Raw genomic sequence first — 110,826 nt, 5'->3', positions numbered from 1 at the left:
GTGCTCGCCACCGAAAGGAACGGTGATTACTTCGGTGAGTCGCTGGATCACGCGGACAGGCAAGACGGAGCTCGGGATGTGGTCCAGCAGGAGCAGTCGGCCGCCCGGCTTGAGCACGCGGTTCATCTCGGCGATGGCGCGCCGGTCGTCGGCGATGGCGCACAGCGACAGGGTGCACACCACGGTGTCGAAAGAAGCGTCGGGGAACGGCAGGTCTTGGGCGTCGGCTTCGCGCAGCTCTGCAGTGCGGCCGAGCTCGTTGGCGCGGCGGCGGGCGATGGCCAGCATCTGTGGGCTCCACTCGATGCCGGTCAGCCGGACGTCGGGAGGGTAGAGGGGAAGGTTCAGGCCGGTGCCGATGGCGACTTCCAGAACGTCGCCGTCGGCCTGGGAGCAGATCCAGGTGCGGCTCTCGCCGAACAGGGTGCGGTCGAAGAACCGCATCTGCCGGTCGTAGGAGCGGGCGTGCTTGTCCCAGTAGCGACGCAGCCGCTCGCTGTCTCTCGGCTCGGGCACAGCGCCATCCTCTCCGCCACCGGCCTCTCCCGCATCTCGCGGTTGGGCCCGCCGGATCTCGCGGTTGGGGCCGCCGGGTTGCCCGACCGGGAGATTTCCCGGCCGGGCCGCGTGGCGGAGGCTCGCGCCACGCGCGCTGGGCGGGTCGTCAGCCGGCGGGCCGGGCCGTGTACTCCCCGGCCTGCTCCACCGCGGCGACGAGTGTGGCGGTGTCCACGTTGGCGCCCTCCTCGAGACGGACGGTGGTGCGTCCGGCGTTCACGTCGGTGGTGGATGCGCGGACGCCGGGGATATCTTCCAGCTCGTCGTCGATGAGCAGGCCGCAGCTGGTGCAGTGCATGCCCTCGACGAGCAGCACTACCTGCTGACCGGTGGCGGTCTCCTTCTTGCGGTTGAAGAGCTTCACTTGGTCTCTCCCTGGAAGGTGATGGCGCCGGTCTGCATGCCCATGGCGCACGAGAAGCGGAGCGTGCCGGGCTTGCGGGTGCCCAGGTCGACCTTGGTGTCGCCGTTGCGCCTGACGATCTCTTGGACTCCGAGCTCGGGGATGGTGAAGGCGCGGGCGCAGCCGCCCGAGTCCTGTCCGTGCAGCACCAGCGTGGTCGGGACGCCCGCCTTCGCCGTGAACTGGGTGGGGACGTAGAAGTCCGTCACGGTCAGCGTGATCACCTGCTTGCCGGAGGCATCAACGCGCACCGGCGCGACGGGCGCAGCCGTCTGTCCGTCCCCGGAACCGGTCTCGGACGTGCCTTGAGAGCCGCCCTCCACGGTGAACGGTTCACTGGCCGCGGCGGGCTTGCCCGGAGCGGTGAACGTGACCCACCCTCCGGCTTGCAGCGCGGAGCCCATGGTCCAGACGGCGATGGCCAGCACCACCACACCGGTGAGCACAGCCAGCCGGCCGGACAGCGCCCGGCTCGTGCGGCGGAAGAGGTAGCCGAGCGCGGCGAACAGCGGCGCGGTACCGAGCACGAACCCGGCCATCACCGCGGCCCCGGCCATCGCCGATCCGGAGGTGATCGCGACCAGTTCCATCGACAGCGTCACCCCGCAGGGCACCAGTACGGTGGCGAATCCGATCAAGGCCGGGGTGGCGACCGAGTCGGTCTTGGCGCTGCGTCGCAGCAGTCGGCCGAACGAGGCCGGCGGGCGGGGCACCAGTCGGGACACTGCCTTGACGCCGAACAGGTCCAGCGCGAAAAGCACCATGAGCAGCCCGGCGGCCAGCAGCAGCACCGCCTGAGTACGAGGGCTGGGCTGCAGCGCGGCGCCGAAAATCCCGAGCAGGGCGCCGAGGATGGTGTGGGAGAGCAGTTTGCCGGCGAGGAACGCGCCCACCGGAGCGAGATTCGCGGTCGTCGGCTCCAGGGCTGCAGCGGATGCCCCGCGCCGGGACACGCTCGTGGCTGCGGCCCGAGGTCGCTTCTTGGTAGACGAGGAGACCGACGTACGAGCGGGAGCGGGGGCCTGGGTGGGGTCGCGGCGGGTGATCGCACCTGCCAGGAGACCGCCTTGGACGGCGGCGCACGAGGCGCCACCGGCGAGCAGACCGGTGCTGACACCGGTGATGATCAAGGTGATGGGCGACGGCATCCGTCGTGACTCCTGTTCGGATACGACGGCACGCGCACAGCGATCTGGTTACGGGCGTGCCGAGGCGGACGTTGAGGAATACGGCTCCCGCAAGGCAGAGCCTCACGGGCGTCGAACCATCACGTCCGCGACACGCACAACCGATGAAGATCAGGAGGTGGCAGCGCCGGAGGCGGCGCGTTGGGCTGCGCCACCACCGCCGCGGGGGAGCATGCCATGGCCGTCGGCAGATCGGTCAGTGCCGGGCCCGGCTGGACATCGTGGCCGAGGGTGGCCTTCGGCGCCGCGCACTGCTTCTCGACCATCGGGCAGTGCGCGCCGTGCTCGACCGAACCAGTCGCAGTCGGGGTCGCTGTCACGTGACCTGCTGCCTCGGCGTGCATCGCTGGGGATGAGCGGGCGCTGACCGCGGCCGGAGCGGCCATCTCCATCGAGGCCATCGAGGAGGGCATGGCCATCGCGGGCTGGGCGAGCCCCGATAGGCAGGCCACGAGCGCGCATACCAGAAGCGCCCCGGACCACGCCCGGAGCGGCATCAGTACGCGTCGCGACATGCGCGCCATGCTAAGGCACACCGCCCGCCGCCCGCCGCCCGCCGCCCGCGCAAGCACCGCGAGTGGCTCGTCTCGCAGCCTTGGCCGGGTCATGAGCGCGGCCTGCCGTGCATCACAAGGCAGGACATCGCCCTCGTACTGGGCGTACTTGCGTGATGCGACAACGCAGCGTGGGGGTCCCCCGGCGAAGCCTGGGGCGTCGCGAGCCGGTCGAGGATGCGAGACGAGCCACAGGCCCGCTGGCCGTCCCCGACGCCCTCCCGTGGCGGCCGTCCCCGACGCCCGCCACGGGCGCCGTTCCGCCGCAGCTCTAGCATCTACGCCAGTCATCGAGTGGCGGATCGTCCGGTCCGGACCACGAGGGAGGGACGCCCGTGCGGTATGCCGAGGGGCCAAGTGTGTGCTGTGACGTCTACGTCGAGGCGGCTCCGTCTCGGGTGTGGGGCCTTGTGACCGACATCGGTCTGCCAGCGCGCCTGAGCCCTGAACTGCAGCGTGCGGAGTGGCTCGATGGCGCGGAGGGGCCCGCGGTGGGGGCGCGCTTTGCCGGGTACAACCGTCATCAAATGATCGGCGAGTGGCGGACCGTCTCGCACGTCGTCAAGCTGGAGGAGCAGCGGGTCTTCGGCTGGGCGGTCGTGGACCCGGACGGCCGGTTCGGTGACCCTGTCCCGGACCCCGCGAAGCCCCTGGCCACGTGGCGCTTCGAGCTCGATCCAGAGGGGGCTGGCACCAGGCTGCGGCAGTTCGCCCGTATCGGGCCGGGGCGTTCCGGGGTCAGCCTGGCGATCGAGCGCACGCCGGAGCGGGAGGAGGAGGTCCTGGCCTTCCGGCTTGCCGAGCTCCGCACCAATATGGAAGCCACCTTGTGCGGCCTCAAGGCGCTCGCCGAAGAAACCGGCTAGGGCGCGTATCGAGTCGTGATCAATCTGTCGATTCGCTCTCGTGGCGAGACCTGGGCCGGTAGATCTTCTTACGTGACGCGAGTGCAACTGACAGATGCGGAGCGCAGTTTGGTGCTTGGTCGACCGTCCACAACCGCTTCCGGCAGTGACACGCCATGCATGTAGTCTCGGTCTTGATCAATCGTCTCGTGGCTTGGAGGAAGCACCAATGACGAAGGCCCCGTTCGTCGTCATGGCCGCCGCTACCGCGGCGCTTGGGACTGCGCTTGGGTCCCTCGCGCTTCAGCTGCGCGCAGACGGCTACGAGCAGTACGTCGAATCCGTAGCCACCTTCAGCGTCCTGATGTACGTCACCGCAGCTCTGGTTGTGGTGACATGGGTCCGAGACGGTCGGCCGCACTCGCACTGAGTTCTTCGCGGACAAGGGCCAGGCTGATGCGCTGGCGCCCGCACGGCTCTTCGTGGCCCTGTAGCGCGTGTCGATCCGTAATACCGGTCCAGACCCCGCCGCGAGGGCGAATCCCACAGATTGATCACGACTCCAAACGCGCCCCAGTGGCTTGTCACGCGGCCTTGGCCGGGTAATCGGTCCAGGTTTCCGATGGGTGAGTTCGGGACGAACTTGGCCTTCGGCTGGGCGTGTGCGTTGTGCCAGCGGATGTTAGTAACAGGACCGCCCGCACAGAGCGTGGCCCAGGGGTGAGCAGCCGTAGAAGACCTCGCGGCCGCTGCGGTTGCGGGTCAGCAGTCCGCCGGCGTGCAGCACCTTGAGGTGCTGACTGACCGCTCCCGGGGTCATGGACAGTCGACGGGCGAGGATGACCGTGGTCCCGGGTTCTGTGAGGGCGACGAGGATTCTGGCCCGGGTGCGGCCGATGAGCGCGTCGAGCGCGTCGGGTGTGGGGACCGTTCCCTGCTGCCACACCGTGGCGACGCCGGGCGCGGGGTAGATGAGCATCGGCTGGTAGGGCTCCGCCATCACCAGTGTGTCCGGCCATTGGAAGACGCTCGGTACGAGGATCATCCCGTCTCCGCACAGCGGGCCGTCCCGCCGCCACGCCATGGTGCGGACCCTAAGGACGCCGTCGTCCCAACGGACGTTCTCGTGCAGATCATTGAACATCACCGCCGCGCCCTCGCGGGTGAGCTGCCGGGAGCGCCGCAGCACCTCGGATTCGAAAAGCCCCTGGATCTGGGGCCAGTACGGGGCGAGTGCCGTGTCCCAGTACTGCCGTAGCTGGTCGGCGGCGCGGGCCGTGCCTGCGGCGGGGTCGGCGAGGAACTCCTGCACCGGCCGGGTGTCCGCTGCCGGGACGCGGGCGACCTCGCGCGCCGCCTCGTCCGGGTCGGCTGAGGCGACGAGGTCGAGTTCGGCGGCGATGTCCGGCAGCGGCCCCGTGGGAGGTGGGGTGAGGAAGTCGGGGATGTAGGCACCGAGCGGGGCGAGCGCGAATAACAGTCGCAGGTCCATGGCGCGCAGCCGGGGACGTACGCCGCGGATCCACGGCAGATGCAGGGCGTGGCGCCCGGGGTCCTGGAGCGTACGCAGGCTCCCGACCGCCTCGGACACCGGGGAGAAGGCGAACCGCAGCCGCGCCAGGTCCCCGGGCGTGAAGTCGAACTCGGCGTACGGCGTGGACAAGGCGGTTGAGGATTCAGGCACGGATGAAACATTCCCCGAGCCGGCTGCCTGTGGTCAACCATCGTGCCAACGGCCCGCGCCGCACGGCGGGGCCGATGCCCAACCCTCTCCTCCCGTAAAGGAACCCGTCATGATGAAGCCGTTCCACGAGCCCCTCACCCCCGACAACGCGGCCCTGTTGCTGGTCGATCACCAGATCGGACTGTTCACGGGCGTCCGGGACATGGGCGTCGACGAGCTCAAGCACAACGTCAGCGCCCTGGCCCGGGCGTCCCTGCGCCTGGGCGTCCCGGTGGTCGCGACGACGACGTCGGCCGACGGCATGTGGGGCCCGCTCGTCCCGGAGCTGCAGGCCGTCCTGCCCAAGGACCTGGACGTGATCGACCGGTCCACGGTCAACGCCTGGCACGACGAGCGAGTCCGCGGCGCGATCGAAGCCCTCGGCCGCAAGCGGCTCATCGTGGCGGGCACGTCCCTCGAAGTCTGCGCTGCGCTGCCGGCGATCTCGGCCACCGCCGCCGGATACACCGCGTACGTCGCCGTGGACGCCTCGGGGACTTTCTCCGCGACCAAGCGGGAGACAGGCTTGCTGCGGCTCCAGCAGGCCGGTGTGATCGTCAGCGACTACGCGAGCCTCGTGGTCGAGATGCTCGCCGACAATGCCCACCCCATCGCGCCGGACCTGTACGGGGACCTGGACATGCCCTTCGGCACACTCGTGGGGCAGTTCCTCGCCGCCCAGGCCCGGTGACACCGAGGCTCCGCTCGACGACATCATCGATGCCGAGGCGGCAGCACATGCCTGGCGCGGAACCCGCGGGAACAGTAGGCATTGTCGGCGACGACGTGGTCAGGTCTGCAGCGTGGGCGGCCAAGGCCGGTTCGGGGTGTTTTCGGCATGGTGAATGAGAGCCACCAGGGCAACCTGATCGAGAGCCACTGTTTCGGCAGTGAGAGGGATCGCGGGCCGTCCGGAGCCGCCGCGTACGCCATGATGGGCCGGTGGACTTCGAGCCTTACCGGGCTGAGCTGGTGGCGTACTGCTACCGGATGCTGGGCTCGTTCCACGAGGCCGAGGACCTGGTGCAGGAGACGATGCTGCGCGGGTGGAAGGCCCGCGACCGGTACGACCGCACGCGCGCGTCCGTACGGACCTGGCTGTACCGGATCGCGACCAACGCGTGCCTGACCGCACTGGAGGGGCGTGCGCGGCGGCCGTTGCCGTCCGGGCCTGGGCGCGCCGAGCGACGATCTTGGGGCGCCGCTCACGCCGGCGTTCGACATCCCGTGGCTACAGCCGTTTCCCGACGCGCGGTTCGACCCGGAGGTGCGGGCCGACATGCAACTCGCGCTGGTGGCGGCGATGCAGGTCCTGCCGCCGCGCCAGCGGGCCGTGCTCGTGCTCCGCGAGGTACTGGAGTTCAGTGCCGCCGAGGTCGCCGCGCAGCTGGGGACCACGGTCACGGCCGTCAACAGCGCTTTGCAGCGGGCCCGCGCCGCCCTCGCGGACGTGGGCGACGCGGGGGAGGTCGCCGAGCCGGACGATCCCGAGGTACGCGCGGTGATCCAAAGGTACGTGCGGGCGTTCGAGGCGGCCGACGTCCCCGCGCTCGTGCGGCTCCTCACAGACGAGGCGGTCCTGGAGATGCCGCCGGTGCCGCTGTGGTACCGGGGCAGCCGCGACTACGGCCTGTTCATGCGCCGCGTGTTCGAGACGCGCGGGACGGGCTGGGGCATGAGGCACCTCACCGCCAACGGGCAGCCCGCGCTCGCCGCGTACGCGCCGGAGCCCGGCGGAGGGCATCGGCTGCACACGCTCCAGGTCTTCACGGTCACCGGCGGCCGGGTCGCGCACAACGTCGTGTTCGCCGATCCACGTGTGTTCGAGGCATTTGACCTGCCCAAACAGATTTCTTTCGACGAGTTTCGCCAGGCGCGATGAGTCGGGCCGATGCCGCCGGTACGTACGGGTGAGCATCGATCGAAGGGACACCCATCGTGAGCGTCAACGTCATTGAGTTCATCACCCTGGACGGGATCGTGTCCGACCCGGACGGGTCCGGGGGCACTCCGACCGGCGGCTGGGCGTTCCGGCATGGCCCCGAGACGGTCGCCGGGGACAAGTTCCGGCTCGGGAGTGCGCTGGAGGACGGGGTCATGATGCTGGGGCGTAGGACCTGGCAGTTGTTCTCGCGGCTCTGGCCGGGACGCGACGACCCGTTCTCCGCGCGGATGAACGCCGTGCCCAAGCTGGTCGCCTCCCGTACGCTGACCGACGCGTCGGCGTGGGCGAACTCGCATGTCATCGACGGCGATCTTGTCGACGCCATCAAGCGCGAGCGGCGCGATGTGATCATCACCGGCAGCCTGAGCGTCGTACACGCGCTGATGGCCGAGGACCTGATCGATGAGTACCGGCTCCTGACCTTCCCCACGATCCTCGGCACCGGCGAGCGGCTCTTTTCCGCCGGCGGCCCGCCCGCGTACCTGGAGTGCCTGTCGGTCGAGCGGGCCGGCGCCGCCGTCCTCGCGCGGTACGGGAGGGCACCACGATGACGGTTCGCTTCCTGGCCCTGTACGAGCCGTCGGCCGACCCCGAGGCGTTGAACCGCTCGGGCGCCGGCTGCCGGGTTGCGCCGGTACGCGGTCGGGGGTGACGTCGCGGCCGTACGCTGCCACGACACCCCCCAGACACTCGCATCTCGCTCCCGGTTCATGCCAGATGTCACCCAATAAGGGTGGCTCCCATTCCCGTTGCCGATCACGGACTTACGTGGTTGTCCATCCCCCTAGTGGCAAGCCGACGAGCCGTGGGTCGATTACCCGGCTAAGGCTGCGTGACGAGCCACTAGTCGGCTCATCGCCCCAGTTCAGACGCCTGGAGCGCGATCGGGCTGCGCTATTCGCCTTCCGGCCAGTCGTAGCTGCCGGGCACATCAACCTTCTGGTCCGTCGGTCCGTAGACGATCGCGATCTCGTCATGCGCCCTGAATTCGATCGCGGCCGGATTGCCGGTGTACGGCTTGCCGTTGACGTACGCGCGGAAGGCGTTGTCGCCGTCGGCCTTGAGCCCGCCGATCGAATCCTGGGTGAGGGCGACGTCCCACTCGGTCATGAACTGGCCGAGGCTGAAGGTGGCCTTGACCGGGGACTCGATGTGGATCACGCCATTCGCCTCATGCGTGTGCAGCGGGCTGATCTGCTGTTCCTGCTGGTCGATCCCGATGTTCGCTGGGACGGCGACCGGCTTACCGTTCACCAGGATGTCCAGGTGGGCGTGGATGTGCTCCACGTTGCCCTCCTCGCCGAGCATCGGCAGCCCGGCCGCCTCGACCCTCGCGGACGGATCGCCGGGCGTATCCCACGGCGGGTCGGTGGTGCGGCCCGACGCGGTGTGCATGGGTGTCGCGGGGATGCCGGCCTCGGTCGGAGACGGGGGAGTGGACGAACCGCCGCCTTGGTTCGAGACCAGCGCCACCGCGACCGCGACCACGATCCCGATCATCGCGACACTCGCCACGAAGACGATCAGCAGGCGACGGCGGCGCTCCAGGCGGGCCGACTGTTCGCGCAGCGCGGCGGCGCGGGCTCGGCGGCCCTCTGATGGCTGCCTGTCGGGCTTATGGGACATGGCCGCGCACCCCTGCCTTCCCTCTGCACCCACGCACGTCCGCAGACACGGAAGCGTATGTCTCGGGAGAAATCACCTATCTCCAGACTAGGTGGAGGCGACGGTCGGTGAATTCCCATGCCATCGAATCCTTGACCTTGCCCTTGAGGGAAGGTTCTAGCGTCGCGAACGTAGGGACGACGTACCGAGGAGGCCCCTCATGGCACTGGTGACAGGCGAGGTGTACCGGTGCGCCGAGTGCGGCTGCGAGATCACCGTGACCAAGGGCGCGAAACCCGGTCGCGGCGGGGACCGCAACCCCACCTGCTGCTCCGGGCACCCCATGACCAAGGTCCACTAACCGGCTCGCGACACCCAAGGACACCTGAATGCACAACCTGCTGTACATACTTCCGGCTCTGGCCTGCCCCGTCGGCATGGGACTGACGCAGGCCTTCCGGCGCGGTTTTGATCTTGCCGGTTGTGCCTCGGTGCCGCCCGGTGCGGGCGGCTGGAGACTCCACCCTTCGAGGCCCGTGCCCTCCGGCGCGGTCGATGACGAAGCGGACGCCGGCCGGCGGAGGCCGACGTCGCAGCGGATCGACTCTTCCCTATGATTCGAAACCTTTGGTGCGGTGATAGATCCCCGAAACGTCGGGGTCGTCGTCAACGACCAGTTCGACGCTGTCGTCGGATGTGTGGGTGACACGTCCCTTGCTGAACGGCTCTCCGCCATGGACGTCGCACTCCATGTCGACGGGGCCGGGCGCCGTGTTCGAGACCGGGGTATCGGTCCAGCAGTCGTACCGCCATTCCCATGTACCGTCCTGGACGTACGTGAGGACGATGTTGCTCCACGTCCGGCCGTCCGAGTTCATAGGAAACTCGATCTGGTACTGCTCCTTGCCCCAGAAGCCTTCGACGCTGGGCAGTGACGTCTGGGACGGTGGCACGTGACCTGGGCCTTCCTCGGGCCGTGAGGAGCGGGCCGAGGGGTTCTCCTCGGAGGGTGGAGCCGAAGGGCCGAATCTGGAAGAGGGGGGAGAGGACGCGGTCGGCGTGAGGCCAGGCCTCTGACTGCCTGTCGGCTTCGGGGAGGAGGGCGGACGGGAGGTGACTGCCCGAGTCGGCTCGCCCGGCCGGTGCGGGAAAGAGGGGAACTCGATCGCACGGGGTTGTGCGGGAGAAGGATCCGGGCCGGGATCCGAGACGCTGGTGTAGCCGATGAACCCCATGATTGTCGCGATCACCACGGCGATGCCGGCTCCAATGGCGCCCGGAGACAGCAGACACCCCTTGGCCCCTGAACCGACGGCCTTCTTGGTGGCCAGGTGCCGGCCGAAGATGAAGCCGCCGCCCGCGGCGACTCCGACGAGGCTTCCTATGCCCAGGGCCCTGCGCCGGGCGTTCTCCTCCCGGTCGAAATAGTCCACGGCATCGGTTGAACCCGCCGCGTGCGCAGCCCTTTTCCCCAGAGCCAGCACCCGCCGCCACGCCCCCCACCTCAAAGTCCGGCACAGGGCAGGTGCGACGGTGCGGGCCAGCTTGACCGCAGTGGCGTGCGCCCCGCTTGCCACGGCGGTGTCCAGGACCCGTACCACGACAGCGTTCGCGGCACCGATCGTCCGCGCCTCAGCGGTGGCTGCCCAGTCGGCCAGCGCCGCTGCGGCCTGCTCCACGTCGACGCGCGCCCGGGATGGGGCCGGGGATTCGGCCACGAGCCTCGCGGCCGGGGCGAGCGCGCGGAGCCCCTCGGGATCTTCGACGATGAGTCGTGCCCGGCGCAGCCGGTCGACGATGCCGCTGATCGGTGCCGTTCCTGAGAGCATCTCGACCATCGTCCGCGGGACGGCGATGCCCTCCAAGCACAGCAGGAGTCCGAGGACGGCGTGGTCTTCCGGGTTGAGCCCGGTCGCCAGGGCCTGGGCGAGCTCTCGCTGGTCGCCGGGGACGTCCGCCGCGGCCGCGGTGCTGATCGCGGCTGCTGCTTGGATCAGCGCGAGCGGATGACCACCCACCGCTTGCCGGAATTCTTCGGCTGCGCAGCGTTCGTCCCCGGCCAGCGGTCGGCCGAGCTCGTGCTCCAGGAGGGCAAGTGCCGGACCGGGCTGCAGCCCGGTGAGCTCGATTGCTCTCCCCTTGCTTCGCAGCGACCTCGTGGTGGATGCGATGACCAGGACGCTGGAGGGCACGGTGTCCAGCAGTGTGCGGAGCTCGGCTGCGCTGCCGGTGAAGTCGTCGATGACAACCAGGGCCCGGATGGAGCGCATCAGCCGCCGCAGACGTGTCGGATCCGGGCGGTAGTTGTCGACGTCGTAACACGCCTGGAAGAGCTCCTGCAAGACATCCTCGGCGTCGAGTCCTGCCGCGTCGAGGAACACCACATCGCTGCCGGCTGCGGCGCAGCGGGCGGCGTACTGATGGAGCAGCGCAGTCTTGCCGATCCCCGGCGGACCCACGAGCTGGACCGGTATTCCCTCGTCGACCCACTGCTCGAGCTGCGCCAGCTCGTCGTCGCGCCCTGTCAACTCCGGGCCACTGCGCGGCAGTGGGCGACCGGTCGGCCGGCTGCGGGGGCGGACTTCGGGCGCCGGCCCGGTCCGCTTCTCCACCGCAATGTCGTTCCCGTTGAAGATGACGTTGTTGTTGCCCACTATCAGCTGGCCCGAGTTCCCGCCCGCAACGTGAACCCCGGGGGCCTGCTGACCAGGGCCTCCCGTGTCTGGCATGGCCACTCCCCGTAGTTGTGCGATCGTCAGAGCGTTAAGCTCACCGCGCCAGCAGGATAGCCATACCGTGGTCACATGGCGGCTGAAGTCGCCATCTCAGCGCACACAGCGCAGATTTCCTGATATGCACGAACAGCGTGCGCCCTACTGGTGGGGAGGATGCCCATGACCGAACAGGACGCGGGAAGTTACCGCTTGCGGATGGAGGGTGACAACTCCGGGCAGATCGTGATCGGGGATGGTAATTCCGTCGTCGTGGGGCAGGCCGCGGAGTCGGTCGACGTTGCTCGGCTAGCGGAGTTCGCCCAAGCGGTCAGTCAGGCCATCCCGGCCCTCGGACTGCAGGAAGAGCGGCAGCGGACGGCTGAAGAGCTCACCCGCCAGATCCTGCAGGCGGCCGATGAGTCCGGTGCCGACCCTCGCAGACTGCGTGCGCTGGGTCAGAGTCTGCGCGCTGTCCTGGAGGGCGCGGTCGCAGGTGCGTTGAGCGCCGGCCTGCTCGCCATCTGGACTCCGTAACTGGGCCGCCGCTGTCCTCGGCGTTCCACGGGCGGCTTAACTCTTGACGAGCAACCACTCTGCACCGCAGGGAAGTTGCTGGATTCGCCGCCATCGCTCTCTGGTACCGCTACAGGCGCACCAGGACCGGGATCGGCTCGGGCCGCGGCACCTACAGCGCAGCCGCATTCGGGACTGCAGTCCGGACAGAGGCGCGACAACTCCACGTAACCCGGAGAAACCCCGTGATCTCACCTGCGGTTCCGCTGCCCTGGCGCTACTCCTCGATCAGCTCTTCGGCCAGCAGATCCATCAGCAGGCCGTCGTGCCACGTGCCGTCGGGGCCGCGCTCGTAGCGGCGCATGACGCCGACCGGGCGGAAGCCCACCTTGCTGTAGGAGCGGATCGCGGCCGGGTTGTCGGTCGCCGGGTCGATGACGATGCGGTGGTGGCCGCGGTCGGTGATCAGATACCGGGCGAGGGTGCGGACCGCGTCCGTGCCGAGGCCGTGCCCATGGACGGCGGGGTCGAGGTAGATGTCGATCTGTGCGTGCCGGTAGTCGGGTTCGGTCTCCTCGCCCCACTGGATCGCGCCGACCACGCGGCCCTCGTACTCGACCGCGAGGGTCGTGACCTCCGGGTCGCGCAGGTCCCCGGCCACCTCGGACGTCATGTCGTCCCCGCCGCGCCACCGCTCGTAGACCTCGGGCATCGTACGGATGCGGGCCAGGGCGGGGATGTCGGCCTCGGCCGCCGGCCGCAGACTCACCAGGGCACCAGGGAGCGTCGCATGCATGCCTGGAACGCTACCCGGGCCGGGCCGCACGCCGCTCACGTCAGCGTGATTGCGTACACCTCGACGCGCGGATCGTCGGGCAGCGTCACCGAGCGCAGTGTCTTCGAGGCGTCGAGCTCGGCCGTGTCGCCGAACAGGCGCACCGCCGGGCCGTCGATCCCCTGACCGTCCTTGATCCGGTGCGGCATCTCGAGGGCGGTGGAGCTGCCGTCCGGTACCGACCCGGCCCAGTCGCCGACCGTGACCGGCACCTCCGCGCTGCTCCCGTCCTCGTACCGCACCGTCAGCCGGGTCGTCACCGGTCCGTTGTGCGATGCGGCGACCAGGCGGAGCGAGGAGTGGGCGCGGTCGGGCAGCAGCAGGGTCTGGCCGCGGGCCTCGACGAAGTTCGCCGCCGTGCCGGAGGGGTCGGGCGCGTCGTAGGTCACCTCGCCCCAGGTGACCGGGCCCGCCTTCGGCAGCAGGTCCCCGTCGTAACTCCAGCCCAGGCCGTCGAAGTTGCCCTGGCCCGGCTGGGCTGCGGTGGCCGCACCGTCGTGGCCCCGATCGCGGCGGAGATCGACCGCGCATTGCTCGCCCGCCGTCGTCGCGCACGTCGCCGGGGGACGGACCTCGACGGTGGCGGTGCGGGTCACCGTGTCCGTGCCCTTCGCCGCGACCGTGACGGAGACGGGGTACGAGCCGACCTCGGCACCGCCCGGCACGGTCACCGCAAGCGACACCGTCTTCTGCACCGGCAGGTACCGGGACCGCAGCACCAGCGACGACGGCGTCGCCGCCACCTTCCAGCCGGAAGGCGCCTTCGGTGTCACGGTCACGCGCAGCTCGTCCGGCGCCTGGCCCAGAACGTCCAGGGTCAGGTGGGCGGTCAGGTCGTCGACGCTCTCCGGCACGACATCCGACGAGGTGCGCAGCGACGCGTCGAGATGCCTGCGGCTGTCGGCGCCGGCCCGGTTCACCGACGGCGGTTCGGTGCCCTCTCCCGTGCCCCAGGAGGACGGCTTCGTGCCGAGCTCGTGGTCCAGCGCGCCGCCGTGCGCGATCGCGCCCCAGTTCAGCCACGACTTCCGCACGTCCTTGCCGCCCAGCGACACGCGCTGCACATACCGCTTCGCGTCGCTCGCGCCCGGCGCCTTGATGGTCAGCGTGCCGCCCTGCTTGCGGCCGTACTGCCCGATCCGTACGGTCGCCGACTCGAACTGCGGGCTGGAGAGCGCGAGGAAGTCGCCGCCGCTCATCGTCGGGTACAGACCGAGCGAGGAGAACACGTACCAGGCCGACATCGTGCCCAGGTCGTCGTTTCCGGTCATGCCGTCCGGGCCGTTGGTGAACAGGGTCATCGCCGCCCGCACGACCGTCGCCGTCTTCGCCGGTGCACCGGCCCAGTGGTAGACGTACGGGGCCAGCAGATCAGGCTCGTTGTTCGGGTTGTACGTCGGCTTGCCGTAGTAGTCGTACGGCTGAGAGATCCAGTCCTCGCGTGCCGTGCCCGCCGGGTCGGTGAGCAGCTTGTCGTGGACGAAGAACTCGTCGAGCCGCTTCTCGGTGGCGCGCCTGCCGCCCATCAGCTCGACAAGGCCGGCCGGGTCCTGCGGTACGAGCCACTGGTACTGGTACGCGCCGCCCTCGTGGAACTGGTGCCCTGCCCCGACCGGGTCGTACGGCGTCAGCCAGGTGCCGTGGGCGGTGCGCGGACGGAACTGGCCGATCGAGGAGTCCCACAGGTTCCGGTACCACTGGCCGCGCGCGGCGAACGTCTTCGCGTCGGCGTCGTGGCCGAGCCCGCGCGCCATCAGCGCGAGCGACGCGTCCGCCGCGGCGTACTCGAGGGTGGCGGAGGCCGGGTGGTCGCAGTCGTTGTCGCCACCCTTGTCGGCGCAGTCCCCGCCGAGCTCCAGACCGGACGGGATGTAGCCGCGCTTCGCGTAATGGTCCACGCCCGAGCGGCCGTTGTAGGGCGAGCCGTCGGGCGGGGTGCTGGTCGCGTTCTTCTTCAGCAGCGCGTACGCCTCGGCCTCGTGCCCCGCCAGCAAGCCCTTCGACCACGCCTCGACGAGGAACGGGGTCACGGGGTCACCGGTCATGATGTTGGTCTCGCTGTTGGCGAGCGCCCACCGGGGCAGCCAGCCGCCGTCCCGGCCGATGGCGACGACGGACAGCGCGACGTCCCGTGCGACCTGCGGTTCCAGGAGCTCGAGGAGTTGGTTCTGCGGCCGGTAGGTGTCCCAGAGCGAGAGGTTCTGATACGGCGTGAAGCCGGATGCCGTGTGGACCTCGTCGTCGAATCCGACGTACCGGCCGTCCACGTCGCCCGCGAGGTTCGGGTGCAGCTGCGCGTGGTAAAGGGCGGTGTAGAAGGCGCTCTGCCGGTCCCGCGTGCCCCCGCCGATCCGGATCGACTCCAGCTGCTTCTCCCATGTGGCCTGCAGCTTCGCGCGCGTGGCGGCGAAGTCGTACGAGTCTCCCGTCTCCGCCGCGAGGTTCTTCCTGGCGCCCTCCATACCGGTGTACGACAGGCCGGTCTTGACCACGACGTCCCGGTCGGAGACCGCGTCGAAGGTCACCCAGGCGCCGTTGTTCCCCTCGCCGGCCGCGTCCCGGCTGCCGGGCTCGGGCTTGGAACCGCGCCAGGTGCCGTGGGCCTTGAAGGGCCGGTCGAAGGTGGCCGTGAAGTAGACGGTGTGCCGGTCCTCGCCGGCGCAGAAGTTGCCCGCGCGCACCCGGCCCTCGACGGTGCGGTCGCCGACGACGTGCACCTCGGAGTCGAACACCTTCTGGTTGGCCTTGCCGGTGTTGAACAGCACGTTCGCGGCACCGGAGTTGGGGAAGGTGTAGCGCTGCCAGCCGGTGCGCTCGGTGGCGGTGAGCTCGGCGTCGATGTCGTACTTGTTCAGGCCCACCCGGTAGTAGCCGGGCTCGGCCTTCTCGTCGTCGTGCGAGTACTCCGAGCGGTACTTGTCGGGGTCCACGGTGTCGACCGCGCCTGTGGTCGGCATGATGGGCAGCTCGCCCATCACGCCGCAGCCGACGCCGGAGAGGTGGGTCTGGCTGAACCCGTGGATCTTGTCCTGCTTGTAGTCGTAGCCGCCCTGGCCGCCGGTGTCCGGGCTGACCTGGACCATGCCGAAGGGCGCGCTCGCACCGGGGAAGGTGTTGCCGAAGTTCTGCGTGCCGACGAACGGGTTCACCAGCGCGGCGGGGTTGTCGGCCCGCGCGGCGGCGGCCCGTACCGGCCCCAGCGCGTCACCGGCCAGCAGTGCGCCCGCCAGCAGCGCGACGGCCAGCAGGGTCGCGGTCAGAGCGGCTGTCTGCCCGGCTGCTCCTGTACGTATCCGGATCGCCGGGAGTCGCATGGGTCCACCCCTTGTCGCGAAACGCGCTGACAACGTTGTCTGAGCCGAGTTCGCGAAACCGTGTCACGCGCTCATGGCCCTGTCAATGGACCTGTCGTGAACGGGTGGTGGCCGATGTCGGATCAATCGGACATAGGGTGCGACCGGGTGTGCGGTGTGTCCGGCCGCAGCGACTCCGTACCGCCTCGGCTCTCCGTCATCGTCGCCGCCGTCGCGTACGCGTGGGGTGCGCGGCCTCTCAGCGCAGGGTCACCCTGCCCACGCGCTGCGGGACGGCGAGCTGCACCTGCAGGTACTGGTCGTCGGACCATGGGAAGGGCCAGCGGGTCGAGGCTAATCCTCGTCCTCGGTGAGCTCGCTGCGGGCGGCGTGCAGGTTGGTAAGAGCCTCGGCGATGAAACCCTCGGCGGCGTCGAGGCTTTGGCGGACTTCGCGGTCGTCGCCGCTGCTGAGGTAGGCGCTGATCAGGTTCGCGGCCGCAACGGCGGCATTGCCCGCCGCCTCCATGGCCGACGGCTCCGGCTCGTCCTCGCTCTCCGCCTGCAGGACGTCGAGCGCGGTCCGCTGGAGGCGATTGCCGAGGATCGCGAGCCCCAGGCCGTCGTCGCCCACCATGGCGTTCCACCCGGCGATCAGCTCCGGGAGGCCCGCCGGCGGGTCGTCGGTCGGATGGATCCGCGTCGCGATCTCGACCTCGACCGTGGCGAGCAGCGCGCCCAGCAGTTCCGGCAGATCCTCGGGCCTCGGCCCCGCGGGGCGCAGCTCGGGGTCCACGACGGGCTCCGCGCCCAGGGCGACCATCGCCTGCAGCGCCTGATCGGCGGACACTGGGTGTTCACTCTCGAAACTGGTCACGCCCCGTCAACGAGCCGCCCGCCGCCAGGTCATCCGCGGGCGGGCCGCCGTACGAGCGGGTCGGCGGCGTCAAGATCATCCGGCCTTGCTGTTCCGTGAAGGCTTCAGCGGCGATCAGCGGCGGACGAGGTGGCTGACGGTGGGAGGCCGCCGGACCTCCATACAGGGGTCACTCGGCCCGGGAGGACCGCCAGACCTGTGGGGTGCGGACCGCGCTCGGCGCGGTCCGCCAGTTCCTGGAGCCGGGTGAAGCCCCCGCCTGTGTGCGCCGTGAGTCCTCACAGCCGTTCTTGCTTGCCGTGGTAACGCTCGGCAAGCCTGGCCAGCGCGACTGCGCCGAGGAGCAGGCCGAAGTCACGCAGCGCGATGTCGTAGTGGCCCGGGATGGTCAGCAGATTGATGATGATGCCGCCCAGCCAGCCGGCCACCAGCCAGCCACCGAAGCGCGGGGCCACGGCGACAGCGACCCCTGCCACGATCTCGATCACACCCACCGCGTACATGGCCGCCTGGGCACTGCCCGGAACGAGGTCGTTGATCCACGGCGCGAGGTAGGTGGGCCAGTCCACGAGCAGGTTGGCGAACTTGTCCAGCCCGAACAGGATCGGCGCCACCGTGAATCCGGTGCGCAGGATCAGGAAGGCCTGGTAGCCGGGGTCGGTGAGCATCGCCCGCCGGGGGCCGACTGGCGTGGTGCTTGTGGTTGCGGAGGACATGGCCTCTCCGTTCTATCGACAACTTTCATTAACGATAGAAGCGCTCGTTCGTTCTTTAGTCAAGAGCGGTGGGTTTTACACTGGTGTTCGTGGACCGCTCGAAGGAAGCACACGACGCCGACGTCTCCGCCATCGCCTCTCTCGACGAGCCGACCCGCAGGAGGCTGTACGACCACGTGGTGCGCCAGCCGGGTCCGGTCAGCCGAGACGAGGCGGCCGCGGCCCTGGGCCTGGCGCGGCAGACCGCGGCATTCCACCTGGACCGGCTGGCCGATGAATCACTGCTCGACGTGGTCTACGAGCGACGCAGCGGGCGCGCAGGGCCGGGCGCGGGCAGGCCGGCCAAGCTCTACCGGCGCTCGACGAAACAGGTCGCTGTCAGCCTGCCGGACCGGCGCTACGAGCTGGCCGGGCGGCTGCTCGCCCAGGCCGTGGAGGAATCCGACGCAACCGGCGAGCCGGTGCGGGACGTGCTGCATCGCAAGGCCGAAGAACTGGGGACTCAACTGGGCGGGCAGGAGAGTGCAGGTGCCTTCGACCTGCTGGAACGGTACGGGTTCGAGCCGCGGCGCGAGGGCGATGCCATCGTTCTGGCCAACTGTCCCTTCCATGCGCTCGCTCGTGAGCACACCCAGACGGTGTGCGGCATGAACCTCCATCTGCTGCGAGGTGTCCTTCACGGACTGGGCGAGGGCGGGCTTGATGCTCGCCTGGCGCCTGCCCCCGGTCGATGCTGCGTCCGACTGGAGCCGGCCGCCTGATCACGTCAGGACGGGTACATCGCCGGCGAGAAACCCGTCCCGGCCCGGTGGAAACACCGGGCGCTCGGTCGGCCGACCCAGCGGGTCGGTACGGCTACGCCGTGCCCGTGAGCTTCTCCGTCAGGTCCGCCAGCCGCGACCGTGCCGGCGCGTCGTACGCCTGGGCGTTGGCGCGGCTGTCCGTGAAGCGGTCGAAGTAGCGGCCGGTTACGGTCTCCAGGGACGGGTCGGTGATCAGACGGATCACGGGCCGTACGCCGTCCTCGATGGCCGACCGGGCGGGCCAGCCGGCCTGCCGCACCATGTTCGTGTCCATGAGGGAGGCGGGGTGCAGGGCATTGACCGTGACCTCGCGGGGGTCGACCGTGGCGGCCAGGTCGAAGGTGGCCATGATCATGGCCAGTTTGCTGCGGCGGTACGCGTCCACGCCGTCGTACCGTCGCTCCAGCATGACGTCGTCGAAGTCGATCGGTGCCTGGCCCACGGAGGCGACGTTGACCACGCGCGCGGGCGCGGAGGCGGTCAGCAAGGGGAGGAGCTCCCGCGTGAGGACGTACGGCGCCAGGTGGTTGACCGCGAACCGCAATTCGTAGCCCTGGCGGCTCACTTCCCGCTTCGCCGGGTCGGCTCCGAAGCCGACGCCCGCGTTGTTCACCAGCACGTCGAGGCGGGACTCGGCATCCCGGACGCGTGCGGCCATCGCGCGTACCTGGTCGAGGTCCGCGAGGTCGGCGACGTACGTGCGCACGGTCGCGGCGGGCGCCTCCGCGCGGATCCCGGCGGCCTCCTCCTCCAGCCGCGCGCCGTCCCGCCCGTGCAGCAGCAAAGTCGCGCCGTCGGCGGCGAGCTCGCGCGCGACGTGGTACCCCAGTCCCTGGGTGGCGCCGGTGATGAGGACTGTCTTGCCCTGCGCAGAGCCCGAGTTCGTGTCCATCTGTCAGCCGTCGTCCCCGGACAGGTCCTCGATCGTACGGCCGCTGCGCACCGAGGCCGGCTCGGAACTCACCGGGTTGCGGCGGGCGTCCGCCGCGTCGTCGGACTTCTTCACCAGAATCCAGCGCTCCTTGTCGCCATCGCGGCCGGTCCGCGTCAGTGAATAGCCTCCGCGCAGCTTCTCGCCTTCCAGCCATACGGAGACATGGCCGCCGTCGACCGCGTCGGCGACCGGGACCTCCTTGCCGCGGTGCTCGGTACGGTTCTCGTACGTGCCCGTGTCCCAGACGATGACCCTGCCCGCGCCGTACTCCCCGCCCGGGATGACGCCTTCGAAGTCAATGTAGTCGAGCGGATGGTCCTCGGTGCGCATGGCCAGGCGCTTCTCCCGCGGGTCCGTGGAGGGTCCCTTGGGCACCGCCCACGACACCAGTACGTCGTCCGCCTCCAGGCGGAAGTCGTAGTGCAGGGACGTCGCGGAGTGCTTCTGGATCACGAAGCGCGGCTCGCCGCCCCGGGAGGGCTTGCCGCCCATGGGCTCGGGGGTGCGGTCCGCGTGCCGCATGGAGCGGTAGCGCTCCAGTCGGCCCTTGTCCTTGCCGTCCTTGCTGTCCTTGGCGTGCTTACCGCTCTTACCGTTCTTGCCGGCCATGCGGCACGAGTCCCCGTGGGCCAGGTCTGCAAACCGGGACAAACGGCGCCTATGGGGGAGTGGTGGCCTGACGTGACGGCGGGGTCACGGGCGGCACAGACGTCACGGAGCTCACCCCGGGTCAGGGTCCAGACGCTGGAGCAGGCCCCAGCTGAACTCCGCCACGTGGCGCGCGCGTTCACCCGTGTCGTCCTGCACGGTGAACGCGAGCCGCCAGCGCGTGGGTGCCGTGCCCTCCATCGGCGTGGCGGGGGCGAAGGCGCGCGCCACCTCGTCGACCGTGCAGCACCACGGGCGCAGGTCGCCGAGCGTGCGGAGGTCGGGGCCCGCCGCGCCCGGAGCGCGTACCAGCCACTCGTTCCAGACCTGTCCTCCGGGACCGGCCAGCACTTCGAAGCGCAGATCCGGCCACAGCGGTACCGGCCAGCGCAGCGCCTCGCAGTCGAGATCGCCGATCCGGCGGAGCAGGACCTCCTCGGGCGGGCCGAGCACCGAACGGTAGCGCTGCAGCGGGGCGCGGGACCGAGGGGAGCGGATCATCGCCTGCCAGCGGCGGTTCGCCTCGCGCATCTCGGCTCTCCCGACGCCGAGTTCACGCAGAGCGTCCTCCACCAGCCCCGGCTGGTGGTCGGCCATCCGCCGCAGCAGCACCAGCTGGAACTGCTGCGGGCCGAACAGGGACGGCGACCGCTCAGGCTGCTGATTCCGCTCATCTCGCGGGTCTGGCGTGGAGCTCATGCGCGCCATCCTCGCGCAGCCACGCACCCGGCCGCCGGGGACCCGGCAGGAAGAGCACCGAGTTGACGTACCGGCGGTGCGGCGCCACGCTCCGCCGCAGCAGCCCCTGCTCGGCGACATGGCCCGTACGGTACTGGTGACCCGCCAGGTCGAAGGCCGACAGCGGCACCCAGTCCCGCCCCGGCAGCACCCACCCGCGGTAGCCGTATCCGGCGAGCAGCGACAGGACGGGACCCAGCGGCTGGATGCGCACCTCCAGCTCCACGAACAGCGCCGGACGGTCGCGGCGCAGGATGCGCTCCGCGCCGCGCAGCACCGCCAGTTCGCTGCCGTCCACGTCGACCTTGATCAGGCCGACGTCCGTGAGCCGCAGGCCCTCCAGCAGCTCGTCGAGCGGCACGCACCGCACCTCGACCGCCGCGCGGTGGACCTCGCGCCGCACCAGCGAGGACACCCCTCGATCACCGCGCCCGCCCGGCGGCAGCCACAGCCGCGCCGTGCCCGCGCGGTCCGCGGCCGCGGCCTGTACGACCCGTACGTTCGCGGGCGTGGTCGAGGCGAGCTGCCGGGCCAGATGCGGTACGGGCTCGACGGCGACGACCAGGTCCGCGCGCCGGGCCAGCCGCCGCGACCACGGCCCGTACCAGCCGCCCACGTCCACGGCCGTGCCGCCCCGCGGGCAGAAGTCGGCCAGCCGCCGGAGCTCCGGCTCGAACCGCGGATAGAGCAGCGCGGCGCCCGCGCCGACGAGGCGGGGAGGCAGCCGCGGCGCCAGCCGGGCCGCGAGGGTCACGGCCCGCTCCCTCCCGTGCGCCCGCTCTGTCCCGTCTGCTCGTGCTCCCGGGCGGAGCCCGCGTCGTCCACGGCCTCGAGCAGCCGCTCGTGCTCAGCGTCCGCGACCGGCTCGCCGGAGGAGGGGAGCAGCTGCGGGATCCCGTCGACGATCGGGTAGCGGCGGCGCAGCCGCGGGTTGTACAGCGCGTCCTCGTCCTCCAGCAGGGTCAGCGGGCCTTTGTCGAGTGGGCAGGCGAGGATCTTCAGCAGGGGATCGTCGGGTTTCATGAGCGAGCTCCTTGGGCGGCCGTGGGGGTTGTGGGGGTGGGAGCGGTGGTGCTGGTGGGAGTGCTACCGGCGAGGGTGGTGCCGGTTGGGGTGGTGTCGGCTGGGGCGGCCGGTCGGTCGTGGCGCGGCAGCATCAGCAGGACGGACACAGCCAGCGCCGTGCCGCCCAGCCGCAGGGCCAGCCGCAGCGGGTCGTCCGGCAGCGGTTCGCCGAACGCGAAGCTGCCGCTCGCCACCGTGAACACGCAGGTGACGGTCGTGCACACCGGCACGATCAGCGAGGCCCTGCAGCGTTGCAGCGCCGTCTGCGACAGCACGAGGCCCGTGGCCCCGGTGAAGACGAGGAGGTACGGGTACGGGGAGGCGATCAGGGCCAGTGCCGCGCCGCCGATGTTCTCGGTGGTGAGGAGCCCGGACACGCCCTTGATGGCGAGCGAGCTCACCCCGTACAGCAGGCCGACCGCGACCCCGTACTCCACGCCCGTGGTCGGCAGCCGGTGCCGGCGGCGGGTGCGGCGCTCGGCGGACCGGTACAGCAACAGGCCCGCCGCGAGCGACGGCAGGCACAGCGCGAGCAGCGTGCCGACGGGGGCGCTGCGGCTGATCGCCTCCGCGCTGCCGCGCAGCGAGACGACCACCATGACCAGCGCGAGCGTGATGGCCGCGACGCCGCGCCGCTCCCGGCCGGTCGGCTGTTCGCCGAGGAAGAGCGAGGAGAGCAGGAGCAGCAGGACGAGCCCGGAGACGAAGATGCCCTGGGCGGCGGCGATGGGCAGCGTGCGGTAGACCGCGAGCTGGGCGGCGAAGCCGAGCGCGAGGGCGAGCGAGCCGCCGATCCACAGCGGGCTGCTGATCAGCAGCCGCAGGACCCGGGCGGGTTGTCCGGGCTCAAGTGGCGGCAGGCTCGTGAGCGCTCGTTTCTCCAGCACGAATCCGGTGGAGTAGAGGACATTGGCCATCAGCGCGGCGCCCACCCCCCACCACATCACGGCCCTGCACCCGTGCCTCCCGCGCCTCCTCCTGTGCCCGCACCCGCGCCCGTCGCGCGCCTCGCGTGGATCAGCAGGATCGACGCGATCGCCGGCCATTGGCAGGCGGCCCGGTCCAGCGGGCGGAGGGGGCGCGGTACGCCGTGGAAGGGGGCGCCGGTCACGCTGACGACCTCGAAGCCCGAGGCGGCGACGAACTCCTTGAGCGCGCGGGCCGTGTAAAGCCGCAGATGGCCGACGACCTGGCTGCCCGGGCGCCCATGGATCCGGCGCAGGCTCACCTCGGAGAAGACGGGCTGGACACCGGCGAGGACCAGCCCGCGGTTGTACCAGGCGGCGAGGTTGGGCGTGGAGAGCATCAGATGCCCGCCGGGGCGCAGGACGCGGCGCAGCTCGTCGAGCGCGGCGTCCGGGTCGACGAGGTGCTCGATCACCTCGCTGAAGAGGACCGCGTCCGCCGTTGCCGTGCCGAATGGCAGCCCGCCGTCGGTGAGTTCACCGCGTACGACGTACGGGACGCGGGGCGCGGCCCGGCGCAGCGCGTCCTGCGACCAGTCCACGCCGACGATCCGGTGCCCGGCCAGCACGCGGGCAGCGGCGGCAGCGGCCGATCCGTCGCCGCAGCCGACATCGAGCACGGTCGCGGGCACCCCGCCCGGCCGCACGGGCCCCAGCGCCCGGCCGAGCAGCCGGGCCTGCCGCAGACTCCGCTCCTCGCCGGAGGCCACGGGGACGGCGGGGTCTTCGTAGAAGTCGCGCAAGCCGGGGGCGAATTCGGTGCGCGTGGGCGACGAGGCCCGGCCGCCGGTGCTCGGGGCGCCGGTGCTCGGCCCGTCGTTGCTCCGGCCGTCGGCGCTCCGGGCGCCCGGGCCCTCGGGGCGGGCCTGCGCCGGGGCCGCAGCGCCTGCGCTTTTGCGCGCTCCGGGTGCTACGCGGCGGGCGTTCCCCGGATCGGTGGCGTGGGCACCGGCGACGGACGGGGCAGCGCGGTGGGAACCGGTCATGACGGGCTCTCCTGTTGGTCGGCCTGGGTGCCGGACGAGCGGCCGGGCTGCTGTCCCCTGAGACCGAGTTCGGTATCAGCACCCGGGGCGGGGGGCCCGTTCGACCCGGGGGAGGGGCCGGGCTGCTGTGTCGTGGCGTCAGGTCCGGCAGAGGCGCCCCGGTCGTCGGACCTGCCTCCGCCGGGCCGGTCCGGCCGTACGGAACTGGGCGGTCCGGCAGCCGGGATGCCGCCGTGGGGCGGAGCGCCGTGGCCAAGGCCCGCGTCCTGCACCGCTGTTGCGGCCAGGGCGCGTTCGAAGACGTGGGCCAGGGCAGCCGCCGCGTCGTCGTCCAGCAGGGCGCGCGACCAGCGCAGGGCGAGGTGAATACGGCCGGACGTGCTCGCAGTCGTCACCGTCAGGCCGCGAGGCATCCGCGCCGGGGCCGAGAACCAGACGGCGCGGGCGCGCCCCGCGTCGCCGAAGTCCAGCGGGTACGGGACACGGCCGATGTTGCTCAGCAGCGTCGTCGACGTCCACGGAGCGGCCGCTCGCCGCAGCCCGCGCGTCACCGCGGCCCGTACCCCCACCGGCAGCACGGGCGCGGTGAGCAGCGCCACTCCCCGGCCGAGCGGAGGCCGTGGCGCGGCCTTCAGGGCACGGGTGCGCTCGGCGGTACGGCGCAGCAGGCGGGCGACGGCCTCCGGGTCCGGCCGCTCGGCGGTCAGCAGCTCCTCGTCGGCCGGGTCGCCCGGGGCGACGGGGACCTCGACGAGCCGGGTGCCGTTGCCGATCGGCATCTCGGTACCGCGGGGCCGGTCGTCCACCGGCATCGTGATGCGGATGGGTCCGGTGGCCCGGTCGTGAAGGTGGTTCCAGCGGGCCACCATCAGGGCGGTGGCGACGAGGAGTTGGTCGTTGACGGTGTACGGGGGCGGGCCCGCGCCGGGGGTGCGGGGTGCGCGGCGCGGCACGGGGAGATCGGCGATGAGCATGCCGTTGCCGGTGGCTCCGGTCTTCACGTCGGGGGCGATTCGCGCGGGCCTGGCCCACGGGGAGCCGCCGCGCGCGGAGGCCCGCGCCTCTCCGGCCTCCACGGCGGAGGCCGCCCCGGCGGCCGCTCCGGACGGTCGTACGGACTGCCGTACGGGCGGGGGCGCGGGGGAGTTGTCGGCGCCCCCGTACAGCTCGGCCGCCGTCGCCAGGACGCGCAGGCAGGCAGGGCCGTCCAGGGCGGTGTGGTTGATGGTGAGCAGCAGAACGCTGCCGTCGTGGCCCTCGTCTTCCGGGCCCGGCGTGATCACTTCGAGCCTGACGGGCGGCGAACTCGTCAGCGGCGGGCAGACGGAGAGAGCGCGGGCGCGGGCCTGGGCGAGGGCGTCGGGGCCGGGCGGGGGGAAGGTCACGGGGTCCGTGTCGGGGGCATCGGCGAGCTCCCACTCGTACCGCCGCCGGTACCAGCGGTTCCGCGCCTCCCGCATCAGGATCCGCGGATGCCGCAGAAGCGCTTGCGCGAAGGCGGCGCGCAGCCGCTCGGGTTCGAGCCGCCCGGGCACGTGGACCTCGATGTGCACGGTCTCGGGTTCCTCGTCCTGCAGGCAGTGCCGGGAGACCTCGTCCACGGTGCCGAAGGGAATCCGCGACACGGGTTGCCCTCCGGGCGGGTTGTGCCGCTGGGCGGGTTGGAGGGCGGTCATGCGTTGTCCTCTTCCGAGGGGGTTGAGTGGGCTGGGTCGCTGTTTGGCGGGTGGGTGTGCGGAGTCTCTTGTGGGTGGTGTGGGTTGGGGTGTGCTTGCCCTCCGGGCGGGGCGTGGTGGAGGGCGGTCATTGGTCGTCCTCTCGGGGGCGGATTGCGTCGGCGGACGGGCGGGGCGTAGGCGTGGCGGACCGCTGCCCCATCGGCAAGGTGGTTCCGGGCCGTCTCCGCGGGAGGGCTCTCTGACCTGCTGGGTCGTCTTGGGGCGAGGTGGAGCGCCCCGGCAGGGCGTCAGGTTCCTCTCCTGGAAGAGCAGTTGGACTCGCACCGTCTTCGGCCCGGCCCCGGGACCGCAGGCCATTGGTGCCGAGCCGTCGGCGCGGCTCCGGTGCCGTGACCGGCGTGCTCCCGGGCCCACGGGCCGTGACCACCGGCCCCGCCGTGCGGCGCGGTTGGTTCGCCCAACCGGACCGCGGTCTGTCGGGCGGTGCCGCCGACGTGGCCGGGCCCGGAGCGCCCCGTAACGGAGTTACCGCCGTACTGGGCCCGCCCCGTCCGCCACCGCCAGTTGGGCTCAGGGGGAGGGTGGCCGTCGTGCCCGAGCCGGAGGGGTTCGCGACATCGGGGCGAACCGGCACCGACGGGTGCGAGGCCGTCCCCGCCGGCGCCCGGTTCGGGCGGTCCGCGGTCACCAGGGCCGCCACCAGTGCCACGAGAGCCAGTGCCTGCGCGGGCGCGCCGAACGCGCCCTCGTCGACCGCGACCGGCTCACCCGCTCCCGTCGCCGCCGCGACGCCCGCGCCCGCCATCGCCACCAGGGCGATCGGGACCAGCAGTCCCGGCCGCAGGCGGGCGACGACGGTGAGCGCGAGTACGACCAGCGCCATCGGCCCGGCGACGACGGCCACGACGGCCGTCAGTGCCACCGTGCCCAGGACCCAGCCAGGGGCCGGGGCCGGGGGCGGCAGCGGGAGGTTCACGTTGCGACCGCCCGCGCGGTGCGCCCCCGCGCCCGCAAGCGCCGCACCCGACATCGCACCCGACTCCGCACCCGAACCCACACCCGCGGCCCCCCTGCGGCGGACCAAGGCCAGGCCCGCCAGCAGGACCACGCCCACCACGCCGCCGATGAGCCCGGCCTCGTACAGCCGCGCCGGTTCGTACTCGAGCCGCACCGTGCCGCCCTCCCCCGCGGGGATGAGCCAGGCCTGCTGCCAGCCGTCGAGCCGCAGCGGGGTCAGCTCCTCGCCGTTCAGGGTGGCCTTCCACCCGTCGTTGGCGTTCTCGTACGTCTGGAGGTACGAGGCCTGGCCCGCGCCGACCGTCACCGTGCGGCGGTCGCCGCCCCAGTCCGTCGCCTTGACGGTCCTGGCGGCCGCCGGGGACACAGCCGGCGCCTCGCCGCGCGACAGCGTGACGTCCGTCAGGGCGAGCGGACCCGCGTCACCGGCCTCCACCACATGGCGCCCCGCGCCCAGTTCGAGTCTGCCGTCCTTCGCAGGTCCCGCACACAGCTCCACGTCCACCGGCCGACGCTCCGTCAGATCCCGTACGAGCCCTGACGCCTTCGTCGCGTGCAGCGTTCCGTCAACGGCCAGCGGCGGGCCCTCCCCGCACGGCACGGAGAACTTCTCGTCCGGCCCCGGCGCGGGAACCCGCAGGTCGTCGAGCGCGGGCACGTACACCTCGCTCAGCCCGGCCGGCAGCTGCAACTGGCTGTCCGCGATCGGGTTGTGGAGTGTCAGCGGTGCGGTGCGGCTGATGGTGATGTCCAGCCGGTCCGTCGTGATGGGGTCGAAGCGGGCCTGGCCGTTCTTGTCCACACCCGCCGTCGCCGCGCCGTCGGGGGAGCTGATCAGTACCTCCTCGGGCCGCGTCGACACGCCGCCCGCGGCCGCGAAGACGATCTCGCCGATCTCCTTCTTGCCCGGCCAGCGCAGGTGGATGACGGGCCGGTCACCGGCGATCCACGCCGTCGTCAGGTCGCCGTCCACGAGGTTCCGCGGGCTCAGCGACAGGCCCGAGCGGCTCGTGGAGTCGGCGGTTGCGGTGATCCGGTCGCGCTTGCCGGGCGCGACACGGTCGAGGAGCCGGTCCAGCGCGTCGCCGGGAACGGGCAGAGCCTGGGCACGGATCCGGTACTCCGCGCCCGGTCCCGTACGGAACTGGCGGTGCAGGCCCACTTCCGCCGACGCCGGGGACAGGCCGCCCGGGTCGCTGCCGCGGTGCAGCGAGTACACCTCGGACGCCGAGGACCCTGAGGACGCCGAGGACGCCGCGCCCGCACCCTCCGCGTCACGCGGCAGCGCCAGCAGCCGCGTGACCTGGATCTCCGGGATCGTCACCTCGGAGAACCCGGCGCCCGAAAGGCCGGCCCTGGCCTCCTGCGAGGCGAGGATCCGGATCCGCAGCCACGTCGCCTCGCCCTCCGGCGCCTTGACGCTCTGCGGTGCGCCGTTCGGCTGCAGCGGGCTGTCGGCGCGGCCCTTGTCGGTCTCCACCCGCACGAGCGTGGGCGCGGCCCGCATCCCATTGCCGGGCAGCGGGGTCACCTGGATCGAGGACGGAACGTCGACCGGTGAGGAGAAGGCGATACGGAGCCACTGGCCCGCCGGCTCTCCCGCGCTGCCCTCCGCCCACGCCGTGTCCGGATTGCCGTCGAAGGCGTTCACCGGGTCGTACTGAGGGAGGTGGAACAGCCAGTTGCCGCTGCTCGACGCGGTCACCGACTTCGCGCCGCGCAGCACGGCCGTCGTCTGGTGTCCGGTGCCCTGGGTGGGCAGGATCTGCTTCGGCTGCTCGCCCGGGTCCTGGAGGCTGTCCGGGTGGTTCCGCTCGGACGCCGTATACGTGTAGGACGTGTTGGAGTTGACGAGCCCGAAGCGGGTGTCGGCGCGGCGCAGGCCGTCCGCCACGGCCTTGAGCGGCGGGCTGCCGATGCCCGGGTGGTTGTCCCCGGTGAGCACGGCGGGCCGGTCCCGCATCGCCGGGTCGGCGGACAGCTGCAGCAGGGCCTCCGGACCGCCGCTGACGACGGCTGTGCCGTCGACCGGCTTCAGCGCCACTTGTTTCGGCCGCTCGGGACCGGGCTCACCGCCCTCACCCGGCGCCGGCTCGTAGACCTCGACGGCCTGCAGGCGCGGAAAGATGCCCTGCACCTGGACCGGCGTGTCGTCGGGGATACGCCCGCCGGTGACCAGCGGGCCGAAGCCCGCGACCTTGCGGTAGCCGGAGGACTCCAGCGTCCGCTTGACGGTCTGCGGCGGCACGTAGCCGATCTGGTCGGGGTCGAGGTCGTTGCGCACCACCACGTCGTACAGCCCGGCGCGGCCCAGGAAGTCGCGCAGGCCCGGCACTTCACCGCCGCTCGTCAGCGCCTGCTCGACCGCGTCCATGGCGCGGCGCGAGCCCGGGGTGCCGAACGGCACGTAGTCGCGCTGCGCCCAGCGGGACTCGGCGAGCACGTCGAGGGGCTGGTCGATGGGCGAGCCCCAGGTGTAGATGCCATGCGCGGTGGCGGGGACGACGAGCGCGCGGTTGTCGGGCGCGTGCGTCTCCAGCCAGTGCGCCGCACTGCTCCAGTACGTGGGCAGCTTCTTGAACGGACCCGGCTGGAGGATGCTGCCGTTGACGTACGGCCAGGCCAGGCCGGGGAGGACGAGCAGCGCGGCGATGGCACATGTATATCGGCGCGCAGCGCCTCCGTTGAGGGTGGTGGTGGGCGACGGGTGGGAGTGGCGGCGGCCCGGCAGGGGGCGGGTGCCGCGCCGCTCCGCGGCCACGGCCGTCAGGTGCGCGAGTCCGAAGGCCAGCGCGAGGGCGAGCCCCGGCTGGAACTTGTAGATGTTGCGGAAGGGCCTGAGGGTGCCGTCGAGCCAGGTCCGCACGGTCTCGTGGAACGGCGCGCCGAGCGCACCGCCGTATCCCGCGAGGGCGACGAGGACGACGGCCAGCACGGTCAGCAGCAGCCAGCGCCGCTCCGGCAGGTCGCGGCGGGCCAGGCCGCCGAGCCCGAGCGCGGCGGCGAAGGCGGAGCACAGCACGACGACGACCGCCGTGGCCACGGTCCAGCCCGCCGGCAGCCAGGCCTCGCCGAAGTTGAGATACCCGACCCAGTTGCCCGCCCCGCGCAGCAGCTCGGTCGCCGACATGGTGCCGGTGGTGGTCTCCGCCTGCTCGACGTACGGCATGAAGTCCTCGCCGTAGACCCCGAGCAGCAGCAGGGGTACCACCCACCAGGCGGTGGCCAGCGCCACGCCCGGAATCCACCACGCCAGGACCGCGCGTTTGCGTGGCCCGCGGGGGCGGCTGAGCAGATAGAGGCCGGCCGGCAGCAGGGATGCGAGCGTCGAGGCCGCGTTGACGCCGCCCATGAAGGGGATCAGCAGTGCCGAGCGCGCGGCCGCGACCCGCGGGCGCAACGAACCGCGGGTCAGCGGCAGCAGCACCCACGGCAGCAGCGCGCCGGGCAGCACGGCGGCCGAAGTGGAGCCGATGACCACGGTGAACGTCGGCCACAGGGCGTACGCGACCGCGGCCAGTAGCCGGGTCGCGGGCGAGCCCACCCGCAGCCGTTCGGCCAGCCGCAGCGCGCCCCAGAAGGCGGTGGTGACGATGAGCGACAGCCACAGCCGCTCGGCGAGCCACACCGGGACGTGGGCGAGGTCCATGAGTGCGTAGTACGGCAGGACCGGGAAGGCGTAGCCGATGTACTGGTCGGCGATCACGCCGAAGTCCGCCCGGTTGTGCCACAGTTCGCCGAGGTCCCCGATGAACTTCAGCGGGTCGAGCGCCACACCCAGCTTGGTCTCGAAGGTCATCTTCCCCGGCGAGACGGCGAGGAAGGCGACGAGGACGAGCGCCCAGAATCCGAGGAGCCAGCGGCGGCTCCGCGGCCGGTCGGTGGGCGTGGGGGACGGGGCGGGTGCGGGCGCGGGTGTTTGCGGAGGCGCCTGAACGGTGCTGCTCATGGAGACCTCAGGGGGCTGGGGAGGAGATTCCGGGCGGCGGCCGGGTGCGGCCCCGGAGCGGGATGGGCGTTACGTCCGCTGCTCATGGGCGCCTCCGCAGAATGAGAAGGAGGTTCCAGGTGGCGACTTCGCGCAGCCCCGGCACCCGCGTCACCGCGTCCGCGAGGAAGGGCCAGTAGCGCGAGCGCGCCGAGACCACGCTTACGTCCTCGCGGCCGCGCACATGCCGGAGGGTCGGGCCGATGTGGATCCGGAAGAGGTTCTCGCCGACGGCGTGCTTGGCGCTGCGGCCGGTGCGCCGCCGGTAGCGCTCGCGGGCGCGCTCGGCGCCCAGGTAGTGCCAGGGGGCGGTCTCGTGACCGCCCCACGGCGAGAGCCAGTTGGTGAACGACACGTAGATCAGCCCGCCGGGGCGGGTGACCCGCACCATCTCGCTGAGGAAGGTCTGCGGGTCGGCCACGTGCTCCAGCACATTGGAGGAGAAGCACACGTCCGCCGTTCCGTCGGCGAGCGGCAGCAGATAGCCGTCGGCGACCACGGCACCGTCCGGAGTCCGCCCGCGCGCGGCGAGTTCGCGCAGGTCCGGCTCGAAGAGGTAGCAGTGGGCGCCGTGGCGGCGGAACTCCTCGGTGAAGTGCCCGCTTCCGCCGCCGACGTCGACGACCACCCGGCCGGCCAGCGGTACGTACCGTGCGACCTGCGCGGCGGCGTCGCGCGCCAGCAGGTCGTAGCACCGCTCGGGTTCGGTCTGTTCGCTGAGAAAGGCCCGGAAGAGCGTGATGGATCTCCGTATGGAGGGGTCCTTGAGGGCGGGCTTACGCACGGCGGCTCACCTCCCGGCCGGTGCCGCGCCGCCTCTTCCCGTGCCGGCGCCGGTGCCCTTGCCCTTGCCGGTGCCGGTACGCAGGTCCGTGCCCGTATGTGCGCTCGTACTCGCGTGGTACGCCTCGGCGGCCACGGCGCGGAACTGGCGGACCGTACCGCTCCAGCGGTACCGGGCCGCCCGCTGCGCCGCCGCGCGACCCAGCGCCTCGCGCCGCTCGCCGCTGAGCCCGAGCGCGCACCAGGCGGCGGCGAACGAGCTCTCGCCGCGCGCCAGCAGGCCCGTCACGCCGTCCTCGACGGAGTCCCGCAGGCCAGGGATGTCGAAGCCGATGGCGGGTGTGGCGCGGGCTGCCGCCTCGGTGACCACCAGGCCCCAGCCCTCGACCAGGGACGGGTGCAGCAGCAGCCACGCCTCGCACAGCAGCCGGTGCTTCTCGGCCTCCGGGACCCGGCCGGTGAAGACGACACCGGGTCCCGCCATCGCCTCGAGCCGCTGCCGCTCGGGCCCGTCGCCGACGATGACCAGCCGCCCGCCGGTGACCGGGCGGACCCGCTCCCAGAGCCGCAGCAGCAGGTCGATCCGCTTGTACTCGACGAGCCGGCCCATGGCCAGGAACATCGGCTCCCGCGACTTCGGCAGCAGCGCGCCCGGCTCCTCGACGCCGTTGGGGACGATCCTGATCCGCTCGCGGGCGACGCCGATGCGGCGCAGCGCGGAGGCGGTCGAGCCGGAGACGGCGACCATCAGATTGCGGCGGTGCGCGCCGGCCAGGGCCCAGTGCTCCAGCTTGCGGCCGAGGCGGGCGGCGGGGCCGGGGTAGCGCAGGGACCACAGATCGGTGTGGACGTGGTTGACCAGGCACAGCGTGGGGCCGCGGTGCCACAGCGGGGCGAGGTACGGCATGCCGTTGCAGACCTCGACGAGCAGGTCGCAGTCGCCGACCTGGCGGGCGAACGCCCGCTTGGCGCGCAGGAAGTGGCCCGCGTCGCCGCCCGCGGACACCACCCGGTAGTCGCGGTACGCGGCGGGCCCGCCGCACAGCAGCGTGACCTGGTGGCCGTCCGCCGTGAGGCCTTCCGCGATGCGGTCGATGAGGAGTTCCGAGCCGCCGGCGGCGGGGTTGCCGAGGTCGCGGCGGGCGAGGAAGACGATCCGGCGGGGGAGCGGGGGAGGGCCGGAAGGGATGGCCCTCGCGGGGGTGTGGGCGGTGGCGGGGAGGGCAGCCGGGACGGGCCTGGCCAGGGGCGGAGGGACGTGCTGGGGCATGGGTGCTCCAACTCGTTTTCAGGGGTGCGGAACCGGTGTGGGGAGGGTTGGCACCTGTTGTGGGGGGTGGTCAGCCGCCCGCGAGCTGGGCAATTCCGGGGGACCACGGGCGGCGGGTTGCGCGTGGGGTGGATAGTTTTCGCCGGTGTGTTCGGTGCGGCTACTCACCGGGATGACAATTTCGCCTCCTCCAAAAGCTGATGACTCATCACATTGCTCAGCACTCCGGGAAGTCGGTGAACGGATCAGCCGCTCGGCCGTACGGGTTCCGCGCCAGGCCGTACGGCACCGGGACCCGGCCCGGCGGATGCTGCGCTGGGCCGTACGGGTCGCTGCCGCCCGCGGGCCGCCAGCACCGCGCCCACCACGGCCAGCACCGCCCCCGCCGCGCCGCCGCCCACCGGCAGGGTCTCCCCGACGAGTTCCAGCCTCCCGCTGTCGCCCGAGGCCAGCGCCACCTGCTCGCGCTGCGTGGCCGGGGTGAACTCGAGTCCGTCGCTCTGCAGGAGCGTGACCGCGTCGCGCCTGGCGCCGGGCGCGCGCAGCGTCTTTTTCGGGGCGATCTTGGCGTTGATGATCCGGCCGGTGCGCCGGTCGGCGACCAGCTCGATCCCGCCGTTGGCGTACCACTCCTCGGCGAGCACCTGGCCCTGCTTCGGCCGGCCGACGAGCGTGCCCGGCACCTGCCGGGTGCCGGTCCGGGTGGGCTTCACGGTCCCGGTGAAGCGGTAGCCCTCGTATCCCTGGATCTTCTTGGTGCCGGCGAAGCGGAGCGGGACGGTTGCGCCCAGTGTGTTGTCCCACCAGCGGTAGCCGCGCTTCTCCAGACCGAAGGGGAACTTGAGGTACGCCTCGCCCTCGAAGGACGGGGTCTCGTCGCAGCAGTGCACGGGACGGTTGGTGCGACGGTCGGTGACCCAGCGCTCGGTGGTCCACTGCAGCGCCTTGCGCGGGTCCTTCAACGGCAGCGTCTTGGGCGTGTCGATGGTCGTGGACACATCCCACACGGCGACACCGCCGCGCTCGCTGTCGGCGACATCGCCCAGCACCCGGCGGGTCACGGTGATGTCCTGGTCGTCCTGGACGGCCAGCGCATCGGCGTCGAAGTAGCTGCCCTTGCCGGTGAAGACGGTCGTGACGTTCACGTCGATGGGCGTCTGCCTGGCACGCGGCTCGACGTACCAGGCCAGCAGCGGGGCGAGGGCCAGGAGGAAGACACCGAGCCCCAGCAGGATCAGGGAAAACGGAGAGGCTGAACGGCGCATGGGGGGACCCCGTTCGTTACCGGTGAGTTACATGGTCTATGGGCCGGGAACCGTAGGACGCTCTTGACGGAGTGTCAATGGGCTCCCACACTGGGCCACTACCGGACCGGGCCGGTGCGCTGCTGGGTGCAACCCTCAACTCCTCGTCGGACAGAGAGGCTCGTCGCCCATGCACAGACTGCTCGCCGCCATCTTGACCTGCATGGCGGCCGCCGCGCTCGCGTTCGGCGCCGCCGTCGGGATCGTCGCCGCTCTGAGCGCCACGCCGGAGCAGCCCAACGTGCCGTTGGTGTCCTTCCCCCACGGGACCGCGGGCTCGTCGCAGCAGGACCAGCGGCAGCCGGACTCGAAGCAGCCGGACTCGCAAGGGCCGGACTCGCAGCAGCCGGAGCCGTGAGCCGTGGCCGCGCGCTCCGTCTGGCAGGACGTACCGCGCGTACGGGTGCGCCAGTTCGCCGCCCTCGCCACGAATGAACTGCCCCAGCTGGCCCAGGACATCCTGAGCGAGATCCGCCGCGAGTTCCCCGGGCTGCCGGTGGTCCTCGACGAGTCGGGTGAGCCGATGGCCCTGATCGGCATACGGCGAGCGCTCGCGCACTTCGTCGAGCACCTGACCGCGGGGACGGAGTCGGCGAGCGTCCACCCCGAGGTCTTCCAGGACTTCGGGCGCGGCGAAGTCATCCAGGGCCGCAGCCTCGACTCGCTTCAGGCCATCTACCGGCTCGGGGTGCGGCTCGCCTGGCGCAGGCTCGCCGAGATCGGGCAGAAAGTCGAGATCCCGCCACCCGCGATGTACGAGCTCGTGGAGTCCGGCTTCGAGTATCTCGACGGTCTGGTGGCCCAGTCCGTACGCGGCTACGCCGAGGCCATCGCCCGGCAGGCCGGGGAACGGCTGCGGCTCCAGCGCAAGCTCATCGAGCTTCTGCTGTCCGAGCACCGCGGCGACCCCACGGACGCGCTCGCGGAGCACGCGGCCAGGATCGGCTGGCAGCTGCCCTCGCAGGTGGCGGTGGCGGTGCTGCTGCGCCCGGCGCGGGAGGCGGTCGCCCCCGCCGTCGGCCACGACGTACTCCTGGACATGGAGTGCGAACAGCCGCGCATGGTGGTGCCCGAGCCGGACGCGGCGGGGCGGGCGGAGCTGCTGCGCCGCGCGATGGCGGGCTGGTCGGGGGCGATCGGGCCGCCGGTGCCGCTGGCCGAGGCGGCCAAGTCGCTGCGCTGGGCTGGGACCGCGGTACGGCTGATGGACCGCGGGCTGCTGCCCTCGGGCCAGGTGCTGTACTGCACCGAGCACACCGAGGCGCTCGTCCTGCTGCCGCCGGAGGAACTGGTCGACGACCTGGCGCGGCGCCGTCTCGCACCGCTGGCCGAGTGCGGGCCCGCGCACGGGCGCCGGCTGGCCGAAACGCTGCTGGCCTGGCTGGAGACGCGCGGCGGCGCGCCGGAGGTCGCGGCCCGGCTGGGGGTCCACCCGCAGACGGTCCGCTACCGGCTGCGGCAGATCCGCGAGCTGTGGGGCGACGACGTGGACGATCCGGACCGCCGCTTCGAGCTGGAACTGGTGCTACGGGCGCAGCGACTGCGCGGAGAACTGCAGGAGCCGTGGCGCTAGGCGGCGCGGGGCGAACGGCGCCGGTGCCCGCCGGTGGTGGCGCCCCACCCCGCAACTGTGGGGCTGCGCCCCTTGCCCACGGGCTCCGGTCCTGCGCCGCAGCCGCCGCAGCCCCACAGGGGCGGGGTGGGGGAGGAGCCTGCCGCAGGCGACGTGATCCGCAGCCATCCCGCGGCAATCGGTCCCTTCTGTCTGTGTATCCGTCTGCTCGGCACGCGGTCCAACACGGAATCCTCACAGGACACCGATGTAATCGTTACCCGTGACCCCATAACCTGCGTGCGCGATGGATTACTGCTCTTTCTGCCGACGACACCTCAACGGGGCTCTGTCCTGCCCGGGGTGCGGAAGGCCCATGGAGGACCTGGCGCCACTCCCCGAGTTCGCAGCGGCGGAAGAGGAGTCACCCGAGACCGGCCCCGACGTGCCTGCCGGAGGGCGTCGCGCCCACCGCCGCTCGTCCCGCGCCAAGCGGGCCGCGCCCCGCGGGCGGCGTGCGCGCCGCGGTCGGCGTGGCCGCCGCGTCGTGGTCGTCACCAGCGCTGTGCTCGGCTTCGCGCTGGTCGGCATGACCGTCGCGGAAGTCGCCACGGAAGGAGCCCTCCCCAGCCCCTTCTCGGAGGACGATGAGTCCTCGGCAGCCGTGTCCGAGGACCAGAACGGCACCAAGACCCCCAGCGCGTCCAGCAGTACGGGCCCCGGCTCCGAAAGCGGCGAACCGAGCGACAGCCCGTCGAGCAGCAAGAGCGCGGTGGACAAGGACAAGAAGGAGAAGAAGGCCGGCAAGTCACCGAGCCCCCGCGCCTCGTCCTCGTCTCCCCCCTCCACCGCCAAGGCTTCCCGAGCGGTCTCCACCCCGTCCCAGCCGCCACCCCCGCCTCCTCAGGACCCGGATCCTGCCCCCTCCAGTAAGCAGCCTGAGCCCGACCCGGAGCCGACGTGCACCCGGTTCCTGTGGTTCTGCACCTGAGGCACGCCGCTCACTGACTTCTGCGCCGGGACCCGGCCGTTGTCCGGTGCGCGGGGCCTGACCCACCACCCCGACGAAGCCCCCGGGGCCGGGCCGGCGCACGCCCCCGCGCCCGCGCGTCAGGACCCCGGGGCGTCCTCGCCCAGCATCCTGCGCAGCAGGTCCCGCAGCATCGTGCGCTCGACGGTCGTCAGACCGCCCAGCGGCTCGCGCGCGAAGTCCAGCGCGTCCCGCAGCCGGGACGCGGTCTCCCGCCCCTCGTCCGTCGGAGCGGCGAGCTTCACGCGGCGGTCGGCCGGGTCGGGCCGGCGCTCGACGAGCCCGCGCGTCTCGAGCCGGTCGACGATGCCCGTGATGTTCGACGGTTCGCACTTGAGCTGCTGAGCTATCCGCCGCATGGGCATCGGCTCGTGAGCGAGAAGCCACAGCACCCGCGCCTGCGCGCCCGTGAGGGAGTGCTTGGCGGCAGCGTCCTCGTACTCCTCGTGGTAGCGGGCCACGACGGCGCCGATGAGCTCGACGACCTCGAAGGTCAGGGGGTCGGTGCGAGGGACCATGACGCTCAGGCTACCGGTTTGCTTGACAACCTGAAACATCCAGGCGCATGGTTGTTTCAGTTTCTGAAGCATTTTGCTGCGGCGATCGGAAGCCGTGGCAGCAAGGAGGCACCCGCTCCATGTCCGAACTGCCGAAGACCGGCCGCGAATGGCACCTGGTGGCCCGCCCGCACGGCTGGCCGAAGCCCGAGGACTTCGCCCTGCGCGAGGCCGAGATCCCCGCGCCGGGACCCGGCCAGCTGCTGGTCCGTAACACCCACATGTCCGTGGACCCGTACATGCGCGGCCGGATGAACGACGTGAAGTCGTACGTGCCGCCGTTCCAGCTGGACGAGCCCATGCAGGGCGGTGCGGTGGGCCGGGTCATCGCCTCGGACGCCGAGGGCATCGCGGCCGGTGACCATGTCCTGCACCCCTTCGGCTGGCGCGAGTTCGCCGTCCTCGACGCCAAGCACGCGACGAAGGTGGACCCGGGGCTCGCGCCCCTCCCCGCCTACCTGGGCGTCCTCGGCATGCCGGGCCTGACCGCCTACGCGGGTCTGCTGGAGGTCGCCTCCTTCAAGGAGGGCGACGCCGTCTTCGTCTCCGGAGCGGCGGGCGCGGTCGGCAGCCAGGTGGGCCAGATCGCCAAGCTCAAGGGCGCCTCGCGGGTCATCGGCAGCGCGGGCTCCGACGAGAAGGTCAAGCTCCTGGTCGAGGAGTACGGCTTCGACGCCGCCTTCAACTACAAGCGCGGCCCGGTGGCCGAGCAGCTCAAGGAAGCCGCCCCCGACGGCATCGACGTCTACTTCGACAACGTCGGCGGTGAGCACCTGGAGGCGGCCATCAGCTCTCTCAACGTGCACGGCCGCGCCACGATCTGCGGAATGATCGCGCAGTACAACGAGACCGAGCCCACCCCCGCACCGCGCAACCTCGCCCTCGTCATCGGCAAGCGGCTCCGGCTGCAGGGGTTGCTCGTCCGGGACCACGACGCGCTGCAGCCCCAGTTCGTACAGGAAGTGTCCGGCTGGATCCGCTCCGGCGAGCTGAAGTACCGCGAGACCGTCGTCGAGGGGATCGACCACGCGGTGGACGCGTTCCTCGGCATGCTCCGTGGCGAGAACGTCGGCAAGATGATCGTCTCCCTCGGCGACTGAACCGCTCAAGCTGCTCAAACCGCTGAACCGCTGAACCGCTGAACCACCCCGGTGCCTGACGGGCCCCGTGCGGGGGCGCGTCAGGCACCCCCCAGACCGTCGCGACCGTGGGCGCGAGTCGCGGCGCCCGCACCCTTGTGTGCAAAAACCAGAAGGATCTCGCCACATGTCCGTCCAGACCATAGACGTCCTCTACACCGCGGTCGCCACCGCCGAGAACGGCCGCGACGGCCGCGTCGCCTCGGACGACGGCAACCTCGACGTCGTCGTCAACCCGCCCAAGGAGCTGGGTGGCAGCGGTGCCGGCACCAATCCGGAGCAGCTCTTCGCCGCCGGCTACGGCGCCTGCTTCCAGGGCGCGCTCGGCGTCGTCGCCCGCAGGGAGAAGGCCGATATCTCGGGCTCGCGTGTGACCACCAAGGTCGGCCTCGGCAAGACCGAAGCGGGCGGCTTCGGCATCGAGGTCGCGATCGAGGTCTCGATCCCGAACGTGGACCGGGCCACCGCGGAGCAGCTCGTCGAGGCGGCGCACCAGGTGTGCCCGTACTCCAACGCCACCCGCGGCAACATCAGGGTGGACCTCAGCGTCATCTGACGTCCTGCCGCCCTGCCGAGGGCCGTTCCCCGTGCCCGGGTGTGCGGGGGGTGGCCCTCGGCGCGGACCCGCCGTGACGTGCGTCGGCACGTACGGCGAGGTGTGCGACCGGCGGGATTGCCGCCAGGACGACGGTCCCGGCCGACTCGACCGCGATCGTGGTCGTCACCCACGGGGCGTCGATGGACTCCGTGAAGCCGAAGAGGCCGGAGGTCAGGCTGAGCACCAGCGCGCCGAGAGTCCCCGCCGTGAACAGCGCCCCGAGCGCCGCCACGATCCCCAGCCGGCGAACGCCCGCAACCAGCAGCACCACGGCGAGCAGCCCGCCCACGACCCCGTTGACCAGGAACAGTTCGCCGATGGTGGCCAGATTCCGGTAGCCCTCGTCCCACAGGTACACATGGATCGCGGCCATCGCCGCGGTCAGCCCGGCGCCCGCCAGCCGCAGAGCGATGAGGACGAGGAAAGCGATGCGACTGCGCATGGCGTTCGATCACCCTCCGTAGCCGGGCCTATCGGGTGTGTCCTGCTCGGCGGGCCCGCCGCCGCCCACCGTGATCTGGGTCTTCATGCCCAGGTCATCGTGTGCGTCGACCGGGCAGTAGACCTTGTACGTGCCGTCCCGCAGGGTCACGTCGAGGTTCGCCGACTCCCCGGGTTCCAGCGTCCTGGTCTTCTCCTCGCCGCCCGGACCCTCGATCTCCAGGGCGTGGTCGTTACTCCCGTTGTTCTTCGCGACGAAGGTGTAGTCACCCGCCGTGAAGGTCTTCTTGGACAGCTGCAGCGTGAAGTCCTTCATGTCCACGTCCACCCTGGTCGCCGTCTTGTCGCCGGTCCCTCGCCCGGCGGGCGGGGACGTGGTCTCCGCGCCCCCGTTCCCGTTGCCGTCCCCGCCGCCCCCGCACGCCACGAGGACACCCGCCAGCACTCCCCCCGCGATCCCCAGCCCCGCGCTTCTCCTGATCATTGTCTTCTCAGCCCTGTCGTGGTTGCGCATGTTCGCATGTAGTGGTTACGGACGAGCCGCGCCCCGGGATTGCCGAGCTGGGAGAATGGGCCGTGTGCGCGCACGCGGAGCGGCCCGGAGCAATCCCTCCGCCCGCCCCGGCCGTATCCAGGGACATGAGGATGGGCCTCCCCCTCGGCCGGGCCGCGGACGAGACGCTGCTCGCCGGGCTCACGACCGGCGACCCGGAGATCGCCGTCGCGTTCGTACGCCGCTTCCAGCGCACCGTCTACGGCGCCGCCATCGCCGTCGTCGGCGACCCGCAGCTGGCCGAGGACATCGCCCAGCAGACCTTCGAACGGGCATGGCGGCACGCCCAGATGTACGACTCGCGGCGCGGCTCCGTGAAGACCTGGCTGACGGCCATCGCGCACAACCTGGCGATCGACGCCGTCCGCGCCCGCAGGTCCACCCCGGTCGCTCCGGAGGACCTCGACGCCCTCCTCGACATCATGGTGACCGAGACCCCGGAGCAGCGGGCCGTCGCCGCCGAGTCGGCGCACCGCATCCGTACGGCGCTGGCGGCCCTGCCGCGCGAGCAGGCCCGGGCCCTGGTGATGGCCGGGATCTACGGGATGACCGCCCAGCAGGTCGCGGAATCGGAGAACATCCCGCTGGGCACCGCCAAGACACGGATCAGGACGGCCACGAGGAAACTGCGCACCGCTCTGGGAGCGGGGGACGAAGCGAGCCGGCCATGAATGACGACGACCGTGACCGCGAGCGCGACCGTAACCGCGACTACGGCCACGACCGCGCCGCCCGCGACCGCGACCTGACGTGCGAGGAGCTGCGGGACGGCCTCGGTGCAGAGCTGGCGCTCGGCGTACTCCCCGCCCAGGAGCGGGCCGCGGCCATCGCCCACCTCGACCGGTGCCCGGCGTGCCGGGAGCACATTGAGCAGCTCACGCTCGCCGTGGACGGCCTGCTGGGCCTGCTGCCCGGCAGCGAGCCGCCTGTCGGCTTCGAGAAGCGCGTCCTGAGCCGGATGCAGGTCTCCGGAGAGCTGCAGCGGCATCAGCGGCGCCGCCGCAGGCTCCGGCTCGCCGCGGCCGCCGCCGCCATCGCCGCGGCCTTCGGCTTCGGCGGCTGGGCGGTCGGCGCCGCCACCGACGGCTCGCGGCCCGCGTCCACGTCCGCTGCCCAACAGACCCTCCTCGCTGCCGACTTCACCACCGGAGGCCACCGGGTCGGGCAGGTCTTCGCCCACCCCGGCTCACCCGGCTGGATCTACATGTCGGTCGACCTGGAGGGCTACGGGCACCAGGATTATGGTGATTCGCCCGGCGGCAAGGTGCGGGACGGCAAGGTCAGCGGCAACGTCAGCGGCAAGGTCACCTGCGAGCTGGAGCGCACCGACGGCAGCACCACGGCCGTCGGCTCGTACACCCTGAAGGACGGCCACGGCTACTGGGGCGGCCCGGCCTCCGTCGACCCGGACACCCTCTCCGCCGCCCGCCTGGTCGCCGCCGACGGCTCCGTGCTCGCCACCGCTCGCTTCGACGCAGTGAGCCGCTGACAACTAGGCTGCCCCCATGCGCGATCTGGGGCTGGGCTTCGGCTACTTCATCAAGGGCCAGCGCTGGGTGGCCCGGCACGGTCGCTGGTGGGGCTTCGGGCTGCTGCCCGGCCTCATCACCCTCGTGTTCTACGGTGCGGCGCTCGTCGGCCTCGGCTTCTGGGCCGGCGACCTGACGGCCTGGGCGACGCCCTTCGCCGACGACTGGGGCTCGCCCTGGCAGGCCCTCTTCCGCGGCTTCCTCACCGCCCTGCTCTGCGCCTTCGGCCTGCTGCTCGCCGTCGTCTCCTTCACCGCGGTGACCCTGCTGATCGGCCAGCCCTTCTACGAGTCGCTGTCCGAGCAGGTCGACATCACCGAGGACGGCACCGCCCCCGAGTCCGGACTGCCGCTCTGGCGCGAGCTGTTGATCTCCGCCGTCGACAGCCTGTCCGTCGTGCTGCGGTTGGTCTGCTACGGGGTGCTGCTCTTCGCCCTCGGCTTCCTCCCCGTCATCGGCCAGACCGTGATCCCCGTGCTCGGCTTCTGCGTCTCCGGCTTCTTCCTCGCGGAAGAGCTCACCGCAGTTGCCCTCCAGCGCCGCGGCATCCGCCTCAAGCCGCGCCTCGCCCTGCTGCGCCGCCGCCGGACGCTGGCCCTCGGCTTCGGCGTGCCCCTGGTGCTGCTCTTCCTGCTGCCGCTCGTGGCCGTCTTCCTCATGCCCGGCGCGGTCGCGGGCGCGACGCTCCTGGCCCGCGACCTCCTGGGCGAAGGCGGGGATGGCGCCGGCGACGGGGACGACGGTGCGGGCGAGGACGCCGCCACGCCCGACCCCCTGGCGAAGCCTGCCGCGCCGTCCCAGGACTAGTACGCGATGCTGGTGCGGTCATGCGCATCCTCCTGGTCGTCGCGGTGCTCGCCGCCACGAACACACTCACCAACCGCCTTGCAGAGGTCTGGTACGTACCGCTGTGCCTGGTCGTGACGGCCCTGCTGCTGCTGATCGCCCGCTGGGACGGCCTCACCTGGTCCGATCTCGGGCTCGGCCGCGAAACGGCCCGCCGCGGCCTGCGCTGGGGCCTGGTGCTGGCCGGTGCCGTCCTCCTCGTCTACGGGATCGGGCTCGCCATTCCCTTCACGCGCGACGCCTTCCTGGACGAACGCGTCGAGAGCCTGTCCTCGGGCGAGCTGGTGGCGCGCGTACTGGTCCGCGTGCCGTTCGGCACCGTGCTGCTCGAGGAGACCGCGTTCCGCGGCGTCCTGTGGGCGATGCTCGTACGGCGGTGGGGTACCACGTGGGCCACGGCCGTCTCCTCGCTGCTGTTCGGGCTCTGGCACGTACTGCCGTCGCTCGGCCTCTCCCGGGCCAACGCGGCGGTCGGGTCAGTCTTCGGCACCGGTACGACCGGGATCGCGCTGTCCGTCGCGGCGGCGGTCGTCGGCACGGCCGTCGGCGGCGTCATCTTCTGCGAGCTGCGCCGCCGCTCCGGGAGCCTGATCGCCCCGGCGGCGCTGCACTTCGCCCTCAACGGCGAGGGCTATGTGCTCGCCTGGCTGGTCGGCACATAGCCCCCTGCCGCCGCTGGGCCGGTCTGACGGACCCTGCCCCCTGCCCCGCCCCTCCCCGAATCCAGGGCACCCGCCCCCTGCACTCCCTCGGGAAAGATCACGTTTGTCAACATCCCGTCAGGCTGGTGGCGTCGTAGGCACGTTGTGCTGCAGGAGGAGGGGCGAACACCTCCGATCAGTCGGTATCCGGGGAGTGAACCGGCGGCAGGGTGCCCGCGCCGACTCCGATGACCGCCCGCACCTGGGCGGTGATGGCCAGCCGGTTGTGGACGAAGTCGGGGTCGGTGACCTGACCCGTGGAGGGATCGGTGTTGCCCGCGCCGAACTGCAGGACGGGCGTGTGGAGATGCCCGCCCGGGACCTTCAGCCGCAGCGCGTCGCGCAGCAGGGTCGCGCGGTACGCGATCTCGTTGGACAGGTAGCTGCCGCCGCCGCCCGCGCGGGCCGTGGAGCCAGGAGTCGGCCCGTCCGGCCGGTTCACCGGCTCGCTGCCGCCCGCCGGGATCTCCGTGACGGCCGTGTTGTCGTACACCGGGAACTCGCCGGTGTCCGCGTCCACGATCGCCCGGTACGGCAGGCTGGTCGCCGTCCACTGCGGCTGCGGCTCGACGGTCGGGATCCCGTCCGGAATCGGCACGGTCTCGGTGCGCGACACATTCGCGTTGTCCGGGGAGCCGCCGCGCCAGGCCCCGTTGAAGCGCTCGACGTCGAACCGCCCGACCCGGCCCTGGCTGACGGTGGTGAACATGTCCACTTGCCGGGGACCGCTCCGGAAGTGCGGCAGCAGCGTCCGCTCGACCCTCCCGTCCGCGAAGTCGCCCCAACGGACGGGGAAGACAGCGGTCTCGATCCGGGCCGGCCCCGACGCCGTACGGATCGTGGTGCCGTCCAGCGCGAGTGCCGCCGCGCCCGACGGGTTGCTGCGGCGGATGTCCGCGTCCAGCTGGAACGGATCGAAGCCGGTGACCACGATCCGCTTGACGTCGCTGCCCGCGGGCAGCTCGATGGAGTCCTGTCCGCGTGACGTGCGCTCGAGGCGGGCGATCAGCGCGGCGCGCCGCTCCTCGGACAGATCGAAGGCCGGGGTCCACTCCCGCAGCGCCCTGCTCATACCGAGCCGTGCCCAGTACAGCGGCCTGTCGTCGTCCCGGCTCAGATCCCCGCCCGCGGGACCGCGACCCTGCACCCGGTCGACGGCGCGCTCCCACAGCCGCTGCCCGGACCGGCCGGTGAGCCGCGCGGCCTCGCCGTACGACCGTACGCCGCCGAGCGCCCGCGCGAACTCCGGTGCCAGCACGTCGAATCCGCTGCGCCGCAGGATCTCCTGAGCCGCGGGCTTCGCCAGCCGCTGCTCCTCCACGGTGAGCGCGGGCGCATCGGGGGACGCGGCGGCGGAGGTGGCCGTGGCCACGGGTGCGCACAGAGCCAGCGCGGCGCCAAGTACGGCTATGCGGGCGGATATCGATCTCATGGGGGGTCCTCCGGTCGCGTCGGAAGTCGATCACGTCACTGGAATGCGACGCAGTATTTCGCCCGGGCGGGCAGGACATCCAGACACACCGGCCTCATCGCTCACAGAACTCACAGAATTCACAGCTCCGCAGGGCGGGCGCGACACTGGAACCAAGGAGAAGACCGCCATGAACACGAAGACCACGAAGACCACAAAGGCCGCCGAGCACCCGCGCGAGGAATTCCGCCCCCCGCCGACTCCGGAGGAAGTCGTCGCGGCGGCGAGCGTGCTGTGGAAGGAGGAGGTCCTCAGGCTGGCGCAGACGCAGCAGCTCTCCCATCGGGCCTTCGAGGCGATCGGAACCCTCACGGATGCCGCACTCGACTGCGCGTACGCCACCGTGGTCGAGAGGAGGGCGAAGCAGCGCGCGCCGTCCGGCAGCGACCACCGGACGCGCCTCCGCCTCGCCGCCCACGGCGGCTACGCCCACGGCCGCTGAACCACGCCTGAGGCGATGTGCCGGACTCACCGCATCGGCCGGTCGGTCATCCGCGCCGATGCCGACGAGCCACATGCGTTGCGCCGCACTCCTTCCGCCCTAGGAGGTACCCCATGGGGTCCTCGACCGCGAACGGGGCGGAGCCGGCACCGCAGTTGGCAGCCCCTCACCCTGCGGCCGGTTGCCCGCGTCGCCTCAGCGGTCGGTTGCCGGGCCCTGATTCCCCTGCCGCAGCAGGGAGACGAGGGCACGGAAGGCCGCGGGCATGTCCACCGCCTCCGGGTCCAGCAGCCACTGGAACTGCATCCCATCCATCACCGCGATCAGCAGCGGCGCCGCCTGCTCCGGCGTGAGCCCCCCGGGCAGCCGCTCGCCGAACTCGCCGCGCAGCGCGGCGGCCGCATCCTCGCGCACCAACTCGTAGCGGTGCCGGAAGAACTCCTGTGCCGGGTGGCCCTCGGTCACGCTCTCGCCCAAGAGGGCGGAGAAGGTCTGGACGATGCCCTGCCGCGTCGCGTTGTACTCGACCAGCGAGGCGTAGAGGTCCAGCGGCCACGCCTCGCCGCCGGGCTTCGCGGCGCGCTGGGTGTCCCACTCGTCTCGTGCTTCGAGCACCGCGACGAGCAGCGCCGCCTTGGTGGGGAAGTAATGCAGCAACCCCTGTTGGGTGAGCCCGACTCGCTCGGCGACCGCGCTGAGGGAGGCCCCCCGGTACCCGCGCTCGGCGATGACGGCCATGGCCGCCCGCAGGATGGCCTCCCGCCGTTCCTCGCTGCGCGCCTCGCGCCCGCCGCCCCACCGTCCCGACTGCCGCTGCTCCGCCACGAGCCGAGCCTATCCACCCCCGATTGGTAACGAAACGATGACAACACCTACCGCTCGCACGGTAACGGGGCCAGGATGCTCCCCATCCGGACCATTCAGAATCCGGGCCATTCCGAGGGGGTCGACGATGACCACGCGGGACGCAGAACGGAATGCGGCTCGGTCCGCTGCTCGCAAACCGGCAGCGGGTCAGGACGCCGCCCGCGAGGCTGTGGTGGAGAGCGCGCTCGGCAAGCTCGATCTGGACACGAAGGCCCGGCTGCTCGCCGGTCAGGACACCTGGTCGCTGCCCGCAATCCCCGGGATCGGGCTGCGGTCCCTGGTCATGTCCGACGGCCCGATCGGCGTACGCGGGGTGCGCTGGACCGCCGCCGACCCATCCGTCGCCCTGCCCAGCCCCACCGCGCTCGCCGCCACCTGGGACCCGGAACTCGCCCGCCGCGCCGGCCACCTCCTCGCCCAGGAGGCCCGCCGCAAGGGGGTCCACGTCCTCCTCGCACCGACCGTCAACCTGCATCGCTCGCCGCTCGGCGGCCGCCACTTCGAGTGCTACTCCGAGGACCCGTACCTCACCGGTGAGATCGGCACCGGCTACGTGCGGGGTGTCCAGGAGGGCGGCGTCGGCACCACCGTGAAGCACTTCGTCGCCAACGACGCCGAGACCGAGCGCTTCACCGTGAACAACAAGGTCCCGCCGCGCCCGCTGCGCGAGCTCTACCTCGCCCCCTTCGAGGCCATCGTGAAGAGCGCCCGCCCCTGGGGGATCATGTCCGCCTACAACTCGGTCAACGGCACCACGATGACGGCCCACCGCCGGCTCCAGCACGACGTCCTGCGGCGAGAGTGGGGCTTCGACGGCATCGTCGTCTCCGACTGGATGGCCGCCCGCGACACCACGGGAGCGATCAACGGCGGCTTGGACGTGGCCATGCCCGGGCCCACGACCGTCTACGGAGAGGCCCTCGCCGCCGCAGTACGGGACGGCCGGGTCGACGAGTCCGCCGTCGACCGTGCCGTACGGAACGTGCTCCGCCTCGCCGCCCGCGTCGGCGCCCTCGACGGCGCACCCGCCGCCGTCGCGCCCGGTGACTTCCCCGCGGCGGTCGACGGTGACGCACTCGCCCGCGAAATCGCCCGCCGCGCCTTCGTCCTCGTACGCAACGAGCAGCAGGTCCTGCCAATCGACACGGCCCGCGTCCGCACGGTCGCCCTCATCGGCGCCGCCGCCCGCGACGCCCGGATCCTCGGCGGCGGCTCCGCCGAGGTCTTCCCTCACCACGTCGTCTCCCCGCTCGACGGGCTCCGGGCCGCGCTCCCCGAGGGCATCGGGCTCAGCTACGCCCTCGGCGCCGACCCCAGCGACGAACTCGCCGTCGCGGACACGGGATTCGAGCTGCGCGCCGTCTGCCGGGACGCCGAAGGGCGCGAGCTCGGCGGCGAACCGCTGCCGAACGGCCAGGTGCAGTGGCTGGGCGACTTCCCCGAGGGCGTCCGCTACGAGGCGCTGCACACCCTCGAGATCGCCGGCACCTTCACCCCGCGCGAGAGCGGCGGCCATGCCTTCGGCACCAAGGGACTCGGCGGTTTCACCCTCACGGTCGGCGGCCGGGTCCTCTTCGAGGGCGTCCAGGAGCCCGGCCACGACGATCTCTTCGAGGCCTTCTCCGGCTCGCCGATCCCGCGCGGCGAACTGGAACTGACCGCGGGCGAGCCCGTCGAGATCTCCCTGACCTGCACGGTCGCCAAGTTCCCCGACGCCCCGCTGCCCGCCGTCAGCTGCGCACTGGTCCACGGCGACCCGGTGCGCGACCCCGACGAGCTGATGGAGGAGGCCGTAGCCACCGCGGCCGCCGCCGACACCGCGGTCGTGGTGGTCGCCACCACCGAGCGGGTGGAGAGCGAGGGCTTCGACCGCACGACCCTCGCACTGCCCGGCCGCCAGGACGCGCTCGTACACCGGGTGGCCGCCGCCAATCCGCGCACCGTCGTCGTCGTCAACTCCGGCTCGCCGGTGGAGCTTCCGTGGCGCGAGAAGGTCTCGGCCGTGCTCCTCGGCTGGTTCCCCGGGCAGGAGGCGGGCGCGGCCCTCGCGGGCGTCCTGCTCGGCGACCACGAACCGGGCGGCCGCCTGCCCACCACCTGGCCGGCCGCCCGCGCCGACGCCCCGGTGACCCGGGTCGTGCCCGACGGTGGCGAACTCCCCTACGACGAGGGCGTCTTCATCGGCTACCGCGCCTGGGAGAGGGCGGGCGCCACGCCCGCGTACCCCTTCGGCCACGGCCTCGGCTACACCACCTGGGAGTACCAGGGCATCGAACTCTCCGGCGCCGGGCCCACCACGGTCACGGTCCACGTCCGCAATACGGGAACGCGCCCAGGCCGCGAGGTCGTCCAGATCTACCTCGCGCCCACCGACGGAGCCCAGGTGGAAGGCGCCCCCGCCGGCAGCCAGACCTCTGCCGGCAGCCAGGCCTTCGCCGACGAATCGTCTGATCGCCCCACCCGCTGGCTCGCGGGCTTCGCCTCGGTCGAGGCCGCCCCCGGCGAGACCGTCAGGGCCGCCATCCCGCTCCGGCGCCGGGCGTTCGAGGTCTGGGACGAGCAGAAGGCCACCTGGCGCTTCGTCCCCGGCACCTACGCGGTGGAGGCCGGGCGCTCGGTCGCCGACCGACGGCTGACCACCACCCTCGACGCGAGGGCGTGACGGAGCGGCAGGAACGGCGGCAGTGCCGACAGTTCGGGCGCTCGGGCCACTGCGGGCGCCGCAAGCGGTACTGGCGGCACGCGCCACCCGCGCCTCACGAGCCGCACTTTCGGTACTGACGGTGGCGGTGGCGGTTGCTGCATTGCGCATCTGAATCACTCCCCCGCTTCGGACGGTTCTGCTTCTGTTACACCGCAGACCGCCCGCGGGTTCCGTGAACAGCCCGCGGCTACAACACCTGCTCCCTCTACTCCACCTGCTCCACCCGCTCCACCTACTCCCTCGCCGTGATCCTCCGGTACGCCATGTCCGCCAGCCGCTCCTGACCGTTCCTGCTCGGGTGGAACCAGTCCCACCTGCTCAGCTGCGCGCCGGTGAAGCGGTAACGGAAGACCTCTCCGCCGTCGTACCGGCACAGCGGGTCCTTGCCGCAGACCTCCCTCAGCGCGGAGTTGTACGCCACCACCCGGTCGTACACCTGCTGCCTGCGGTCAGCCGACGCCTGGTCCGTCGCATCAGGCTCGCTCAGCATCGAGGCGCAGATCCCCAGCCTCCACACCTGCTTGCCGAACGCGCTCTGCCGTCCCTCGGCCCACAGCCGCTTGAGATCCGGGATGCTCGCCACATATACCTGCGTCTTGGGCAGCGCGCGCCGGAGTCTCTTGAGCGCGGTCTCGAAGTCGGCGCGGAAGGCGGCGACCGGGGTCATCAGAGCGGTGCTGTCGCGGCACGCGTCATTCGCCCCGAGCATCACGGTCACCAGCTCCGGCCTTTCGGTGACGGCCGCCGCGACCTGCCCCGGCAGGTCGGCCATCCGGGCCCCGTTCCTCGCGTGGTTCCAGCTGCTCCGCGCCGGATCCTTGAGCAGCCGCTGCGCCAGGCTCCCGACCTGCGGATCCGTCCCCGTCGACCAGGACACCTCGGGACAGTCGGTGAGTATGCCGCAGGCGTCGAAGCCGCGGGTGATGGAGTCACCCAGCGCAGCGATCGAGCCGGGACTCGTGTCCCACAGAGGGGTGGGTTTGGGGCGGGGGCGTTGGGTGGCCGCCGCGGACCGCCCGCCCGCCCGCTCGTCACTGTCGTCGTCACATCCGGTGAACGAGGGGGCCCCGACGAGCACCGCCGCCACCACGAGAGCTGCGGCGGCACGGCCCCGGCGCTCGCGCCGGAGTGCGCGCCGGTCTGCGCGCTCGTGGCCTTCCCGCATCCGCGTTCCCCCTTCCAGCGGCGGCAAGGGCTTCCTCCCGCTTTCCCACCAGGAGGACGTATTGGGCCGATCGGACGTTCCCCGATCGAAGGTTACGTGACGTCCCGGCGAGTGAAAGCTTCGTCGATATCTGCTCGGGACCGACGGTACGTCACACCTGGGCCTCTGCCGCACGGTAGCTTTTCCCCGTGGCGTCGGGCTGCTGCGCCTCGGGATCAGCGACCTGACGACCCGTCGACCCAGAGGAGAGAGAGTGCGTTCCCGGTAACCCGGTAAATTACATCACGTCACATGCTGTCCCTTTTGCAGAGATTTGCTCTCCGTAGTGTTTACTGCAAGTGACCTCGGGAGCTGGTACGGAAGAGACCCGTGGGGCAGGATGTCAGGTGCTGTCCCGGACGCGACCGGTACGGGCACGAGGCCGCTGGGGAAGGCGAACCTCGTCCCACACTGGAGGTCCCGGTGACGACACGTGGAGTTCTGTACGTGCACTCCGCACCGCGTGCGCTGTGCCCGCACGTCGAATGGGCCGTCGCGGGCGTCCTCGGCGTGCGCGTCAGCCTCGACTGGATCAGGCAGCCCGCCTCGCCAGGCACATGGCGAGCCGAGTTCTCCTGGCAGGGCGAGCCGGGCACCGCGTCCAAACTCGCGTCCGCCCTGCGCGGCTGGCACCTGCTCCGCTTCGAGGTGACCGCTGAGCCCTGCCCCACAGCCGAGGGCGAGCGCTACAGCTCCACGCCGGACCTCGGCATCTTCCATGCCGTCACCGGTATCCACGGCGACATTCTGATCCCCGAGGACCGGCTGCGCGCCGCCCTCGCCAGAGCAGGCCGCGGCGAGACCGACCTCGAGGCCGAGATCGCCAGACTCCTGGGCAAGCCGTGGGACGACGAGTTGGAGCCCTTCCGGTACGCGGGTGAGGGCGCGCCGGTCCGGTGGCTGCACCAGGTGGTGTGAGCGCCCCCGGTCCGTAAGCGCGCAGCACCGGGCGCGGCAGGTTTCGCTTGGAGCGCGCTCAACCCCGTAGCGTGCCCTTATGCCTGACAGAACCTCAGTGGCCGTGCTGGGCACCGGCATCATGGGGGCGGCGATGGCCCGCAACCTGTGCCGCGCCGGGCTGGACGTCCGCGTCTGGAACCGCACCCGCGACAAGGCCGAACCGCTCGCCGCCGACGGTGCCCGTATCGCCGACGATCCCGCCGCGGCCGTCGAGGGCGCCGGTGTCGTCCTGACCATGCTCTACGACGGTCCCGCCGCGCTCCGGACCATGCGCTCCGCCGCCACCGCCCTGGCCCCCGGGACCGTATGGGCCCAGTCCACCACCGCGGGCCTCGACGCCCTCGAACCGCTCGCCGCCTTCGCGGGCGAACACGACCTGCTCTTCGTCGACGCGCCGGTCCTCGGCACCCGCCAACCCGCGGAGGACGGTCAGCTGACCGTACTCGCCGCAGGGCCCGAGGAGGCCCGCACCGCCCTGGCGCCCGTCTTCGAGGCCATCGGCAGCCGTACGGTCTGGATCGCCGACGACGGCGCCAGCGGCGCCGCCACGCGCCTCAAACTGGTCTGCAACAGCTGGGTGCTGGCCCTCAACAACAGCACCGCGGAGGCCCTCGCCCTCGCCGAGGGCCTGGGCGTCGAGCCGCAGGGCTTCCTCGACGCCATCGCGGGTGGGGCGCTGGACTGCGGCTACCTCCGCGCCAAGGCCGCGGCCATCATGACGGGCGACTACACGCCGAACTTCGCCGTCTCAACGGCCGGAAAGGACGCCCGGCTGATCGTGGAGGCGGGCGAGGAGGCCGGCGTACGGCTGGACGTGGCCGCGGCGGGCCTGGAACGCCTGCGCCGCGCGGAGCGGCAGGGGCACGGCGACGAGGACATGGCGGCCAGCTACTTCGCGAGCTTCGCGGACTGATCCGCGGCCACCCGCGAAAATCCCTGTGGGGGCGGACCCGACGGGCCCGCCCCCACAGGGATTGAGGTGTGGAGGCTCAGACGGTCCTGAAGGCCAGGACGACGTTGTGGCCGCCGAAGCCGAAGGAGTCGTTGAGCGCCGCGATGGTGCCCTCCGGGAGCACACGGGCCTCACCGCGTACGACGTCCGCGTCGGCCTCGGGGTCGAGGTTCTCGACGTTGATCGTCGGCGGGGCGAGCCGGTGGTGCAGCGCGAGCACGGTGGCGACCGTCTCGATGCCGCCCGCGCCGCCGAGGAGGTGACCGGTCATCGACTTCGTGGCCGACAGGGCCATGTGGTCGACGTCCTCGCCGAAGACCTTGCGCAGCGCCTTGATCTCGGCCACGTCGCCCTGCGGGGTGGACGTGGCGTGCGCGTTGATGTGCGCGATCTCGGACGGCTTGAGGTCGCTCCCGGCCAGCAGGTTCCGCAGTGCGTGCGCGATGCCGCTGCCGGACGGCTCGGGCTGCGTGATGTGGTGCGCGTCCGCGGAGATGCCCTGGCCGAGCGCCTCGGCGTACACCCTGGCGCCGCGCTTGGCCGCGTGCTCCGCCGACTCCAGCACGACCACACCCGCGCCCTCGCCGAGCACGAAGCCGTCACGGGCCTGGTCGTACGGCCGCGAGGCGCCTTCCGGGTCGTCGTTGTTCTTCGACATCGCCATCATGTTGCCGAACGCGGCGATCGGCAGCGGGTGGACGGCCGCCTCGGTGCCGCCCGCGACGACCACGTCGGCGCGGCCGGTGCGGATCATCTCGATCGCGTAGCCGATGGCCTCGGCGCCCGAAGCGCAGGCGCTGACCGGGGTGTGCACGCCCGCGCGGGCGCCGACCTCGAGGCCGACGTTGGCCGCGGGGCTGTTCGGCATGAGCATGGGCACGGTGTGCGGGGAGACGCGCCGGACGCCCTTCTCCTTGAGCACGTCGTACTGGTCGAGCAGCGTGGTGACACCGCCGATGCCGGAGGCGATGACCGCGCCCAGGCGCTCCGGCTCGATGGCGGCGTCTTCGCCGGCCTTGGCGGTGAAGCCCGCGTCGGCCCAGGCCTCGCGGGCGGCGATCAGCGCGAACTGCGCCGAGCGGTCCAGCTTGCGCGCCTGCGGACGGGCGATGATCTCGCCCGGCTCCACGGCGATCTGTGCGGCGATACGCACCGGGAGGTCCACGGCCCAGTCCTGCTTGAGCGCGCTGACGCCCGAGCGTCCGGCGATCAGGCCTTCCCAGGTCGATGCGCTGTCGCCACCCAGCGGTGTGGTTGCGCCGATACCGGTGACGACCACAGTGCGATTGGTCGCGTTCACAGGAATTCTTTCTCCACGTGTCGAGGGGTCCGAATCGACGGCGCCACCGCGGGGTGGCGACAAACGCTCGGCTGGATCAGGCCTGGTGCTTGAGGATGTAGTCGACAGCGTCGCCCACGGTCTTGAGGTTCTTGACGTCGTCGTCCGGGATCTTCACGTCGAAGCGCTCCTCGGCAGCGACGACGACCTCGACCATGGACAGCGAGTCGACGTCCAGGTCGTCGGTGAACGACTTGTCGCTCTGGACATCCTCGGTGGGGATACCGGCGATCTCGTTCACGATCTCCGCGAGACCCTCGACGATCTCTTCCTGGGTGGCGGCCATGGCGGCGCTCCTTCTGTGTTTTCGCTTTCGCTGAATGCGGGGGTGGATCTTGCCTAGGGGAGAGTAACGACCGTGGCGGCGTAGACGAGACCCGCCCCGAAGCCGATGACGAGCGCGGTGTCGCCGCTCTTCGCCTGCCCGGTCGCCAGCATCCGCTCCATCGCGAGCGGAATCGAGGCGGCCGAGGTGTTGCCGGTGGTCTCCACGTCGCGGGCGACCGTGACGTGCTCCGGCAGTTTGAGAGTCTTCACCATCGAGTCGATGATCCGCATGTTGGCCTGGTGCGGGATGAAGACATCCAGGTCGTCCGGGGTGACTCCGGCCGCGTCCAGCGCTTGCTGGGCGACCTTCGCCATCTCGAACACCGCCCAGCGGAAGACGGTTTGGCCTTCCTGGCGGATGGCCGGGAACTTCAGCTCGCCGTCCTCGCCGAGGGGAAGCTCCGCCACGTCGCCGACACGGAAGCCGTCCCAGGCGACGGTCTGCGTGATGACGTCGGCCTTGTCGCCCTCGGAGCCCCAGACGGTGGGGCCCATGGCGGGCTCCTGGGACGGGCCCACGACGACCGCGCCGGCGCCGTCGCCGAAGAGGAAGGCGGTGGAGCGGTCGGTCATGTCGGTGAGGTCGGAGAGGCGCTCGACACCCACCACGAGCACGTACTCCGCGCTGCCCTCGACGATAAGGCCCTTGGCGATCGTCAAGCCGTAGCCGAAGCCCGCGCAGGCCGCGGAGATGTCGAAGGCGGCGGCCTTGCCCGAACCGAGCCGGTGCGTGATCTCCGTGGCGATGGACGGGGTCTGCTTGAAGTGCGAGACCGTCGAGATCACGACCGTGTCGATCTGCTCGGCCGTGATCCCCGACGCCGCAATCGCCTTGCCCGCGGCCTCGACGGACATTTCGGCGACCGTCTCGTCAGGGCCCGCCCAGTGCCGGGTCGCGATGCCGGAGCGCGAACGGATCCACTCGTCGGACGAGTCGATGTGCTTCAGGATCTCCTCGTTCGGCACCACGCGCGTGGGGCGGTAGCCGCCGACGCCGAGGATCCGCGCATACGGGGCGCCCTTACTGGGTCTGATCTTCGCGGTCATGCTGTTCGCGGCTCCTATTCGGCGGTCGTGTCGGAAGGCGAGGCGCCCGGCGCGGCAGCGGCTGATGTCGCAGTGGCGATGAGCTCGCGGGCCGCGTCCAGTTGGTCCGGGGTCTTCAGCGCGACGGTCTTCACCCCGGGCAGGGCGCGCTTGGCGAGGCCGGTGAGCGTGCCGCCGGGGCACAGCTCGATCATCGCCGTCACGCCGAGCCGCTGGAACGTCTCCATGCACTGGTCCCAGCGGACCGGGTTGGACACCTGGTTGACCAGGCGCTGCACGACCTCGCCGCCGGTGGCGACGACTTCGCCGTCCTTGTTGGACACGTACGCCGTACTCGGGTCCTCGACCGCGAGATCGGGGACCAGGGCCTCCAGGGTCTCGACCGCGGGGGCCATGTGGTGGGTGTGGAACGCACCTGCCACCTTCAGTGGGATGACGCGGGCCTTCTCCGGCCTGTTCTCGGCGAGGGCGGTGAGTTGTTCTGCGGTGCCCGCGGCGACGATCTGCCCGGCGCCGTTCATGTTCGCCGGGGTCAGGCCGAGGCCCTTCAGGTGCGCGACCACGGCGTCGGGGTCGCCGCCGAGAACCGCGGACATGCCGGTCTCGGTCACGGCCGCGGCCTTCGCCATCGCCAGGCCCCGCTGCCGTACGAGCGACATGGCGGCCTCGGGCTTCAGCACGCCGGTCGCGGCGGCCACGGTGATCTCACCGACGCTGTGACCCGCGGCGGCTCCCGCGAGGCGGGCGACGTCGCCGGGCGTCGCGAACAGCTGCTGCGCGGAGATCAGACCGGCGGCGACCAGCAGGGGCTGCGCCACTGCGGTGTCGCGGATCTCCTCCGCGTCGGCCTTGGTGCCGTAGTGCACCAAGTCGAGTTCGGTGACGGCCGACCACTCCGCAAGGCGTTCTGTGACGCCGGGAAGGTCGAGCCAGGGGGTCAGGAAGCCGGGCGCCTGGGCGCCCTGGCCGGGAGCGACGAGTACGAGCACTCTCACACTCTCTCTTGTGGATGGTCAGTGCCGCCGGTGGGGACAGGGACCAAGAACCGTCAGGGGAATTGTGGGTGTCCAACAAAAGGCTAGAGCTTCGATTCGGCGTCGGCCAGACGCCCCAGAATCAGCGCAATACGCAGGGTGAACGCTGAACGTACATCGGAGGGCGACCATCCGGTGACATCGGTCACACGTCGGAGCCGGTAGCGCACGGTGTTGGGGTGCACGAACAGCATCCGCGCGGCGCCCTCCAGACTGCTCGCCTGCTCCAGATAAACGCTCAAGGTCTCCAGAAGTGCCGAGCCGGCTTCCTCGAGCGGTCTGTAGATCTCCTCCACCAGCTGCTCGCGCGCCGAGGCGTCGCCCGCCATCGCCCGCTCGGGGAGCAGATCGTCCGCGATGACGGGGCGGGGGGCGTCCGGCCAGGCACCGCAGGCCCGCAGGCCCGCGGCCGCCGCGTGCGCGGACCGGGTCGCGGACAGCAGATCGCCGACGACGGGACCGGCGACCACGGGACCCGCGGCGAACGGCCCGATCAGCGCCTTCGCTGTACGGATCGGGTCGTTGCTGCCGCCCGCGATCACGACGAGGCGGTCGCCGAGCACCCCGGTGAGGACCTGGAGCTTGGCGTGCCGGGCGGCGCGGCGGATCGCCTCGACCGTCAACTCGCTGTCGCCGTTGGGGGCTGTGCCAAGGACGACGATGACGTGCTCGGGGGAGTTCCAGCCGAGGGCGGCCGCGCGGGACAGGGCGCCCTCGTCCGCCTCGCCCGACAGCACGGCGTTGACGACCAGCGACTCGAGCCGGGCGTCCCAGGCGCCGCGGGCCTCGGCGGCCTGCGCGTACACCTGGGCGGTGGCGAAGGCGATCTCGCGGGCGTAGACGAGCAGGGCCTCGCGCAGCGCCGACTCGTCGCCGGGGGCCGCCACCTCGTCGATGGCGGACTCCATGACCTCGATCGTGGTGCGCACCATCTCGACGGTCTGGCGGAGCGTGATGGCGCGGGTCAGCTCGCGGGGCGCGGTCCCGAACACGTCGGTGCTGATGGCCTGCGGGGTCTCCGGGTGCCGGAACCACTCGGTGAAGGCCGCGATGCCGGCCTGCGCGACGAGACCGATCCAGGACCGGTTCTCGGGCGGCATGGCGCGATACCACGGCAGCGTTTCGTCCATGCGGGCGATGGCGTTCGCTGCGAGGCGGCCGGAGGACTTCTCCAGCCGCCGCAGGGTCGCGGCGTGGGGGTGAGCGTCGGTGGATCCGGAATCAGGCACGGGACAAGCCTGCCTCATGAGGGCGGGTGTGCGGGGCGGCGGGGGGCGGGACGGGGCTACGGTGGTGGGATGACCGAGGTGTGGCGGGCCCGGGAGCGCTATCGGGGCGGGGACGCGGAGGCCGGGGTCGAGACGCTGCACGCGTTCTCCTTCGGACACCACTACGACCCGGACAACGTGCGCTTCGGGGCGCTGTTGGCCTGCAACGAGGAGCGGCTGGCGCCGGGGGCGGGCTTCGAGGAACATCCGCACCGGGACGTGGAGCTGGTCACCTGGGTCGTCGAGGGTGAGCTCACCCACCGCGACTCCGCGGGCCACGCCACCGCCGTACGCGCCGGTGATGTGCAGCGGCTCAGCGCGGGCAGCGGGGTGCGGCACGTGGAGCGGAACGACGGGCGGGTACCGCTCGTCTTCGTGCAGATGTGGCTGGAGCCCTCGCGGCGGCCGGGCGGAGAACCGGAGTACGAGGTGGTGCGGGGCATCGCCGACGGCACGCCGTACGCGCTGGAGCGGGCCGGCGCCGTGCTCCACGTACGGCGGCTCCGGGACGGGGAGCGCAGCGCCCTGCCGGACGCGCCGCGGGTGTACGTGCACGTGGTGCGCGGTGAGGTGCGGCTGGCCCCGGCCGTGCTGGGACCGGGCGACGCGGCGCGGATCTCCGGATGCCGGGACCGCGAGGTGACCGCGGAGGGTGCGGCCGAGTTCCTGGTGTGGGAGATGCGCTAGGCGGCGCGCAGTTCGGCCAGCACCGCGTCCGTGAACGGCGGCCAGGCGTCGACCGCCCACGGGCCGAACGGCCGGTCCGTCAGCGCGACGCAGGCGGCTCCCGCCTCCGGGTCGACCCACAGGAACGTGCCGGACTGGCCGAAGTGTCCGAAGGTGCGGGGCGAGGACGAAGAGCCCGTCCAGTGGGGGGACTTGGCGTCGCGGATCTCGACGCCCAGGCCCCAGTCGTTGGGCTTCTGGTGCCCATAGCCGGGAAGCACGCCTGAGAGGCCCGGGTGGACGACGGCGGTCGCCTCGGCGACGGTCCGCGGGTGCAGCAGCTGCGGCGCCTGCAGCTCGGCGGCGAAGCGGGCGAGGTCGGAGGCCGTCGAGACACCGTCCTTGGCGGGGGAGCCCGGCAGGTCTGTGGAGCCCATGCCGAGCGGCTCCAGGACCGCCTGCCTGAGGTACTCGGCGAAGGGGATGTCGGTGGCCTTGGCGATGTGGTCGCCGAGAACCTCGAAGCCCGCGTTGGAGTAGAGACGGCGGGTGCCGGGCGCGGCCGTGGTGCGGTGCTCGTCGAAGGCCAGACCCGAGGTGTGCGCGAGCAGGTGCCGCACCGTCGACCCCTCGGGCCCCGCGGGCTCGTCGAGCTCGACCGCGCCCTCCTCGTACGCGACGAGCACGGCGTAGGCGGCCAGCGGCTTGGTGACCGAGGCGAGCTCGAAACGGCGGTCCACCGGTCCGTACGCTCCGGCGAGCGTGCCGTCCGCCCGTACGACGGCGGCTGCGGCGGTCGGGACCGGCCAGTTCTCGATCAGGCGCAGGCTCTGCATGGGCCCGAGCCTAACGCGGGGCGCTGAGCTCCCTTGCGGCGGTCCGTGGCCGGAAATCGGTGGGGACCCGCCCTTGCTTGGAGTGCACTCCAACTCTCTAGCGTTGGGCTCGTCGCGAGGGCTCCGACCTGGGAAGGATGGTGAACGGCATGACCGTGACAGAGAGCGCGCTCGGCCAGGCGCAGCAGCAGCATGCGACGGCAACCGCTCCGCAGCGGCGGCCGACCGGGCAGGACCACTACACGATCAGCGAGGTCGTGTCCTGGACCGGGCTCACCGCCCACACCCTGCGCTGGTACGAGCGGATCGGCCTGATGCCGCACATCGACCGGTCACACACCGGGCAGCGCCGCTACAGCAATCGCGACCTCGACTGGCTCGCCTTCGTCGGCAAGCTGCGGCTGACCGGAATGCCGGTCGCGGACATGGTCCGCTACGCCGAGCTGGTGCGCACGGGCGAGCAGACCTTCGAGGACCGGCGGGAGCTGCTGGAGACGCACCGCGACAAAGTACGGCAGCGGATCACGGAGCTGCAGGAGACCCTCACGGTCCTCGACTACAAGATCGACCATTATGCAGACGCCCGGCGGGCGTCGGAGAGGTCCTGACTCGATGAGCAACGAGGGCAACGAAAAGATCGCACAGGTGGCGCTGGGCACGGGAGGGCCCCAGGTCGGGGTGCAGGGCCTCGGCTGCATGGGCATGAGCGAGTTCTACGGGGAGACCGACGAGGCGGCCGCGCGGGAGACGTTGGAGGCGGCGCTGGAACGGGGCGTCACCCTGTTCGACACCGCCGATGTGTACGGCTCGGGCGCCAATGAGGAGTTCCTCGCGCCGTTCGTGCAGGCGCGCCGCGACGAGATCGTCCTGGCGACGAAGTTCTCGATCGTCCGCAAGGCCGACGACCCGCACTACCGCGGGATACGCAACGACCGGCCGTACATCCGCGAGTCCGTCGAGGGCAGCCTGCGGCGCCTGGGCGTGGATCAGATCGACCTCTACTACATGCACCGGCGCGATGTGAACGTGCCGATCGAGGAGACCGTCGGCGCGATGGCCGAGCTGGTGCAGGAGGGGAAGGTCAAGCACCTGGGGCTGAGCGAGGTTACGGGGGCGGAGCTACGTGCGGCACACACCGTGCACCCGATCGCCGCTCTCCAGTCGGAGTGGTCGATTTTCAGCCGTGACGTGGAGCGGACGGCCGTACCGGCGGCGGCCGAGCTCGGCGTGGCCTTCGTTCCGTACTCGCCACTCGGACGCGGCTTCCTGACCGGCTCGTTCGTGCACGCTGACAAGGAGCTGGCGGCCGACGACTTCCGGCAGTTCCAGCCCCGCTTCACCGGGGACAACGCGGCGGCGAACGCGGCGCTCCTGGAGCCCGTACGGTCGATCGCCGCGGAGCGCGGGGCGACGCTCGGGCAGGTCGCCCTGGCGTGGGTGCAGCAGCGGGCCGGGGTGCACGGCCTGCCGGTCGTGCCGATCCCCGGGACGCGCAGGCCCAGCCGGGTGGAGGAGAACGCGGCCGCGACCCGGCTCGTGCTGACCGAGCAGGAACTGGCGCTGCTGGAGCCGATCGCAGACAAGGTCGCGGGCGGGCGGTACGCAGACATGACCCACACGTCGGCCGGGCGCGAGTGAGGGCGTAGGAGGGGCTCGCCGGGGACGGGACGGCGAGACGGGGCGGGCTCCTGGCGAGGCGGAGCAGGACTCCCGCTGTGCGGGCTACAACTCCGCCAGCAGCTCGGCCTTCTTCGCGCTGAACTCGTCGTCCGTCAGCAGCCCCGCGTCGTGCAGCGCGCCCAAGTGCCGGATGCGGTCCGCGATGTCGGCCGGGTCGGGGCGGGCCTTGTCGGCCCCTGTCAGGGCGGCCACGGTCCGGCCGGGCCCGGCCGGCATCGCGTCCTCGTCCGGCTCCGCGGCCCGTACGGCTTCCAGCACCGCGGCCGCGAACGGCAGCGACTCGTGCACCAGCCCGTAACCGAGCCCGAAGACGACCGCCGCCGGATCCTGGTCCGCGGCACCGGGCTGCTCGCCGCGGGGCGTACAGCCGGCGGCGTCCGCCCCGTCGCGCAGCACCAGCCGCAGATGCCCGTTGAAGACCTCGGGCGAACGCCACTCGACACCGGCCAGCTCGTCCACCGGGAAGTTCTGGTCACCGGCCTTCCACTTGGCCGACGACGCGCCCGTCCAGAACCAGCGGAAGGCGACCGACTTCCCGTCGAAGGACGCCTTGCCGTCGTAGGCCTTGAAGCCCCGCGGCGGTGCGGGCGCCGCGACCAGGTAGCGGTCGGCGGGCTCGGTCCCCGAACTGCCCAGCGCGGCCCGCATCTCGTCCGCGTAGTACTCGGCCAGCACCTCCCGCTCGGCCGGGAGCACGAGCCGGTACGGGTCGCTGCCCTCCTTCAACTGCCCGTCCGCCGCGTCCATCAGCGGATCGGCGCCGGGTCGGGGCACCGCGCGCAGCGCCACCGTCCCCCGCTTGCCAGGAGCGAGTTCCACCGCTGCCAGCGCTTCGTAGGGGATGCGCCGCTCGCCGAGCACCTGGAACAGCTTCGGCGTGCGGATCCCCCGTTCGAAGCGGATGAGCACGGAGTCCGTGTCGAACTCCCAGACGGTGTGAAAACCGGCCAGCACATCACCCATGCGGCTCATCGTATGCGGCGATCGCCCGCCCGTCCCCCTTCTGAACGCTACGCGCGTCAAACGTCTGCGGGTCCGTGGATCCCTGCCCGGCAGTCCGGCCCGCGCCCCGCCGCGCAGTCCACGGAGCCCAGAGCCCCTACCCCGATCTCGGCGAAATTCTCCAGACTGTCGGTGCCTGGCTCGAAATAGCCGGCGTGGCCGAAAGCCCGGTCCGCGGAGAGCACCCGCGCCCCGAAGCCCTGGGAGACCGGGTCGGCGCCGTGTCCCAGCGCCCCGAACTCCATGTACGGGACGTCCTGGATCCAGTCGTCGGCGTCCCGGGTGGCCCACACACGCGCCCGGGTGCCGAGCCCCGCGGCGTTCTCCACCCGCATGCCGGGGCTGCCGGCCACGGCGATGTCGGTCACCTTCGGTGACAGCTTGTTCGCGGCGACGCCGCAGACCACGGAGCCGTAGCTGTGGCAGAACAGCGAGACCCGGGAGGCTGCGCTCAGCGAGTCGACGAAGGAGTCCAGCCGTACGGCGCCCTCCTCGGCGAGTCGCCCGGTCGCGGCGTCCACCCCGAGACCCGCGGGCGAGGTGTAGTCGGCCCACGCCACCACGGCCGTGCGGGCATCCGGGCGTTCGGCGCGCTGGGCCTCGTAGAGGGATTGGGCCATGCCGACGGGGGCGGTGTACGTCCGTTCGGTGCGCTCGAAGTTCACCAGATTGGTGTCCACTCCAGGGACGACGACCGACACTTGGCGAGCTTGTGAGAGGTCGCCGAAGACCTCGGCGGCGCGGCCGGGCCCCGTCGGGTCGAAGGCGAGGATCTGCCGCCCCTCGGTCAGCATCGACTCGAACCGGTGCATGAGACGACCTGCCTCCTGGCGGCCCACCTCGGTGAGCCGCTGGTCGTTCATGCGCTCCTTCGCCGTACGGCGGGCGTCGTCGAGAGCGATCCGGTTCGCGTGGTAGCGCAGCTCCACAGGCGCGCCGCCCAGGTTGCCCACGACCAGCGGAAACCGATCGGCCAGACGGCTTTTCTGAGCCGCCGTGAGCGAGCGGAAGAAGCGGGCCAGGGTGCGGGGCGCGGACTCCGGGTCGGGCAGGTCACGGCCGCCTATCGACGCGGTCCTCCAGGCCGCGACGGCGGCTTCGCGCGGTCCGCCGGCAGGGTGGTGGTGCCGGATCGCTGTCCAGCCGGTAGTGGCCAGCAGCACGAACACGACAGCCAGGGCGAGCACCGCGCGCCAGACCGGGGAGTCGCCGGGCCAGGATGTTGGGGAGGAGCCGAGCTCAGGGAAAGAAGACACTGCGGGACACCCTAGGAGAAGGGCAGGGTGGCCCGTGCAGCGGGTGACGGAACTCACGTTTCATGGCGGTGCAATTACCGTCACATCGGACGATGGGAACTTTAACTCCCGTGTACTGTTCCGTCCCCGCTGTGCCAGTCGTCCGCGAGGGCCGGGCCCAACTGGTCGAGGTAGGACTCGGTGATTTCGCGAATGGCGTCAGGGCTCCAGTCGTCCCCCTTGCCCCAGAGCCTGCCGCTCACGCGGATCACCCCGCCGAACGCCGCCACCAGCACACGGGGTCGCGGATCGGCGTCCACATCGAGCCCCTCGCGGCGGGCGATCTCCTGGGCGAGCCGATCCTCCAGCTCGGCCGAGCGGCGCAGGTGTACGGCGAGCAGCGCGGGCGTCGACTCGATCACCTGGTACATGCGCATGTGCAGTTCGGGCGGCACGGTCTCCTCGATGGCCTGGCCGATGGCGTCCCAGGCGAAGAGGACGGCGTGGCGCAGCACGGTCATCGGCGTTTCGTCGGCGGGCCGTTCGCATACGGCGGCGTAAAACAGGTCCTCCACCACGTCCTGGACGGCGAAGGCGACTTCCTCCTTGTTGGCGAAGTAGCGGAAGAACGTTCGTTGCGAGACCTCGACGGCATCGGTGATCTCGTCCACCGTCGTCCGCTCGTAGCCCTGGGTTGTAAAGAGCTCGAGGGCGGAGCGGACGAGGGCGTTGCGCGTGCGCTGCTTCTTCAGCTCCCTGAGCCCGACGGGCGCGGGCGGTGGTGCGGACGGAAGGCCGGCCGATGGCCTCGTTTCCGCTACGTGCTGAGCCATGATCTCCGGCCCTCTCCTTGCCGCGTTTCCCTGCGTTTTCCCTGATCAGGATACCTGTGAGCTACGTGACAGCTACCGACTCGTGAATCCGTTTGTCAACTGTCAGCGACTGTCATTAGCCTCCCGATTATGACGTCACAGACCACCGTCGCCGACGCGGCGCCGGAACTTCCCGTACCGGAGCCTCACAAAGGGCTTCGGGGACACCCTTGGCTGACCCTCATCGCCGTCGCGATCGGCGTGATGATGGTCGCGCTCGACGGCACGATCGTCGCCATCGCCAACCCCGCGATCCAGAAGGACCTCAAGGCATCCCTGGCCGATGTCCAGTGGATAACCAACGGCTATCTGCTCGCTCTCGCGGTCGCGCTCATCACGGCGGGCAAGCTCGGAGACCGCTTCGGCCACCGTCAGACCTTCCTCGTCGGCATCGCCGGCTTCGCCGCCGCATCGGGCGCCATCGGGCTGTCCGGCAGCGTGGCCACCGTCGTCGCCTTCCGTGTTCTCCAGGGCCTGTTCGGCGCCCTGCTGATGCCCGCGGCGCTGGGCCTGCTGCGAGCCACCTTCCCCGCGGAGAAGCTCAACATGGCGATCGGCATCTGGGGCGCGGTCATCGGCGCCTCCACGGCCGCGGGACCGATCATCGGCGGCCTGCTCGTCGAGCACGTCAACTGGCAGTCGGTGTTCTTCATCAACGTGCCGGTCGGCATCGTCGCCCTCGCCCTCGGCCTGGTCATCCTCAAGGACCACCGCGCAGAGAACGCGGCCAAGTCCTTCGACACCCCCGGCATCGTGCTGCTGTCGGGGGCGATGTTCTCGCTGATCTGGGCCCTCATCAAGGCCCCGGAGTGGGGTTGGGGCGACGGGATGACGCTGCTCTTCCTGGGGCTCGCCCTGGTCGGCTTCATCGCCTTCGCGCTGTGGGAGTCCAGGGTGAGCGAGCCGCTGATACCGCTCGGGCTGTTCCGGTCCGTACCGCTCTCCGCGGGCACGGTCCTCATGGTGCTCATGGCCTTCGCGTTCCTGGGCGGGCTGTTCTTCGTCACCTTCTACCTGCAGAACGTGCACGGCATGAGTCCGGTCGACAGCGGTCTGCGCCTGCTGCCGCTCACCGGCATGATGATCGTCGCCTCGCCGCTCGCGGGGGCGCTGATCACCAAGTTCGGCCCCCGGATCGTCCTGGTCGGCGGCATGGTGTGCACGGCCGTCGCGATGCTCGGCATGTCCGCGCTCGAGGTGGACACCGGAACGGGAGTGATGTCCGTGTGGTTCGCCCTCCTGGGCATGGGCCTCGCCCCGGTCATGGTCGGCGCGACCGAGGTCATCGTCGGCAACGCACCGCTCGAGCACGCGGGGGTCGCGGGCGGTCTCCAGCAGGCCGCGATGCAGGTCGGCGGCAGCCTCGGTACGGCCGTGCTGGGCGCCGTCATGGCCGCCAGGGTGGACAACGACCTGCCCGGCAACTGGGCCGGGGCCGGGCTGCCGCCGCTTCCGCCGGAGCAGATGGCGAAGGCGTCGGACGCGGTGTCGGTCGGCATGGCGCCGGTCAGCGAGCAGACCCCGCCCGGCGTCGCAGCCAAGATCTCGGACGTCGCTCATGACACGTTCGTGTCGGGCATGGGCCTGTCGTTCACGGTGGCCGGCATCGTCGCGGTCCTCGCGGCCCTGGTGGCGACCCTCACCAAGCGCGGCGAGAACACGCAGCCGGGCGGGGGAGCGGGGCACGTTTAGCGGAGCGGGGCACATCGAGCCGGGGGGCATCCGGCTGGCGCGCACGTCAACGCGGAGGGGGCAGGGCCGAGCGCCCGGCCCCCTCCGCCGCGTCTGCCCCTATCAGGGTGGCGGTTGATCAACTCCCTTGGCGGGACCGGGAACCCGAGGCGAGTCTGCGGTGTAACAGAAGCAGAACCGTCCGACACGGGGGAGTGATCCAGATGCGCAACGCCACCGCCTTCACCATCAAGTCCACTGCGAGCACCAGCGCCGCAGCAATCGCCCTGGCCGCCGCTGCCATGGCTCTGAATCCGGGCGCGGCGGCTGTGGCCGCGACACCGGCCACGGCTGCGACACCGGCCACGGCTGCGACACCGGCCGCTGCCGCCGCCCCGCGCCTCGGCAGTTGTGCCACCGGCCAGTTGTGTCTGTGGCAGAAGAGCGACTTCCGCGGCGTGAGCCGTACGTACGAGCTCTCGGACATCGACATCGAGAGCTGCGTGCCCCTGCCGCGCGGCACCACAGCCGCCTCGCTGGCGAACCGCACCGGCCGGCCCGTCACCACGTACCAGAGCGCCGAATGCGCCGAGACGGGCGAGTTCGAGACCTATCCGGGCGGAGGCACGTGGGTGCCCCAATCCCCCTACCAGGTACGGGCTTTCAAGGTCTGGGAGAGCTGAGCGGGCGCTGAAGCGGGGGTACTGGCGGTCGCCGCGCAGGCATCCCTGCTCATGGCTGACCGCTGGTGCTCGCTGCCGGGGCGTCGGCAGACGGTGGGGGAACGGCGACGGCCTGCCGCAGTTCCGCCAGCTCCGCGCGCAGCGCCCGCACTTCGGCGGTCAGGGCCGTGATGGCCTCCGTCTGCCGTCGCTCCTCCGCGTCGTCGCGCTCGAAGCGCGCTATGAACCAGGCGGCGATGTTCGCCGTGACCACACCGAGGAGAGCGATGCCCGACAGCATGAGACCGACAGCGAGGATCCGCCCGAGTCCGGTCGTCGGCGCGTGGTCGCCGTAGCCGACGGTCGTCATGGTCGTGAAGGACCACCAGACCGCGTCACCGAGGTTCTTGATGTTCCCGTCCGGAGAGCCCCGCTCCACCTCCAGGACGGCCAGCGAGCCGAACATCAGCAGACCGACGACCGACCCGGCGACGTACGTTGTCAGCCGCACCTGCGATGCCATCCGGGCCCGCTGCCCGACCAGCAGCAGGGTCGCCACCAGGCGCAGCAGCCGCAGCGGCTGGACCAGCGGCAGGGCCAGGGCCAGCAGCGCCAGCGGATTGCTGCGCACGAACACCAGGCGGTCGGGCGCCCGTACCAGCCGCACGGCGTAGTCGACGGCGAACGCACCCCACACCACCCACTCGACGACCAGACAGAGCTGCCGCACCTGTTCGCCCGCATCCGGCTTCACGACCGGCACGGCGTACGCCACGGCGAACAGCACCGCAAGTCCGAGCAGCGGTCCTTGCGTGTACCGCTCCCACCCCGTCTGTGCAGGTTCCCCCTTCATACCCGGCATCTAAGCACCCCGTCGGAACTCCTCGGCCCCGGGCCGGGCGAGCCGGTCGGGGCCGAGGAGGTAGTGCTATGAAGTGCTGTGCTGTCCCGCGTTGTTCCCTGCGGCGCGCTGCCGCGGAGTTACGCGTCTCCGCCCGCGGCGCCCGGGTCGGCCGCCGCCACGTCGAGCAGCTGGTAGCGGTCGATCGCCTGCTTCAGCACCGAGCGGTCGATCTTGCCCTCCTTGGCGAGCTCGGTGAGCACCCCCAGGACGATCGACTGGGCGTCGATGTGGAAGAACCGGCGGGCCGCACCACGGGTGTCGGCGAAGCCGAAGCCGTCGGCGCCCAGCGACTGGTACGTGCCCGGCACCCAGCGCGCGATCTGGTCCGGGACGGCCCGCATCCAGTCGGACACGGCCACCTTCGGGCCCTCGGTGTCCTGCAGCTTCCGGGTCACGTACGGGACGCGCTGCTCCTCCTCCGGGTGGAGCAGGTTGTGCTCCTCGACCTCCACGGCGTCGCGCCGCAGCTCGTTCCAGGAGGTCGCCGACCAGACGTCCGCCTTGACGTTCCACTCGTCGGCGAGGATCCGCTGGGCCTCGATGGCCCACGGCACCGCGACACCCGAGGCGAGGATCTGCGCCGGGGTGGCGCCCTTCTCGCCCGCCTTGAAGCGGTAGAGGCCCTTGAGGATGCCCTCGGTGTCCACGTCCGCAGGCTCGGCCGGGTGCTGGATGGGCTCGTTGTAGACGGTGAGGTAGTAGAAGACGTTCTCGCCGTGCGGGTACTCGTCCGACGAGCCGTACATCCGGCGCAGACCGTCCTTGACGATGTGGGCGACCTCGAAGCCGAACGCCGGGTCGTATGCGACGACGGCCGGGTTGGTCGAGGCGAGCAGCTGCGAGTGGCCGTCCGCGTGCTGCAGACCCTCGCCGGTCAGGGTCGTACGGCCCGCGGTCGCCCCCAGTACGAAGCCCCGCGCCAGCTGGTCGGCCATCTGCCAGAACTGGTCGCCGGTGCGCTGGAACCCGAACATCGAGTAGAAGACGTACACCGGGATCAGCGGTTCGCCGTGCGTGGCGTAGGCGGAGCCCGCCGCGATCAGCGAAGCCGTACAGCCCGCCTCGGAGATGCCGTCGTGCAGCATCTGGCCGGTCGGCGACTCCTTGTAGGCGAGCAGCAGCTCGCGGTCCACGGACTCGTAGGTCTGGCCGAGCGGGTTGTAGATCTTCGCTGTCGGGAAGAGCGAGTCCATACCGAAGGTGCGGTACTCGTCCGGCGCGATCGGCACGAACCGCTTGCCGATCTCCTTGTCCCGCATGAGGTCCTTCAGCAGCCGCACGAACGCCATCGTCGTGGCGATCTGCTGGTTGCCGGAGCCCTTCTTGAGCGACGCGTAGGCCTTGTCGTCCGGGAGGTTCAGCGGCTTCGACCGCACGACGCGGGTCGGCACATAGCCGCCCAGCTGCTTGCGCCGGTCGTGCATGTACTGGATCTCGTCCGAGTCCGGACCCGGGTGGTAGTACGGCGGGACGCCGGACTCCAGCTCCTTGTCCGCGATCGGCAGGTGCAGCCGGTCCCGGAAGCGCTTGAGGTCGTCGACCGTCAGCTTCTTCATCTGGTGGGTCGCGTTGCGCCCCTCGAAGTTCGGGCCGAGCGTCCAGCCCTTGACGGTCTGCGCGAGGATCACGGTCGGCTGGCCCTTGTGCTCCTTGGCCGCCGCGTAGGCCGCGTAGATCTTCTTGTGGTCGTGACCGCCGCGGCCCAGGTGCAGGATCTGGTCGTCGGTCATGCCCTCGACCATCTTGCGCAGGCGGTGGTCGTCGCCGAAGAAGTGGTCGCGGATGTAGGCACCGGTCTCGGTGGCGTACGTCTGGAACTGGCCGTCGGGGGTGGTGTTCAGCTTGTTGACCAGCACGCCGTCGCGGTCCTGGGCGAGCAGCGGGTCCCAGCTGCGGTCCCACACCAGCTTGATCACGTTCCAGCCGGCGCCGCGGAAGACCGACTCCAGCTCCTGGATGATCTTGCCGTTGCCGCGCACCGGGCCGTCGAGGCGCTGCAGGTTGCAGTTGACGACGAAGGTCAGGTTGTCCAGGCCCTCACGCGCGGCCAGCGTCAGCTGGCCCAGCGACTCCGGCTCGTCCATCTCACCGTCGCCGAGGAAGGCCCACACGTGCGACTTGGAGGTGTCGGCGATACCGCGGGACTCCATATAGCGGTTCATGCGGGCCTGGAAGATCGCGCCGAGCGGTCCGAGGCCCATGGAGACGGTCGGGAACTCCCAGAAGTCCGGCATGAGCCGCGGGTGCGGGTAGCTGGACAGCCCATAGGGGGCCTTCGACTTCTCCTGCCGGAACGCGTCGAGCTGCAGCTCGTTCAGCCGGTCCAGGAGATACGCGCGGGCGTAGATGCCCGGGGAGGCATGCCCCTGGAAGAAGATCTGGTCGCCGCCGTCGCCCTCGTCCTTGCCGCGGAAGAAGTGGTTGAAGCCCACGTCGTAGAGCGACGCCGAGGAGGCGAAGGTGGCGATGTGGCCGCCGACACCGATACCGGGGCGTTGCGCGCGGGAAACCATCACCGCCGCGTTCCAGCGGGTCGCGTTGAGGATCTTGCGCTCGATCTCCTCGTTGCCGGGGAAGAACGGCTCGTCCCTGGTCGCGATGGTGTTGACGTAGTCCGTGCTGCGCATCTCGGGCACGGCCACGCGCTTCTCGCGGGCACGCTCGATCAGGCGGAGCATCAGGTAGCGGGCACGTTCGCGGCCTCGCTCGTCGACTGCCGCGTCGAGCGACTCGAGCCATTCCCGGGTCTCTTCGGGATCAAAGTCCGGGACCTGACTGGGAAGGCCGCCAATGATGATCGGGTTGCGATCGGATCCGGAAGCCACGCTGTTCCTTCGCTGTTCGGGTCGTGCTCTGCACGCGGGTCAGATTCAGCTTCTGCTGGGTCGCGCCGCCTCCATCGTGTACCTCAGAAGGCGGAAACGTCATCTCTACCGGGCGGTAACCGCCACTGTGTGAGACGGGGCGTCGCGCGGCGTCGCCGATCGATAGTCGGCCAAATCGCAACCTTACGCCCACGGCGGCGGCGCCCGGGGTACGGCCGTTCGTCGCCTGGTCTTTCCTCATTCGCGTCCGAACGGCGCAGCGGGGGACCATGACCTTACAAATCGGGCAGAATCGTGTGGTGTGAATCACCCCCGCCCGTTCCGTCATGATGGGAGTTGCGGCGACACGTCAACGTTTGGGCGGGATCGGCGGCTGGGTACTTGCGCGAACAGCCCGGCCCGTGTGGACTACGCCCAATGGCTCGCGCACGCGCGAGGCGACAGACATCCTCAGGACATGACAGCAGGAAATGACAGGAGGCAATCCGTGAGCGCGACCGCGGACCACGCGGAGGAGCGGACCAACCCTGCCGCAAGGCTGGGTTTCCAGCCCGGGCAGGTGGTCCAGGAGATCGGCTACGACGACGATGTCGAGCAGGAGCTCCGCGAGGGCATCGAGGCCGTCACCGGCCAGGAGCTCGTCGACGAGGACTACGACGACGTGGCCGACGCCGTTGTTCTGTGGTTCCGCGAGGACGACGGCGACCTGACGGACGCGCTGGTGGACGCCACCACGATGATCGATTCCGGATCCCCGGTCTGGCTGATGACGCCGAAGACCGGGCGCGACGGATACGTCGAGCCGAGCGACATCGGCGAGGCCGCGCAGACCGCCGGCCTGGCGCAGACCAGCAGTGTCAACGCGGGCAAGGACTGGACCGGCAGCCGTCTGGTCACGCCGAAGGTTGCCCGTACGGGCAAGCGATAAGCGTTCCGGGCCGACCCCGGACCCCAGGCTGATCTCGGACCCCGGACCGGCCCCGGACCCCGGACCGGCCCCGGACCCCAGGTCGATCTCGGACCCCGGACCAGCCCCCGGACCCCGGGCCGACCCCGGACCCCCAAGGACCAGCCCGGACCCCGAACCAGCCCCGGGACCATCTCTCGGAGCAGCGGACGGCTGGTCAACCCCATCGACCTCTTCAGCGCCCCCGGCGGCTCCGCCGCCGGGGGCGCTGTGTCCCGGTGTGCACTCGCGGTGACAGACTGGCCGCGCAAACCCGCAGGCGGCCGGGCGGACACGCGGTGTCCCCTGGCCGGGCTCTTCTCGAGAGAGGGACCAGGACTCATGGCCATCGAGGTCGGCGCGAAGGCTCCGGACATCGAGCTGAAGAACCAGCACGGCGAGACCGTGCGGCTCTCCGATTTCCGGGGCGAGAAGAACGTCGTGCTGCTCTTCTACCCCTTCGCCTTCACCGGCGTCTGCACCGGCGAGCTGTGCGCCCTGCGCGACGAGCTGCCGAAGTTCGTCAACGGCGACGTGCAGCTGCTCGCCGTCTCCAACGACTCCCCGTTCACGCTCCGGGTCTTCTCCGAGAAGGAGGGACTGGACTACCCCCTCCTCTCGGACTTCTGGCCGCACGGCGAGGCCTCTCGCGCATATGGGGTCTTCGACGAGGAGAAGGGCTGCGCGCTCCGCGGCACCTTCGTCATCGACAAGGAGGGAACCGTCCGCTGGACTGTCGTCAACGGCCTGCCCGACGCCCGTGATCTCAACGAGTACGTCAAGGCGCTGCAGAGCCTGTAGGTGGTACGGGGACAGACAGGGAACCGCTCACTAGGATCAGTTCGTTGATCCGATGCCAACGCACGACGGGGGCACGCAGTGCTCCTCGATCTCAATGGGAGGACTCGTGGGAGTCAGCCTCAGCAAGGGCGGCAACGTCTCGCTGACCAAGGAAGCCCCCAACCTGACCGCGGTGATCGTCGGTCTGGGCTGGGACGCCCGCACCACTACCGGAACCGACTTCGACCTCGACGCCAGCGCCCTGCTCGCGAACGCCGAGGGCAAGGTCGGGACCGACCAGAACTTCGTGTTCTTCAACAACCTCAAGAGCCCGGACGGCTCCGTCGAGCACACCGGCGACAACATCACCGGTGAGGGCGAGGGCGACGACGAGCAGATCAAGGTGAACCTGGCCGCCGTGCCGGCCGATGTCCACAAGATCGTGTTCCCGGTGTCGATCTACGACGCCGAGACCCGCCAGCAGAGCTTCGGCCAGGTCCGCAACGCCTTCATCCGCGTGGTGAACCAGGCCGACAACTCGGAGCTGGCGCGCTACGACCTGAGCGAGGACGCATCGACCGAGACCGCCATGGTCTTCGGCGAGCTGTACCGCCACGGCGCGGAGTGGAAGTTCCGCGCGATCGGCCAGGGGTATGCCTCGGGCCTGCGCGGCATCGCGCAGGACTTCGGCGTCAACGTCTGATCCGCGGGCGACGCACATGCGCCTGGTGCCGCACCCTCTGCCGCGCGCGGGGGTGCGGCACCGGGCATCGAGGAGTACAGCACTCAGGGGAGGATGCAGGATCATGGGCGTCACGCTCGCCAAGGGAGGCAATGTCTCCCTCTCCAAGGCCGCGCCGAATCTCACGCAGGTGATGGTCGGTCTGGGCTGGGATGCACGCTCGACGACGGGCGCGCCGTTCGACCTCGACGCCAGCGCCCTGCTGCTGCAGTCGGGGCGCGTACTGGGCGACGAGTACTTCGTCTTCTACAACAACCTCAAGAGCCCGGACGGTTCTGTCGAGCACACCGGCGACAACCTCACCGGTGAGGGCGAGGGCGACGACGAGTCGATCCTGGTCGACCTCTCCAAGGTGCCCGCGCAGGTCGACAAGATCGTCTTTCCGGTGTCGATTCACGAGGCGGACAACCGGGGCCAGACCTTCGGCCAGGTCAGCAATGCCTTTATCCGCGTGGTCAACCAGGCGGACGGCCAGGAGCTGGCGCGCTACGACCTGAGCGAGGACGCCTCGGGCGAGACGGCCATGATCTTCGGCGAGGTGTACCGGTACGGCGGCGAATGGAAGTTCCGTGCGGTGGGTCAGGGGTACGCGTCGGGGCTGCGCGGCATCGCTCTAGACTTTGGGGTCAATGTTTCGTAAAGCCGCGCACTGCGCGCGGGGGACCCCGCTAACACGATTGGGTAGCCAGTGCTTCTGAGAACCTTTGGCTGGTCGTTCGCCATCACGGTGATCGGCCTCGCCGCCGCTGCGTGGGGCTGGGGGTGGGAGGCATTCGGGATCGTCCTGATCCTCTCCGTCCTCGAGATCTCGCTCTCCTTCGACAACGCCGTCGTCAACGCGGGCGTGCTGAAGAAGCTGAACGCCTTCTGGCAGAAGATCTTCCTCACCATCGGCATCCTCATCGCGGTCTTCGGAATGCGCCTGGTCTTCCCGGTCGTGATCGTCGCGATCAGCGCCAAGGTCGGTCCCATCGAGGCCATCAATCTCGCGATCGACGACCCGAACCGCTACGAGGACCTGGTCACCGACGCCCACCCGGCAATCGCCGCCTTCGGTGGCATGTTCCTGCTGATGATCTTCCTCGACTTCATCTTCGAGGACCGGGACATCAAGTGGCTCGGCTGGATCGAGCGGCCGCTGGCCAAGCTGGGCAAGCTCGACATGCTGTCGGTCACCATCTCCCTGATCGTCCTGATGGCGACGGCGATGACGATCGCCACCAACGCCCATGTGAGCACCGGCCACGCCGACAAGTCGGCCACCGTCCTCCTCTCCGGAGTCGCGGGCCTGATCACATACCTCCTCGTGGGAGGCCTCTCCGGCCACTTCGAGAACAAGCTCGAGGAAGAGGAGGAGCGCGAGCACGAGGCCGAGGAGGAGGCCAGGAAGGCGGGCAGGCAGCCCACCATGGTCGGCCTCGCGGGCAAGGCCGCGTTCTTCATGTTCCTCTACCTCGAGGTGCTGGACGCGTCCTTCTCCTTCGACGGTGTCATCGGCGCCTTCGCCATCACCAACCACATCTTCTGGATGGCGCTCGGCCTCGGCATCGGCGCGATGTACGTCCGGTCCCTCACGGTCTACCTGGTCCGCCAGGGCACCCTCGACGACTACGTCTTCCTCGAGCATGGCGCGCACTACGCGATCGGCGCCCTCGCCGTCCTCCTGCTCGTCACCATCCAGTACCAGGTCAACGAGATCGTCACCGGCCTTATCGGTGTCACCCTCATCGCCTGGTCCTTCTGGTCCTCGCTGCGCCGCAACCGTGCCCTCGCGGGCGAGGGCGGCGACGCCTCCGAGGAGAAGTCCGAAGTCACCTCGGGAGTGTGACCACGGCGGGAATGAGGAACGCTCTCTGATGCGGGGCGGCTACGGGGCACGGGGCCTGGTGGCCGCCCCGATCGGTTGGGGCCCGGGATCGTCGACAAGTGGGGGGTAGAGGGTGTCGTTCTGGAGCAACTGGCGGGGGGGCGGTCGGCAGGGATTCGACAGCGGCAGCGCGTCGTCGAACGCGATCGAGCTGACGAAGCGACGGTCGACCGTCTCGCTCACCAAGCAGGGCGCGGCCACCGGCAATCTGCGCGTCAACCTGTCCTGGCGGATGCGGACTTCCGACATCGGCGGGCCCGGGCGGAGCGGCAGCCTGCTGCGCCATCCGCTGAAGCTCTTCAAGCCCGAGGTGGTGCAGGCCCAGGGGCCCGCGGTGGTGCAGATCGATCTCGACCTGGCCTGCCTGTACGAGCTCAAGGACGGCAGCAAGGGCGTCGTACAGCCGCTCGGGAGCTTCTTCGGCGACCTCAACTCACCGCCGTATGTGAAGCTCAGCGGCGACGACCGGTTCGGCTCGGCGTCCGGCGAGACCATCTACATCAACATGGACCACCGGGACGACATCAAGCGGCTGCTGATCTTCGTTTACATCTACGACGGCACCCCGGCCTTCGACCGTACCCACGCCATCGTCACGCTCTTTCCGAGCAACGGCCCGCGGATCGAGATCGGGCTCGACGAGCGCGCCCCGCAGGCCCGCTCCTGCGCCGTCGTGCTGATCGAGAACAACAAGGGCGAGCTGACGGTCCGGCGCGAGGTGAAGTACGTCTACGGCTTCCAGGCGGAGCTCGACCGGCTTTACGGGTGGGGGCTCCAGTGGGGCCGCGGGTACAAGACCAAGGTCTGAGCCGCGCCGCCCCCCACATCCCGTACCTCCACTGTCCTCGCTGCCTCCGGGATGTCACCGGTTCTTCTGGAACTGCGGTCCCTGGGGCGGCAGTACGAAGACGGGCGCCGGATGCTGCGGGTAGCCGTAGGCGGGCTGCTGGGGGTAGCCGTACGCGGGCTGCTGGGGCGGAGCGGGCGGGGGCAGAGGGTAGCCGTAGCCGGGCTGGACCGGCTCGGTGACGGCATCAGGGGCCTGGCGGCGGGGCTCGGCTTCCGGCTGAGGCTCGGGTTGCGCTCGGGGCTGGTGTGACTCGGGCCCGGCGGCCTGCGCCTGGGGCGACTGGGACGCTTGGGGCTCGGATTCCGGCCCGTCCGCGGCCGTCTCGCCCTCGTCCACGGATATGCCGAACTCCGTGGCCAGACCGACCAGTCCCGTCTCGTATCCCTGCCCGAGGGCCCGGAACTTCCAGCCGTCCCCGCGCCGGTAGAGCTCGCCGCAGATCAGCGCCGACTCATCACCCGTCTCCGGCCGTACGTCGAACGTCGCGATCGGCTCGCCGCCGTCAGAGGCTCCCGCCCCCGCGTCGTACAGCAGCACGCGCAGGTCCCGTACGGGACCGAACGCCCCGCCGTCCGCCGACGCCGCCAGCACCACCCGTTCCACCGAGGGCTCCAGCGCGGCCAGGTCCGCTTCCATCGTGTCCGTAAGGCCGTCCGCCAGCCGCTTCTTCGGCAGGTGCCGGACCAGCCCTGACGGGTGGCGCGGCTGGTTGTAGAAGACGAAGTCCTCGTCCGAGCGCACGCGGCCGTCGGAGGCCAGGAGCAGGGCCGACGCGTCCACGTCGGGCACGTCGGGACCCGGGGTCCAGCACAGCACGACCCGTACGGCGGTGGCCTCGAGCGGGATGTTGGACCCCTTCAGCATCGCGTGCGTCATGCCCGCAATCCTGCCTTCCCGGTGATGGGCACGACAACGCGGGGCCGCCGAAAGCCCCGGGAAGCCGGGCGGTTTCCTGCGCCCGGGCAACCACACCGATGCACGCGAGTTACTTGATTTTCACGCGCTTGGGGAACTTTTGACCGCTGCCCGCACGTACGATAACCGGCCAGATCGCGTCATGGCCGGGTCGGCAGCACGGGGAGATATATGCGTCATTTCGGGCACGTTCCGCCCGAGGTCCGGGAGGGCCTGTTCCACCGGCAGCCGGTGGAGTTCTCCGCGGACTCGCCGGCCCGCACGCTCGCCGTTGCCCTCGGCGCCACGCTCTACAGCCCCGCCACCCGCCCCCGGCTCGCCGACGACGTGCTCAAACAGGCCGCCCGCGGTGTCGTGTCCATGGTGCTGTGCCTGGAGGACTCCATCGACGACGCCGACGTGGCAGCCGCCGAGGAGAATCTGATGCGGCAGTTCGCCGAGCTCGACCGGCGTGGCCGGGACCTGCCGCTGCTCTTCATCCGGGTCCGCGAGCCCGGCCAGATTCCCGACCTGGCCGCCAGGCTCGGCCCCGCCGCGAGACACCTGTCCGGATTCGTACTGCCGAAGTTCACCGAGGAGCGCGGTGTCCCCTTCCTCGAGGCGCTGGCAGCGGCCGAATCGGCGAGCGGCCAGCGGCTCTACGCGATGCCCGTCCTCGAATCGCCTGAACTGCTGCACCTGGAGAGCCGCGTCGACGCGCTCGGCGGCATCAAGCGGACCGTCGACAAGTACCGCGACCGCGTCCTGGCCCTCCGGCTCGGGGTCACCGACTTCTGCTCGGCGTACGGGCTGCGCCGCGCCCCTGACATGACCGCGTACGACGTCCAGATCGTCGCCTCCGTCATCGCCGATGTCGTGAACACGCTGGGGCGCGCCGACGGCACCGGCTTCACCGTCACCGGCCCCGTCTGGGAGTACTTCCGCGTCCAGGAGCGGATGTTCAAGCCGCAACTGCGGCGCAGCCCCTTCACCGGGCGCGCCGAGCACCTGCGCACCGCCCTCATCGAGCACGACATGGACGGCCTGCTGCGCGAGATCGAACTCGACCGGGCCAACGGACTGCAGGGCAAGACCTGCATCCACCCCTCGCACGTCACGCCCGTGCACGCGCTGTCCGTGGTCAGCCATGAGGAGTTCACGGACGCGGCGGACATCCTCAAGCCGGAACGGCTCGGCGGCGGAGTGGTGCGCTCCGCGTACACCAACAAGATGAACGAGGTGAAGCCGCACCGCGCGTGGGCGGAGCGCACGCTGCTGCGGGCCGAGGTCTTCGGCGTGGCCCGGGAGGACGTGAGCTTCGTCGAACTGCTCGCGGCCGGGCTGAAGTGAGCGTGTGCATCAGGGGCATGACCGAGTGAACGACGAATTGGACGGCATGGACGAGACGAGGGACGGGCACGGCATGGTGTGGTCGGGGCAGTGGGTCGCGGACCGGCTGGGCGTCGGGCTCGCGGGCGATCCGGAACTGACCGACATGCTCGGGCTGGCCCTGCGGCGCAACAAGAAGCGCGCCCATCTCCTTGTGTCGAACGTCCTCGGCAAGCACGTGCCGCAGCGGCCCGGAACCGTACACGGGGCGGGGCTGCGGCTGGGCGAGCGGGTGCGGGAGCTGCTGGGCGACGAGGCGGCGGCGCGCGCCGTGGTCCTGGGCTACGCGGAGACGGCGACCGGCCTTGGCCACAGCGTCGCGGACGGCCTGGCGCTCGCGCCATATCTGCACTCGACGCGGCGTCCTGTGACCGGCGTCGACCCGGCGGGCGGCTTCGAGGAGTCCCACAGCCACGCGACCTCGCACCTGCTGCTGCCCGAGGACCGGGCGCTGCTGAGCGGCGACGGGCCGCTGGTGCTGGTCGACGACGAGTTCTCGACGGGCAACACCGTCCTCAACACGATCAGCGCGCTGCACGTGCGCTTCCCGCGGGAGCGGTACGTGATCGTGGCGCTCGTCGACATGCGCTCGGCCGAGGACCGGGGCCGCCTGGACGCGTTCGCGGCCGAACTGGGCGCCCGCGTCGACCTGATCGCCTCGGCGGCGGGCACGGTACGGCTCCCGGACGACGTCCTCGCGCGCGGCCAGGCTCTGGTCGAGCAGCACGAAGCCGCGGCGGCGCGAGCCGCCACCGCGGCCGGGGGCGCCTCTGCCACCGCGGCCGGGGGCACGACGGCCGTGGGTGCGGTCTCCGGCGGGCCGGACGACGGAGCCGCGGGCTCCGCCACGTTCGCTGCGGCCGGAGGCGCGGACTCGGGCGCGACCGGCCGCGCGGCGGTGGCGGCCGCCGCGGCGGGGGGTGCGCTTGGCGCGGGCGAGGGCGTCTTCTGCTTGGATGGGCCGCGGGGTGCGGCCACGTCAGGCGCCGCCGACCGCCGCGCGCCGGTGGCGGGGGCCTTCGCTCCTGCTGCCGCTGAGGGCCGCGGTTCAGCGCGTCCGGGCGCGACCGGCTCGGACGAGTCGGCGATGGCCCGTCCGATGGCCCGCCCGCCGGCGCGCCCGCGTGCCGAGCGCGTCGATCTCCGCTGGCCCGACGGGCTGCCCGACGGCGGGCGGCACGGCTTCACGCCGGAGCACCGCGCCGCGCTGGAGGCGGCGCTGCCCGGCATGGCGCGTCGTATCGCCGACGCGCTGCGGGCCGGACCGGACGGTTCCGGCGGCGGCGCGGCGCGTCCGGGCGCGACCGCGTCAGGTGCGGCCACCGCCCGGCCCCAGCCCGCGCCGGAGGCCGCGCCGCGCGCGCTCGTTCTCGGCTTCGAGGAGCTGATGTACGCGCCCCTGCGGATCGCTCAAGCGCTGGAAGCCGAGCTCGGCGGCCGGGCCGAGGTGCGGTTCTCGACCACTACGCGGTCGCCCGTACTGGCGGTCGACGACCCCGGCTACGCGATCCGTACGCGGCTGTCGTTCCCCGCGCACGACGACCCGGCGGACGGCCCCGGCGACCGCTACGCCTACAACGTCGCGGGCGCCGGCTTCGAGGCGGTCGTCGCCGTCGTCGACTCCGCCGCCGACACGCCCGCACTCCACGCCCCCGGCGGCCTGCTCGACCGGCTCGCCGCGCACACCGGCCGCGTCCTGCTCGCCGTCGTGCCCAGCCACGTCCCGGAAGCACAACCGGAACCACAGGTGCCACCCATGCCCACGCTCTCCGAGCCGCTCCGCGGCCCCGCCTTCTCCTCCTACGCCCCGGACGAAGTCGGCTGGCTGCTCCAGGACTTCTCCGGCGTCGAACTCGAAGCCCCGACCGAGGAGCGCGAGGAGGCCATCCAGCGCGGGGGTGCCCACTACGCCGAGTCGCTGCCTGTCGAATACCAGCCCAGCGCCCAGTACCAGGAGCTGTTCCGGGCTGCGCTCGACACGTCCGCCGCCCGGATCGCGCGCGCCGTCGGCACCGTCACCGAGACCGTCCTGGCCGAGCGGTCCCCGAGCCCGGTCCTCGTTTCGCTGGCCCGCGCCGGTACGCCCGTCGGCGTCCTGATGCGCCGCTGGGCGCAGCACGCGCACGGCCTGGACCTCCCGCACTACGCCATCTCCATCGTCCGCGGCCGCGGCATCGACACCACCGCCCTGCGCTGGCTCGCCGAACGCCACGACCCGGCCGACGCCGTCTTCGTCGACGGCTGGACGGGCAAGGGCGCGATCACCCGCGAACTGGCCGAGGCCCTCGGGGACTTCCCCGGCTTCGACCCGGAGATCGCCGTCCTCGCCGACCCCGGCGGCTGCGTCCGCACGTACGGCACGCGCGAGGACTTCCTCATCCCCTCGGCCTGCCTCAACTCCACGGTCTCCGGCCTGATTTCGCGGACCGTGCTGCGCGCCGACCTCGTCGGCCCCGACCAGTTCCACGGCGCGAAGTTCTACCGCGAGCTGGCGGACGCCGATGTCTCCGGCTTCTTCCTCGACACCGTCGCGGCCCGCTTCGACGAGGTTGCGGACGACGTCGCCGTGGACGTCAAGGAGCTCCTGGCGGCGGACCGTACGCCCACGTGGGAGGGGTGGGCGGCTGTCGAGCGGATCAGCGGGGAGTACGGCATTCACGACGTCAACCTCGTCAAGCCCGGCGTCGGCGAGACGACGCGCGTGCTGCTGCGCCGCGTGCCGTGGCGGATCCTCGCGCGGCGCGGGGCGGGCGCCGACCTCGATCACGTACGGCTCCTCGCCGACCAGCGGGGCGTACCGGTCGAGGAGGTCGACGGCCTGCCCTACACCTGCGTCGGCCTCATCCACCCGCGCTACACGCGCGGGGCGACCGGCACCGACGGCAAGGCGGTGAGCGCGCAGTGAGCACAGTGAACGCAGGGAACATGGTCCTTGCGAGCGACCTCGACCGCACGCTCATCTACTCCTCCGCCGCCCTCGCCCTCGACATGCCGGACGCACGGGCGCCCCGCCTGCTGTGCGTCGAGGTCTACGAGCGCAAGCCGCTGTCCTACATGACGGAGACGGCCGCGGCCCTCCTCGGCCGGCTGGCCCGCGAGACCGTCTTCGTCCCGACGACGACCAGGACCCGCGAGCAGTACGGCCGCATCCACCTCCCCGGCCCCGCCCCGCGCTACGCGATCTGCGCGAACGGTGGGCACCTCCTCGTCGACGGCGAGTCCGACCCGGACTGGCTCGCCCGGGTCCGGGAGACCCTCGCCGCGGGCTGCGCGCCGCTCGCCGAGGTCCGCGAGCATCTCGTACGCGCCGCCGACCCGGCCTGGCTGCTCAAGGAGCGGGTCGCCGAGGACCTCTTCGCGTACCTCGTCGTCGACCGGGCCCTCCTTCCCGACACCTGGGTCAAGGACCTCACGGCCTGGGCGGACGAGCGCGGCTGGACGGTCTCGCTGCAGGGCCGCAAGGTCTACGCGGTCCCCAAACCGCTCACCAAGAGCGCGGCGGTCGCGGAGATCGCACGCCGCACCGGAGCCGCGGAGGTCCTCGCGGCCGGCGACTCGCTCCTGGACGCGGACCTGCTCCAGGCCGCGGACCGCGGCTGGCGGCCGGGCCACGGCGAGCTGGCCGAAACCGGCTGGACGGCATCCCATGTCACGGCCCTGGCCGAGCGCGGCGTCGCGGCGGGGGAGGAGATCGTCCGATCCATGCTGCGGGCGGCCGCAGGCTGAGCCAGGATGGCGGGCATGGCCAACCTTTCTCCCAGCTCCTCAGGTTCCTCAGGTTCCTCCGACTCCTCGGACTCCTCCGGCACCGCGGTCCCGCACCACACCAAGAACACCCCGGTCACGCCCGAGTTGTATGAGTACGTCCTGGCGCACAACCCGCCGCTGGACGCGGTTCAGCAGGCGCTCATCACGACCACGCGTGAGCAACTGCCCGATGCCGCGGGCATGCAGGTCGCCGAGGAACAGGCGCCGCTGCTGGCCTTCCTCGTACGGCTGACAGGCGCACGGCACGTCGTGGAAGTCGGCACCTTCACCGGCCTGTCGGCGCTGTCCATGGCGCAGGCGCTGCCCGCCGGCGGCAGGCTCGTCGCCTGCGACATCTCCGAGGAGTGGACGGCGTACGGGCGGGAGGCCTGGGCCAAGGCCGGGGTCGCGGACCGGATCGAGCTGCGGATCGGCCCGGCGCTGGAGACGCTGAGCGCGATGCCGGAGGAGCCGCACATCGACCTGGCGTTCGTGGACGCGGACAAGGAGAACTACGTCCCGTACTGGGAGCAGCTGGTGCCGCGGATGCGGGAGGGCGGGCTGATCGTGGTGGACAACGTCTTCCTGAGCGGACGCGTGCTGGACCCGTCCGCGACCGGACGGGCCGGTGCGATCCGGGAGTTCAACGACCATGTCACCGCCGACGCGCGTATGGAGTCGGTGATGCTCACGGTCGCGGACGGCCTGACACTGGCCCGCAAGCGCTGATGCGGCGGGTCCTGCGCGGCGCACCCGCGCTGGTCGGCCGCAGCAGCCCGCGCCGGTCAGCCGCAGCAGCCGCCTCCGCAGCACCCGCCGCCGCCCCCACCCCCGCCGCTGGGCGCCGGGGCGGTGGTTGCGCTGCCGCCCACGGCGACGGTGGACAGCAGCTTGACGGTGTCCTCGTGGCCGTCCGGGCATGTGGCGGGCGCGGAGGACTCGGCCATCGGGCGGCTCAGCTCGAAGGTGGTGCCGCAGGACCGGCAGCGGTACTCGTAACGGGGCATGGCGACAGATTAACGGTGTCCCGTCGCGCGGTCGCCCCCGCGATCTTCCGGCGGCCGAAGCCACGGCCGAAGCGGCGGCCGCTCCTGCTGCTGCTGCGCCTGGATGGCCAGCCGCTTCGCCCTGGCGCGCAGCGCCGCCTGCTCCTCATGGGCCACCTGGCCGGGGTGGCGGGCCTGCCAGTACGGATTGTCGTGCGGCAGGTGGCCGCTCACCCGCCCGTACATCCCGAAGGTCATCAGCAGCAGGCCGAAGACGAAGCTGAACAGGACGTTCTGGAGCCGGAACGCCAGGAAGTTGTAGTCGGTCTCCAGCAGCGCGAGGTTGAAGAACCCGCTCAGCAGGAACGCCACCCCGAACCACATGTTCAGCGACGAGGCGAAGTTGCCGCCGATCACCATCCCGCCGAACAGCACGCACCCGACGACGATCGACAGCACGCTCAGCGCGCCGTTCGTGTTCAGCCCGGCCACGGTGTCGCCGCCGGTGTCGAAGAACCCCACCTTGCCGATCAGCCCGAGGATGCCGAAGGCGAGCAGGACCAGGCCCATAAGGCCCGCACCGATGCGGTAGACGGTGCTGAGCCTGTGGTCCACGGGCAGGTGCTCGTCGAGCCGCGTCCGCCTGGCGAGCCGCTCGGGGAAGCGGCCCGCGGGGCCGCGGCCCGCCGGGAAGCGGCGCGTGCCTCGGCCGCCGCGGAGGGGGCGGCCGGCGTGGCTGCTGGCCATGCACCCAGGATCCGTCCGTACGGAGGCGAGCGCCAGCGGTCAGGCCCGGCCCGCGCCCCGGTCCTCGCGGATCTCGCTCACCACCCGCGCGACGGTCTGCCGGACGGCCTCCGTCTCGGTCAGGAAGTGCCAGTAGTCCGGGTGCCGGCCCTCCAGCCCCACCACGGCCCGCTCGAGTCGCAGCACGGACTCGTCCAGCGGCCTCGCGTGCCGCGGGTCCGGGGTGCTGCGCCCGGCCATCGCCAGCCGCTGCGCGTCCCGGATCGCGAACCGGGTCCGCTCGATCTCCTTCGACGGGTCGAACGAGACCTCGTTGAGCCGCCGCAGCCGCTCTCCGGCCGCCGACACCGCCTCGTCCGTCGTGTTCAGCAGCGCCCGGACCGTACTGAGCAGCGCGGTCGCGTCCGGCCAGCGCTGCTCTTCGCGTGCCTTCTGCGCCTCTTTCAGCTTCTCCTCCGCCTGCGCGACGGACCGCGCCGCCTGCTCGGGCACGGGCTGGAGGTCCTGCCAGCACGCGGCCGCATACCGGCGGCGCAGCTCGCTCAGTACGGGCTCGACCCCGGTCGCCCGGGTGGTCAGCGCCTGCGCGCGGGTGCGGAGCGAGACGAGCCGCTTGTCGGTCTCGGCGGCCCGCTCCGGCAGCCGCTCGGCCTCGCTGCGCACCGTCTCGGCCTCGCGCAGCACCTGGTCCGCGCGCCGGAGCGTCTCCTGCACGCCGTGCCGGCCCGCGCCCTGGTTGAGCTTGGTCAGCTCGGGCGAGAGCGCGGCGAGCCGGGCGGCCAGATCGTCCGCGCGCAGGCCCTTGGCTCGTACGGCGTCCAGCGCGTTCGTCGCCGCGAGCAGCGCCTGGCGGGCCCGCTCGACGGCCGGGGCGAGCCGGGCGAGCTGGGTCTCGGCCTGCTGCAGCAGCGGTCCGAGACCCTCCGTGAAGCGGTCGAGATCGCCCTTGACCCGCTCCAGCTCGTCCTTGGCCCGGGCCAGGTCCGTACGGGCGCGGGCGGCAGCGGAGGGCTCGAGGTCCACACGGTCCAGGTCGTGCGCGTCGACGGCGGTGATGTAGTCGTGGCTGGCCTGGTCGATGCGGCGGCCGAGCGCGTGGAAGTCCTCGGCGGCCTTCCGGGCACCGGGGGAGTTTTCGACCGCCGTGATCGTCTCGATGGAGATCCGCAGGTCGCGCTGCGCGGTGTCGAGCTCGTAGAACGCCGCGGCCGCCGCGTCCTTCGCGGCCTGCGCATCCGCCCGCTGGCTCTCGCCCCGGCCCCACCAGCGGCGGTTGGCCCCACCGGCGAACGACGCGGGCGCGGCGGCGGCGAGCAGCACCACCGGCAGGACGAGCAGCGCCAGCACATCCCGCCCGGCACGCCCGGCACTTCCGGCCCGGCCGTCCCGCTCGGCGCGCCCACCCTGACCGGGCCCCCGGTCGGTACGACGACGGCGGCGTGCCGGCCGCGTGTACGGCTGCGCGTCTCTCGCCGTCACATCCCTCTCCCGTGCCCTGATCCACCCCGTAAGGCCCGCAGTCATTCTCCCACCAGGTAATGACGAACACACGAGCCGGACAGTTGCCGGTTGCCCGTGCTCCCGACACGTACTGGTTTGCGGCCCGGGTGCGCGGGCCATGTAGTCTGTCAGCTCATCCCAGGGCGCATAGCTCAGTGGTAGAGCGCTGCTCTTACAAAGCAGATGTCGGCGGTTCGAATCCGTCTGTGCCCACCCATCTGACCAGCGCGGATACCGCTTCGGCGGGCCGCGCCGTTCGCCGTAGCCATGGCATTAACCATGAATAGGTTCCGCGGCCATGGCGAATACACAGCCCAAGCGCCGCCAGCGCGGCAGCATCCGCTCCAACGGGGCCGGCTTCCAGGTCCGGGTCTACGCCGGACGCGACCCGCTCACGAAGAAGGAGCTCTACCTCCACGAGCAGGCGACCACCTGGGACGCGGTGGAGAAAGCGCGCACTCGGCTCCTGGCGAAGGTCGACGAGCAGCGCCACCCGAAAGGCAAGATCACGGTCGGGAAGGTGATCGATCAATGGATGGAGGTCACGCGGATCGAGGAGAGCACCCGCGACCGGTACGTGATCGCCATCGATCAGTACATGAAGCCAACGCTCGGCCAGCTCCAGGCCGCCAAGCTCGACCCTCAGCTGATCGAGCTCTTCTACGCCCGGCTGTTCCGCTGCCGCGAGCAGTGCGAGGGCAAGCTCGACGGCCGGACCGAGCCGCGCACGGGGTGTCGCCACGAGTGCAAGCCGCTGTCGAACGGCTCCCTCCGCGAGCTGCACTACATCCTCAAGCCCGCGCTGGAGCGTGCTGTCCCTTCGACGAGCTCTTCGCCAGGCCGACCTCGCACCGGTACCGGGCCCTGGTCGCGTTGTGGATCTCGACGGGAGCCCGGGCGAGCTCCTCGGGGTGTGCTGGCGAGATGTCGACTTCGGCCAGCAACTGGTGACGGTCGTTCGCAAGGGAAGCCGTTCTTCCCAGCAGCTCCCCCTTGATGGTCCAAGCCCTACACAGCCTCTGACCTGCGGTTGGCAGCGCTGTGATCGATCGGCCCGGGCGGCTTCGACGCGCATTCGACAGAAGCCGCTGCTCTGGGGTGGCGGCGCGCCGGTATAGGTGCTGTGGCCGCGGCACCGCTGATGCGGACAAACCGGGCCGAATCTAGACTGATCAAGGGGTGGAAGGTCCTGAATTAGGGGAGTGTGAACTATGGCTAAGCGAGGGAACAAGCGACGCGGCCGTAAGAAGAAGAAGGCCAATCACGGCAAGCGTCCCAACGCCTGAGCCGACCGAGCCTCCGGCCGTGGGGTGCCGTATCTTCGCCGCCCGGATTGAGGTCGAGGATCAGGATCCGCGGAACGACGAAGTGCATCTCTTCCTACTTGAGGTGGGGTGGCTGAGTCCGCCGCCGATGAGCAGGATGCGTAGCCGGTGGTGGTCGCGTTTGCGGAAGCCGCGGGCGATGCGGCGGTGGAGTTCGATGAGGCCATTGATGGCTTCGGTGCCGCCGTTGCTGGCGCGACCGGTGTCTAAGTAGGCCAGGAACGCCTCGCGCCACTGTTTCAGCGTCTTCCCGAGCCGCTTGATCTCCGGGATCGGGCACGTCGGCAGCGAGGCGAGGACCTTCTGGGCGATCTGCCGGCCCTCGACCGGGCTCGATGCCTTGTAGGCGGCCCGGAGTTGTTGGGCGCACTGCCAGGCGACGAACACTTCGTCGTGGCGTTCATCGGCGGCGATCGCTCGCTCCAGCCGGGCTCGTTGCCGGTCGGTGAGGTTCCCGGCCCCGCAGCGCAAGATCGTGCGGATCCCGTACAGCGGATCTGCCTTGCGACCGCTGTGGCCGCGGATCTCCTGCTGCACCCGCGGCGGACCTCGTCAACGGCCTGGGTGCCGAGCTTGACGACGTGGAACGCATCCAGCAGGCCCGGCGCCAGATCCAGCAGCCTGGCCTTCGGGATCCCGTTCTCGTCGGGCGTGAGGTCGACCATCCCGGTCAGCTGCTTGGGTCCGCGGCCGCCATTGGCGACGGGGATTTCGCTGACGTGATGCCACACGTGCTCGTCGACACCGAGGCGCTTCACCCCGGCGAACCTCGTCTCGTCATCAGCCATCGCCTGCAGCAGCGGCCGGATCGTCGAACACCGACCAGCAGATGTCGTTGCGCAGCCGCTGGTCATCAAGTACGAGCCGGCGGATCGCCTCCGGGAGCTGATCGCGCTGCCACCGGCACTCGAGTCGTCCCGCGGCCTCGCTCTCGCCTTCCGGTGCCGCTGCACGTGCGGCCTTGATCGCGTAGGCGGCCGCGCCGAGCTCGTGCGCGGCGACGTGGGCGACGGCCCCGGCCTGGCCCGCGGCGTACGCGGCATGCCGTGCTGCCCCACGCAGGTCTCTGGCTGCCCCCATTGCATGGCCGCCCGCCGCGCGAGCCTGCATCATCTTGACCTCGCCACGCACCCAGGCCCGGGCATGTTCGATCGCCTGGCGCGGTCGCGGGTCCCCAGGCTGGGCCGACTCGAAGAGGCCAAGGACGTGCTCTGCACACGAGGCAGCCCATAGAGCGAGGAGACGGTGATCCGCATCAGTGAGAGTCCCACCACGGCGGATCGTCACGAAGCGAGGGTCCCGGACCTTCGGGAGGATCATGATGTGCATTCCCTCCTGCGCGCATCGGCGCCACTCCCTGCGGTGTGCCCTGGCGACCGGTCAGCCGCCTGGCGCAGGGAATGATCCAGAGTGCTCATCAGCCGGGCGACACGATTGCTGCCGCTTGTCGCGGGCGGATAGCGGCAGAGCACGTCGATGAGCACCGGTGTCGCACGCTGCCGCGACCGTTCCAGCAGGGCATCCCCGATCGCGGGGTCACCGCCGGTCTCCATCTCCCCGATGCGCGCAGCGCTCGCGGAGGCTCGCAGGATGTGGCCGACCTGGCCGGCCTGGGCGATGGGGTGCAGGTATGCGGCCGATGCGGCGTCACCGGCGGTTCGCGCGGCCAGTCGCGCGGATTCGGAGGGTGCGGACCGGGCGGCTCGATGAGCGTCGAGGGAAGTGACGCGCTGCAATTTCGTCCTGTTGGCACCGTTGATGAACGCCCAGGCCGCGTCGATCGCTGCACGGGGGCGCGGATCATCGGGAACAGCCTGCTCAAAGACCGACAGGACGTCCTCTGCGTGCCGAACCACGTAACGCGCCACGACGCGCAGCTCGTCCATCGTCAGGTCGAAGTCTCCGGACACGGTGTGCGTGCTCTGTGCCATGTCCCTGAATCGTATCCCTGAACGCTCGTTGGAGACTCTGCGACGAATCCTCCACTCACTTGCGTCGGAAACCCTCAATCGGAGGTCACGTGCGGCCCGTGGACCTGGCTCGTCAGCATGGCGTCTCCACGCAGGCGGTCCGCAACTACGAGGACGCCGGCATCATCCCGCCGGCTCACCGTAGCCGGACGGGGTACCGGGACTACGGTCCCGGTTCCTCACCACTGAAGTCGCCATGCGGGTGACCGTGGGTGACCGCTCGTTCTGGCCCGGATCTGGCACACGATGACCCGGCCCCAGACGGCGGCACAGCAGCACTGGTGCGGTTGTGGCGCGGCCCCGGACCCGTGGCTACGGCAGAAAGCACCCTACGAGTCGCGTTGCCAGGCAGCTCAGAGATGCTCTTTGGCGGCCCTAACCAGACGGCTAATGCCGTCGCGGGTTCGCCTTCTGCGCTCGTCCAGTTCGGTTCGGCTGTCCGTCTTGTGCAGCGTCGTGATGTCAGCGAGTACGGCCTCCGCTGTCTGGCTCAAGGTGTCGTCATCCGTGAGCATCTGCACCCGGAACAGGGCCTCTTGGGCAAGGGAGCGCAAGTCATAGGCACGGACCTGCACCACATCGGGGTCCTCGTGCGGAGGCTGCTCGTGCAGACAGAACCATAGGTGCACCAGACAGCGGCGGTAGTTGATCAGTGCGCCGGCATAGACCGAGTACGCATCGAGTCGTTCCTGCCGAAGCTTCTCGCGCCTCGTGAAATGGTGGCCTCTGTCAGCGGTGCGCTGCTGAAACACCAGGGTGATCCCTGATCCGAGCAGGGTGCCCAGTACGGCTATGGCGCTGGCGATGATGGCTTCCACACCACAAGCTGATCACGTGTCACCGATGCGGGTGAGCTGCTGGCCCCAGTCAGGTGCTACCAGCACGCTTTCCAAGTCTGTTGGTGCCGCGGCGACTTGTGTTCGGGGCCGTTCGCTTGGGAAGCGACGGCGCTTGCGCAGGCCCTTTGGCTCTGACCTGAACAGATCCGTTCTCCCAGGAGTGCGGCGAGACCGACTCAGGATCCGGAACGGCCGCTGATCACGTTGCCACGGACGCGTCTGGCCTCCGTGGCGTGATGTCGTGGCTCATGGTTCCGCCACGGTGATGTTGTGGGTGAACCCGTCCCCTGTGCGATCCATGTCATAGAAGGTGTCGGTCGAACTGGCGACGATCGCCGAGCAGTGCCTGCCCGTCGTAGCCGTGGAAGGCGTACTGGTGCTCTTGGCGGTCGGCACCAAGCCCGTGCGCCGACCCCCGCTGTCGCCCTCCGTCCGGGATCGGCGAGGTTGCGGTGCTCGTCCTCGGCCCCAAGCATGGGCTCAGGGGAACAGTGACAGAGCCCCTCGGAGGGGCACGTCCCGGGAAGACATGAGAGGCATGACGTTTCTTGCGGCCCGGCCCGCCGGGCGTCGCCGGACACGGCGCACTCGACCGGCATGAGTGCGATCGGCATGACCGACGACGACCGGCCGCTGCGCTGTCTGGTCACCGGCGCCACCGGTTACCTGGGCGGCAGGCTGGTGCCGGAGTTGCTGGCCGCCGGGTACTCGGTGCGCTGCCTGGCCCGCTCGCCCGGCAAGCTGTGGGATCATCCGTGGGCCGGGCGGGCGGAGGCCGTGCGCGGGGACGTGACGGACGAGGAGTCCGTGCGCGCGGCCATGGAGGGAATGGACGTCGCGTACTACCTGGTGCACGCGCTGGGCACCGGGCGGGGTTTCGAGGAGACCGACCGGCGCGCGGCCAGGATCTTCGGTGAGCAGGCGCGTGCCGCCGGAATCCGGCGGATCGTCTACCTCGGCGGGCTGAGCCCTTCCGGAGTACCCGAGCACGCACTGTCACCCCATCTGCGATCCCGCGCCGAAGTGGGCCGCATCCTCCTGGCGTCGGGCGTGCCGACCGCCGTACTGCGGGCAGCCGTGATCATCGGGTCGGGTTCGGTCTCGTTCGAGATGCTGCGCTATCTGACCGAGCGGCTCCCCGTGATGGTGACCCCGAGCTGGGTGCGCACCCGCATCCAGCCGATCGCCGTCCGCGACGTGCTCCGCCTCCTCGTGGGGTGCGCGCGGCTGCCGTACGACGTGAACCGAGCCTTCGACATCGGCGGGCCAGACGTCGTCACGTACCAGGAGATGATGCGGCGGTACGCCGCCATCGCGGAGCTGCCGAAGCGGGTCATCCTTCCCGTTCCGCTGCTCACCCCCCGGTTGTCCAGCCTCTGGGTCGGTCTGGTCACCCCGGTGCCGGGCGCTCTCGCGCGTCCGCTGGTCGAGTCACTGAAGCACGAGGTGGTCTGCGCCGAGCGGGACATCGTCCGTTACGTGCCGGACCCGCCGGAGGGACCGGTCACCCTCGACCGGGCGATCCGGCTGGCTCTGAGGCGCGTGCAGGACGCGGACGTGGCCACCAGGTGGTCCTCGGCCTCGACTCCCCGCGCCCCCAGCGACCCGCTGCCGACCGACCCCGACTGGGCGGGCGGGAGCCTCTACACGGATCACCGCGAGCGCACGGTCGCGGCGTCGCCGCAGGCGCTGTGGCGGGTGGTGGAGGCGATCGGCGGCGAGAACGGCTGGTACTCCTCGCCGCTGGCCTGGTCCCTGCGGGGCTGGCTGGACACCCTGGTGGGCGGTGTCGGCCTGCGCCGGGGCCGCCGGGACGCGACCCGGCTGCGGGTCGGCGACAGCCTGGACTTCTGGCGAGTGGAGGAGATCGAGCCGGGCCGGCTGCTCCGGCTGCGCGCGGAGATGCGGCTGCCGGGCCTGGCCTGGCTGGAGATGGCCGTCGACCGGGATCCACAGGGGCGCACGGTGTACCGGCAGCGGGCCCTGTTCCATCCGCACGGCCTGGCCGGGCACGCCTACTGGTGGGGCGTGGCCCCCTTCCACGCCGCAGTCTTCGGCGGCATGGCCCGCAACATCGCCACCGCGGCAGAATCGGCCGCCCCTGAACCGGCCCGTACCCCCTGAGGGGGCTCAAGGAACCGTGCGCGTCTCCGTCGCCCTGTTCACCGCGGACCTGCGGGTGCACGACAACCCGGTCCTGAAGGCTGCTCTGAGGGACCGGAACGCGTGGTCCCGCTCTTCGTCGTCGACACCGGCATCCGCCGCACCGGCTTCGCCGTACCCAACCGCGCGGCGTTCCTCGCCGACAGCCTGGCCGACCTCGACGCGGCCCTGCGGGCTCGGGGCGGCCGACTGGTGGTGCGCGTCGGCGACGTGGTCCGGAGCGGAACGGGCTCTCGCCGAGCTGGAGGTAGGGCTGGGGCCTGCGGTGTAGGTGGTGCGTACCGAGGTCGAAGGCCAATACACGTCGGAGCGTTGAGGGCAGGAGGGATGGCGCGACGGCGCCGGCGACGCCCGGACATCACTGCAGATGCTCACAGCCTGAGCCGGCCTTCAGGCCGTACCGCGCCCAGAAGGACTCCGCGGTGTCGTACTGCCCTGAAGTGACCCACGCATAGCCGGGGCCGTACCCGCGTCGCAGACGGCGGATGGCAGTTCCGCCAAGACCAAGTTCCTGTACTTCTCCGTCGATTGACAGCTTGGCGATCTGCCGCTTCGGTACTGCTCACATATCTGATATCTCAGCTCACCGACTGTCTCCTCGCCGAGATGGATGCGAATTTCCAACCAGTCGCCCAGGTAGGTGCCGGTTTCGCATTGCGCGAGACGGTGCCCGCAAGCGTCGTGCCCACCACGCTCGCGCGCCGCCTCAGCGCATGCAGGGTCTCGAGGAAGCGCCGACGTGAATCGTCGTCGACGACCTCGGCCTCACTGAGCATGGCTGCAGCCGCGTCGACGATCTCCAGAGCAAGATCCCACCCGCGGGTTTCAGCGTCTTCTCCGGCCGCGCGATCCTCGTCTCGGGCGACCGAGCAGGCAGTCCGTGCTGCGTGCAGGCGCTGAAGGTCAGCCTCCCAATCATCGAGGAGTCCCTGCGCGTACGACGAAAGTCGCGCTTCTCGTAGTCGAGCGCGGTGGCAGTCGCCGTGCCGTCTTCAGGATCGAGGAGACCGAGATTGATGCCATGTGACTGAGGGCGACGACGTCCGTACGGACCGGGCTCCACGATGTGCCGCAGTCCTCGCCCGCGCATGGGCGGCGCTCCCGGACCAGCTCATTTTCAGCGTGGCGGGCTCACATACCACCCCGTATGGGCCAAAATGTTGACATAGCGCTGCATTATTCCGGATCGAGTGGGCGCTCCATCCCATGGGAGGTCCAGGACGCCTCGGTCAGTCCTCGTTCCCTGACCGTGGCTTCCCCGCTGCTGCACCCGCTTCGTGCTTGGTCGTCAGTGTGCCGACCGACTCGAGGAGGACGGAGTAAGGAGCCGATGAGCGGAGTATCAGTGACCAAGGAAGATGCCGTGCCGGGCATGGAGAGTGCCCTGGTCGTGATGAACAAGGTCAACAAGCACTTCGGTGCGCTGCATGTGCTCCAGGACATCGACCTGACCATCGCCCGTGGCGAGGTTGTCGTCGTCATCGGGCCCTCCGGGGGTGGAAAGTCCACGCTGTGCCGTGTCATCAACCGCTTGGAGACCATCGACTCGGGCGGGATCGCCATCGACGGCAGGCCGCTGCCCGCGGAGGGCCGTGAGCTGGCCAGTCTGCGGGCCGATGTGGGCATGGTCTTCCAGTCCTTCAACCTCTTCGCGCACAAGACCGTGCTGGAGAACGTGATGCTGGGCCAGGTCAAGGTTCGCAAGAAGGACAAGAAGGCGGCCGTGGGGCGGGCGCGCTCGCTCCTCGACCGGGTGGGTGTCGCTGATCAGGCGGACAAGTACCCCGCGCAGCTCTCCGGTGGCCAGCAGCAGCGCGTGGCGATCGCCAGAGCTCTGGCCATGGACCCGAAGATCATGCTCTTCGACGAGCCGACCTCGGCGCTCGACCCCGAGATGATCAATGAGGTGCTGGAGGTGATGCAGCAGCTCGCCCGTGACGGAATGACCATGGTCGTCGTCACACACGAGATGGGATTCGCCCGCTCGGCTGCGAACCGTGTCGTGTTCATGGCGGACGGACGGATCGTGGAGGAGACGACGCCCGACCAGTTCTTCAGCAACCCGAACAGCGACCGTGCCAAGGACTTCCTGTCGAAGATCCTTCACCACTGAGCCCGACGCCGTGAACCCGTCCCGCTCGGCAGATCAATCTCCACACGTCAATCCCTGGGGAAGTTCAACCATGAAACTTCATAAGGTCTCCCTTGCGGCCGCCGCTGCGGTCGCGCTGTCCCTGACCGCGTCAGCCTGCGGCGATAACGGAGGCGACGGCGGTGCCGGCGACGGCAAGAAGATCACGGTCGGTATCAAGTTCGACCAGCCGGGCATCGGCTTGCAGACTCCGGACGGCAAGTACACCGGCTTCGACGTCGACGTCGCCACGTACGTCGCCAAGGAGCTCGGCTACGAGCCCGGCGACATCGAGTGGAAGGAAGCCAAGAGTGCCGACCGCGAGACGCTGCTCCAGCGTGGCGACGTCGACTTCATCGCGGCCTCCTACTCGATCACCCCGGAGCGTCAGCAGAAAGTCGACTTCGCCGGCCCCTACCTCCTGGCACACCAGGACATCCTGGTCCGGGCGGACGACGACTCCATCGCCCAGCCCGCAGACCTGAACGACAAGAAGCTCTGCTCGGTCACCGGGTCGACCTCCGCGCAGAACGTCAAGACGGAGCTTGCGCCGCAGGCCCAGTTGCAGGAGTACGGCGGCTACTCGGAGTGCCTGACCGGTCTGGAGAACCAGGTCATCGACGCCGTGACCACTGACGACTCGATCCTCGCCGGTTACGCCGCGCAGGCGGAGTTCAAGGGCAAGTTCAAGCTGGGCGGCTTCAAGCTGAGCAACGAGAACTACGGCATCGGCGTCGAGAAGGGCAGCGAACTCAAGAACGAGATCAACACGGCCCTGGAGAAGATGGTGGCGGACGGCGCGTGGGACAAGGCCGTGAAGGACAACTTCGGCCCGGCCAACTACAAGAACGAGCCCGCCCCGAAGATCGGCAATATCGTCAGCTGAAGCACCGTCGGCTGAAACAGAGCACTACAGGCGCGCCGCCCACAAAAGGCGGCGCGCCACGCCCTCCACACACGCGGAAGTGCGGGAGATCGTGTTCGACTTTCTTGAGGGTTACGACCTGCTGGGGGCCTTCTGGGTGACGGTACAGCTCACCGTCTACTCCGCCATCGGCTCCCTGATCTGGGGAACGCTCCTGGCTGCCATGAGGGTCAGCCCGGTGCCACTGATGCGCGCCTTCGGCACCGGTTATGTCAACATCGTGAGGAACATTCCGCTGACGGTGATCATCGTCTTCACCTCGCTCGGCCTCTTCCAGACGCTCAGCGTCAGCCTCGGCGCCGACGACTTCGAGACCATCAACTTCAGGCTCGCCGTGCTCGGCCTGACCGTCTACACCTCCGCCTTCGTCTGCGAGGCAGTGAGGTCCGGCATCAACACGGTCCCCGTCGGTCAGACGGAGGCGGCGCGCGCCATCGGCCTGAACTTCACCCAGGTGCTGTGGCTGATCATCCTTCCGCAGGCCTTCCGGTCGGTGGTGGGTCCGCTGGCGAGTGTGCTGATCGCGCTGACCAAGAACACCACGGTGGCGGCGGCAATCGGTGTCGCCGAGGCCGCGTTGCTGATGCGGACAATGATCGAGAACGAGGCTCAGCTCTTTCTCATCTCCGCCCTCTTCGCGTTCGGCTTCATCTGCCTGACCCTCCCGACCGGTCTGATCCTCGGCTGGGTGAGCAAGAAGGTGGCGGTGAAGCGATGACCTCCGTCCTGTACGACGCCCCGGGCCCGCGCGCCAAGCGGCGAAACGTCGTGTACACGGTGGTGTTCCTCGTCGCCCTCGCGGCGCTCATCTGGTGGGTGCTCCAGAGTCTCGCCGACAAGAACCAGCTCGAATGGGTCAAGTGGAAGCCGTTCTTCACCGACTCCCGCGCCTGGTCGACATACCTCTGGCCAGGGCTCGAGAACACCCTGAAGAGCGCCTCCCTCGCCATGGTCATCGCGCTGCCTCTCGGAGCGCTCTTCGGTATCGCCCGGCTCTCCGACCACTGGTGGGCGCGCGGCGTGGCCGGCGGCGTCGTGGAGTTCTTCCGCGCCATCCCCGTGCTCATCCTGATGTTCTTCGCCAACGCGGCGTACGCCCGGTACACCGACATCAGCCCTGACACCCGGCCGCTGTACGCCGTGGTCACCGGTCTCGTCCTCTACAACGCTTCGGTGCTCGCCGAGGTGGTGCGGGCCGGCATCCTCTCCCTGCCCACAGGTCAGACCGACGCGGCCAAGGCGATCGGCATGCGCAAGGGGCAGACCATGCGGTACGTACTGCTGCCGCAGTCGGTAACCGCGATGCTGCCGGCGATCGTCAGCCAGATGGTGGTCATCGTGAAGGACACCGCCCTCGGTGGCGCGCTGCTCGGCTTCTCCGAACTGCTCGCATCGGTCCGCCCGATGAGCGCGAACTACGGTGCGAACACCATCGCCAGCTTCACCGTCGTCGCCGTCATGTTCGTCCTGCTGAACTTCGCGCTCACCACCTTCGCGACCTGGCTGGAGGGCAGGCTGCGTCGCGGCAGGAAGTCCACTGGTGCGGTGGTCACCGCAGGGGCGGTCGAGGAACTCGCGACGCCGGGCGAGCACATCGGCCCGGCCGACGAGACGAAGTGACGTGACAACGAGGCGAACGGGGTCGTGGGGCATCGCAGGCGGCAGCGCATCGGCGTAACACTGGACTCGTAGTCCGAAGAAGATGATCCGGATGGACGCCACGACGTACGACCAGCTCGCCGCTGCGACAGCGCTCACGCGGGCTCTGCTCGCGGATGACGACGACGGGGCCAGGGCGATCCTGGAGACGAGTTCCGACGACGACCTGGTCGCCGGGCTCGGTCTGCTCGCTCAGATCCTGGCGCATGCCGCCTTCGGGCCGGAGGCGGACGCGGCGCTGGGCCGCTGCCTGGATGCGATACAGCAGCGCATCGACTAGCGGGGGCCTCAGGTCCGCTTGTCCTCGCCCGGCGAGAGGCGGACCACCACCTCGGCGAGCTGAACGCAGACCGCCTCGATCCTCTCGCGGGTCCGGTCCCGCTCGGTGACGATGGCGGCGAGCAGGAGGGCGGTCAGCGCCGCCGAGCCGTTGAGCGCCTGCAACGTCACCATCTGGGAGAGGAGATCGTGCCCGGAGAACGGGCCCGAGCTGTTCCCCGCCGCGACGATCGCGAGCAGGGAGACGATCAGGACACACGGCGCGGCCCCAGGGAGCTGGAGCCGGAGGGCGGCCCAGATCAGGAACGGAAAGACGAGGAAGAGCACGTCGAGCGTGCCGGTCAGCGCCACGAGCTCCACCGCCGCCGCACCCGCGAGCAGCACCGCCGCCTCCGCCCACCGCCAGGCGGGGACGCGCCCCGGCCGCGCCGTGCGCAGGACGAACAGCAGTGGGGCCACGACCAGCACACCCATCGCGTCACCCGTCCACCACACCGACCACGCGGGCCAGAACTCGTCCGCCGGCAGCGCCCCGGAGATCACCAGCACGCTGCTGCCGAGGGTCGAGCTGACCAGCATGCCGAGCAGGGCGCCGAGGAACACCAGCGCCAGCGCGTCCCGCAGCCGGTCCAGCTCGATGCGGAAACCGGCGCGGCGGAGCAGTGCGTACGAGGCGAGGGGCGCGAGCGTGTTGCCCGCGGCGATCGCGAACACCCATCCCGCCGGGCCGAGCGGCACATTGACCAGGAGGGCGCCGATCACGATCCCCGGCCAGCAGCGCAGACCGAAGATCAGCAGGCAGGCGAGGGCGATGCCGGTCGGTGGCCAGAGGGGAGTGACCTGCCCGCGGACGAGCTCCTGCAGCAGCCCGACCTTGGCGGACCCGTAGTACACGCCCGCGACGGCGAGGATCAGCAGGCCGTCGCGCGCGCACCGCGGGAGCCCCTGATCCCCCGCCTCAGATGTTCCAGCTGTCCCAGGGATCCCAGCTGTCGCGGGCTTCTCAGGCTGTGCCACGGAGACATCAGACCCCGCCGCCGCGCCGTACGCGGGCAGGACACACGGAGGGTGCTCAGCCCAGCGCCCGGTCCAGGTTGAAGGCCGCGCTGATCAGTGCCAGGTGGGTGAAGGCCTGCGGGAAGTTGCCGTGTTGCTCGCCGGTGCGGCCGATCTCCTCCGCGTAGAGGCCGAGGTGGTTGGCGTACGTGAGCATCTTCTCGAAGGCGAGCCGCGCCTCGTCCCGGCGGCCGGCCCGGGCCAGGGCCTCGACGTACCAGAAGGAGCAGATCGAGAACGTGCCCTCCTCGCCGCGCAGCCCGTCCGGACTGGCCTGCGGGTCGTAGCGGTAGACCAGGGAGTCGGAGACCAGCACCTCGCCGAGCGTGTCCAGCGTGGACAGCCACTTCGGGTCGGTGGGCGAGATGAACTTCGCCAGCGGCATCATCAGCACGGACGCGTCGAGCACGTCGTCGTCCTCGTGCTGGACGAACGCATTCCGCTCCACCGACCAGCCCTTGCTCATGATCTGCCGGTAGATCATGTCGCGGTTCCGGGGCCAGCGCTGCATGTCGGCGGGCAGGCCCCGGCGGTTGGCCATCCGGATGGCCCGCTCGATCGCCACCCAGCACATCAGCCGCGAGTAGAGGAAGTTCTTCCGCCCGCCGCGGGTCTCCCAGATGCCCTCGTCCGGCTGGTCCCAGTGGTCGCAGACCCAGTCGACCAGCTCGCAGACGGTGTCCCAGAGGTCGCTGGAGATCGGCTGGCCCCACTTGTCGTAGAGGTAGAGCGAGTCGACGAGGGCGCCGTAGATGTCCAGCTGGAGCTGGTTGACGGCGTCGTTGCCCACCCGTACGGGGGCCGAGCCCAGGTAGCCCTCGAGGTGGCTCAGCTCGCGCTCGGGCAGCTCGCTCCTCCCGTCGATGCCGTACATGATCTGCAGCGGACCGCCCGCCGGGCAGGGGCGCAGGCCCACCCGGTCGGACAGGAAGTGCGTGAAGGCCTCGGCCTCGTCGGTGAAACCGAGCCTGAGCAGCGCGTACACGCAGAAGGCGGCGTCCCGGACCCAGACGTACCGGTAGTCCCAGTTGCGTTCGCCGCCGATCTGCTCGGGCAGGCTGGTGGTCGGGGCCGCGACGATCGCGCCGGTCGGCGCGTAGGTGAGCAGCTTCAGGGTGAGGGCGGACCGGTGCACCATCTCGCGCCAGCGCCCGCGGTACTTCGACGCCGACAGCCAGCTCCGCCAGTACCGCACCGTGGCCTCGAACAGCTCCTCCGCCTCGCGTTTCGGGCACGAGCGGATCGTGACGTCCCCGCCCACCCGGTCGAGGGCGAACACCGCCTGCTCGCCCTCGTGCAGCTTGAACAGCGCCCACGCATCCGGGCCTTGAGTCTCGAGCGGCACGCTGGACGTCAGGGCGAGCGAGAGGGAGCGGGACTCGAAGACGGCCTGGCCCTGCTCCGTGACGCGTACGGTGTGCTGCTGCTCCCCGTAGTCGAAGCGGGGTGCCACCCGCGCCCGGAACGGCAGGGAGCCGCGGACGCACACCACGCGCCGGATCAGGCGGTGCCGGTCGGTCTCGCGCGAGTCGACGGCGTCGGCGATCGGCATGAAGTCCTGGATCTCGCCCACCCCGTCCTCGGCGAAGAAGCGGGTGATCAGGACGTTGGTGTCGGGGAAGTAGAACTGCTTCGTACGGGCCGGCACATCCGCGGCCAGCTCGAAGGAGCCGCCGCGCTCGGTGTCCAGGATCGAGGCGAAGACGCTGGGCGCGTCGAAGCGGGGGCAGCAGTACCAGTCGATGGTGCCGTTCGTACCGACCAGCGCGGCGGTGCGCAGGTCGCCGATCAGTCCGTGCTCGGCGATGGGGAGGTAACGGGGACTGCCCGTTCTGTAGACCTCACTGGCCACAGGAGTCACATCGGCCTCCCTCCCGCCGGAGTACAGCCCACCTGCTCAGCTTATGCCGGTTCTGTCAGTACCGACTGATCGCCGTGGGTCCCGACCGGGTGCCCATCGCGATGTGCGGCCGGGCCGCCGGATCGGCCCAGGCCAGGATCGCGTCCATCGCCGGGCGGGGCACCGACACGCATCCGGCCGTCGCGCCCCGCCCGTTCACATGCAGGAAGATCCCCGCGCCGCGCCCCCTGACCGGCCGCGTGTAGTTGAAGCCGATCACCAGCGCCCGGGCGTACTGGGTGGGGTACGAGGCCAGGCGCTCGGCGTCCTTCGCGGCGCAGTCGCGCGGCAGTGGCTCGACCCACCGGTTGTACGAGGCCGAGCCGGCGTCCTGGCACCACCAGGACCGTCCGGTGACCCTCCGGTACGGGACGGAGGTCCCGCCCGGGGCCGCCTCCGTGCCGAAGGCGAAGGGCAGGTCGTACAGCCCGGTGGGCGTGGTCGAGGTGCCCTGCTTCCTGCTCCCGCCCTCGACCAGGCCGCCCGCGCCGAACCGCGCGGCGGACGACCCGGCCTTCCGCCATCTGCCGTCCCGCTTCTGCCACCAGGTCACCGTGCCGGTCGTGGAGGCAGGGCCGGGGGCCTCGGCGGTGATCAGCTGGGTGCCGCCCCCGGTGTCGGCCATCCGCTCCGGCAGCGGCACGCCGGGCCGGGCGCCGGGCGGGGCGCCCGCGGCGCGGGTCCCGCCGAGCAGAAAAGCCGCGGCGAGTGCGCAGGCGAGTGCGATACGGGCTGTACGGGTGGGTGTCCCCGCCATGTCGGCCTCCCGGGAGACGGAGATGAACAGACCTCGTGTCCGGGCCTCCTATGTCTCCTCCCGATATATCGCCCGGTGCACCCGGGCCACGGGCGACGACCCCGCGATTCGTCCGTGCGGGGCGGGAGTTCCACCCCGGTGGCCCGGCCCGCACCACGAACGCCGCTACTCCGGACCGCGCAGCCGGACCACCGTCGTGACGGGCGTGTGGGTGGCCGTCTGGGACACCTCTACCGTCAGGTCCGGGGAGACCGGGGTGTAGATCGTGCCGTCGGGCGTGGTCTCCGTACCGCCGTCCCCGCCCAGCAACTCCGCGAGCCTGGCCTGAAGCCAGGGCGGCAGGCGGCCGGAGACGGCGGGGGTGTCGTCGCCTGGCAGCACCAGGACGAGGTTCCTGGGGCGGGCGCGGGGACCGGTGTAGCCGACGACCACGGCGTCGCGCGTCTCGGAGTGCCGCAGCTTCTGCCAGTCGCGGCGGCCGCCGCGGTAGGGGTGGTCGAGCCGCTTCATCACGAGCCCCTCGACGCCGGCCGCGCGCAGCGACTCGTACCAGGTGGCCGCCGTCTCCGGGTCCGTGGTCATCGGCACGGCCTGCAGCGGCGGCCCCAGCGGTGCGAGCAGCTCGACCAGGGCGGCGCGCCGCCGCTCGTACGGCAGCCGCCGCAGATCCGAGGAGCCGGTGCCGAGCAGGTCGAAGGCCGCGTAGGAGGCGGGGAGTTCACGGGCGAGGGCGGCGGCGCGGGTGCGGCCCGCCAGCGCGCGCTTCTGGACGGCGGCGAAGTCGATCCGCCCGCCCGTCCAGACGACCACCTCGCCGTCGAGGACCGTACCGGCCGGGAGCGCCTCCGCCGCCCGCGCGAGGTCGGGGAAGGAGTCGGTGACCACCCGCCCGGAGCGGGCCTGGAGCTGTACGCCCTGCTCGGTGCGGAAGACGACGAGCCGGTGGCCGTCGAACTTCGGCTCGTACGCGTACTTCCCGCGCGGCAGCGCGTTCACCGAGCGGGCCAGAGCGACCCGTACGGGCGGCCGGAGCTGAGGGCTCACCCGAGCGCTTCCGGCAGCGGGCGGGCGTGTGCGGGATCGACGAGCGGGGCGAGCAGGTCGCCGTACTCCTCGAGGCGCGGCAGGATGTCACCGGCCACGAAGACCAGTTCACCGGCGTCCGCGCAGGCCTCGACCTCGTCCCAGGTCACGGGCGCGGACACGGTCGGTTCCGGGCGGGCCCGCAGCGTGTAGGGGGCGGCCGTGGTCTTGGCGGCCGTGTTCTGGCTCCAGTCGACGAAGACCTTCCCGGGGCGCAGATTTCGGGCCATGCGGTGGATGGCCAGGCCCCGCAGCTCGCGCTCCGCCTCGACCGCGAGCGCCTTCGCGTACGCCGTGACCCGCTCGGACGGTACGGGTTCCAGCGCGGCCAGGATGTGCAGGCCCTTGGCTCCGCTGGACTTCGCGAAGACCTCGAGGCCGTCGGCCGCGAGCCGGTCGCCCAGCCACCGGGCCACCGCGCAGCACTCGACGATCGTCGCGGGCGCCCCCGGGTCGAGGTCGAAGACGAGCCGGTCCGCCATCCCGGGCGCCTGCGCCTTCCACTGCGGGGTGTGGAACTCGGTGACCAGGTTGGCCGCCCACATCAGCGTCGGCAGGTCCTGGACCAGGACGTGCCGGCCGGTCTCGCCCGCGCCCGAGCGCGGCACGACGGCGGTCTTCACCCAGTCGGGCGTGCCGAGCGGCAGGTTTTTCGCGAAGAAGTGCTCGCCCTCCGCGCCGTCCGGATAGCGGAGGAAGGACAGCGGGCGGTCGCGGAGGTGGGGGAGGAGGGCGTCGGCGGTAGTGGCGTAGTAGTGCAGGACTTCGGCTTTGGTGAAGCCGGTCGGATAGAGCACCTTGTCCAGGTTGCTCAGGGACAGCCGCCGTCCCTCCACCTCCGTCATCTGCGACATACCATGAGAATCCCATGAAAGGGATGAATCATGCGATCTATATGGAAAGGTTCCATATCCTTCGGCCTGGTCAACATCCCCATCAAGGTGTTCGGGGCCACGGAGAGCCACTCCGTCTCCTTCCGCCAGGTGCACGCCTCCGACGGCGGGCGGATCCGCTATCGCAAGATCTGCGAGCTCGAGGAGACGGAGGTGCCGAACGAGGAGATCACCAAGGCTTTCGAGGCTCCGGACGGCACCACCGTGCCGCTCTCCGACGAAGAACTCGAGTCACTGCCGCTGCCCACCGCCAAGACCGTCGACATCCTGGCCTTCGTCCCGGGCGACACCATCGACCCGCTCCAGCTCGATCGCTCGTACTACCTCGCCGCCGACGGCGCGGGGGCGGCCAAGCCGTACGTGCTGCTGCGCGAGGCCCTCAACCGCAGCCAGAAGGTGGCCATCGCCAAGCTCGCGCTGCGGGGGCGCGAGACGCTCGGCATGATCCGGGTGATCGAGGACGCGCTCGTGCTGCACACCATGCTGTGGCCGGACGAGATCCGGCAGCCGACCGGCATAGCCCCCGATGCGAAGGTGAAGGTCAGGGACGCGGAGCTGGACCTCGCCGACACTCTCATGGCCACCCTGGGCGAGCTGGAGATCGAGGAGCTGCACGACGAGTACCGGGAGGCCGTCGAGGCGCTGGTCACGGCGAAGCTGGAGGGGATCGAGCCGGAGCCGGTCGGCGCGCCGGCCGAGGGCAGGGGCAAGGTGATCGACCTGATGGCCGCTCTGGAGAAGAGCGTCAAGGCGGTTCAGGAGGGGCGGGGCGAGGGGGAGGAGGCGGCGGCGAAGAAGGCGCCCGCCAAGAAGACGGCGAAGACGGCCCGGACGGCGAAGAAGACGACGGCGAAGACGACGACGGCGAAGACGACCGCGGAGAAGAAGCCGGCCGGTACGAAGTCGACCGCGAAGAAGACCGCCGCGAAGAAGGCCCCCGCCAAGAAGACCGCGGCGAAGAAGCGCGCCTCGGCGTAATTCCGTGTAAGGCAGGTACGAAGAGAAGGGTGGGTGGATGGCTGTGGCCGCTGTGCATGCCTCGCACGAACTGCGGGCGGAGTACGGGGCGCGCGGCTCCGGCGAGTCGTCAGGCCTCGGCCCCGTGAAGGTCTGGCACATGGTCCGCGGCACCGGTACGACGGCCATGTGCGGGCGTGAGCTCGACCCGCGGGCCGCGACCCGCCCGGAGGACGACTGGGGCAGAACCCGCGAGATCTGCTGCCACACCTGCGGTGCGCTCTACCTGCGCGAAGTGCCGTGACGGAAGCGCGATCCGTGGTTGGCCGCCCGCTCCGGAATTACGCGCTGCGCTGCTGCGCGGCCGCCGGGCGGCGCAGCGCGTACGCCGCGGCCGCGCCCGCCGCGAAGAGAGCGAAAAGCGACACCGCCGTAGCGAGCCAGGTGGCGCCGAGCCACTGCCCGCCGAAGTAGCCGAGGCTGACGCTGTATCCGGCCCAGGCGAGACCGGCGAGCGCCGACCAGGGCAGGAATTCGACCGCCCTGCGGTGCATGGCCCCGGCCCCGAGGCTGACCACCGAGCGGCCGGCCGGGGCGAAGCGGGCGATGAGGACGAGCATGCCGCCGCCGCGCATCAGAGCCGTACTGAGCCGGTCCTGAGCGCGGGTCAGCCGGCGGGAGCGCGCGATGGCCCGGTCGAGCCGGTCGCCGCCGCGCCAGGCCAGCCGGTACGCGACCAGGTCGCCGAGGCAGGAGGCCGTAGCGGCGCACAGCATCAGGGCCATGATGTCCGGGACTTCGGCTTTGGCGCCGTTCGTCGCGCCGACGGCGTCCGCTGCGGTCTGCGTCCCGGCGGCGGCCGTTGCCGCGGCGATCACGAGCACACCGCTGGGCAGCACGGGGAGAAAGACGTCCAGCAGGACGGAGGTCCCGACGATGACATAGATCCACGGGGCGGCCAAAGCGCCCAGGCTCTCGAACTCCAGACTCTCCAGCAACGTTTCTCCCTGTCCGTCCGGTCCCCCGCCGCGACGTCGCAGGGAAGCGGCAGGGGCGGCACTTGACAGCCATACAGCGTACGCCTGGGGGGACCGGGGGGTTCTGCCGGGGTGCGTGATGTTGTTCGAATCACTCTCACGCTGCAGATTCCCAACCCGCCCCGCCCACAAGGCGGGTCAGGGGGGGGCGTCCGGCGCCACGAGCTCGGGTCAGGCCGACGACCGCCCGGGCGGTCAGGCCGGCGCCACCGCCCGGCGCAGCGTCGTATGCAGGCCCCCCTGTCGCACCGCCGCTCTCAGCGCGGCCCGCGCCACCGCGTCGGCGTCCGCCAGCGTCACCGAGTTGACCCCCGGCCGGGCCCCCGCCGCCGTCACCCAGTGCACGCCCTCGGTGGGCACCCCGACCGCGAACCGCCGTGGATGGGCCCGCCCTTGCGCGTTGATCAGCCGGTACGGGCTGCGGGTCACGTCCAGCCCGCCCGTCTCGTAGCCGTCGGCCACATGGGGCCGGCAGGCCCCGGTCCTGAGCAGCCCCGCCAGCAGTGGGTCGCTGGTCCTGCGCACGTCGGGCTCGGGCAGCCGGGCCTCGATCAGCGTCGTCACCGTGACCGCGGAACCCGGGACGTCGGGGGAGTACGCGGTGAAGCCGCGGCCGCCGCCGGGTGCGGCGAGGCGCACCTGGAGCCGGGGCCCGAGCACGTCCAGGACGCCCGCCTCGATCAGCGCGGCCAGCTCCTCGATCCGGTGGCGCGGCGGGCCGATCGAGAGAAAGGCGTTGAGCGGCGTGTACCAGCGGTCGAGGTGATCGCGGCGCGACGGGCCGGAGAGACCGGCGTGGTCCACGATCTGGCGCAGCTCGTTGCGCAGATCGCGCAGCACGTCCAGGGCCGCCTTGACAGGTCCTGCGACGTTCCCGAGCCGGGCGTGCTCCGCGTCCCGCCGCAGATGCCCCACCAGCCAGCGACGGAAGTCCGCGGCCCCGCCGAAGTCCCGGTCGCCGTACGGCCACGCGGTCTCCTCCCACGACCACCGCTCGTCCGGCGCGATCCCGAACTCGTCCAGCACGGCGGCCTCTTCGGCGCTCCGGCGCGGGGCGGCGAGGAACCTCTCGCGGAACCGTGCCGGGCCGCGCCCGGCCAACACCGCCTCGCCGCGCCCGGTCAACAGCGCCTCGTAGTAGACCGTCTCTACCTCCTTCGCGACCAGCGGCCACACCTCGGCCAGGAAATCGGGGAAGTCCCCCGCCTCCGCGCGGGTGCGGAAACCCGCGATCACCGCGGGGGTCAGCAGCAGCGGCTCGTGCCGGCCGCGCGCGCCCTTCTCGTTGTCACCGCGCGCGTGGTACGGAACGCCGCGCCGCGAACCCGCGTACAGCCGGGGCTCCCGTCCCGACGGGCGGTAGCGCAGCGAGCCGCCGGGCCCGGTGGTGAACAGGCCGCCGCGGCCCGTCGTCAGCAGGGCGAGATGGTCGAAGAAGTTGAGGCCGAGGCCGCGCAGCAGCACCGGCTCGCCCGGAGCGATCCGGGTCAGGTCGACGTCCGCCGGATTCGCGGGCGCGTAGTAGCGCAGCCCGTGTGCCGCCGCGTACGAGGAGAGGCGCTCCTCCTCCTCGCCCGGCATCACCGGGAGGTGCCCCTGCGCGAGCACGACCGCGGTGAGGCCCGCCAGTTCACCGCCGTCCTCCAGGACCAGCAGCTGCTCGCCCCCGGCCCGCTCCTCCAGCCGTACGGCACGCGCCGCGTGCACCTCAACCGCCACCCGCTCCGGCGCGCCGCCCACCACCCGCCGGAACACCCACTCCAGATAGCGGCCGTAGAAGGCGCGGGTCGGATAGTCGTCGGGGCCGAGGCCGTCCGCGGTGCCCAGCGCCGTCGCCCACTCGTACAGGCTGGGCCCGGGACGTATCGGGCCCTCGCACTCCACGCTGTCGTCGGTGAACAGGGTCACCTGCGAGGCCACCGTGTTCATCAGCAGCTCGCGCGGCTGAGCGGTGCGCCACACCCGGCCCGCGCCAGGCGGTGCCGGGTCCACCATGTGCACGGTCAGCCGGGCACCTTCGGGCAGGAGCTCGGGGGCCGAGGCACAGATCCGCTCCAGCACGCTCGTGCCGCGGGGACCCGCGCCGACCACGGCTATCGCTGCGTCCTCTCCCGCCGAGGCTGTCGTTCCCGGGGCGGCCGCACAGGCCGCTATGGCGGGGTGCTCTCCGGCCAAGTCTGTTTCTCCCGGGGCAGGTGGGGCACGTGCGACGCCTCATCATGCCGTCCGCCGGGCCGGAGTCGAACCCCGGGATCGGAATGATCCGCTCCGGTGTGGCATGGATCACGAAGAGCCGGCCACGGTGGCGCGGCTTCAGCGCCCGGTCACGGCCCCGCGGGCGTGCCGACCTCGGTGTTGATCTCCGTGTCGAGCGCGGGCTCCAGCCGTGGCTCGCCGTCCGCGCCCCGCCGCGCCTGGTCCAGCCGTACGCTCGCCCCGCGCCCGCGCAGCGTCAGCGTCATCAGCTGGTTGCCGAACCACGGCCCGCCCGTCTTCCGCCAGTCGATCGACGCGGGCTCGATCCGCCCCTGCCGTCCTACGCGCGCGTGCCGCGCGAACCAGCGCCCCACCCTGCGCCCGGCCCCGCTCCAGCCGAAGCGGAAGCCGAGCTTGATCGACGCGGGGACGCTGTTGTGCACCGGCGAGCAGGTCAGCTGGAGCACGCGCGCGTCCGGCTGCTGCCCGCCCTCCGGCCACAGCGGCTCCGCGACGTACGCATGGTGCACATCGCCCGACAGCACGCACACCGTCGCCGGCGCGTCAGGACCGGCACCCGCCTCCGCGACCAGCTCCGTCAGCGCCTGGAAGGACCGCGGGAAGGCCGACCAGTGCTCCAGGTCCCCGCGCTGCCGCAGCTTCTCGGCGATCCGCGCCCAGCGCGGCCCGCGCTCCCCGGCGCACAGCGCCGCGTTCCAGCGCTCCACGTCGTCGATGGCGTGCGGCAGCAGCCACGGCAGGGAGGCGCCGATCAGCAGGTGGTCGTACCCGCCGGGGCCGTCCTGCGCCTGCTTGCGCAGCCAGGCCCACTCGCGCTCGTCGAGCATCGCCCGCCGGTCCTCCGGCAGCACCCGGGAGGCCCGTGTGTCGACCATCAGCAGCCGCACCCGGCCGAGGTCGCGGCGGTAGCTCCAGCGCGTGAACGCGGGGTCGGCGTCGGCCTGCGCCACGAACTCCCGGAGCAGCGCGGTCCCGTCGCCCGCCTTCCGCACCTGCGCGAAGAGCGGGTCGGCCATCAGCTCGGCGGGGGAGAGGTTCCCCAGGTGCTGGTACACCCAGTACGACATCAGCCCGGCGAGCACCCGCTCCTCCCACCACGGCGTGGCCCGCATCCTCTCCTGCCACGCCTCGCTGGTGTTCCAGTCGTCGATCACATCGTGGTCGTCGAAGATCATGCAGCTGGGGACGTTGGAGAGCAGCCAGCGGACGTCGGGGTCGAGCCAGGACTCGTAGTACAGCCGGGTGTACTCCTCGAAGTCCGCGACCTGGCCGCCGGGTGGCTGGCGCAGGTCCCTGCGGGCGGCCAGCCACCGGCGGATCGCCTCCGAGGTGTGGTCGGCGTACACCTGGTCGCCCAGCAGCAGGAGGACGTCGGGGCGCTCCCCGCCCGGGTCGGCGGCGATGCGGGTGGCGAGCGTGTCGAGCGCGTCGGGGCCCACGGGGTCGTGCGAAGCGTCGGACGGCGGGGCCGCCCAGCGGCAGGAGCCGAAGGCGACCTGCAGCGGGGCGTCGTCCCCCGGGGCCGGGAGGGTGCGGATCGAGCTGGGCGGGTAGCGGTCGTCGGGCGACGGCCAGACCTGATGGCCGTCGAGCAGCACGCGGTACGGGATGGTGGTGCCGGGGCGCAGTCCGACGAGGGTGACCAGCGCGTAGTGGTGCCCGGCGATCTGCCAGGTGTGCGCCGTGCCGCGGCCCGCGCCGCCCTCGCAGACGACCTCGACCACGCAGGGCCGTCCCGTCTCGACCCATACGGTCGCGCTGTCCTCGTCCACGTACCGCACGAGCGGTCCCAGGAGCAGTCCGGCCATCGGCCACCGCCCTCCCTCCGTCGCCCCGTACGGTACGGAACGACGGAGGGTTACGGCGAGTTTCCAGCCGTTGGTTCGGCTGGGCTTTGCCCAGCCGTTCGCTCAGCAGCCGTTCAGGATGCCACTCAATGCGGACTTCTCGGCCGAGTCGACCGTCAGGCCGTAGTAGTGCTTCACCTGCACCCACATGCGCGCGTACATGCAGTGGTAGCCGCTCACCGGCGGCAGCCACTCCGACGGGTCCTGGTCGCCCTTGGACTGGTTGACGTTGTCGGTGACGGCGATCAGCTGGGCCCGGGCCAGGTCGTTGGCGAGGGCCTGGCGCTTGGAGGTCGTCCAGTTGTCGGCACCGGAGCGCCACGCCTCGGCGAGCGGGACGACGTGATCGATGTCGACGTCGGCGGCGGCCTGCCAGGTCGCGTTGTCGTAGGGGGAGAACCAGGAGCCGCTGACGGCGGCACAGCTGGAGTCCTGGACGACGTTCGTGCCGTCGCGCTTGAGCACGACCTCGCGGGTGTTGCAGGTGCCGCTCTGGGTGATCCAGTGCGGGAACTTGTCGCGGCTGTAGCCGGTCAGCGAGCCCTCCGCGCTGACGGTCAGCTCGCTCAGGTAGGTCCGGGCGGTGGCGGCGCTCGGAGGGGTGGGCGGGGCAGCCTGGGCGGCCGGGCCGCTCAGAAATGCGGTGCCGGCCAGGGCGGTCAGCCCGGCGAGCAGGCCTATTCGACGCGCGTAGACACGGAACATGTGAACTCCCTCTGGGTGAAGGGGTGCTGGCCGCTGGAGCCCGGCCATCGTCGCGGCGCCAGGTTTCGGTGGGGTGGGCGCCAGGTAACAGCGTGACGACATGCCCACGTCAGATTCAAGGGGGCGGCGGGCGGGCTTCCCGACCTGACGGAGCGCCAACCGGCCCCGCCGTGCGCCGTATCGTGACCGCGTGCCCGCCGCCGCTGTCACCGCCGCTGTTACCGTCGCCGTCGCCGTCCCGCAGACTGCCGCTGACACGTTGCTGCGGGTCAACGCCACGCTCGGGGTTGTGCTCGCCGCGCTCCTCGTCGCCGCGGCCGGCATTGCCGCACTCGCGCGGCTCGCCCACGGCGACGGCCGTGGCTATCCCCGCGCCATCGTCGTCGCCGGACTCCGCGCCACCGTCCAGCTCGCCGCGGTTTCGTATCTGATCGGCTGGGTGATGCGCGCCGTCCCCCTCCTGCTGTCCTTCATCGCGCTGATGTTCGCCGTGGCCGTACGCACCGCGGGCCGCCGCATCACCGCCAACCGCAGCTGGTGGTGGGCCGCGGTGCCCATCGGGGCCGGGGCGCTGCCGGTGGTGGCAGCGCTGCTGCTGACCGGGCTCGTACCGCTCAAGGGCATCGCGCTCATCCCGGTCACCGGCATCCTCATCGGCGGCGCCCTCACCGCCACCGTGCTGGCGGGACGCCGCTCGCTGGACGAGCTGCGCACGCGCCACGGCGAGGTCGAGGCGGCCCTCGCGCTCGGGATGCCCGACCGCGAGGCCCGCCTGGAGATCGCGCGCCCCGCCGCCTCCGACGCCCTGATCCCGGGCCTCGACCAGACCAGGACGGTGGGTCTTGTCACGCTGCCGGGGGCGTTCGTGGGGATGCTGCTGGGCGGGGCGTCGCCGGTGCTGGCGGGGGCGGTGCAGCTGTTCGTGCTGGTCGCGCTGATGGCGGTGCAGGCGGTGGCGACCGCGCTGGTCCTGGAGCTGGTGGCCCGCGGGCGGCTGCACCGGGACGGTACGGGTGCGAGTACGGGCGCCGGCAGGGGCGCCGGCACGGGCTGACCGTCACGTACGCCTGTACGGGCGCCGGTGCGGGCTGCCCGTCACGTACGCTGGGCGGAGCAGAAGGGGAGTAGCTCTTCGCCGGACCGTCGACATACTGCTCGGCCCCATGGGCCGGGCCGGCGCCCGGAGGCGGACCAGCAGGCCCGTCAGCGAGACCTTCGGCCGCAGTGTCCATGACGCTGCCGTGCCGAAGCGACCCCGGAATCGCTGCTCGAAGATCTCGAAGGTCTCTCGGTACGGCCGGCCCCTACCGATAGAGGAACACCCGGCGTGATCAGCCTCAGCATCGTCGCACTCGTCTTCGGCGTCGTCTTCCTCGCCGAGCTTCCCGACAAGACCGCCCTCGCCGGCCTGATGCTCGGCACCCGCTACCGCGCCTCGTACGTCTTCGCGGGCGTCGCGGCCGCCTTCGCCGTGCATGTCACGCTCGCCGTCGCGGCGGGCAGTGTGCTCACGCTGCTGCCGCACCGGCTGGTCCAGGCGGTGGTCGGCGTGCTCTTCCTCGCGGGCGCGGCGATGCTCCTGTTCAGGAGGGACGAGGCCGAGGAGACCATCCGCAAGCCCGCCGACCAGGGCTTCTGGAAGGTCTCCGGCGCCGGGTTCATGCTGATCCTGGTCGCGGAGTTCGGCGACCTGACCCAGATCATGACCGCCAACCTCGCCGCTCGCTACGACGACCCGCTGTCGGTCGCGCTGGGCGCGGTGCCGGCGCTGTGGGCGGTGGCAGGCCTCGGCATCCTGGGCGGCCGCACCCTCATGAAGCACGTGCCGCTGCGGCTGATCACCCGGGTCGCGGCGGTGACGATGCTGGCGCTGGCAGGGTTCAGCTTGTACGAGGCGGTCTCCGCGTAGTCGCCTGGCGGCTTGCGGGTGGTTTTCCCCCCGGCTGCGGCCGACCCGGCACCGCCGGCACCCCCGGCGGTTGCTCGCCTCCGCGCCGGGAATCCTTTGCTGCCGCGGCGGCGGCCTGCCTGGCGGCTCGCGCTGCCCGGTGCGCGGCGACGCTGCCGCCATGGCGGCCTGCGCCCGCAGCTCGGCGTCTTGCGTCGGCACGGCCGCTCAGTTCGCACACAGCGGCGCGGAGTCCGGCGACGACATGGCGCGGGGATAACCGCGGTCGTCGCCGTCGGCGAGCCGTGCGAGTACGCGTGCTGGCGGAGGTCGCAGTTCGTCTGTGCCGGCGGTCTTCGCCGCTGGTCGCGGGGATGTTTTCTTGCCGCTGGGGCGCGCGGGTCCGCCGTCGCGGCGGCCGCTGCCATGGTGGCGGTCTGCCGGTCGGCGTGGCGTGGCCGTTCGGCGCGCGGCGATGACGTGCAGGCGTAGGCCGCCGTTCGTCGGGGCCGGCGGTCTCCGCTGCGGTGGTTGCTTGCCGTCGCGACGGCTCGCGCACGCCGCCCGGTCGCTCAGCGCGCGGCGTCCACGTGCAGGCGCAGGGTGCCGTTCGCGAGGGCTTCGAGCCGTAGGGGCTCCAGGGTCGGTACGTGGACGGTCGGGTTGTGGGCGGCCGCGCGGGGGCCGACGCCTACTACTCGCATTCCCGCCGACCGTGCCGCCGCGATGCCGACTTCGGAGTCCTCGAAGGCCAGGCATTCCTGGGGTTCGAAGCCCAGCTCGGCGGCGCCCTTGAGGAAGCCCTCGGGGTCCGGCTTGCTGGCCCCCACCCGTTCCGCCGTGACCCGGACCTCCGGCACCGGTAGTCGCGCGGCGCCCATACGAGCCTGGGCGAGGGCCTCGTCGGCCGAGGTGACCAAGGCGTGCGGCAGACCGGCGAGCGCTGCCATGAGCGCCGACGCGCCCGGAACCGGCACGACGCCCTCGGTGTCCGCGGTCTCCTGCGCGAGCATCCGCCGGTTGTCGGCGAGGTTCAGCTCGGCCGGGCGGTCGGGCAGGAGCACCGCCATGGTGGCGTGCCCCTGCCGCCCGTGGACGTTGCCGAGTACGTACTCCGGGTCGAGCCCCTGCTCCTCGGCCCAGCGCCGCCAGCAGCGCTCCACGACGGCGTCCGAGTTGACGAGGGTGCCGTCCATGTCGAGCAGTACGGCGTGAGCTGTGAGCGTGGTGGTGGCCGTCATCGGCTGGCTCCTGGGCTCGGGAACGCGGACGGTGCGCAGGACGCGTAGAGAGCAAGCGGCCCCGCCCGCAGGTCAGGGAGTACGGGCGGAACCACTTTGTTTCTCAACGATACAAAGCCCGGCGGCCCAGGGCCAGCCCGCTCGGGTAACGGCTTCGGAAACGCCCGCCTCCGTACTCCCCACATGCCCTTCACGGCACGGTCACGGCTCGGCCGTCCGCGACTCCAGCACACGCCGGGTGTTCGGGCCGTACGTGCCCACCGGGTCCCCCGGCACGTCGTGGTTGCGCTGGTAGCGCGCCACCGCGCTCTGCACGTCCGAGTCGTACACGCCGTCCGCCTTCGGGGCGTACGCGTGCTCCTGCTTGAGCCGCAGCTGCAGCTCGAGGACTTCGGGGCCGCTCTCGCCGAGGCCGATCACTGCCACGGAGGCCGCGATCACGGGGCCGGACGACTCGCCCGCATTCCCATCCCGGGCGGCCGTGACCGTCGGCCGGGAGGTGGCCGGCCTGGAAGCGGAGGCCGACCGCCTGGGGTCCGCCGTGCCCGGTGAGCCGGTGGGCTTACCGGGCTGGGACGGGGGAGGGCCCGTGGGAAGGTCACCGTCCCCCGTAGGCAGGACCGCAGTCGGTCTTACGCGTTCGTC

Annotated in this window: 108 protein-coding genes, 1 tRNA gene and 2 pseudogenes (2 of these 111 running past the window's edge); 52 read left to right on the top strand and 59 right to left on the bottom strand. The window is 71.2% G+C overall.

The window, feature by feature from the left end; all coding sequences use genetic code 11:
* The 4 genes from ACTWP8_RS01835 to ACTWP8_RS01820 form a co-directional block, all read right to left on the bottom strand.
* Window positions 1-516: the 5' portion of a class I SAM-dependent methyltransferase gene (locus tag ACTWP8_RS01835; RefSeq protein ID WP_443320355.1), read on the bottom strand. It extends 129 nt beyond the left edge of the window; only the first 516 of its 645 coding nucleotides appear in the window; it begins with the start codon at window positions 514-516; the stop codon falls past the left edge of the window.
* Between the two features lie 148 nt (window positions 517-664).
* Window positions 665-922 carry a heavy-metal-associated domain-containing protein gene (locus ACTWP8_RS01830; protein WP_443320354.1) on the bottom strand — a complete coding sequence of 86 codons (258 nt, stop codon included), beginning with the start codon at window positions 920-922 and terminating at the stop codon, window positions 665-667.
* Entirely contained in the window at window positions 919-2,109 is a 1,191-nt protein-coding gene (locus ACTWP8_RS01825) for an urease accessory protein UreH domain-containing protein (protein WP_443320353.1), read from the bottom strand. Before ACTWP8_RS01825 ends, ACTWP8_RS01830 begins: the two co-directional genes overlap by 4 nt.
* Window positions 2,110-2,228: 119 nt before the next feature.
* Complete coding sequence (locus ACTWP8_RS01820) at window positions 2,229-2,663, bottom strand: hypothetical protein (protein WP_443320352.1); 435 nt, start codon at window positions 2,661-2,663, stop codon at window positions 2,229-2,231.
* 374 nt (window positions 2,664-3,037) lie between these two features.
* On the opposite strand from ACTWP8_RS01820, the gene ACTWP8_RS01815 reads away from it, so the two are divergent.
* Window positions 3,038-3,568 (top strand): SRPBCC family protein, encoded by a 531-nt coding sequence (locus tag ACTWP8_RS01815; RefSeq protein ID WP_443320351.1) that lies wholly within the window; start codon window positions 3,038-3,040, stop codon window positions 3,566-3,568.
* Between the two features lie 208 nt (window positions 3,569-3,776).
* Window positions 3,777-3,977 (top strand): SCO3870 family protein, encoded by a 201-nt coding sequence (locus ACTWP8_RS01810; RefSeq protein WP_443320350.1) that lies wholly within the window; start codon window positions 3,777-3,779, stop codon window positions 3,975-3,977.
* Window positions 3,978-4,229: 252 nt separating this feature from the next.
* Here ACTWP8_RS01810 and ACTWP8_RS01805 read toward each other — a convergent pair whose 3' ends face one another.
* Window positions 4,230-5,231 carry a DUF5937 family protein gene (locus tag ACTWP8_RS01805; RefSeq protein WP_443320349.1) on the bottom strand — a complete coding sequence of 334 codons (1,002 nt, stop codon included), beginning with the start codon at window positions 5,229-5,231 and terminating at the stop codon, window positions 4,230-4,232.
* A gap of 109 nt (window positions 5,232-5,340) precedes the next feature.
* Here ACTWP8_RS01805 and ACTWP8_RS01800 point away from each other — a divergent pair, with 109 nt between their 5' ends.
* From ACTWP8_RS01800 to ACTWP8_RS01785, 4 genes and pseudogenes are all read left to right on the top strand, one after another.
* The gene (locus ACTWP8_RS01800) at window positions 5,341-5,961 is read left to right on the top strand and encodes an isochorismatase family protein (protein WP_443320348.1); all 621 of its coding nucleotides are present in this window, start codon (window positions 5,341-5,343) and stop codon (window positions 5,959-5,961) included.
* A 299-nt stretch (window positions 5,962-6,260) separates the two neighbouring features.
* A pseudogene (locus tag ACTWP8_RS01795) lies at window positions 6,261-6,365 on the top strand (sigma factor); the annotation flags it as partial.
* A gap of 49 nt (window positions 6,366-6,414) precedes the next feature.
* The gene (locus ACTWP8_RS01790) at window positions 6,415-7,152 is read left to right on the top strand and encodes an RNA polymerase subunit sigma-70 (protein ID WP_443320347.1); all 738 of its coding nucleotides are present in this window, start codon (window positions 6,415-6,417) and stop codon (window positions 7,150-7,152) included.
* Between the two features lie 56 nt (window positions 7,153-7,208).
* Window positions 7,209-7,766, top strand: coding sequence for a dihydrofolate reductase family protein (locus ACTWP8_RS01785; protein ID WP_443320346.1), 558 nt, complete (start codon window positions 7,209-7,211; stop codon window positions 7,764-7,766).
* Between the two features lie 343 nt (window positions 7,767-8,109).
* Here the strand turns inward: ACTWP8_RS01785 and ACTWP8_RS01780 are convergent, their stop codons facing one another.
* Complete coding sequence (locus ACTWP8_RS01780; protein WP_443320345.1) at window positions 8,110-8,841, bottom strand: hypothetical protein; 732 nt, start codon at window positions 8,839-8,841, stop codon at window positions 8,110-8,112.
* Between the two features lie 199 nt (window positions 8,842-9,040).
* On the opposite strand from ACTWP8_RS01780, the gene ACTWP8_RS01775 reads away from it, so the two are divergent.
* Window positions 9,041-9,181 (top strand): hypothetical protein, encoded by a 141-nt coding sequence (locus tag ACTWP8_RS01775; RefSeq protein WP_443320344.1) that lies wholly within the window; start codon window positions 9,041-9,043, stop codon window positions 9,179-9,181.
* A 250-nt stretch (window positions 9,182-9,431) separates the two neighbouring features.
* On the opposite strand, the gene ACTWP8_RS01770 is transcribed toward ACTWP8_RS01775, so the two are convergent.
* Window positions 9,432-11,549 (bottom strand): hypothetical protein, encoded by a 2,118-nt coding sequence (locus tag ACTWP8_RS01770; RefSeq protein WP_443320343.1) that lies wholly within the window; start codon window positions 11,547-11,549, stop codon window positions 9,432-9,434.
* A 165-nt stretch (window positions 11,550-11,714) separates the two neighbouring features.
* Here ACTWP8_RS01770 and ACTWP8_RS01765 point away from each other — a divergent pair, with 165 nt between their 5' ends.
* Window positions 11,715-12,068, top strand: a complete 354-nt coding sequence (locus ACTWP8_RS01765) for a hypothetical protein (protein WP_443320342.1) — start codon at window positions 11,715-11,717, stop codon at window positions 12,066-12,068.
* A gap of 256 nt (window positions 12,069-12,324) precedes the next feature.
* On the opposite strand, the gene ACTWP8_RS01760 is transcribed toward ACTWP8_RS01765, so the two are convergent.
* From ACTWP8_RS01760 to ACTWP8_RS01745, 4 genes are all read right to left on the bottom strand, one after another.
* Window positions 12,325-12,843 carry a GNAT family N-acetyltransferase gene (locus ACTWP8_RS01760; RefSeq protein ID WP_443320341.1) on the bottom strand — a complete coding sequence of 173 codons (519 nt, stop codon included), beginning with the start codon at window positions 12,841-12,843 and terminating at the stop codon, window positions 12,325-12,327.
* A 35-nt stretch (window positions 12,844-12,878) separates the two neighbouring features.
* The gene (locus ACTWP8_RS01755; RefSeq protein ID WP_443320340.1) at window positions 12,879-16,196 is read right to left on the bottom strand and encodes a GH92 family glycosyl hydrolase; all 3,318 of its coding nucleotides are present in this window, start codon (window positions 16,194-16,196) and stop codon (window positions 12,879-12,881) included.
* A 333-nt stretch (window positions 16,197-16,529) separates the two neighbouring features.
* Window positions 16,530-17,024 carry a hypothetical protein gene (locus ACTWP8_RS01750; RefSeq protein WP_443320339.1) on the bottom strand — a complete coding sequence of 165 codons (495 nt, stop codon included), beginning with the start codon at window positions 17,022-17,024 and terminating at the stop codon, window positions 16,530-16,532.
* Between the two features lie 305 nt (window positions 17,025-17,329).
* Window positions 17,330-17,767: a hypothetical protein gene (locus ACTWP8_RS01745; protein ID WP_443320338.1), complete on the bottom strand. Its 438-nt coding sequence runs from the start codon at window positions 17,765-17,767 to the stop codon at window positions 17,330-17,332.
* An 83-nt stretch (window positions 17,768-17,850) separates the two neighbouring features.
* Between ACTWP8_RS01745 and ACTWP8_RS01740 the strand changes: the two genes are divergently transcribed.
* Window positions 17,851-18,528 (top strand): helix-turn-helix transcriptional regulator, encoded by a 678-nt coding sequence (locus tag ACTWP8_RS01740; protein WP_443320451.1) that lies wholly within the window; start codon window positions 17,851-17,853, stop codon window positions 18,526-18,528.
* Window positions 18,529-18,622: 94 nt separating this feature from the next.
* On the opposite strand, the gene ACTWP8_RS01735 is transcribed toward ACTWP8_RS01740, so the two are convergent.
* From ACTWP8_RS01735 to ACTWP8_RS01680, 12 genes and pseudogenes are all read right to left on the bottom strand, one after another.
* Window positions 18,623-19,462 carry an SDR family NAD(P)-dependent oxidoreductase gene (locus ACTWP8_RS01735; RefSeq protein ID WP_443320337.1) on the bottom strand — a complete coding sequence of 280 codons (840 nt, stop codon included), beginning with the start codon at window positions 19,460-19,462 and terminating at the stop codon, window positions 18,623-18,625.
* Window positions 19,463-19,465: 3 nt separating this feature from the next.
* Complete coding sequence (locus ACTWP8_RS01730) at window positions 19,466-20,113, bottom strand: DNA polymerase ligase N-terminal domain-containing protein (RefSeq protein ID WP_443320336.1); 648 nt, start codon at window positions 20,111-20,113, stop codon at window positions 19,466-19,468.
* A gap of 111 nt (window positions 20,114-20,224) precedes the next feature.
* The gene (locus tag ACTWP8_RS01725; RefSeq protein WP_443320335.1) at window positions 20,225-20,851 is read right to left on the bottom strand and encodes a hypothetical protein; all 627 of its coding nucleotides are present in this window, start codon (window positions 20,849-20,851) and stop codon (window positions 20,225-20,227) included.
* Window positions 20,823-21,644 carry an FkbM family methyltransferase gene (locus tag ACTWP8_RS01720; protein WP_443320334.1) on the bottom strand — a complete coding sequence of 274 codons (822 nt, stop codon included), beginning with the start codon at window positions 21,642-21,644 and terminating at the stop codon, window positions 20,823-20,825. Before ACTWP8_RS01720 ends, ACTWP8_RS01725 begins: the two co-directional genes overlap by 29 nt.
* A complete protein-coding gene (locus ACTWP8_RS01715; RefSeq protein ID WP_443317244.1) occupies window positions 21,641-21,913 on the bottom strand; it encodes a Trm112 family protein in 273 nt (90 codons plus the stop codon). The genes ACTWP8_RS01720 and ACTWP8_RS01715 overlap by 4 nt, the downstream gene beginning before the upstream one ends.
* The gene (locus ACTWP8_RS01710) at window positions 21,910-22,899 is read right to left on the bottom strand and encodes a DMT family transporter (protein ID WP_443320450.1); all 990 of its coding nucleotides are present in this window, start codon (window positions 22,897-22,899) and stop codon (window positions 21,910-21,912) included. The genes ACTWP8_RS01715 and ACTWP8_RS01710 overlap by 4 nt, the downstream gene beginning before the upstream one ends.
* On the bottom strand, window positions 22,899-23,663 hold the full coding sequence (locus tag ACTWP8_RS01705) for a class I SAM-dependent methyltransferase (protein WP_443320449.1): 765 nt from the start codon (window positions 23,661-23,663) through the stop codon (window positions 22,899-22,901). Before ACTWP8_RS01705 ends, ACTWP8_RS01710 begins: the two co-directional genes overlap by 1 nt.
* Window positions 23,664-24,169: 506 nt before the next feature.
* Window positions 24,170-25,582: pseudogene (locus tag ACTWP8_RS01700) on the bottom strand (condensation protein); the annotation flags it as partial.
* Between the two features lie 127 nt (window positions 25,583-25,709).
* Window positions 25,710-30,551, bottom strand: a complete 4,842-nt coding sequence (locus ACTWP8_RS01695; protein ID WP_443320333.1) for an alpha-(1->3)-arabinofuranosyltransferase domain-containing protein — start codon at window positions 30,549-30,551, stop codon at window positions 25,710-25,712.
* Between the two features lie 82 nt (window positions 30,552-30,633).
* Window positions 30,634-31,374, bottom strand: a complete 741-nt coding sequence (locus tag ACTWP8_RS01690; protein WP_443320332.1) for a class I SAM-dependent methyltransferase — start codon at window positions 31,372-31,374, stop codon at window positions 30,634-30,636.
* A gap of 6 nt (window positions 31,375-31,380) precedes the next feature.
* Window positions 31,381-32,643, bottom strand: coding sequence for a glycosyltransferase family 4 protein (locus tag ACTWP8_RS01685; protein WP_443320331.1), 1,263 nt, complete (start codon window positions 32,641-32,643; stop codon window positions 31,381-31,383).
* A 245-nt stretch (window positions 32,644-32,888) separates the two neighbouring features.
* Window positions 32,889-33,908, bottom strand: coding sequence for a DUF3068 domain-containing protein (locus tag ACTWP8_RS01680; protein WP_443320329.1), 1,020 nt, complete (start codon window positions 33,906-33,908; stop codon window positions 32,889-32,891).
* Between the two features lie 169 nt (window positions 33,909-34,077).
* Between ACTWP8_RS01680 and ACTWP8_RS01675 the strand changes: the two genes are divergently transcribed.
* The 3 genes from ACTWP8_RS01675 to ACTWP8_RS01665 all read left to right on the top strand — a co-directional run bounded on the left by ACTWP8_RS01675 (window position 34,078) and on the right by ACTWP8_RS01665 (window position 36,490).
* A complete protein-coding gene (locus tag ACTWP8_RS01675) occupies window positions 34,078-34,305 on the top strand; it encodes a hypothetical protein (RefSeq protein WP_443320457.1) in 228 nt (75 codons plus the stop codon).
* A 3-nt stretch (window positions 34,306-34,308) separates the two neighbouring features.
* Window positions 34,309-35,520, top strand: coding sequence for a helix-turn-helix domain-containing protein (locus ACTWP8_RS01670; RefSeq protein ID WP_443320328.1), 1,212 nt, complete (start codon window positions 34,309-34,311; stop codon window positions 35,518-35,520).
* A 286-nt stretch (window positions 35,521-35,806) separates the two neighbouring features.
* The gene (locus ACTWP8_RS01665; protein ID WP_443320327.1) at window positions 35,807-36,490 is read left to right on the top strand and encodes an SCO2400 family protein; all 684 of its coding nucleotides are present in this window, start codon (window positions 35,807-35,809) and stop codon (window positions 36,488-36,490) included.
* A 119-nt stretch (window positions 36,491-36,609) separates the two neighbouring features.
* Here the strand turns inward: ACTWP8_RS01665 and ACTWP8_RS01660 are convergent, their stop codons facing one another.
* The gene (locus ACTWP8_RS01660) at window positions 36,610-37,047 is read right to left on the bottom strand and encodes a MarR family winged helix-turn-helix transcriptional regulator (protein WP_443320326.1); all 438 of its coding nucleotides are present in this window, start codon (window positions 37,045-37,047) and stop codon (window positions 36,610-36,612) included.
* Between the two features lie 119 nt (window positions 37,048-37,166).
* Between ACTWP8_RS01660 and ACTWP8_RS01655 the strand changes: the two genes are divergently transcribed.
* Together ACTWP8_RS01655 and ACTWP8_RS01650 are read left to right on the top strand one after the other, a co-directional pair.
* Window positions 37,167-38,186 (top strand): NADP-dependent oxidoreductase, encoded by a 1,020-nt coding sequence (locus ACTWP8_RS01655; protein ID WP_443320325.1) that lies wholly within the window; start codon window positions 37,167-37,169, stop codon window positions 38,184-38,186.
* Between the two features lie 166 nt (window positions 38,187-38,352).
* On the top strand, window positions 38,353-38,781 hold the full coding sequence (locus tag ACTWP8_RS01650; protein WP_443317233.1) for an organic hydroperoxide resistance protein: 429 nt from the start codon (window positions 38,353-38,355) through the stop codon (window positions 38,779-38,781).
* Here the strand turns inward: ACTWP8_RS01650 and ACTWP8_RS01645 are convergent.
* Window positions 38,774-39,265 carry a hypothetical protein gene (locus ACTWP8_RS01645; RefSeq protein ID WP_443320324.1) on the bottom strand — a complete coding sequence of 164 codons (492 nt, stop codon included), beginning with the start codon at window positions 39,263-39,265 and terminating at the stop codon, window positions 38,774-38,776. The genes ACTWP8_RS01650 and ACTWP8_RS01645 overlap by 8 nt on opposite strands.
* 9 nt (window positions 39,266-39,274) lie before the next feature.
* Window positions 39,275-39,748 (bottom strand): cupredoxin domain-containing protein, encoded by a 474-nt coding sequence (locus tag ACTWP8_RS01640; protein WP_443320323.1) that lies wholly within the window; start codon window positions 39,746-39,748, stop codon window positions 39,275-39,277.
* A gap of 161 nt (window positions 39,749-39,909) precedes the next feature.
* Here ACTWP8_RS01640 and ACTWP8_RS01635 point away from each other — a divergent pair, with 161 nt between their 5' ends.
* Genes ACTWP8_RS01635 through ACTWP8_RS01620 form a run of 4 tightly spaced genes read left to right on the top strand, consistent with a single transcriptional unit; the run spans window position 39,910 to window position 42,854 of the window.
* The gene (locus tag ACTWP8_RS01635; protein ID WP_443320322.1) at window positions 39,910-40,488 is read left to right on the top strand and encodes an RNA polymerase sigma factor; all 579 of its coding nucleotides are present in this window, start codon (window positions 39,910-39,912) and stop codon (window positions 40,486-40,488) included.
* Window positions 40,485-41,306 carry a hypothetical protein gene (locus tag ACTWP8_RS01630; RefSeq protein ID WP_443320321.1) on the top strand — a complete coding sequence of 274 codons (822 nt, stop codon included), beginning with the start codon at window positions 40,485-40,487 and terminating at the stop codon, window positions 41,304-41,306. The genes ACTWP8_RS01635 and ACTWP8_RS01630 overlap by 4 nt, the downstream gene beginning before the upstream one ends.
* A gap of 16 nt (window positions 41,307-41,322) precedes the next feature.
* The gene (locus ACTWP8_RS01625; RefSeq protein WP_443320320.1) at window positions 41,323-42,153 is read left to right on the top strand and encodes an EI24 domain-containing protein; all 831 of its coding nucleotides are present in this window, start codon (window positions 41,323-41,325) and stop codon (window positions 42,151-42,153) included.
* 20 nt (window positions 42,154-42,173) lie between these two features.
* Window positions 42,174-42,854, top strand: a complete 681-nt coding sequence (locus tag ACTWP8_RS01620) for a lysostaphin resistance A-like protein (RefSeq protein ID WP_443320319.1) — start codon at window positions 42,174-42,176, stop codon at window positions 42,852-42,854.
* Between the two features lie 175 nt (window positions 42,855-43,029).
* On the opposite strand, the gene ACTWP8_RS01615 is transcribed toward ACTWP8_RS01620, so the two are convergent.
* On the bottom strand, window positions 43,030-44,325 hold the full coding sequence (locus ACTWP8_RS01615; protein ID WP_443320318.1) for a pyroglutamyl peptidase: 1,296 nt from the start codon (window positions 44,323-44,325) through the stop codon (window positions 43,030-43,032).
* Window positions 44,326-44,494: 169 nt separating this feature from the next.
* On the opposite strand from ACTWP8_RS01615, the gene ACTWP8_RS01610 reads away from it, so the two are divergent.
* The gene (locus ACTWP8_RS01610) at window positions 44,495-44,806 is read left to right on the top strand and encodes a hypothetical protein (protein WP_443320317.1); all 312 of its coding nucleotides are present in this window, start codon (window positions 44,495-44,497) and stop codon (window positions 44,804-44,806) included.
* A 195-nt stretch (window positions 44,807-45,001) separates the two neighbouring features.
* Here ACTWP8_RS01610 and ACTWP8_RS01605 read toward each other — a convergent pair whose 3' ends face one another.
* The gene (locus ACTWP8_RS01605) at window positions 45,002-45,631 is read right to left on the bottom strand and encodes a TetR/AcrR family transcriptional regulator (RefSeq protein WP_443320316.1); all 630 of its coding nucleotides are present in this window, start codon (window positions 45,629-45,631) and stop codon (window positions 45,002-45,004) included.
* A gap of 127 nt (window positions 45,632-45,758) precedes the next feature.
* On the opposite strand from ACTWP8_RS01605, the gene ACTWP8_RS01600 reads away from it, so the two are divergent.
* Window positions 45,759-48,335 carry a beta-glucosidase H gene (locus ACTWP8_RS01600; protein ID WP_443320315.1) on the top strand — a complete coding sequence of 859 codons (2,577 nt, stop codon included), beginning with the start codon at window positions 45,759-45,761 and terminating at the stop codon, window positions 48,333-48,335.
* Window positions 48,336-48,609: 274 nt separating this feature from the next.
* On the opposite strand, the gene ACTWP8_RS01595 is transcribed toward ACTWP8_RS01600, so the two are convergent.
* The gene (locus ACTWP8_RS01595; protein WP_443320314.1) at window positions 48,610-49,542 is read right to left on the bottom strand and encodes an SGNH/GDSL hydrolase family protein; all 933 of its coding nucleotides are present in this window, start codon (window positions 49,540-49,542) and stop codon (window positions 48,610-48,612) included.
* A 462-nt stretch (window positions 49,543-50,004) separates the two neighbouring features.
* Between ACTWP8_RS01595 and ACTWP8_RS01590 the strand changes: the two genes are divergently transcribed.
* Both ACTWP8_RS01590 and ACTWP8_RS01585 read left to right on the top strand, forming a co-directional pair.
* Window positions 50,005-50,499, top strand: coding sequence for a DUF3145 domain-containing protein (locus tag ACTWP8_RS01590; protein WP_443317221.1), 495 nt, complete (start codon window positions 50,005-50,007; stop codon window positions 50,497-50,499).
* Between the two features lie 79 nt (window positions 50,500-50,578).
* The gene (locus ACTWP8_RS01585; RefSeq protein ID WP_443320313.1) at window positions 50,579-51,454 is read left to right on the top strand and encodes an NAD(P)-dependent oxidoreductase; all 876 of its coding nucleotides are present in this window, start codon (window positions 50,579-50,581) and stop codon (window positions 51,452-51,454) included.
* 76 nt (window positions 51,455-51,530) lie between these two features.
* Here the strand turns inward: ACTWP8_RS01585 and fabF are convergent, their stop codons facing one another.
* The 5 genes from fabF to ACTWP8_RS01560 form a co-directional block, all read right to left on the bottom strand.
* Complete coding sequence (gene fabF / locus ACTWP8_RS01580) at window positions 51,531-52,793, bottom strand: beta-ketoacyl-ACP synthase II (RefSeq protein ID WP_443320312.1); 1,263 nt, start codon at window positions 52,791-52,793, stop codon at window positions 51,531-51,533.
* Window positions 52,794-52,869: 76 nt separating this feature from the next.
* On the bottom strand, window positions 52,870-53,118 hold the full coding sequence (locus tag ACTWP8_RS01575) for an acyl carrier protein (RefSeq protein WP_443317218.1): 249 nt from the start codon (window positions 53,116-53,118) through the stop codon (window positions 52,870-52,872).
* A 53-nt stretch (window positions 53,119-53,171) separates the two neighbouring features.
* Complete coding sequence (locus ACTWP8_RS01570) at window positions 53,172-54,206, bottom strand: ketoacyl-ACP synthase III (RefSeq protein ID WP_443320311.1); 1,035 nt, start codon at window positions 54,204-54,206, stop codon at window positions 53,172-53,174.
* A gap of 14 nt (window positions 54,207-54,220) precedes the next feature.
* A complete protein-coding gene (locus tag ACTWP8_RS01565; protein ID WP_443320310.1) occupies window positions 54,221-55,195 on the bottom strand; it encodes an ACP S-malonyltransferase in 975 nt (324 codons plus the stop codon).
* 89 nt (window positions 55,196-55,284) lie between these two features.
* On the bottom strand, window positions 55,285-56,487 hold the full coding sequence (locus tag ACTWP8_RS01560) for a PucR family transcriptional regulator (RefSeq protein ID WP_443320309.1): 1,203 nt from the start codon (window positions 56,485-56,487) through the stop codon (window positions 55,285-55,287).
* Window positions 56,488-56,538: 51 nt separating this feature from the next.
* Between ACTWP8_RS01560 and ACTWP8_RS01555 the strand changes: the two genes are divergently transcribed.
* Entirely contained in the window at window positions 56,539-57,195 is a 657-nt protein-coding gene (locus tag ACTWP8_RS01555; protein WP_443320308.1) for a pirin family protein, read from the top strand.
* Here ACTWP8_RS01555 and ACTWP8_RS01550 read toward each other — a convergent pair.
* The gene (locus ACTWP8_RS01550) at window positions 57,192-58,010 is read right to left on the bottom strand and encodes a serine hydrolase domain-containing protein (protein WP_443320307.1); all 819 of its coding nucleotides are present in this window, start codon (window positions 58,008-58,010) and stop codon (window positions 57,192-57,194) included. The genes ACTWP8_RS01555 and ACTWP8_RS01550 overlap by 4 nt on opposite strands.
* 149 nt (window positions 58,011-58,159) lie before the next feature.
* Between ACTWP8_RS01550 and ACTWP8_RS01545 the strand changes: the two genes are divergently transcribed.
* Together ACTWP8_RS01545 and ACTWP8_RS01540 are read left to right on the top strand one after the other, a co-directional pair.
* Window positions 58,160-58,618, top strand: a complete 459-nt coding sequence (locus ACTWP8_RS01545; RefSeq protein ID WP_443320306.1) for a MerR family transcriptional regulator — start codon at window positions 58,160-58,162, stop codon at window positions 58,616-58,618.
* Between the two features lie 4 nt (window positions 58,619-58,622).
* The gene (locus tag ACTWP8_RS01540) at window positions 58,623-59,648 is read left to right on the top strand and encodes an aldo/keto reductase (RefSeq protein ID WP_443320305.1); all 1,026 of its coding nucleotides are present in this window, start codon (window positions 58,623-58,625) and stop codon (window positions 59,646-59,648) included.
* An 84-nt stretch (window positions 59,649-59,732) separates the two neighbouring features.
* Here the strand turns inward: ACTWP8_RS01540 and ACTWP8_RS01535 are convergent, their stop codons facing one another.
* The 3 genes from ACTWP8_RS01535 to ACTWP8_RS01525 form a co-directional block, all read right to left on the bottom strand.
* Window positions 59,733-60,653, bottom strand: a complete 921-nt coding sequence (locus tag ACTWP8_RS01535) for a DUF4429 domain-containing protein (RefSeq protein WP_443320304.1) — start codon at window positions 60,651-60,653, stop codon at window positions 59,733-59,735.
* Window positions 60,654-60,709: 56 nt separating this feature from the next.
* Entirely contained in the window at window positions 60,710-61,948 is a 1,239-nt protein-coding gene (locus ACTWP8_RS01530) for an alpha/beta hydrolase (protein WP_443320303.1), read from the bottom strand.
* Between the two features lie 101 nt (window positions 61,949-62,049).
* The gene (locus ACTWP8_RS01525) at window positions 62,050-62,760 is read right to left on the bottom strand and encodes a TetR/AcrR family transcriptional regulator (protein ID WP_443317208.1); all 711 of its coding nucleotides are present in this window, start codon (window positions 62,758-62,760) and stop codon (window positions 62,050-62,052) included.
* A 129-nt stretch (window positions 62,761-62,889) separates the two neighbouring features.
* On the opposite strand from ACTWP8_RS01525, the gene ACTWP8_RS01520 reads away from it, so the two are divergent.
* On the top strand, window positions 62,890-64,491 hold the full coding sequence (locus ACTWP8_RS01520; protein WP_443320302.1) for an MFS transporter: 1,602 nt from the start codon (window positions 62,890-62,892) through the stop codon (window positions 64,489-64,491).
* Window positions 64,492-64,772: 281 nt separating this feature from the next.
* The gene (locus ACTWP8_RS01515) at window positions 64,773-65,153 is read left to right on the top strand and encodes a peptidase inhibitor family I36 protein (protein WP_443320448.1); all 381 of its coding nucleotides are present in this window, start codon (window positions 64,773-64,775) and stop codon (window positions 65,151-65,153) included.
* A gap of 49 nt (window positions 65,154-65,202) precedes the next feature.
* On the opposite strand, the gene ACTWP8_RS01510 is transcribed toward ACTWP8_RS01515, so the two are convergent.
* Both ACTWP8_RS01510 and aceE read right to left on the bottom strand, forming a co-directional pair.
* Window positions 65,203-65,985, bottom strand: coding sequence for an ion channel (locus ACTWP8_RS01510; protein WP_443320301.1), 783 nt, complete (start codon window positions 65,983-65,985; stop codon window positions 65,203-65,205).
* A 128-nt stretch (window positions 65,986-66,113) separates the two neighbouring features.
* Window positions 66,114-68,861: a pyruvate dehydrogenase (acetyl-transferring), homodimeric type gene (gene aceE, locus ACTWP8_RS01505; RefSeq protein ID WP_443320300.1), complete on the bottom strand. Its 2,748-nt coding sequence runs from the start codon at window positions 68,859-68,861 to the stop codon at window positions 66,114-66,116.
* Between the two features lie 487 nt (window positions 68,862-69,348).
* Here aceE and ACTWP8_RS01500 point away from each other — a divergent pair, with 487 nt between their 5' ends.
* From ACTWP8_RS01500 to ACTWP8_RS01475, 6 genes are all read left to right on the top strand, one after another.
* Entirely contained in the window at window positions 69,349-69,789 is a 441-nt protein-coding gene (locus tag ACTWP8_RS01500) for a DUF3052 domain-containing protein (protein WP_443320299.1), read from the top strand.
* A 360-nt stretch (window positions 69,790-70,149) separates the two neighbouring features.
* Window positions 70,150-70,608, top strand: coding sequence for a peroxiredoxin (locus ACTWP8_RS01495; RefSeq protein WP_443317202.1), 459 nt, complete (start codon window positions 70,150-70,152; stop codon window positions 70,606-70,608).
* Between the two features lie 106 nt (window positions 70,609-70,714).
* Window positions 70,715-71,290 carry a TerD family protein gene (locus ACTWP8_RS01490; RefSeq protein ID WP_443320298.1) on the top strand — a complete coding sequence of 192 codons (576 nt, stop codon included), beginning with the start codon at window positions 70,715-70,717 and terminating at the stop codon, window positions 71,288-71,290.
* A gap of 103 nt (window positions 71,291-71,393) precedes the next feature.
* Window positions 71,394-71,969, top strand: a complete 576-nt coding sequence (locus ACTWP8_RS01485; RefSeq protein ID WP_443320297.1) for a TerD family protein — start codon at window positions 71,394-71,396, stop codon at window positions 71,967-71,969.
* Window positions 71,970-72,017: 48 nt separating this feature from the next.
* Window positions 72,018-73,157 carry a DUF475 domain-containing protein gene (locus ACTWP8_RS01480; RefSeq protein ID WP_443320296.1) on the top strand — a complete coding sequence of 380 codons (1,140 nt, stop codon included), beginning with the start codon at window positions 72,018-72,020 and terminating at the stop codon, window positions 73,155-73,157.
* A gap of 112 nt (window positions 73,158-73,269) precedes the next feature.
* Window positions 73,270-74,004, top strand: coding sequence for a TerD family protein (locus ACTWP8_RS01475; protein WP_443320295.1), 735 nt, complete (start codon window positions 73,270-73,272; stop codon window positions 74,002-74,004).
* Window positions 74,005-74,058: 54 nt separating this feature from the next.
* Here ACTWP8_RS01475 and ACTWP8_RS01470 read toward each other — a convergent pair whose 3' ends face one another.
* Window positions 74,059-74,922, bottom strand: coding sequence for a TerD family protein (locus ACTWP8_RS01470; RefSeq protein WP_443320294.1), 864 nt, complete (start codon window positions 74,920-74,922; stop codon window positions 74,059-74,061).
* Window positions 74,923-75,132: 210 nt separating this feature from the next.
* Between ACTWP8_RS01470 and ACTWP8_RS01465 the strand changes: the two genes are divergently transcribed.
* From ACTWP8_RS01465 to ACTWP8_RS01450, 4 genes are all read left to right on the top strand, one after another.
* Window positions 75,133-76,290: an HpcH/HpaI aldolase/citrate lyase family protein gene (locus ACTWP8_RS01465; protein ID WP_443320293.1), complete on the top strand. Its 1,158-nt coding sequence runs from the start codon at window positions 75,133-75,135 to the stop codon at window positions 76,288-76,290.
* Window positions 76,291-76,363: 73 nt separating this feature from the next.
* Complete coding sequence (locus tag ACTWP8_RS01460) at window positions 76,364-79,234, top strand: phosphoribosyltransferase (protein WP_443320447.1); 2,871 nt, start codon at window positions 76,364-76,366, stop codon at window positions 79,232-79,234.
* A gap of 20 nt (window positions 79,235-79,254) precedes the next feature.
* Window positions 79,255-80,055, top strand: coding sequence for an HAD family hydrolase (locus ACTWP8_RS01455; RefSeq protein ID WP_443320446.1), 801 nt, complete (start codon window positions 79,255-79,257; stop codon window positions 80,053-80,055).
* 15 nt (window positions 80,056-80,070) lie between these two features.
* Complete coding sequence (locus ACTWP8_RS01450) at window positions 80,071-80,805, top strand: O-methyltransferase (RefSeq protein ID WP_443320292.1); 735 nt, start codon at window positions 80,071-80,073, stop codon at window positions 80,803-80,805.
* 56 nt (window positions 80,806-80,861) lie between these two features.
* Here ACTWP8_RS01450 and ACTWP8_RS01445 read toward each other — a convergent pair whose 3' ends face one another.
* Genes ACTWP8_RS01445 through ACTWP8_RS01435 form a run of 3 tightly spaced genes read right to left on the bottom strand, consistent with a single transcriptional unit; the run spans window position 80,862 to window position 83,288 of the window.
* On the bottom strand, window positions 80,862-81,083 hold the full coding sequence (locus ACTWP8_RS01445) for an FmdB family zinc ribbon protein (RefSeq protein WP_443320291.1): 222 nt from the start codon (window positions 81,081-81,083) through the stop codon (window positions 80,862-80,864).
* A gap of 9 nt (window positions 81,084-81,092) precedes the next feature.
* Window positions 81,093-81,809 (bottom strand): DUF4383 domain-containing protein, encoded by a 717-nt coding sequence (locus ACTWP8_RS01440; protein WP_443320290.1) that lies wholly within the window; start codon window positions 81,807-81,809, stop codon window positions 81,093-81,095.
* A 39-nt stretch (window positions 81,810-81,848) separates the two neighbouring features.
* Window positions 81,849-83,288: a hypothetical protein gene (locus tag ACTWP8_RS01435; protein ID WP_443320289.1), complete on the bottom strand. Its 1,440-nt coding sequence runs from the start codon at window positions 83,286-83,288 to the stop codon at window positions 81,849-81,851.
* A gap of 162 nt (window positions 83,289-83,450) precedes the next feature.
* On the opposite strand from ACTWP8_RS01435, the gene ACTWP8_RS01430 reads away from it, so the two are divergent.
* The 3 genes from ACTWP8_RS01430 (at window position 83,451) to ACTWP8_RS01420 (ending at window position 84,595) form a co-directional block, all read left to right on the top strand.
* Window positions 83,451-83,522, top strand: a tRNA-Val gene (locus ACTWP8_RS01430).
* Window positions 83,523-83,607: 85 nt separating this feature from the next.
* Window positions 83,608-84,306 carry a hypothetical protein gene (locus tag ACTWP8_RS01425; RefSeq protein ID WP_443320288.1) on the top strand — a complete coding sequence of 233 codons (699 nt, stop codon included), beginning with the start codon at window positions 83,608-83,610 and terminating at the stop codon, window positions 84,304-84,306.
* Between the two features lie 214 nt (window positions 84,307-84,520).
* Window positions 84,521-84,595 (top strand): 50S ribosomal protein bL37, encoded by a 75-nt coding sequence (locus ACTWP8_RS01420; RefSeq protein WP_099504217.1) that lies wholly within the window; start codon window positions 84,521-84,523, stop codon window positions 84,593-84,595.
* 60 nt (window positions 84,596-84,655) lie between these two features.
* Here the strand turns inward: ACTWP8_RS01420 and ACTWP8_RS01415 are convergent, their stop codons facing one another.
* The 3 genes from ACTWP8_RS01415 to ACTWP8_RS01405 all read right to left on the bottom strand — a co-directional run bounded on the left by ACTWP8_RS01415 (window position 84,656) and on the right by ACTWP8_RS01405 (window position 86,544).
* A complete protein-coding gene (locus tag ACTWP8_RS01415) occupies window positions 84,656-85,171 on the bottom strand; it encodes an ISL3 family transposase (protein WP_443320287.1) in 516 nt (171 codons plus the stop codon).
* Between the two features lie 243 nt (window positions 85,172-85,414).
* Window positions 85,415-85,954 carry a putative immunity protein gene (locus ACTWP8_RS01410; RefSeq protein WP_443320286.1) on the bottom strand — a complete coding sequence of 180 codons (540 nt, stop codon included), beginning with the start codon at window positions 85,952-85,954 and terminating at the stop codon, window positions 85,415-85,417.
* The gene (locus ACTWP8_RS01405) at window positions 85,951-86,544 is read right to left on the bottom strand and encodes a putative immunity protein (protein ID WP_443320285.1); all 594 of its coding nucleotides are present in this window, start codon (window positions 86,542-86,544) and stop codon (window positions 85,951-85,953) included. Before ACTWP8_RS01405 ends, ACTWP8_RS01410 begins: the two co-directional genes overlap by 4 nt.
* A gap of 110 nt (window positions 86,545-86,654) precedes the next feature.
* Between ACTWP8_RS01405 and ACTWP8_RS01400 the strand changes: the two genes are divergently transcribed.
* Window positions 86,655-86,810, top strand: coding sequence for a MerR family DNA-binding transcriptional regulator (locus ACTWP8_RS01400; RefSeq protein WP_443320284.1), 156 nt, complete (start codon window positions 86,655-86,657; stop codon window positions 86,808-86,810).
* 147 nt (window positions 86,811-86,957) lie between these two features.
* Here the strand turns inward: ACTWP8_RS01400 and ACTWP8_RS01395 are convergent, their stop codons facing one another.
* Window positions 86,958-87,422: a hypothetical protein gene (locus ACTWP8_RS01395; protein WP_443320283.1), complete on the bottom strand. Its 465-nt coding sequence runs from the start codon at window positions 87,420-87,422 to the stop codon at window positions 86,958-86,960.
* 618 nt (window positions 87,423-88,040) lie between these two features.
* Between ACTWP8_RS01395 and ACTWP8_RS01390 the strand changes: the two genes are divergently transcribed.
* The 7 genes from ACTWP8_RS01390 (at window position 88,041) to ACTWP8_RS01360 (ending at window position 94,601) form a co-directional block, all read left to right on the top strand.
* Window positions 88,041-89,567 (top strand): SDR family oxidoreductase, encoded by a 1,527-nt coding sequence (locus ACTWP8_RS01390; RefSeq protein ID WP_443320282.1) that lies wholly within the window; start codon window positions 88,041-88,043, stop codon window positions 89,565-89,567.
* Window positions 89,568-89,669: 102 nt separating this feature from the next.
* Entirely contained in the window at window positions 89,670-90,050 is a 381-nt protein-coding gene (locus ACTWP8_RS01385) for a deoxyribodipyrimidine photo-lyase (protein WP_443320281.1), read from the top strand.
* A 928-nt stretch (window positions 90,051-90,978) separates the two neighbouring features.
* Window positions 90,979-91,719 carry an amino acid ABC transporter ATP-binding protein gene (locus ACTWP8_RS01380; protein WP_443320445.1) on the top strand — a complete coding sequence of 247 codons (741 nt, stop codon included), beginning with the start codon at window positions 90,979-90,981 and terminating at the stop codon, window positions 91,717-91,719.
* 70 nt (window positions 91,720-91,789) lie between these two features.
* Window positions 91,790-92,623 (top strand): glutamate ABC transporter substrate-binding protein, encoded by an 834-nt coding sequence (locus ACTWP8_RS01375; protein WP_443320280.1) that lies wholly within the window; start codon window positions 91,790-91,792, stop codon window positions 92,621-92,623.
* A gap of 91 nt (window positions 92,624-92,714) precedes the next feature.
* The gene (locus ACTWP8_RS01370; RefSeq protein WP_443320444.1) at window positions 92,715-93,380 is read left to right on the top strand and encodes an amino acid ABC transporter permease; all 666 of its coding nucleotides are present in this window, start codon (window positions 92,715-92,717) and stop codon (window positions 93,378-93,380) included.
* Entirely contained in the window at window positions 93,377-94,282 is a 906-nt protein-coding gene (locus ACTWP8_RS01365; protein ID WP_443320279.1) for an amino acid ABC transporter permease, read from the top strand. The genes ACTWP8_RS01370 and ACTWP8_RS01365 overlap by 4 nt, the downstream gene beginning before the upstream one ends.
* Before the next feature lie 91 nt (window positions 94,283-94,373).
* Entirely contained in the window at window positions 94,374-94,601 is a 228-nt protein-coding gene (locus ACTWP8_RS01360; protein WP_443317188.1) for a hypothetical protein, read from the top strand.
* A gap of 8 nt (window positions 94,602-94,609) precedes the next feature.
* Here ACTWP8_RS01360 and ACTWP8_RS01355 read toward each other — a convergent pair whose 3' ends face one another.
* The 5 genes from ACTWP8_RS01355 to ligD form a co-directional block, all read right to left on the bottom strand.
* Complete coding sequence (locus tag ACTWP8_RS01355) at window positions 94,610-95,518, bottom strand: MASE1 domain-containing protein (protein ID WP_443320443.1); 909 nt, start codon at window positions 95,516-95,518, stop codon at window positions 94,610-94,612.
* 154 nt (window positions 95,519-95,672) lie between these two features.
* A complete protein-coding gene (locus ACTWP8_RS01350) occupies window positions 95,673-97,517 on the bottom strand; it encodes a glycoside hydrolase family 15 protein (protein ID WP_443320278.1) in 1,845 nt (614 codons plus the stop codon).
* A 55-nt stretch (window positions 97,518-97,572) separates the two neighbouring features.
* The gene (locus ACTWP8_RS01345; RefSeq protein ID WP_443320277.1) at window positions 97,573-98,313 is read right to left on the bottom strand and encodes a L,D-transpeptidase family protein; all 741 of its coding nucleotides are present in this window, start codon (window positions 98,311-98,313) and stop codon (window positions 97,573-97,575) included.
* Between the two features lie 165 nt (window positions 98,314-98,478).
* Entirely contained in the window at window positions 98,479-99,357 is an 879-nt protein-coding gene (locus ACTWP8_RS01340) for an ATP-dependent DNA ligase (RefSeq protein WP_443320276.1), read from the bottom strand.
* Entirely contained in the window at window positions 99,354-100,250 is an 897-nt protein-coding gene (gene ligD / locus ACTWP8_RS01335) for a non-homologous end-joining DNA ligase (RefSeq protein WP_443320275.1), read from the bottom strand. Before ligD ends, ACTWP8_RS01340 begins: the two co-directional genes overlap by 4 nt.
* A gap of 30 nt (window positions 100,251-100,280) precedes the next feature.
* Here ligD and ku point away from each other — a divergent pair, with 30 nt between their 5' ends.
* Window positions 100,281-101,267: a non-homologous end joining protein Ku gene (gene ku / locus ACTWP8_RS01330; RefSeq protein ID WP_443320274.1), complete on the top strand. Its 987-nt coding sequence runs from the start codon at window positions 100,281-100,283 to the stop codon at window positions 101,265-101,267.
* Window positions 101,268-101,304: 37 nt separating this feature from the next.
* The gene (locus ACTWP8_RS01325; RefSeq protein ID WP_443320273.1) at window positions 101,305-101,550 is read left to right on the top strand and encodes a hypothetical protein; all 246 of its coding nucleotides are present in this window, start codon (window positions 101,305-101,307) and stop codon (window positions 101,548-101,550) included.
* Window positions 101,551-101,587: 37 nt separating this feature from the next.
* Here the strand turns inward: ACTWP8_RS01325 and ACTWP8_RS01320 are convergent, their stop codons facing one another.
* The 4 genes from ACTWP8_RS01320 to ACTWP8_RS01305 all read right to left on the bottom strand — a co-directional run bounded on the left by ACTWP8_RS01320 (window position 101,588) and on the right by ACTWP8_RS01305 (window position 107,052).
* On the bottom strand, window positions 101,588-102,244 hold the full coding sequence (locus ACTWP8_RS01320) for a DedA family protein (RefSeq protein WP_443320272.1): 657 nt from the start codon (window positions 102,242-102,244) through the stop codon (window positions 101,588-101,590).
* A gap of 234 nt (window positions 102,245-102,478) precedes the next feature.
* Window positions 102,479-104,458, bottom strand: coding sequence for an FAD/NAD(P)-binding protein (locus tag ACTWP8_RS01315; RefSeq protein ID WP_443320271.1), 1,980 nt, complete (start codon window positions 104,456-104,458; stop codon window positions 102,479-102,481).
* A gap of 149 nt (window positions 104,459-104,607) precedes the next feature.
* A complete protein-coding gene (locus ACTWP8_RS01310) occupies window positions 104,608-106,308 on the bottom strand; it encodes an alkaline phosphatase D family protein (protein WP_443320270.1) in 1,701 nt (566 codons plus the stop codon).
* A 102-nt stretch (window positions 106,309-106,410) separates the two neighbouring features.
* The gene (locus ACTWP8_RS01305) at window positions 106,411-107,052 is read right to left on the bottom strand and encodes an HNH endonuclease family protein (protein ID WP_443320269.1); all 642 of its coding nucleotides are present in this window, start codon (window positions 107,050-107,052) and stop codon (window positions 106,411-106,413) included.
* A gap of 259 nt (window positions 107,053-107,311) precedes the next feature.
* Here ACTWP8_RS01305 and ACTWP8_RS01300 point away from each other — a divergent pair, with 259 nt between their 5' ends.
* A complete protein-coding gene (locus tag ACTWP8_RS01300; protein ID WP_443320442.1) occupies window positions 107,312-108,106 on the top strand; it encodes an ABC transporter permease in 795 nt (264 codons plus the stop codon).
* A gap of 273 nt (window positions 108,107-108,379) precedes the next feature.
* Entirely contained in the window at window positions 108,380-108,961 is a 582-nt protein-coding gene (locus ACTWP8_RS01295) for a TMEM165/GDT1 family protein (protein ID WP_443320268.1), read from the top strand.
* Between the two features lie 551 nt (window positions 108,962-109,512).
* Here the strand turns inward: ACTWP8_RS01295 and ACTWP8_RS01290 are convergent.
* Together ACTWP8_RS01290 and ACTWP8_RS01285 are read right to left on the bottom strand one after the other, a co-directional pair.
* A complete protein-coding gene (locus tag ACTWP8_RS01290; RefSeq protein WP_443320267.1) occupies window positions 109,513-110,181 on the bottom strand; it encodes an HAD-IA family hydrolase in 669 nt (222 codons plus the stop codon).
* A 201-nt stretch (window positions 110,182-110,382) separates the two neighbouring features.
* Window positions 110,383-110,826 carry the final stretch of a peptidoglycan-binding domain-containing protein gene (locus ACTWP8_RS01285; RefSeq protein WP_443320266.1) on the bottom strand. Its footprint extends 474 nt past the window's final position, so only the last 444 of its 918 coding nucleotides appear in the window; the start codon falls outside the window, past its right edge — the gene reads right to left on this strand; the stop codon is at window positions 110,383-110,385.

Source organism: Streptomyces sp. 7N604 (assembly GCF_052245475.1).
GTDB lineage: Bacteria > Actinomycetota > Actinomycetes > Streptomycetales > Streptomycetaceae > Streptomyces.
This window is presented reverse-complemented; position numbering and strand designations above follow the sequence as displayed.

Coding starts and splice junctions, on each gene's coding strand:
- ACTWP8_RS01775 (WP_443320344.1), top strand. CDS start 9,041: ATGGCACTGGTGACAGGCGAGGTGTACCGGTGCGCCGAGTGCGGCTGC.
- ACTWP8_RS01575 (WP_443317218.1), bottom strand. CDS start 53,118: ATGGCCGCCACCCAGGAAGAGATCGTCGAGGGTCTCGCGGAGATCGTG.
- ACTWP8_RS01760 (WP_443320341.1), bottom strand. CDS start 12,843: ATGCATGCGACGCTCCCTGGTGCCCTGGTGAGTCTGCGGCCGGCGGCC.
- ACTWP8_RS01710 (WP_443320450.1), bottom strand. CDS start 22,899: ATGTGGTGGGGGGTGGGCGCCGCGCTGATGGCCAATGTCCTCTACTCC.
- ACTWP8_RS01810 (WP_443320350.1), top strand. CDS start 3,777: ATGACGAAGGCCCCGTTCGTCGTCATGGCCGCCGCTACCGCGGCGCTT.
- ACTWP8_RS01515 (WP_443320448.1), top strand. CDS start 64,773: ATGGCTCTGAATCCGGGCGCGGCGGCTGTGGCCGCGACACCGGCCACG.
- ACTWP8_RS01660 (WP_443320326.1), bottom strand. CDS start 37,047: ATGGTCCCTCGCACCGACCCCCTGACCTTCGAGGTCGTCGAGCTCATC.
- ACTWP8_RS01325 (WP_443320273.1), top strand. CDS start 101,305: ATGGCTGTGGCCGCTGTGCATGCCTCGCACGAACTGCGGGCGGAGTAC.
- ACTWP8_RS01620 (WP_443320319.1), top strand. CDS start 42,174: ATGCGCATCCTCCTGGTCGTCGCGGTGCTCGCCGCCACGAACACACTC.
- ACTWP8_RS01425 (WP_443320288.1), top strand. CDS start 83,608: ATGGCGAATACACAGCCCAAGCGCCGCCAGCGCGGCAGCATCCGCTCC.
- ACTWP8_RS01560 (WP_443320309.1), bottom strand. CDS start 56,487: ATGAGGCAGGCTTGTCCCGTGCCTGATTCCGGATCCACCGACGCTCAC.
- ACTWP8_RS01495 (WP_443317202.1), top strand. CDS start 70,150: ATGGCCATCGAGGTCGGCGCGAAGGCTCCGGACATCGAGCTGAAGAAC.
- ACTWP8_RS01510 (WP_443320301.1), bottom strand. CDS start 65,985: ATGAAGGGGGAACCTGCACAGACGGGGTGGGAGCGGTACACGCAAGGA.
- ACTWP8_RS01470 (WP_443320294.1), bottom strand. CDS start 74,922: ATGACGCACGCGATGCTGAAGGGGTCCAACATCCCGCTCGAGGCCACC.
- ACTWP8_RS01310 (WP_443320270.1), bottom strand. CDS start 106,308: ATGGCCGGACTGCTCCTGGGACCGCTCGTGCGGTACGTGGACGAGGAC.
- ACTWP8_RS01595 (WP_443320314.1), bottom strand. CDS start 49,542: ATGCGGGAAGGCCACGAGCGCGCAGACCGGCGCGCACTCCGGCGCGAG.
- ACTWP8_RS01570 (WP_443320311.1), bottom strand. CDS start 54,206: ATGACCGCGAAGATCAGACCCAGTAAGGGCGCCCCGTATGCGCGGATC.
- ACTWP8_RS01625 (WP_443320320.1), top strand. CDS start 41,323: ATGCGCGATCTGGGGCTGGGCTTCGGCTACTTCATCAAGGGCCAGCGC.
- ACTWP8_RS01540 (WP_443320305.1), top strand. CDS start 58,623: ATGAGCAACGAGGGCAACGAAAAGATCGCACAGGTGGCGCTGGGCACG.
- ACTWP8_RS01645 (WP_443320324.1), bottom strand. CDS start 39,265: ATGCGCAGTCGCATCGCTTTCCTCGTCCTCATCGCTCTGCGGCTGGCG.
- ACTWP8_RS01695 (WP_443320333.1), bottom strand. CDS start 30,551: ATGAGCAGCACCGTTCAGGCGCCTCCGCAAACACCCGCGCCCGCACCC.
- ACTWP8_RS01465 (WP_443320293.1), top strand. CDS start 75,133: ATGCGTCATTTCGGGCACGTTCCGCCCGAGGTCCGGGAGGGCCTGTTC.
- ACTWP8_RS01555 (WP_443320308.1), top strand. CDS start 56,539: ATGACCGAGGTGTGGCGGGCCCGGGAGCGCTATCGGGGCGGGGACGCG.
- ACTWP8_RS01460 (WP_443320447.1), top strand. CDS start 76,364: ATGGTGTGGTCGGGGCAGTGGGTCGCGGACCGGCTGGGCGTCGGGCTC.
- ACTWP8_RS01730 (WP_443320336.1), bottom strand. CDS start 20,113: ATGGCCGGCAAGAACGGTAAGAGCGGTAAGCACGCCAAGGACAGCAAG.
- ACTWP8_RS01820 (WP_443320352.1), bottom strand. CDS start 2,663: ATGTCGCGACGCGTACTGATGCCGCTCCGGGCGTGGTCCGGGGCGCTT.
- ACTWP8_RS01680 (WP_443320329.1), bottom strand. CDS start 33,908: ATGCGCCGTTCAGCCTCTCCGTTTTCCCTGATCCTGCTGGGGCTCGGT.
- ACTWP8_RS01440 (WP_443320290.1), bottom strand. CDS start 81,809: ATGGCCAGCAGCCACGCCGGCCGCCCCCTCCGCGGCGGCCGAGGCACG.
- ACTWP8_RS01380 (WP_443320445.1), top strand. CDS start 90,979: ATGGAGAGTGCCCTGGTCGTGATGAACAAGGTCAACAAGCACTTCGGT.
- ACTWP8_RS01445 (WP_443320291.1), bottom strand. CDS start 81,083: ATGCCCCGTTACGAGTACCGCTGCCGGTCCTGCGGCACCACCTTCGAG.
- ACTWP8_RS01525 (WP_443317208.1), bottom strand. CDS start 62,760: ATGGCTCAGCACGTAGCGGAAACGAGGCCATCGGCCGGCCTTCCGTCC.
- ACTWP8_RS01665 (WP_443320327.1), top strand. CDS start 35,807: ATGGATTACTGCTCTTTCTGCCGACGACACCTCAACGGGGCTCTGTCC.
- ACTWP8_RS01545 (WP_443320306.1), top strand. CDS start 58,160: ATGACCGTGACAGAGAGCGCGCTCGGCCAGGCGCAGCAGCAGCATGCG.
- ACTWP8_RS01800 (WP_443320348.1), top strand. CDS start 5,341: ATGATGAAGCCGTTCCACGAGCCCCTCACCCCCGACAACGCGGCCCTG.
- ACTWP8_RS01745 (WP_443320338.1), bottom strand. CDS start 17,767: ATGTCCTCCGCAACCACAAGCACCACGCCAGTCGGCCCCCGGCGGGCG.
- ACTWP8_RS01685 (WP_443320331.1), bottom strand. CDS start 32,643: ATGCCCCAGCACGTCCCTCCGCCCCTGGCCAGGCCCGTCCCGGCTGCC.
- ligD (WP_443320275.1), bottom strand. CDS start 100,250: ATGTCGCAGATGACGGAGGTGGAGGGACGGCGGCTGTCCCTGAGCAAC.
- ACTWP8_RS01610 (WP_443320317.1), top strand. CDS start 44,495: ATGAACACGAAGACCACGAAGACCACAAAGGCCGCCGAGCACCCGCGC.
- ACTWP8_RS01305 (WP_443320269.1), bottom strand. CDS start 107,052: ATGTTCCGTGTCTACGCGCGTCGAATAGGCCTGCTCGCCGGGCTGACC.
- ACTWP8_RS01360 (WP_443317188.1), top strand. CDS start 94,374: ATGGACGCCACGACGTACGACCAGCTCGCCGCTGCGACAGCGCTCACG.
- ACTWP8_RS01365 (WP_443320279.1), top strand. CDS start 93,377: ATGACCTCCGTCCTGTACGACGCCCCGGGCCCGCGCGCCAAGCGGCGA.
- ACTWP8_RS01635 (WP_443320322.1), top strand. CDS start 39,910: ATGGGCCTCCCCCTCGGCCGGGCCGCGGACGAGACGCTGCTCGCCGGG.
- ACTWP8_RS01450 (WP_443320292.1), top strand. CDS start 80,071: ATGGCCAACCTTTCTCCCAGCTCCTCAGGTTCCTCAGGTTCCTCCGAC.
- ACTWP8_RS01585 (WP_443320313.1), top strand. CDS start 50,579: ATGCCTGACAGAACCTCAGTGGCCGTGCTGGGCACCGGCATCATGGGG.
- ACTWP8_RS01825 (WP_443320353.1), bottom strand. CDS start 2,109: ATGCCGTCGCCCATCACCTTGATCATCACCGGTGTCAGCACCGGTCTG.
- ACTWP8_RS01410 (WP_443320286.1), bottom strand. CDS start 85,954: ATGATCCTCCCGAAGGTCCGGGACCCTCGCTTCGTGACGATCCGCCGT.
- ACTWP8_RS01290 (WP_443320267.1), bottom strand. CDS start 110,181: ATGACGGCCACCACCACGCTCACAGCTCACGCCGTACTGCTCGACATG.
- ACTWP8_RS01755 (WP_443320340.1), bottom strand. CDS start 16,196: ATGCGACTCCCGGCGATCCGGATACGTACAGGAGCAGCCGGGCAGACA.
- ACTWP8_RS01390 (WP_443320282.1), top strand. CDS start 88,041: ATGAGTGCGATCGGCATGACCGACGACGACCGGCCGCTGCGCTGTCTG.
- ACTWP8_RS01630 (WP_443320321.1), top strand. CDS start 40,485: ATGAATGACGACGACCGTGACCGCGAGCGCGACCGTAACCGCGACTAC.
- ACTWP8_RS01640 (WP_443320323.1), bottom strand. CDS start 39,748: ATGATCAGGAGAAGCGCGGGGCTGGGGATCGCGGGGGGAGTGCTGGCG.
- ACTWP8_RS01550 (WP_443320307.1), bottom strand. CDS start 58,010: ATGCAGAGCCTGCGCCTGATCGAGAACTGGCCGGTCCCGACCGCCGCA.
- ACTWP8_RS01770 (WP_443320343.1), bottom strand. CDS start 11,549: ATGCCAGACACGGGAGGCCCTGGTCAGCAGGCCCCCGGGGTTCACGTT.
- ACTWP8_RS01455 (WP_443320446.1), top strand. CDS start 79,255: ATGGTCCTTGCGAGCGACCTCGACCGCACGCTCATCTACTCCTCCGCC.
- ACTWP8_RS01725 (WP_443320335.1), bottom strand. CDS start 20,851: ATGAGCTCCACGCCAGACCCGCGAGATGAGCGGAATCAGCAGCCTGAG.
- ku (WP_443320274.1), top strand. CDS start 100,281: ATGCGATCTATATGGAAAGGTTCCATATCCTTCGGCCTGGTCAACATC.
- ACTWP8_RS01375 (WP_443320280.1), top strand. CDS start 91,790: ATGAAACTTCATAAGGTCTCCCTTGCGGCCGCCGCTGCGGTCGCGCTG.
- ACTWP8_RS01655 (WP_443320325.1), top strand. CDS start 37,167: ATGTCCGAACTGCCGAAGACCGGCCGCGAATGGCACCTGGTGGCCCGC.
- ACTWP8_RS01345 (WP_443320277.1), bottom strand. CDS start 98,313: ATGGCGGGGACACCCACCCGTACAGCCCGTATCGCACTCGCCTGCGCA.
- ACTWP8_RS01615 (WP_443320318.1), bottom strand. CDS start 44,325: ATGAGATCGATATCCGCCCGCATAGCCGTACTTGGCGCCGCGCTGGCT.
- ACTWP8_RS01715 (WP_443317244.1), bottom strand. CDS start 21,913: ATGAAACCCGACGATCCCCTGCTGAAGATCCTCGCCTGCCCACTCGAC.
- ACTWP8_RS01735 (WP_443320337.1), bottom strand. CDS start 19,462: ATGGACACGAACTCGGGCTCTGCGCAGGGCAAGACAGTCCTCATCACC.
- ACTWP8_RS01765 (WP_443320342.1), top strand. CDS start 11,715: ATGACCGAACAGGACGCGGGAAGTTACCGCTTGCGGATGGAGGGTGAC.
- ACTWP8_RS01675 (WP_443320457.1), top strand. CDS start 34,078: ATGCACAGACTGCTCGCCGCCATCTTGACCTGCATGGCGGCCGCCGCG.
- ACTWP8_RS01535 (WP_443320304.1), bottom strand. CDS start 60,653: ATGGGTGATGTGCTGGCCGGTTTTCACACCGTCTGGGAGTTCGACACG.
- ACTWP8_RS01520 (WP_443320302.1), top strand. CDS start 62,890: ATGACGTCACAGACCACCGTCGCCGACGCGGCGCCGGAACTTCCCGTA.
- ACTWP8_RS01485 (WP_443320297.1), top strand. CDS start 71,394: ATGGGCGTCACGCTCGCCAAGGGAGGCAATGTCTCCCTCTCCAAGGCC.
- ACTWP8_RS01780 (WP_443320345.1), bottom strand. CDS start 8,841: ATGTCCCATAAGCCCGACAGGCAGCCATCAGAGGGCCGCCGAGCCCGC.
- ACTWP8_RS01600 (WP_443320315.1), top strand. CDS start 45,759: ATGACCACGCGGGACGCAGAACGGAATGCGGCTCGGTCCGCTGCTCGC.
- ACTWP8_RS01650 (WP_443317233.1), top strand. CDS start 38,353: ATGTCCGTCCAGACCATAGACGTCCTCTACACCGCGGTCGCCACCGCC.